General features: G+C 72.4%; 103 protein-coding genes and 3 tRNA genes (1 of these 106 only partly in view). 65 read left to right on the top strand and 41 right to left on the bottom strand.

The features are described from left to right. Nucleotides 1–53 precede the first annotated feature (53 nt). Nucleotides 54–911 (top strand): polyphosphate kinase 2 family protein, encoded by an 858-nt coding sequence (locus GE115_RS06990; protein WP_312854978.1) that lies wholly within the window; start codon nucleotides 54–56, stop codon nucleotides 909–911. A gap of 26 nt (nucleotides 912–937) precedes the next feature. Here GE115_RS06990 and GE115_RS06985 read toward each other — a convergent pair whose 3' ends face one another. Beyond that, on the bottom strand, nucleotides 938–2,260 hold the full coding sequence (locus tag GE115_RS06985) for an isochorismate synthase (RefSeq protein WP_312854977.1): 1,323 nt from the start codon (nucleotides 2,258–2,260) through the stop codon (nucleotides 938–940). Between the two features lie 62 nt (nucleotides 2,261–2,322). Next, entirely contained in the window at nucleotides 2,323–2,607 is a 285-nt protein-coding gene (locus GE115_RS06980) for a DUF427 domain-containing protein (protein WP_153684079.1), read from the bottom strand. 142 nt (nucleotides 2,608–2,749) lie between these two features. Between GE115_RS06980 and GE115_RS06975 the strand changes: the two genes are divergently transcribed. The 5 genes from GE115_RS06975 to GE115_RS06955 all read left to right on the top strand — a co-directional run bounded on the left by GE115_RS06975 (nucleotide 2,750) and on the right by GE115_RS06955 (nucleotide 7,903). Continuing rightward, entirely contained in the window at nucleotides 2,750–3,469 is a 720-nt protein-coding gene (locus GE115_RS06975; protein WP_153684078.1) for a class I SAM-dependent methyltransferase, read from the top strand. A gap of 65 nt (nucleotides 3,470–3,534) precedes the next feature. Then, entirely contained in the window at nucleotides 3,535–4,659 is a 1,125-nt protein-coding gene (locus GE115_RS06970) for a polyprenyl synthetase family protein (protein WP_312854976.1), read from the top strand. Nucleotides 4,660–4,688: 29 nt separating this feature from the next. Further along, nucleotides 4,689–6,068 carry an FAD-dependent oxidoreductase gene (locus tag GE115_RS06965; RefSeq protein WP_312854975.1) on the top strand — a complete coding sequence of 460 codons (1,380 nt, stop codon included), beginning with the start codon at nucleotides 4,689–4,691 and terminating at the stop codon, nucleotides 6,066–6,068. A gap of 120 nt (nucleotides 6,069–6,188) precedes the next feature. Further along, nucleotides 6,189–6,836, top strand: coding sequence for a prepilin peptidase (locus GE115_RS06960; protein ID WP_153684076.1), 648 nt, complete (start codon nucleotides 6,189–6,191; stop codon nucleotides 6,834–6,836). Between the two features lie 44 nt (nucleotides 6,837–6,880). Beyond that, nucleotides 6,881–7,903, top strand: coding sequence for an alpha/beta hydrolase (locus GE115_RS06955; protein ID WP_312854974.1), 1,023 nt, complete (start codon nucleotides 6,881–6,883; stop codon nucleotides 7,901–7,903). 11 nt (nucleotides 7,904–7,914) lie between these two features. Here the strand turns inward: GE115_RS06955 and GE115_RS06950 are convergent, their stop codons facing one another. Together GE115_RS06950 and GE115_RS06945 are read right to left on the bottom strand one after the other, a co-directional pair. Further along, nucleotides 7,915–8,550, bottom strand: a complete 636-nt coding sequence (locus GE115_RS06950) for a response regulator (RefSeq protein ID WP_153684075.1) — start codon at nucleotides 8,548–8,550, stop codon at nucleotides 7,915–7,917. Continuing rightward, on the bottom strand, nucleotides 8,547–9,776 hold the full coding sequence (locus tag GE115_RS06945) for a sensor histidine kinase (RefSeq protein WP_153684074.1): 1,230 nt from the start codon (nucleotides 9,774–9,776) through the stop codon (nucleotides 8,547–8,549). Before GE115_RS06945 ends, GE115_RS06950 begins: the two co-directional genes overlap by 4 nt. Nucleotides 9,777–9,883: 107 nt before the next feature. Between GE115_RS06945 and GE115_RS06940 the strand changes: the two genes are divergently transcribed. Beyond that, nucleotides 9,884–10,636, top strand: coding sequence for a GAP family protein (locus GE115_RS06940; RefSeq protein WP_153684073.1), 753 nt, complete (start codon nucleotides 9,884–9,886; stop codon nucleotides 10,634–10,636). Here the strand turns inward: GE115_RS06940 and GE115_RS06935 are convergent. From GE115_RS06935 to GE115_RS06925, 3 genes are read right to left on the bottom strand one after another with little or no spacing between them, the layout of a single operon-like run. Then, on the bottom strand, nucleotides 10,629–11,285 hold the full coding sequence (locus GE115_RS06935) for an NUDIX domain-containing protein (protein ID WP_153684072.1): 657 nt from the start codon (nucleotides 11,283–11,285) through the stop codon (nucleotides 10,629–10,631). The genes GE115_RS06940 and GE115_RS06935 overlap by 8 nt on opposite strands. Nucleotides 11,286–11,304: 19 nt before the next feature. After that, nucleotides 11,305–11,793, bottom strand: a complete 489-nt coding sequence (locus tag GE115_RS06930) for a YajQ family cyclic di-GMP-binding protein (protein ID WP_153684071.1) — start codon at nucleotides 11,791–11,793, stop codon at nucleotides 11,305–11,307. Between the two features lie 32 nt (nucleotides 11,794–11,825). After that, nucleotides 11,826–12,845 (bottom strand): LacI family DNA-binding transcriptional regulator, encoded by a 1,020-nt coding sequence (locus GE115_RS06925; protein ID WP_153684070.1) that lies wholly within the window; start codon nucleotides 12,843–12,845, stop codon nucleotides 11,826–11,828. A 233-nt stretch (nucleotides 12,846–13,078) separates the two neighbouring features. Between GE115_RS06925 and GE115_RS18530 the strand changes: the two genes are divergently transcribed. Together GE115_RS18530 and GE115_RS18795 are read left to right on the top strand one after the other, a co-directional pair. Next, nucleotides 13,079–13,243, top strand: coding sequence for a hypothetical protein (locus GE115_RS18530; RefSeq protein WP_312854973.1), 165 nt, complete (start codon nucleotides 13,079–13,081; stop codon nucleotides 13,241–13,243). A gap of 73 nt (nucleotides 13,244–13,316) precedes the next feature. Then, nucleotides 13,317–14,045, top strand: coding sequence for a PH domain-containing protein (locus tag GE115_RS18795; protein WP_216648781.1), 729 nt, complete (start codon nucleotides 13,317–13,319; stop codon nucleotides 14,043–14,045). Nucleotides 14,046–14,105: 60 nt separating this feature from the next. Here GE115_RS18795 and GE115_RS06915 read toward each other — a convergent pair whose 3' ends face one another. The 3 genes from GE115_RS06915 to GE115_RS06905 all read right to left on the bottom strand — a co-directional run bounded on the left by GE115_RS06915 (nucleotide 14,106) and on the right by GE115_RS06905 (nucleotide 20,177). Further along, entirely contained in the window at nucleotides 14,106–16,829 is a 2,724-nt protein-coding gene (locus tag GE115_RS06915) for a glycosyl hydrolase family 28-related protein (RefSeq protein WP_153684068.1), read from the bottom strand. Between the two features lie 149 nt (nucleotides 16,830–16,978). Beyond that, nucleotides 16,979–18,337 carry an ABC transporter substrate-binding protein gene (locus tag GE115_RS06910; RefSeq protein ID WP_153684067.1) on the bottom strand — a complete coding sequence of 453 codons (1,359 nt, stop codon included), beginning with the start codon at nucleotides 18,335–18,337 and terminating at the stop codon, nucleotides 16,979–16,981. 88 nt (nucleotides 18,338–18,425) lie between these two features. Beyond that, nucleotides 18,426–20,177, bottom strand: a complete 1,752-nt coding sequence (locus tag GE115_RS06905; protein ID WP_153684348.1) for a glycoside hydrolase family 13 protein — start codon at nucleotides 20,175–20,177, stop codon at nucleotides 18,426–18,428. A 126-nt stretch (nucleotides 20,178–20,303) separates the two neighbouring features. Between GE115_RS06905 and GE115_RS06900 the strand changes: the two genes are divergently transcribed. From GE115_RS06900 to GE115_RS06890, 3 genes are all read left to right on the top strand, one after another. Then, nucleotides 20,304–21,356 carry a LacI family DNA-binding transcriptional regulator gene (locus tag GE115_RS06900; protein ID WP_153684066.1) on the top strand — a complete coding sequence of 351 codons (1,053 nt, stop codon included), beginning with the start codon at nucleotides 20,304–20,306 and terminating at the stop codon, nucleotides 21,354–21,356. Between the two features lie 72 nt (nucleotides 21,357–21,428). Then, a tRNA-Tyr gene (locus tag GE115_RS06895) sits at nucleotides 21,429–21,510 on the top strand. 120 nt (nucleotides 21,511–21,630) lie between these two features. Further along, nucleotides 21,631–23,559, top strand: a complete 1,929-nt coding sequence (locus GE115_RS06890; protein ID WP_312854972.1) for a sensor domain-containing diguanylate cyclase — start codon at nucleotides 21,631–21,633, stop codon at nucleotides 23,557–23,559. Nucleotides 23,560–23,618: 59 nt separating this feature from the next. Here GE115_RS06890 and GE115_RS06885 read toward each other — a convergent pair whose 3' ends face one another. Then, nucleotides 23,619–23,912 carry a DUF7882 family protein gene (locus GE115_RS06885; protein ID WP_153684065.1) on the bottom strand — a complete coding sequence of 98 codons (294 nt, stop codon included), beginning with the start codon at nucleotides 23,910–23,912 and terminating at the stop codon, nucleotides 23,619–23,621. 34 nt (nucleotides 23,913–23,946) lie between these two features. Between GE115_RS06885 and GE115_RS06880 the strand changes: the two genes are divergently transcribed. Further along, nucleotides 23,947–24,213, top strand: coding sequence for a hypothetical protein (locus GE115_RS06880; protein WP_312854971.1), 267 nt, complete (start codon nucleotides 23,947–23,949; stop codon nucleotides 24,211–24,213). Between the two features lie 10 nt (nucleotides 24,214–24,223). Here the strand turns inward: GE115_RS06880 and GE115_RS06875 are convergent, their stop codons facing one another. Further along, nucleotides 24,224–25,003, bottom strand: coding sequence for an EAL domain-containing protein (locus GE115_RS06875; RefSeq protein ID WP_153684064.1), 780 nt, complete (start codon nucleotides 25,001–25,003; stop codon nucleotides 24,224–24,226). A gap of 176 nt (nucleotides 25,004–25,179) precedes the next feature. On the opposite strand from GE115_RS06875, the gene GE115_RS06870 reads away from it, so the two are divergent. Continuing rightward, entirely contained in the window at nucleotides 25,180–25,491 is a 312-nt protein-coding gene (locus tag GE115_RS06870; protein WP_153684063.1) for a DUF7882 family protein, read from the top strand. A gap of 17 nt (nucleotides 25,492–25,508) precedes the next feature. On the opposite strand, the gene GE115_RS06865 is transcribed toward GE115_RS06870, so the two are convergent. Further along, on the bottom strand, nucleotides 25,509–25,826 hold the full coding sequence (locus GE115_RS06865; RefSeq protein WP_153684062.1) for a DUF7882 family protein: 318 nt from the start codon (nucleotides 25,824–25,826) through the stop codon (nucleotides 25,509–25,511). 70 nt (nucleotides 25,827–25,896) lie between these two features. On the opposite strand from GE115_RS06865, the gene GE115_RS06860 reads away from it, so the two are divergent. The 4 genes from GE115_RS06860 to GE115_RS06845 all read left to right on the top strand — a co-directional run bounded on the left by GE115_RS06860 (nucleotide 25,897) and on the right by GE115_RS06845 (nucleotide 30,273). Continuing rightward, the gene (locus GE115_RS06860) at nucleotides 25,897–26,388 is read left to right on the top strand and encodes an SRPBCC family protein (protein ID WP_312854970.1); all 492 of its coding nucleotides are present in this window, start codon (nucleotides 25,897–25,899) and stop codon (nucleotides 26,386–26,388) included. Continuing rightward, nucleotides 26,385–27,218 carry an inositol monophosphatase family protein gene (locus GE115_RS06855; RefSeq protein ID WP_153684061.1) on the top strand — a complete coding sequence of 278 codons (834 nt, stop codon included), beginning with the start codon at nucleotides 26,385–26,387 and terminating at the stop codon, nucleotides 27,216–27,218. Before GE115_RS06860 ends, GE115_RS06855 begins: the two co-directional genes overlap by 4 nt. Before the next feature lie 175 nt (nucleotides 27,219–27,393). Next, entirely contained in the window at nucleotides 27,394–29,133 is a 1,740-nt protein-coding gene (locus GE115_RS19215) for a peptidoglycan DD-metalloendopeptidase family protein (RefSeq protein WP_153684060.1), read from the top strand. 192 nt (nucleotides 29,134–29,325) lie between these two features. Next, on the top strand, nucleotides 29,326–30,273 hold the full coding sequence (locus tag GE115_RS06845; RefSeq protein WP_172979752.1) for an endonuclease domain-containing protein: 948 nt from the start codon (nucleotides 29,326–29,328) through the stop codon (nucleotides 30,271–30,273). Nucleotides 30,274–30,432: 159 nt separating this feature from the next. Here the strand turns inward: GE115_RS06845 and GE115_RS06840 are convergent, their stop codons facing one another. Beyond that, on the bottom strand, nucleotides 30,433–32,166 hold the full coding sequence (locus tag GE115_RS06840) for a glycoside hydrolase family 13 protein (RefSeq protein WP_216648780.1): 1,734 nt from the start codon (nucleotides 32,164–32,166) through the stop codon (nucleotides 30,433–30,435). Nucleotides 32,167–32,414: 248 nt separating this feature from the next. On the opposite strand from GE115_RS06840, the gene GE115_RS06835 reads away from it, so the two are divergent. The 3 genes from GE115_RS06835 (at nucleotide 32,415) to GE115_RS06825 (ending at nucleotide 36,395) form a co-directional block, all read left to right on the top strand. Further along, nucleotides 32,415–33,647, top strand: coding sequence for a sugar ABC transporter substrate-binding protein (locus GE115_RS06835; protein ID WP_153684057.1), 1,233 nt, complete (start codon nucleotides 32,415–32,417; stop codon nucleotides 33,645–33,647). Between the two features lie 133 nt (nucleotides 33,648–33,780). Further along, nucleotides 33,781–35,406, top strand: coding sequence for an ABC transporter permease subunit (locus tag GE115_RS06830; RefSeq protein WP_153684056.1), 1,626 nt, complete (start codon nucleotides 33,781–33,783; stop codon nucleotides 35,404–35,406). Continuing rightward, nucleotides 35,406–36,395: a sugar ABC transporter permease gene (locus GE115_RS06825; protein ID WP_153684055.1), complete on the top strand. Its 990-nt coding sequence runs from the start codon at nucleotides 35,406–35,408 to the stop codon at nucleotides 36,393–36,395. Before GE115_RS06830 ends, GE115_RS06825 begins: the two co-directional genes overlap by 1 nt. 66 nt (nucleotides 36,396–36,461) lie before the next feature. On the opposite strand, the gene GE115_RS06820 is transcribed toward GE115_RS06825, so the two are convergent. Further along, complete coding sequence (locus GE115_RS06820) at nucleotides 36,462–37,349, bottom strand: hypothetical protein (protein ID WP_153684054.1); 888 nt, start codon at nucleotides 37,347–37,349, stop codon at nucleotides 36,462–36,464. A gap of 107 nt (nucleotides 37,350–37,456) precedes the next feature. On the opposite strand from GE115_RS06820, the gene GE115_RS06815 reads away from it, so the two are divergent. Beyond that, nucleotides 37,457–39,358 (top strand): glycoside hydrolase family 13 protein, encoded by a 1,902-nt coding sequence (locus GE115_RS06815; RefSeq protein WP_153684053.1) that lies wholly within the window; start codon nucleotides 37,457–37,459, stop codon nucleotides 39,356–39,358. 43 nt (nucleotides 39,359–39,401) lie between these two features. Here the strand turns inward: GE115_RS06815 and GE115_RS06810 are convergent, their stop codons facing one another. Beyond that, nucleotides 39,402–39,716, bottom strand: coding sequence for a PAAR domain-containing contractile injection system baseplate protein (locus GE115_RS06810; RefSeq protein ID WP_153684052.1), 315 nt, complete (start codon nucleotides 39,714–39,716; stop codon nucleotides 39,402–39,404). A 2-nt stretch (nucleotides 39,717–39,718) separates the two neighbouring features. Beyond that, complete coding sequence (locus tag GE115_RS06805; protein ID WP_153684051.1) at nucleotides 39,719–40,996, bottom strand: COG1470 family protein; 1,278 nt, start codon at nucleotides 40,994–40,996, stop codon at nucleotides 39,719–39,721. Between the two features lie 176 nt (nucleotides 40,997–41,172). Here GE115_RS06805 and GE115_RS06800 point away from each other — a divergent pair, with 176 nt between their 5' ends. From GE115_RS06800 to GE115_RS18525, 18 genes are all read left to right on the top strand, one after another. After that, entirely contained in the window at nucleotides 41,173–41,793 is a 621-nt protein-coding gene (locus GE115_RS06800) for a response regulator transcription factor (protein WP_153684050.1), read from the top strand. Nucleotides 41,794–41,908: 115 nt separating this feature from the next. Next, nucleotides 41,909–44,986 carry a hypothetical protein gene (locus GE115_RS06795; RefSeq protein WP_153684049.1) on the top strand — a complete coding sequence of 1,026 codons (3,078 nt, stop codon included), beginning with the start codon at nucleotides 41,909–41,911 and terminating at the stop codon, nucleotides 44,984–44,986. Then, entirely contained in the window at nucleotides 44,983–45,606 is a 624-nt protein-coding gene (locus GE115_RS06790; RefSeq protein WP_153684048.1) for a Pvc16 family protein, read from the top strand. The genes GE115_RS06795 and GE115_RS06790 overlap by 4 nt, the downstream gene beginning before the upstream one ends. After that, nucleotides 45,606–47,657: an ATP-binding protein gene (locus GE115_RS06785; protein ID WP_153684047.1), complete on the top strand. Its 2,052-nt coding sequence runs from the start codon at nucleotides 45,606–45,608 to the stop codon at nucleotides 47,655–47,657. Before GE115_RS06790 ends, GE115_RS06785 begins: the two co-directional genes overlap by 1 nt. Before the next feature lie 96 nt (nucleotides 47,658–47,753). After that, complete coding sequence (locus GE115_RS06780; protein WP_153684046.1) at nucleotides 47,754–48,488, top strand: eCIS core domain-containing protein; 735 nt, start codon at nucleotides 47,754–47,756, stop codon at nucleotides 48,486–48,488. Nucleotides 48,489–48,491: 3 nt separating this feature from the next. Continuing rightward, the gene (locus tag GE115_RS06775) at nucleotides 48,492–51,971 is read left to right on the top strand and encodes a phage tail protein (protein WP_153684045.1); all 3,480 of its coding nucleotides are present in this window, start codon (nucleotides 48,492–48,494) and stop codon (nucleotides 51,969–51,971) included. 294 nt (nucleotides 51,972–52,265) lie between these two features. Then, the gene (locus GE115_RS06770; RefSeq protein ID WP_153684044.1) at nucleotides 52,266–53,834 is read left to right on the top strand and encodes a phage tail sheath family protein; all 1,569 of its coding nucleotides are present in this window, start codon (nucleotides 52,266–52,268) and stop codon (nucleotides 53,832–53,834) included. A 78-nt stretch (nucleotides 53,835–53,912) separates the two neighbouring features. Next, entirely contained in the window at nucleotides 53,913–54,362 is a 450-nt protein-coding gene (locus GE115_RS06765) for a phage tail protein (protein WP_153684043.1), read from the top strand. Then, a complete protein-coding gene (locus GE115_RS06760) occupies nucleotides 54,362–54,796 on the top strand; it encodes a hypothetical protein (protein ID WP_153684042.1) in 435 nt (144 codons plus the stop codon). The genes GE115_RS06765 and GE115_RS06760 overlap by 1 nt, the downstream gene beginning before the upstream one ends. Further along, complete coding sequence (locus GE115_RS06755) at nucleotides 54,793–54,951, top strand: DUF6760 family protein (RefSeq protein ID WP_153684041.1); 159 nt, start codon at nucleotides 54,793–54,795, stop codon at nucleotides 54,949–54,951. Before GE115_RS06760 ends, GE115_RS06755 begins: the two co-directional genes overlap by 4 nt. 4 nt (nucleotides 54,952–54,955) lie before the next feature. Continuing rightward, nucleotides 54,956–57,556, top strand: coding sequence for a hypothetical protein (locus tag GE115_RS06750; protein WP_153684040.1), 2,601 nt, complete (start codon nucleotides 54,956–54,958; stop codon nucleotides 57,554–57,556). Nucleotides 57,557–57,574: 18 nt separating this feature from the next. Then, complete coding sequence (locus GE115_RS06745) at nucleotides 57,575–58,018, top strand: phage tail protein (protein ID WP_312854969.1); 444 nt, start codon at nucleotides 57,575–57,577, stop codon at nucleotides 58,016–58,018. A 9-nt stretch (nucleotides 58,019–58,027) separates the two neighbouring features. Next, complete coding sequence (locus GE115_RS06740) at nucleotides 58,028–58,780, top strand: CIS tube protein (RefSeq protein WP_153684039.1); 753 nt, start codon at nucleotides 58,028–58,030, stop codon at nucleotides 58,778–58,780. After that, a complete protein-coding gene (locus tag GE115_RS06735) occupies nucleotides 58,767–60,650 on the top strand; it encodes a VgrG-related protein (protein ID WP_172979750.1) in 1,884 nt (627 codons plus the stop codon). The genes GE115_RS06740 and GE115_RS06735 overlap by 14 nt, the downstream gene beginning before the upstream one ends. Nucleotides 60,651–60,664: 14 nt before the next feature. Then, a complete protein-coding gene (locus GE115_RS06730; RefSeq protein ID WP_153684037.1) occupies nucleotides 60,665–61,078 on the top strand; it encodes a gp25 family contractile injection system sheath assembly initiator in 414 nt (137 codons plus the stop codon). Beyond that, nucleotides 61,075–63,018, top strand: a complete 1,944-nt coding sequence (locus GE115_RS06725; protein WP_153684036.1) for a putative baseplate assembly protein — start codon at nucleotides 61,075–61,077, stop codon at nucleotides 63,016–63,018. The genes GE115_RS06730 and GE115_RS06725 overlap by 4 nt, the downstream gene beginning before the upstream one ends. 1 nt (nucleotide 63,019) lies before the next feature. Then, a complete protein-coding gene (locus GE115_RS06720) occupies nucleotides 63,020–63,589 on the top strand; it encodes a phage tail protein (RefSeq protein WP_153684035.1) in 570 nt (189 codons plus the stop codon). Next, nucleotides 63,586–64,884 carry a zinc ribbon domain-containing protein gene (locus GE115_RS18525; protein WP_216648779.1) on the top strand — a complete coding sequence of 433 codons (1,299 nt, stop codon included), beginning with the start codon at nucleotides 63,586–63,588 and terminating at the stop codon, nucleotides 64,882–64,884. The genes GE115_RS06720 and GE115_RS18525 overlap by 4 nt, the downstream gene beginning before the upstream one ends. A gap of 7 nt (nucleotides 64,885–64,891) precedes the next feature. Here GE115_RS18525 and GE115_RS06710 read toward each other — a convergent pair whose 3' ends face one another. Continuing rightward, complete coding sequence (locus GE115_RS06710; RefSeq protein ID WP_153684034.1) at nucleotides 64,892–67,540, bottom strand: AfsR/SARP family transcriptional regulator; 2,649 nt, start codon at nucleotides 67,538–67,540, stop codon at nucleotides 64,892–64,894. Between the two features lie 289 nt (nucleotides 67,541–67,829). On the opposite strand from GE115_RS06710, the gene GE115_RS06705 reads away from it, so the two are divergent. The 4 genes from GE115_RS06705 to GE115_RS06690 all read left to right on the top strand — a co-directional run bounded on the left by GE115_RS06705 (nucleotide 67,830) and on the right by GE115_RS06690 (nucleotide 69,515). Further along, nucleotides 67,830–67,901, top strand: a tRNA-Thr gene (locus tag GE115_RS06705). A gap of 46 nt (nucleotides 67,902–67,947) precedes the next feature. Next, a tRNA-Met gene (locus tag GE115_RS06700) sits at nucleotides 67,948–68,024 on the top strand. A 68-nt stretch (nucleotides 68,025–68,092) separates the two neighbouring features. Further along, nucleotides 68,093–68,407, top strand: a complete 315-nt coding sequence (locus GE115_RS06695) for a hypothetical protein (protein ID WP_153684033.1) — start codon at nucleotides 68,093–68,095, stop codon at nucleotides 68,405–68,407. A gap of 175 nt (nucleotides 68,408–68,582) precedes the next feature. Next, nucleotides 68,583–69,515 carry a hypothetical protein gene (locus GE115_RS06690; RefSeq protein ID WP_153684032.1) on the top strand — a complete coding sequence of 311 codons (933 nt, stop codon included), beginning with the start codon at nucleotides 68,583–68,585 and terminating at the stop codon, nucleotides 69,513–69,515. A 133-nt stretch (nucleotides 69,516–69,648) separates the two neighbouring features. Here GE115_RS06690 and GE115_RS06685 read toward each other — a convergent pair whose 3' ends face one another. Both GE115_RS06685 and GE115_RS06680 read right to left on the bottom strand, forming a co-directional pair. Then, nucleotides 69,649–70,056: an arsenate reductase ArsC gene (locus GE115_RS06685; RefSeq protein ID WP_153684031.1), complete on the bottom strand. Its 408-nt coding sequence runs from the start codon at nucleotides 70,054–70,056 to the stop codon at nucleotides 69,649–69,651. A gap of 72 nt (nucleotides 70,057–70,128) precedes the next feature. After that, the gene (locus GE115_RS06680; RefSeq protein ID WP_153684030.1) at nucleotides 70,129–71,469 is read right to left on the bottom strand and encodes an FAD-dependent oxidoreductase; all 1,341 of its coding nucleotides are present in this window, start codon (nucleotides 71,467–71,469) and stop codon (nucleotides 70,129–70,131) included. Between the two features lie 89 nt (nucleotides 71,470–71,558). On the opposite strand from GE115_RS06680, the gene GE115_RS06675 reads away from it, so the two are divergent. Further along, nucleotides 71,559–71,921, top strand: a complete 363-nt coding sequence (locus GE115_RS06675) for an ArsR/SmtB family transcription factor (RefSeq protein WP_153684029.1) — start codon at nucleotides 71,559–71,561, stop codon at nucleotides 71,919–71,921. Nucleotides 71,922–72,059: 138 nt separating this feature from the next. Next, nucleotides 72,060–72,542, top strand: coding sequence for a pyridoxamine 5'-phosphate oxidase family protein (locus tag GE115_RS06670; protein ID WP_153684028.1), 483 nt, complete (start codon nucleotides 72,060–72,062; stop codon nucleotides 72,540–72,542). 36 nt (nucleotides 72,543–72,578) lie between these two features. On the opposite strand, the gene GE115_RS06665 is transcribed toward GE115_RS06670, so the two are convergent. The 4 genes from GE115_RS06665 to GE115_RS06650 all read right to left on the bottom strand — a co-directional run bounded on the left by GE115_RS06665 (nucleotide 72,579) and on the right by GE115_RS06650 (nucleotide 76,197). Then, entirely contained in the window at nucleotides 72,579–73,397 is an 819-nt protein-coding gene (locus GE115_RS06665; protein WP_153684027.1) for a DivIVA domain-containing protein, read from the bottom strand. Continuing rightward, the gene (locus GE115_RS06660) at nucleotides 73,394–74,599 is read right to left on the bottom strand and encodes a globin domain-containing protein (protein WP_153684026.1); all 1,206 of its coding nucleotides are present in this window, start codon (nucleotides 74,597–74,599) and stop codon (nucleotides 73,394–73,396) included. The genes GE115_RS06665 and GE115_RS06660 overlap by 4 nt, the downstream gene beginning before the upstream one ends. Before the next feature lie 4 nt (nucleotides 74,600–74,603). Beyond that, on the bottom strand, nucleotides 74,604–75,005 hold the full coding sequence (locus tag GE115_RS06655; protein WP_153684025.1) for a group I truncated hemoglobin: 402 nt from the start codon (nucleotides 75,003–75,005) through the stop codon (nucleotides 74,604–74,606). Nucleotides 75,006–75,126: 121 nt separating this feature from the next. Next, a complete protein-coding gene (locus GE115_RS06650) occupies nucleotides 75,127–76,197 on the bottom strand; it encodes a DNA polymerase IV (RefSeq protein WP_446678399.1) in 1,071 nt (356 codons plus the stop codon). A 100-nt stretch (nucleotides 76,198–76,297) separates the two neighbouring features. Here GE115_RS06650 and GE115_RS06645 point away from each other — a divergent pair, with 100 nt between their 5' ends. Next, the gene (locus GE115_RS06645; protein WP_312854968.1) at nucleotides 76,298–78,100 is read left to right on the top strand and encodes a DEAD/DEAH box helicase; all 1,803 of its coding nucleotides are present in this window, start codon (nucleotides 76,298–76,300) and stop codon (nucleotides 78,098–78,100) included. 97 nt (nucleotides 78,101–78,197) lie between these two features. Here the strand turns inward: GE115_RS06645 and GE115_RS06640 are convergent, their stop codons facing one another. From GE115_RS06640 to GE115_RS06630, 3 genes are all read right to left on the bottom strand, one after another. Continuing rightward, nucleotides 78,198–78,488 carry a Fe-S cluster assembly protein HesB gene (locus GE115_RS06640; protein WP_153684023.1) on the bottom strand — a complete coding sequence of 97 codons (291 nt, stop codon included), beginning with the start codon at nucleotides 78,486–78,488 and terminating at the stop codon, nucleotides 78,198–78,200. A gap of 131 nt (nucleotides 78,489–78,619) precedes the next feature. Beyond that, nucleotides 78,620–79,831 (bottom strand): non-homologous end-joining DNA ligase, encoded by a 1,212-nt coding sequence (ligD, locus tag GE115_RS06635; protein ID WP_312854967.1) that lies wholly within the window; start codon nucleotides 79,829–79,831, stop codon nucleotides 78,620–78,622. A gap of 74 nt (nucleotides 79,832–79,905) precedes the next feature. Next, complete coding sequence (locus GE115_RS06630; protein WP_153684022.1) at nucleotides 79,906–80,469, bottom strand: GIY-YIG nuclease family protein; 564 nt, start codon at nucleotides 80,467–80,469, stop codon at nucleotides 79,906–79,908. 84 nt (nucleotides 80,470–80,553) lie between these two features. Between GE115_RS06630 and GE115_RS06625 the strand changes: the two genes are divergently transcribed. The 4 genes from GE115_RS06625 to GE115_RS06610 all read left to right on the top strand — a co-directional run bounded on the left by GE115_RS06625 (nucleotide 80,554) and on the right by GE115_RS06610 (nucleotide 84,142). Beyond that, nucleotides 80,554–81,096: a hypothetical protein gene (locus tag GE115_RS06625; RefSeq protein ID WP_153684021.1), complete on the top strand. Its 543-nt coding sequence runs from the start codon at nucleotides 80,554–80,556 to the stop codon at nucleotides 81,094–81,096. Between the two features lie 138 nt (nucleotides 81,097–81,234). Beyond that, complete coding sequence (locus GE115_RS06620) at nucleotides 81,235–82,554, top strand: aminotransferase class V-fold PLP-dependent enzyme (RefSeq protein WP_216648778.1); 1,320 nt, start codon at nucleotides 81,235–81,237, stop codon at nucleotides 82,552–82,554. Between the two features lie 101 nt (nucleotides 82,555–82,655). Beyond that, on the top strand, nucleotides 82,656–83,555 hold the full coding sequence (locus GE115_RS06615; RefSeq protein WP_153684020.1) for a bile acid:sodium symporter family protein: 900 nt from the start codon (nucleotides 82,656–82,658) through the stop codon (nucleotides 83,553–83,555). 89 nt (nucleotides 83,556–83,644) lie between these two features. Next, the gene (locus tag GE115_RS06610; protein WP_153684019.1) at nucleotides 83,645–84,142 is read left to right on the top strand and encodes an FBP domain-containing protein; all 498 of its coding nucleotides are present in this window, start codon (nucleotides 83,645–83,647) and stop codon (nucleotides 84,140–84,142) included. A 33-nt stretch (nucleotides 84,143–84,175) separates the two neighbouring features. Here the strand turns inward: GE115_RS06610 and GE115_RS06605 are convergent, their stop codons facing one another. The 3 genes from GE115_RS06605 to GE115_RS06595 all read right to left on the bottom strand — a co-directional run bounded on the left by GE115_RS06605 (nucleotide 84,176) and on the right by GE115_RS06595 (nucleotide 86,860). Further along, a complete protein-coding gene (locus GE115_RS06605; protein WP_153684018.1) occupies nucleotides 84,176–84,934 on the bottom strand; it encodes an SGNH/GDSL hydrolase family protein in 759 nt (252 codons plus the stop codon). A 79-nt stretch (nucleotides 84,935–85,013) separates the two neighbouring features. Next, nucleotides 85,014–85,202, bottom strand: coding sequence for a DUF1918 domain-containing protein (locus tag GE115_RS06600; protein ID WP_153684017.1), 189 nt, complete (start codon nucleotides 85,200–85,202; stop codon nucleotides 85,014–85,016). A 98-nt stretch (nucleotides 85,203–85,300) separates the two neighbouring features. Beyond that, complete coding sequence (locus GE115_RS06595; RefSeq protein WP_153684016.1) at nucleotides 85,301–86,860, bottom strand: PucR family transcriptional regulator; 1,560 nt, start codon at nucleotides 86,858–86,860, stop codon at nucleotides 85,301–85,303. A gap of 130 nt (nucleotides 86,861–86,990) precedes the next feature. On the opposite strand from GE115_RS06595, the gene gabT reads away from it, so the two are divergent. From gabT to GE115_RS06560, 7 genes are all read left to right on the top strand, one after another. Next, nucleotides 86,991–88,373: a 4-aminobutyrate--2-oxoglutarate transaminase gene (gene gabT, locus GE115_RS06590; protein ID WP_153684015.1), complete on the top strand. Its 1,383-nt coding sequence runs from the start codon at nucleotides 86,991–86,993 to the stop codon at nucleotides 88,371–88,373. Continuing rightward, on the top strand, nucleotides 88,370–89,695 hold the full coding sequence (locus GE115_RS06585) for a Glu/Leu/Phe/Val family dehydrogenase (RefSeq protein ID WP_153684014.1): 1,326 nt from the start codon (nucleotides 88,370–88,372) through the stop codon (nucleotides 89,693–89,695). Before gabT ends, GE115_RS06585 begins: the two co-directional genes overlap by 4 nt. 94 nt (nucleotides 89,696–89,789) lie before the next feature. Next, nucleotides 89,790–91,259, top strand: coding sequence for an NAD-dependent succinate-semialdehyde dehydrogenase (locus GE115_RS06580; RefSeq protein ID WP_153684013.1), 1,470 nt, complete (start codon nucleotides 89,790–89,792; stop codon nucleotides 91,257–91,259). A 14-nt stretch (nucleotides 91,260–91,273) separates the two neighbouring features. Beyond that, entirely contained in the window at nucleotides 91,274–92,656 is a 1,383-nt protein-coding gene (locus tag GE115_RS06575; protein ID WP_153684012.1) for a flavin monoamine oxidase family protein, read from the top strand. Then, nucleotides 92,653–93,537: a universal stress protein gene (locus GE115_RS06570; protein WP_312854966.1), complete on the top strand. Its 885-nt coding sequence runs from the start codon at nucleotides 92,653–92,655 to the stop codon at nucleotides 93,535–93,537. Before GE115_RS06575 ends, GE115_RS06570 begins: the two co-directional genes overlap by 4 nt. Continuing rightward, entirely contained in the window at nucleotides 93,534–95,108 is a 1,575-nt protein-coding gene (locus GE115_RS06565) for an APC family permease (protein WP_153684011.1), read from the top strand. Before GE115_RS06570 ends, GE115_RS06565 begins: the two co-directional genes overlap by 4 nt. Nucleotides 95,109–95,518: 410 nt before the next feature. Next, the gene (locus GE115_RS06560; protein WP_153684010.1) at nucleotides 95,519–97,138 is read left to right on the top strand and encodes a DUF8189 domain-containing protein; all 1,620 of its coding nucleotides are present in this window, start codon (nucleotides 95,519–95,521) and stop codon (nucleotides 97,136–97,138) included. 22 nt (nucleotides 97,139–97,160) lie between these two features. Here the strand turns inward: GE115_RS06560 and GE115_RS06555 are convergent, their stop codons facing one another. Then, nucleotides 97,161–97,553 carry a hypothetical protein gene (locus GE115_RS06555; RefSeq protein WP_153684009.1) on the bottom strand — a complete coding sequence of 131 codons (393 nt, stop codon included), beginning with the start codon at nucleotides 97,551–97,553 and terminating at the stop codon, nucleotides 97,161–97,163. Between the two features lies 1 nt (nucleotide 97,554). After that, nucleotides 97,555–99,174 carry a PspC domain-containing protein gene (locus GE115_RS06550; RefSeq protein WP_153684008.1) on the bottom strand — a complete coding sequence of 540 codons (1,620 nt, stop codon included), beginning with the start codon at nucleotides 99,172–99,174 and terminating at the stop codon, nucleotides 97,555–97,557. 104 nt (nucleotides 99,175–99,278) lie between these two features. Here GE115_RS06550 and GE115_RS06545 point away from each other — a divergent pair, with 104 nt between their 5' ends. Both GE115_RS06545 and GE115_RS06540 read left to right on the top strand, forming a co-directional pair. Continuing rightward, complete coding sequence (locus GE115_RS06545) at nucleotides 99,279–100,502, top strand: ATP-binding protein (RefSeq protein WP_153684007.1); 1,224 nt, start codon at nucleotides 99,279–99,281, stop codon at nucleotides 100,500–100,502. Continuing rightward, nucleotides 100,495–101,169 (top strand): LuxR C-terminal-related transcriptional regulator, encoded by a 675-nt coding sequence (locus GE115_RS06540; RefSeq protein WP_312854965.1) that lies wholly within the window; start codon nucleotides 100,495–100,497, stop codon nucleotides 101,167–101,169. The genes GE115_RS06545 and GE115_RS06540 overlap by 8 nt, the downstream gene beginning before the upstream one ends. On the opposite strand, the gene GE115_RS06535 is transcribed toward GE115_RS06540, so the two are convergent. Further along, nucleotides 101,135–101,920: a MerR family transcriptional regulator gene (locus tag GE115_RS06535; protein ID WP_312854964.1), complete on the bottom strand. Its 786-nt coding sequence runs from the start codon at nucleotides 101,918–101,920 to the stop codon at nucleotides 101,135–101,137. The two genes, GE115_RS06540 and GE115_RS06535, sit on opposite strands and share 35 nt — an antisense overlap. Before the next feature lie 61 nt (nucleotides 101,921–101,981). Between GE115_RS06535 and GE115_RS06530 the strand changes: the two genes are divergently transcribed. Then, nucleotides 101,982–102,449: a DUF6194 family protein gene (locus GE115_RS06530; protein ID WP_153684006.1), complete on the top strand. Its 468-nt coding sequence runs from the start codon at nucleotides 101,982–101,984 to the stop codon at nucleotides 102,447–102,449. A gap of 29 nt (nucleotides 102,450–102,478) precedes the next feature. Beyond that, nucleotides 102,479–102,994: a putative immunity protein gene (locus GE115_RS06525; protein WP_376765698.1), complete on the top strand. Its 516-nt coding sequence runs from the start codon at nucleotides 102,479–102,481 to the stop codon at nucleotides 102,992–102,994. 176 nt (nucleotides 102,995–103,170) lie between these two features. Here GE115_RS06525 and GE115_RS06520 read toward each other — a convergent pair whose 3' ends face one another. Next, nucleotides 103,171–103,845 (bottom strand): TetR/AcrR family transcriptional regulator, encoded by a 675-nt coding sequence (locus GE115_RS06520; protein ID WP_312854963.1) that lies wholly within the window; start codon nucleotides 103,843–103,845, stop codon nucleotides 103,171–103,173. After that, nucleotides 103,838–104,698, bottom strand: a complete 861-nt coding sequence (locus GE115_RS06515; RefSeq protein WP_153684004.1) for an alpha/beta fold hydrolase — start codon at nucleotides 104,696–104,698, stop codon at nucleotides 103,838–103,840. The genes GE115_RS06520 and GE115_RS06515 overlap by 8 nt, the downstream gene beginning before the upstream one ends. 71 nt (nucleotides 104,699–104,769) lie before the next feature. On the opposite strand from GE115_RS06515, the gene GE115_RS06510 reads away from it, so the two are divergent. The 3 genes from GE115_RS06510 to GE115_RS06500 are packed head-to-tail and all read left to right on the top strand — an operon-like array spanning nucleotide 104,770 to nucleotide 106,858. Next, the gene (locus tag GE115_RS06510; protein WP_312854962.1) at nucleotides 104,770–105,216 is read left to right on the top strand and encodes an FAS1-like dehydratase domain-containing protein; all 447 of its coding nucleotides are present in this window, start codon (nucleotides 104,770–104,772) and stop codon (nucleotides 105,214–105,216) included. Beyond that, nucleotides 105,216–105,665: a MaoC family dehydratase gene (locus GE115_RS06505; protein WP_153684003.1), complete on the top strand. Its 450-nt coding sequence runs from the start codon at nucleotides 105,216–105,218 to the stop codon at nucleotides 105,663–105,665. The genes GE115_RS06510 and GE115_RS06505 overlap by 1 nt, the downstream gene beginning before the upstream one ends. Continuing rightward, nucleotides 105,665–106,858, top strand: coding sequence for a UDP-N-acetylmuramate dehydrogenase (locus GE115_RS06500; RefSeq protein WP_153684002.1), 1,194 nt, complete (start codon nucleotides 105,665–105,667; stop codon nucleotides 106,856–106,858). Before GE115_RS06505 ends, GE115_RS06500 begins: the two co-directional genes overlap by 1 nt. Before the next feature lie 29 nt (nucleotides 106,859–106,887). Here the strand turns inward: GE115_RS06500 and GE115_RS06495 are convergent, their stop codons facing one another. The 6 genes from GE115_RS06495 to GE115_RS06470 form a co-directional block, all read right to left on the bottom strand. Continuing rightward, complete coding sequence (locus GE115_RS06495) at nucleotides 106,888–108,501, bottom strand: bifunctional phosphatase PAP2/diacylglycerol kinase family protein (protein WP_312854961.1); 1,614 nt, start codon at nucleotides 108,499–108,501, stop codon at nucleotides 106,888–106,890. Between the two features lie 27 nt (nucleotides 108,502–108,528). Then, nucleotides 108,529–109,164, bottom strand: a complete 636-nt coding sequence (locus GE115_RS06490) for a response regulator (RefSeq protein WP_153684001.1) — start codon at nucleotides 109,162–109,164, stop codon at nucleotides 108,529–108,531. Next, nucleotides 109,161–110,381 (bottom strand): sensor histidine kinase, encoded by a 1,221-nt coding sequence (locus tag GE115_RS06485; protein ID WP_153684000.1) that lies wholly within the window; start codon nucleotides 110,379–110,381, stop codon nucleotides 109,161–109,163. Before GE115_RS06485 ends, GE115_RS06490 begins: the two co-directional genes overlap by 4 nt. 79 nt (nucleotides 110,382–110,460) lie before the next feature. Next, nucleotides 110,461–111,276 (bottom strand): ABC transporter permease, encoded by an 816-nt coding sequence (locus GE115_RS06480; RefSeq protein ID WP_153683999.1) that lies wholly within the window; start codon nucleotides 111,274–111,276, stop codon nucleotides 110,461–110,463. Beyond that, the gene (locus GE115_RS06475; RefSeq protein WP_153683998.1) at nucleotides 111,273–112,247 is read right to left on the bottom strand and encodes an ABC transporter ATP-binding protein; all 975 of its coding nucleotides are present in this window, start codon (nucleotides 112,245–112,247) and stop codon (nucleotides 111,273–111,275) included. The genes GE115_RS06480 and GE115_RS06475 overlap by 4 nt, the downstream gene beginning before the upstream one ends. A gap of 204 nt (nucleotides 112,248–112,451) precedes the next feature. Next, a protein-coding gene (locus tag GE115_RS06470; protein ID WP_312854960.1) for an RNA polymerase sigma factor crosses the window boundary here: on the bottom strand, nucleotides 112,452–112,830 show its final stretch. The gene runs 941 nt beyond the window's last position; 379 of the gene's 1,320 nt are visible here — the last part of the coding sequence; the start codon falls outside the window, past its right edge — the gene reads right to left on this strand; the stop codon is at nucleotides 112,452–112,454.

Here is a 112,830-nt window from a genome sequence, read left to right as displayed (position 1 = left end):
TCGGCAGGATGGAGCATCCGGCGCGGTGTCGCGTCGCCACCAGGGAGGTCGCCGTGAGCCATGAGCCGTTCTGGACCGAGGACCCGGCGCCGCTGCTGCGCGTCGAGCCCGGATTCCGTCTCGCCGACACCCCGTCGAGCGGTCATCCCGGCTTCGTCGGGGGCAAGCGAGAGGGGCATCGCGCGCTCGCCCAGGGCGCCACGGCGCTCGCCGACCTGCAGGAGCGGCTCTTCGCGTGCAGCAGGCTCGGCGACGAGCGGCGCATCCTGCTCGTGCTGCAGGCCATGGACACCGCGGGCAAGGGCGGCATCGTCAAGCACGTGATGGGGTCGGTCGACCCGCAGGGCGTGCAACTCGTCGCGTTCAAGAAGCCGACCGACGAGGAACTCGCCCACGACTTCCTCTGGCGCATCCGCAGGGAGGCCCCCGAGGCGGGCATGATCGGCGTCTTCGACCGCTCGCACTACGAGGACGTGCTCATCGGGCGCGTGCGCGAACTCGCGCCGGCCGAGGAGATCGAGCGGCGGTACGGCGCGATCAACGCGTTCGAGGCCGAACTCGCCGACGCCGGTACCACCATCGTCAAGGTGATGCTGCACATCTCGCGCGACGAACAGCGCGAGCGGCTGCTCGAGCGGCTCGACCGCCCCGACAAGCACTGGAAGTTCAATCCCGGCGACATCGACGAGCGCGAGCGCTGGAACGACTACGCCGAGGCCTACCAGGTCGCCTTCGATCGGACCTCTGCGCCGCACGCGCCCTGGTACGTCGTGCCCGCCGACCACAAGTGGTACGCGCGGCTCGCGGTGCAGCACCTGCTGATCGACGCACTCGACCGCATGCAGCTCGAGTGGCCCGCGGCCGACTACGACGTCGCCGAGCAGCGCGAACGCCTGCTCGCGACGGGCTGAGCGCAGCTCGCGACCGGCTGAACGCCTCAGCCGCCGAAGGCCTCGACGATCGGGCGGAACTTCATGTCGGTCTCGGCGAGCTCGTCGGCCGGCACCGAATCGTGCACGATGCCACAACCGGCATATGCCGTGACCGTGCCGTCGGCGTCGACCTGCGCGCAGCGCAGCGCGATGGCCCACTCGCCGTCGCCGTCGCCGTCGACCCAGCCGACCGGACCCGCGTAGCGGCCGCGATCGAAGCCCTCGAGCTCGGCGAGCGTCTCGAGCGCGATACGGCGGGGCGTGCCCGCCACGGCGGCGGTCGGATGCACGGCGCGCACGAGGTCGAGCGAGGTCGACCCGTCGCCGAGCGTGCCCTTCAGGTCGGTCGCGAGGTGCCAGAGGTTCGGCAGCTGCAGCGTGAACGGTTCGGGGCTCGCGTCGAGTCGCGCGGTGTGCGGCGCGAGGCGGTTCACCGCGCTCGCGACCGCGAGCGCGTGCTCGGCGAGGTCCTTCGTGGAGTGCTGCAGGGCGACGGCACGATCGCGGTCGGATGCCTCGCCGGCACCGCGCGAGGTCGTGCCGGCGAGCACGCGCGCCGAGACCTGGCCGTGGTCGACGCGCACGAGCGTCTCGGGGCTCGCACCGATCAGGCCGTCGACCGCGAACACCCAGGTGTCGGGGTAATCCTCGGCGAGTCGCGAGATCGTCGCGCGCAGCCCGTCGTCCTCGTGCAGCTCGCCGACGAGCTGTCGCGCGAGCACCACCTTGCGGAGCTCGCCGGCATCGATCCGGCGCACCGCCTCGGCCACCGCCGCCTCGTATGCCGCCGGCGGCACACTCCCGGGCGTGAACGTGACGCGAGGCACCTTCCGCTTGGGCGCCGGCTCGGGGATGACGATGCCGGATGCCTCGGCGTCGGCTCCGGGCGCTGGCGCCGAGGCATCCGGATCGATCGCATCGGGGTCGCCCGTGGCCAGGGCGATGCGGGTGACCCACGCGCGCCCGTCGCGGCGGCCGAGTACGAGCTCGGGCACGATGAGCACGCTCGTGGCCGCCGAGTGGGAGGCGAAGGCGAAGGCGCCGAACGCGATGAGCCCGGTGCCCGGCAGGCCCACTCGGTCGTCGATGTCGGCGTCGGCCGCGAGGGCCGTCCACGCCGCCGCGGCGTCCTCGATTCGGTGAGCGCCGCTCGATTCGATGCGCGCGACCTCGCCGAGCCCGACCACGCCCTCGCCCCGGCGCAGCCAGACGAGCGGGTTGCGCGGGTCGGTTCGGGGGATCAGCGGATCCGTCTCGTCGACCGGGAAGGTGCGCACGACGAGCCGCGGCTCGGCGGCGGCGGGCGCCGGGGCATCCGTGTGGCTCACCGGTTCAGCCTACGTCCGCTGCCGCCGGCGCCGCGTGCGCGCGTCGCCCGTGCGCCGCGGATTCAGGCCGCGACGACCTCGACGCCGTGCCAGAACGCGACGTGGTCGGCGATCTCTGCGGCAGCGGGCTTCGGGGTGGGGTAGTACCAGGCCGCGTTGGGGTTGCGGGAGCCGTCGACCTCGACGTGGAAGTACGACGCGGTGCCCTTCCACGGGCACACGGTGCGGTTCTCGCTCTCGTGGAAGTAGCGGTCGTCGATCGACTCGCGCGGGAAGTAGTGGTTGCCCTCGACGACCACGGTTTCGGGCGATTCGGCGATCACGGCGCCGTTCCAGATGGCCTTCATGCGTTCCTCTCGGAGGTCGGCACCCGGCCGGGCGGCAGGGCGCCTCATGGTGCAACGGGCAGGCCGGGGGCGGCATTCCCGCCGGCGTATCCGTCGCCCGCTCGACCGCCGGGAAGGCACCGCATCGCCGTAGACTCGGAGGATGACCCGCGCAGATCTCGGCAAGGACCCCTCGCAGGTGTCCGCGATGTTCGACCGCGTCGCCGCGGGCTACGACCGCACGAACACGGTGCTCTCGGTCGGCAACGCACCGCTCTGGCGGATCTCGACGACGCGCGCGGTCGACCCGAAGGCGGGCGAGCGCATCCTCGACGTCGCCGCGGGCACCGGCACCTCCAGCGCGAGCCTCGCGAAGTCGGGCGCCTCCGTCGTCGCGGCCGACTTCTCGCCCGGCATGATCGAGGTCGGCCGGCGCCGCCAGGCGCACGTGCCGAACCTCGTCTTCGTCGAGGCCGACGCGACCGCGCTGCCGTTCGGCGACGACGAGTTCGACGCCGTGACCATCTCGTTCGGGCTGCGCAACGTCAACGAGCCCAAGGTCGCGCTCGCCGAGTTCCTGCGCGTGACCAAGCCGGGCGGGCGGCTCGTGATCTGCGAGTTCTCGCACCCCCCGGCCGCACTCGTGCGCGCGGGCTACGGCTTCTACCAGAGGTACGTGATGCCGCCGCTGGTCAAGCTCTCGAGCTCGAACGACACGGCGTACGAGTACCTCAACGAGTCGATCCGGGCCTGGCCCGACCAGCGCGCGCTCGCCGGCTGGCTGCGCGAGGCGGGCTGGTCGCAGGTCGAATGGCGCGACCTCACCCTGGGCGTCGTCGCGCTGCACCGCGCGGTGAAGCCGGCCGCTGCGCAGGCCGAGTAGCGAGCGCGGCGAGACCCGCACTCGACCGACGGGCGGGCGCCGACCGCCCCGGTAGGCTGGGACGCGTGAAACCGAGCCTCCCGGTCGCGCGTCGCGGCTCCTCACTCGCCGCCAACCTCGGGTTGAGCGAGCGGGTCTTCGCCTCCGCCGCCGACCGCGCGATGGCCAAGGCGATCGACGCCGGGCTCGAACGCGTCGAGCAGGGCCTCGTGCGCGAGGTCGGCTACGCCGATCCCATCGCCGCCCAGCCCGCCCGCTACCTCCTCGAAGCCGGCGGCAAGCGCGTGCGCCCCATGCTCACGCTCCTGACCGCGCAGCTCGGCGACGGCGTGACCGACGACGTGGTCACGGCGGCCGAGGCGATCGAGATCACGCACCTCGCGAGCCTCTACCACGACGACGTCATGGACGAGTCCGAGCGCCGGCGCGGCGTGCCGAGCGCGCAGACCGTGTGGGGCAACTCGGTCGCGATCCTCACGGGCGACCTGCTGTTCGCGCGAGCGAGCCAGCTCATGGCGCGCCTCGGCGAGCGGGCGATCCGCATGCAGGCCGACACGTTCGAGCGGCTCGTGCTGGGCCAGCTCCACGAGACGGTCGGCCCCCAGCCGGGCGAGGACCCGATCGCCCACTACATCCAGGTGCTCGCCGACAAGACCGGTTCGCTGATCGCGGCGGCCGCGCAGTCGGGCATCATCTTCTCGAACGCCGACCCCGCCTTCCAGGAGCCGATCATCGCCTTCGGCGAGCGAATCGGCGTCGCGTTCCAGCTCATCGACGACGTGATCGACCTGTCGCCGAGCGCCGCCGAGACGGGCAAGGTGCCCGGCACCGACCTGCGTGCGGGCGTCGTCACGCTGCCGCTGCTGCGGCTGCGCGAGATCGCGAAGACGGATGCCCCGGCCGCGGCCCTGCTCGCGCGCATCGAGCGCGACGTCATGCCCGCCGAACCCGGCTCCGTGGCATCCGACCCGGTGGACACGAACACGCAGGCCGCCCGCATCGTGCCGTCGGCGGCGACCGTCGACGCGATCGTCGCCGACCTGCGCGAGCACGAGGCGACGCGGGCGACGCTCGCCGAGGCGCACCGCTGGGCCCGCGACGCGGTCGACGCGCTCGCGCCGCTGCCCGACGGACCCGTGAAGAAGGCGCTCACGCGCTTCGCCGACACCATCGTCGAACGGTCCAACTGACCGAAGAGCCCCGAGGAGACATCGAACCCGTGACGAGGAACAAGCTGCGCCTGGCGATCATCGGGGCCGGTCCCGCCGGCATCTACGCCGCCGACATCCTGCTCAAGTCGGAGCGGCACTTCGACGTCTCGATCGACCTCTTCGACCACCTGCCCGCGCCGTACGGGCTCGTACGGTACGGCGTCGCCCCCGACCACCCGCGCATCAAGGGCATCATCACCGCGCTGCGGGAGGTGCTCGACCGCGGCGACATCCGCATCTTCGGCAACGTGCGCTTCGGCGAAGACCTCACGCTCGACGACCTGAAGCGCCACTACAACGCCGTGATCTTCGCGACCGGCGCCGTGAAGGACGCCGACCTGCATCTTCCCGGCATCGACCTCGCGGGCTCCTACGGCGCCGCCGACTTCGTCAGCTGGTTCGACGGGCACCCCGACGTGCCGCGCACCTGGCCGCTCGACGCGAAGGAGGTCGCGGTCATCGGCAACGGCAACGTCGCCCTCGACGTCTCGCGCATCCTCGCCAAGCACGCCGAAGACCTGATGGTCACCGAGGTGCCGCCGAACGTCGCCGAGATCCTCGCGGCTTCGCCCGTCACCGACGTGCACGTGTTCGGCCGCCGCGGGCCGACGTCGGTGAAGTTCACGCCGCTCGAGCTGCGCGAGCTCGGCGAGCTGCGCGACGTCGACATGATCGTGTACGACGAGGACTTCGACTACGACGACGCGGCGCGCGCTGCCGTCGCCGGCAACAAGCAGGTCTTCGTCATCGACAAGGTGCTGCAGCAGTGGCGGCAGCGCGAGGTCGGCCAGGCCTCGCGGAGGCTGCACCTGCACTTCTACGCCAAGCCGATCGAGCTCGTCGACGACGGCACCGGGCGGGTCGGCGCGATCCGGTGGGAGCGCACCGAGCCCGACGGCGAGGGCGGCGTGCGCGGCACGGGCGAGATCCGCGAGCAGTCGGTGCAGGCCGTCTACCGCGCGGTCGGGTACTTCGGCTCGCCGCTGCCGGGCATCCCGTTCGACAAGAAGTTCGGCGTGATCCCGAACCACGAGGGCCAGGTGCTCACGCGCGACAAGCAGACCGGCGAGGCGCGCCAGATGTACGGCGTGTACGCGACCGGCTGGATCAAGCGCGGACCCGTCGGGCTCATCGGGCACACCAAGTCCGACGCGATGGAGACGATCAAGCACGTCATCAACGACCTCGGCAACTGGTGGAATCCCGAGTCGCCCTCCGAGGAGTCGATCGTCGAGCTGCTCGAGTCGCGGGGCATCCGGTGGACCGACCTCGACGGCTGGCACCGGCTCGACCAGCACGAGCAGGCGCTCGGCGCTGCCGAGGGCCGCGTGCGCGTCAAGGTCGTGCCGCGCGACGACATGGTGCAGATCTCGCGCGGCGAGGTGTAGCGGAGCGTAGGCGGAACCGGGCGCTCGGGCCTGTGCAGCTTCGCCGACCGGTGCATCCCGAGTGCGGTGCGTGTGCATGACCGCCGCGGCCGGCGTGCCCGGCGGCGCTAGGGTGCCTGCATGCCCCTCGCGACGTCGATCACCGTGGCGATCGCGGCCGCGCTCGGCGGCCTGCTCGGCTGGTGGCCGCTGACCGGCTGGGTGGTGCGCAACCTGCGCGAGCTCCGAGTGCCCCGGCGGGGCATCCAGGTGGTCGCCGCGGTGACGACCGCCATCGTCTGGGGCGTCGTCGCGTGGCGGGTCGGCGTGGCGCCGGTCCTTCCGGCGGTGCTCGCGTTCACGGCCGCCGCGACGGTGCTCGCGATCGTCGACCTCGCCGAGCACCGCCTGCCGAATCGCGTGATCGCACCGACCGCCGTGGTCGTCGCCGGATGCCTCGTGCTCGCGTCTGCGGTGTCGGGCGCGTGGATCGGACTGTGGTGGGCCATACTCGGCGGCGCGGCGATGTTCGCGGCGTACCTGCTGCTCGCCCTCATCTCGCCCGGCGCGATGGGCATGGGCGACGTGAAGCTCGCGGCGGTCGTCGGGATGCTGCTCGGCTGGTTCGGCATCACCGCGTGGCTGATCGGCCTGCTCGGCGCGTTCGTGATCGGCGGGGTGCTCGCCATCGCGGCCCTCGCGACCCGGCGCGTCGGTTTGCGCGGCTCGATCCCGTTCGGTCCGTCGATGCTCGCGGGCGCGCTCGCCGGAGTGCTGTTCGTCGCGTAGCGGCAGGCCCTCGCTAGGCTGGCGGCACGACGAGGGGAGGCGCCGTGCCGGAGCCGGGCGAGTCGACCGCATCGACCCCGTCGTACGACTGGCGCCCCGACGTGCTCGGTCCCGGTTTCGAGCAGCGCACGCTCCCGCTCGGCGAGGACTTCGAGGGCGAGGTCGTCGCGACCCTCGTGCGGTACCTGCGGCCGCTCGGCGACCGCCTGCGCCGAGGCGTGGCATCCGGCTCCGACGTGCTGTACGTGCACGGCTGGAGCGACTACTTCTTCAACGCCGATCTCGCCCGCCGCTGGTCGGGACTCGGCGCCCGGTTCTTCGCGCTCGACCTGCGCAAGTACGGCCGCAGCCTGCGGCCCGGTCAGACGCCCGGCTACATCACCGACCTCGCCGACTACGACGCCGACATCGCCGCCGCGCTCGCCGCGATGGGCCGCGGTGACCGCGCGGGCTCGCGGCGGCCGCTCATCGTGATGGCCCATTCGACCGGCGGACTCACGCTCAGCCTGTGGGCGGCGAGGCATCCGGGCCTCGTGTCGGCGCTCGTGCTGAACAGCCCGTGGCTCGAGTTCCAGCTCAGCCGACTCGGGCGCCAGGCACTCGCGCCGGTCATCGGATGGGGTGCGACGCTGAACCCGCAGGCCACGCTGCCGAACGTCGACTTCGGCTTCTACACGCGGGCCGTCGCACGCGAGCAGGGCGGCGAGTGGGCGTACGACCACCGGTGGCGGCCCGACCGCGGGTTCCCGGTGCATCCGGCCTGGCTCACGGCGATCCTCGCGGGCCACGGCACGGTCGAGTCCAAGATCGACGTCGGATGCCCCGTGCTCACGCTGCTCTCGACGCGTGCCACGATCCAGGCGCAGTGGAGCGAGGCCATGCGCTCGAGCGACAGTGTGCTCGTCGTCGACGAGATCGCCGAGCGCACGCTGCGGCTCGGGCCCGAGGTGTCGGTCGCCCGCATCGACGGCGCGCTGCACGACGTCGTGCTCTCGGCGCCGCCCGTGCGCGAGGCGGCGTATGCCGCCATCGCCCGGTGGCTCGAGGGGTACGCGCCGGGGCGTTGACCGCTCGCCGGCTACGCCAGCCCCGCCTCGCGCGCGATCACGGCGAGCTGCATGCGGCTCGAGGCATCCAGCTTGGCGAGGATTCGCGAGACGTGCGTCTTCGCGGTCGCTTCGCTGATCGACAGCTCGGCGGCGAGCTCGGCGTTGGAGAGCCCGCGGCCGAGGCCCCGCAGCACCTCGCGTTCGCGCGCGGTGAGCTCGTCGAGTCCGGCCGCGGCAGCGGGCTCGGGCGCACCGGCGAGTTGCGCGAGCACTCGCCGCGTGACCTCGGGAGCCAGCGCCCCCTGGCCGCGGGCGACCGCTTGGACCGCGCCGCGCAGCTGCTCGCCGCCCGACGACTTCAGCAGGTACCCGGCGGCGCCCGCGCGCACGGCGCCGAACACGTCCTCGTCGAGATCGAACGTGGTGAGCACGAGCACGTGCGCGAGCCGTTCGCCGACGATCGCGCGGGTCGCCTCGATGCCGTCGACGCCGGGCATCCGGATGTCCATGAGCACCACATCGGGACGCAGCGCGCGGGTGTTGCGAATCGCGGATGCCCCGTCGGCGGCTTCGCCCACGACCTCGATGCCGTCGCCGTCGAGCATGGCGCGCAGGCCTGCGCGGATCGCGGCGTGGTCGTCGGCGATGAGCAGGCGGATCGTCATGCGGTCCTCCCGGGCAGGTGCGCGGTCACGATCCAGTCGCCGCGGGGGTCGCCGGAGCCGCCCGAGTCGCCGGCGCCGCCCGGGCCGCCGCCACCCGCCGGCCCGGCCGTCAGCGAGCCGCCGATGCCCTCGGCGCGCTCGCGCATCATCGAGAGCCCGTGCCCGGTGCCGGCGGCGGCCACCGCCCGCCCGCCCGACGACCGTACCCGCACCACGTGGCCGTCGTCGTCGGCGGCGAAGGTGATCGCGACCCGGGCGCCCGGCCGGTGCTTGGCGGCGTTCGTGAGGCTCTCGGCGATGATGCGCGCGGCCGCCTGGTCGGCCGCGGTCGGCAGGGTCGGGGGAGCCCCCTCGATCTCGACGTCGAGTCCGGAATCGGCGACCAGGTCGTCGAGGTCGGCGAGCCGCAACGGTGCGACGCGTGCGTCGTCGCCCGTGCGGAGCAGCCCGATCATCGAGCGCATCTGCTCGAGCCCTTCGACGCTCGCAGCCCGAACCGCCTCGAGCGCGGCACGATCGCGGCGGCCGTCGGGCTCGCGCGAGAGCGACGCCTCGGAGTGGATCGCCACGGCCGAGAGGTTGCCGGCGATGACATCGTGCAGGTCCTGCGCCATGCGCGATCGCTCTGCGCGCACGGCGCGCTCGCGGTCGAGGACGGCGAGCCGCTGGGCGTCGTCGGCGCGGGCGGCCTCGCTCGCCGCGAGCTCACGACCGCGTCGCACCGCCGAGGCCCACCAGTACGGCGTCGCGAGGATCGCGAAGGTCTGCAGGGCGAACAGCACGATGGTCTGCAGCGGCCTCCCGAGCACGATCGGCAGGATCGCGCTCACGGCGACGGCCACGGCGATGAGCACGCGCAGCACCGCCCGCGCGTGCACCGAGCCCCAGAACGCCGCCGCGTAGATCAGGTCGAACAGCACGAGCAGCATGCCGAGCGTGCCGCCGAGCATCGTGTCGACGACGAACAGCGCGGCGCCCGCGGTGAGCGCGAGCATGGGATGCCGCCGCCGCACGAGCAGCGCGGCGAACGCCCCCGCGAGGATCGCGTAGTGCCAGCCGACCCAGACGGTTTCGGCGTCGACCAGGGCGAGGGGTTCCCAGACCGGCACGACCCCGAGTAGGAGCAGCAGCACGCCGACGCCGACCGTCGCGACCGCGGAGTACGCCTCGGGATGCTGGTCGTACACCGCCTTCGCGCGACTGCCGAGCGGGCGGGCGGTTTCCATACCCACATCCCAGCACAGCAGATGCCGCGACGGGTCATCCGAAGGATGCACGCCCGTGACGTCGTTCGCCGGATGCGCGCCGGCGCCCGCGAGCGCACGATCGGAGCATGACCCCCGAACTCGCCCTGACGCTCGGTGCGCTGGCCCTGGTCGACAGCCTGAGCATCGGCACCCTGCTCATCCCGCTGTTCCTGCTCATCGCTCCCGGCCGGGTGCGCGCCGGGCGGATGCTCCTCTACCTCGGCACGATCGCGGGCTTCTACTTCGTGCTCGGCCTCGCGCTGACCGCCGGTGCCGGCTTCCTGGTGGAGGGCGCCGCCGGAGTGCTCGAGACGCCGGTGGCCCGCTGGGCGCAACTCGTGCTCGGCGCCGGCCTCCTGGTCTGGAGCTTCTTCATCGGCAAGGACCGGTCGAGCCGCGACGGCGACGACGGCGCCGAGTCCCCGCGCCGCGGGCGGCTGGCCCGCTGGCGCGACCGCCTGCTCGGCGAGGGCCCGGCGTCGACGGTCGTCGTCGTCGCACTCGGTGCCGGGCTGATCGAGGCCGCGACGATGCTGCCCTACCTCGGCGCGGTCGGCCTCATCACGAACGCGGGCCTCGACGCCGCGACCTGGGTCCCGGTGCTCGCCGGCTACTGCCTGGTGATGATCGCGCCCGCGCTCGTGCTGCTCGGGGTGCGTGCCGCGGCGCGCTCGGTCGTCGAGCCCGCGCTCGCCCGGTTCGCGGCGTGGCTGCAGCGTGGCTCGGGCGAGACGACGGCGTGGATCGTCGGCATCGTCGGGTTCCTGCTCGCGCGCGATGCCGCGGTCACGCTCGGGCTGCTCGAGGGGCTCGACGGCCTCGGCGTCCGCTTCAGCTGAACGGCCCCCGCAGCACCGCCCACTGCAGCAGCATGATGGTCTTGGCATCGATGATGTCGTCGCCGATGCGCGCGAGCGCGTCGTCAACGCCGAGCTCGACGACCTCGATGTCCTCGCCCTCGTGGGCGAGGCCGGCACGCGACCCGTTGGCGACGTCGCCGCGCGCGTACGGCGCGGCGAAGAAGTGCAGGCGCTCGGTCACCGACCCGGGGCTCATGTAGGCGTCGAAGACGTGCTCGACCTCGCCGACGGCGACGCCGGTCTCCTCTTCGGCCTCGCGACGGATCGCGGTCTCGGGGTCGTCGGCGTCGAGCAGGCCCGCCGGCGCCTCGAGGAGCATGCCGTCGGGATGCTCGTTGACGTAGGCCGGGTACCGGAACTGGCGGGTCAGCAGCACGGTGCGTGCCGATGGCTCGTAGAGCAGGATCGTGGCGCCGTCGCCGCGGTCGTAGGTCTCGCGCTCCTCGGTCGACCAGTGGCCGTCGGCGTGCCGGTAGTCGAACGTCGTGGCCCGGGTCACGTACCAGTTCGAGGTCAGCACGCGCACGTCTCGCACGACGACATCGGGGTTGCGGTCGAGGTCGCGCCCCACCCGGTCGAGCCCGGTGCGGCCGCGGCGGTCGGGCACGTCGACGCCCGGCTGCGGCATCCGCTCGCTCACCCCGGGGTCAGCGGAAATTGATGAACTGGAGGTCGACCTCGAGGTCGGCGGCCTTGAGGATGCGGATCGTCTCCTGGAGGTCGTCGCGGCTCTTCGAGGAGACCCGCAGCTCGTCGCCCTGGATCTGGCTCTTGACCGTCTTGGGTGCCTCCTCGCGGATGATCTTGCCGATCTCCTTGGCGGCCTTCTGGTCGATGCCCTGCTTGAGCGCGACCTCGATGCGGAACTCCTTGCCCGAGGCGTACGGCTCGCCCGCGTCGAGCATCTTCAGCGTGATGCCGCGCTTGATGAACTTCGACTGCACCACGTCGAGCACCGCCTTGACCCGCTCCTCGGAGTTGGCCTTGAGGAGGATCTTCTCGCCGCTCCACTCGGCCGACGCGCCCACGCCCTTGAAGTCGTAGCGCTGCTCGAGTTCCTTGCGGGCCTGGTTGACCGCGTTGTCGGCCTCCATCTTGTCGACCTTGCTCACGATGTCGAACGTCGAATCTGCCATGCGCGCCAGTCTACCGAGGCCGCGCTGCGCGGCTACTCCGACGGCGGGGTCGCGGTCGACGACCGCACGCGCAGTTCGTAGGGTAGGGGCGTCGCCTCGGGCTCGGGGGGTCGCAGGCCCGGCTCGAGCTCGTCCATCAGCACCTCGACGGCCTGCTCTCCCTGCACGCGCGGGAACTGCGCGACGGTCGTGAGCCCGAAGAAGTCGGCGAGGTCGTGGTCGTCGATGCCGACGACCGAGACGTCGCGCGGCACGCTCAGCCCGAGGTCGCGCACGGCGAGGATCGTGCCGATCGCCATCTCGTCGGAGGCCGCGAAGATCGCGGTGGGCCGGGCGTGCGGCACCCCGAGCAGTTGCTTGGCCGCGTGGTAGCCGCCTCGGATCGTGAAGTCGGCCGAGGCGAAGAACCGCGGCTCGACCTCGACGCCGGCCTCGCGCATCGCCGCCTCGTACCCGAGTCGGCGGTTCGTCGGCAGGTGGAAGTCGAGGTCGAACTCGAGGTCGCCGCCGATGTGGGCGATGCGGCGGTGGCCGAGGCCCAGCAGGTGCTCGGTGGCGAGGCGCGCCACCGCGACGTCGTCGATCGTGAGCGTGCGGACGCCGGGGATCGGGCCGCCGACGCCCACGAGCGGCTTGCCGAGGTCGTGCAGCCGGCGCACCTCGTGCTCGGTGAGCTCGAGCGACACCGCGATCACCGCATCGACGCGCTGGCGCAGCAGGAAGTGCTCGAACACGCTCGCGCGCTCGCGGCCGTCTCCGGACAGGTTGTAGAGGGTGAGGTCGTATCCGCGGCGGAGCAGTGCCTGCTGCGCGCCCTCGAGCACCGACGAGAAGAACCAGCGGTTGAGGAACGGGATGACGACGCCGACGTTGCGGGTGCGACCCGAGGCGAGGCTCGACGCATTCGACGACACGACGTAGCCGAGCAGGGCGGCGGCCTCCTCGACCTTCGCCTTCGAGGCCGGTGAGACGTGGCCGCGGCCGCTGAGCGCACGCGAGACGGTCGCGGTCGACACGCCCGCGAGCTTCGCCACCTCTTCGATGCCGGCCATCGTCCCTCATTCCCGGCTACGCGTCGTCTGCCGGGTCCGCAGTCGATCGCCGCCGCCGGCAGCGCCGGATCATCCGGAATCCTACCGCCCGGCTCGCGCCCGGATCCGCGGGAACACGCCGCACCCGCGTGGCATGTCGCCGGAAGGGGGCACGGTGCGGTATGAATGGCCCTTCAGGGCGTGCCTACCGGGGGCGCGGTTCGCCCACGAACGCCGTCGGAAGGAGTACCCGCGTGAAGTGGGTCAAGCGGATCGTCGTGGCACTGGTCGTGGTGTTCGCCCTGTTCTACCTCGTCACGAGGCCCGAGGATGCCGCGACCGCGGTGCAGGCCGCCGTCGACGCCGTCTGGGGTGCGGTCTCCTCGATCGGCGTGTTCTTCAGTTCGCTCGCGAGCTGAGCGCGACCGCGAGCGAGGGCACGACCACGAGCACGACCGAGTCCACGAGCACGACCGCGAGCCGGAGGCATCCGTGAGCTTCTTCGACCCGAAGGTGCATCGGCACCTGATCTCCGACCAGGGCGAGGTCGTCGTCGACGAGGTGCGCAAGCACTGGACCGCGATGGTCAAGCCCGTGCTCGAGATGCTCCTCGCGATCCCGGTGCTGCTGCTCCTGCTCCTGCTGCCGAAGGAGCTGTACTTCCTGCCGCTGCTGATCGCTCCCGCCATCCTGATCCACGCGACGTGGCGCCTGCTCGACGTGCGCATGGACCGGTTCGTGATCACGAACATGCGGGTGTTCCGCGTGCACGGCATCCTGTCGCAGCACATCGCGACGATGCCCATCGCCCGAATCCTCGACATCTCGGTCAAGAAGCCCCTGATCGGGCGGGTGCTCGGCTACGGCCACTTCATCTTCGAGTCGGCCGCGCAGGACCAGGGCCTGCGCGAGATCCGCTTCGTCGGCGACCCCGACGAACGCGGGCTCACGATCCAGCGGGTGATCCAGCGGGCCGGGCTGCGCGGCTCGGCCGGAGGCCGGGGCGGCGACGGGATGCCGGTCGGCCCCGTGTCGCGCGAGGAGTACGTGCGATCGAACACGGTCGTCGAGGTCGATCGTCGAGCCGTCGCCGAGGACGACGACGGCACCGGCTCGTCGGAGACCCGCGGGTTCGACCGCATCATCGGCGACCCGATGGGCATCGACGTCGTCGAGCGCGACTCGTGGACCCAGCCGATCCCGACGCAGGACGGCCGGTAGCAACCCGCGCAGCAAGACGGCCGGCCGCGCCGCGCGCGACCGGCCGTCGTGCTCACCGCGTCAGCCGACCGCGCACGCGACGCCGTCGATTTCCTCGCTCCCGTCGACCTCGACGCTGCAGGCCGCCGGGGCCGGCCCGACGAGCCCGAGGTTGCCGCCCTCGTCGATGAACGTGCCCCAGAACTGGGTCGGCCCGTCAGCGGGAGCGGCGATGCGCGTCGCCCGCACGTTCGCGAAGCGGTGCTCGCCGCCGACCCGGGCGGCGACGGCGTACGAGCCGGTGCCGTCGATGCGGACGTCGGCGACGCGCAGGTCGTCGACCCAGTGGCCGCCGCTGACGAGCAGGCCCTCGTACGTGGAGTCGAGCACGTCGAGGTCGCGCAGCACGACGGGGGTCGTCAGGTGGCTCGTGTCGGCGAAGACCCAGATCGCACCGAACGACGTGTTCCAGTTCGGCTCCCACCCGCCGGTGCGGATGAGCGTCGAGTCCTCGACGACCGTGGTGCCCGAGAACGGCACGGGGTTGAACCGGGTGCTCACCGCGACACCCGCGGCAGCCGTGAGCGTGTCGCGCACGAGCAGGCCCGAGACACGATTGGCCTCCCCGCCGTACACGGCCGCGCCGTTGCCGAGCAGCGGCGTCTGCACGGTCGCGTGCACGAACGAGCTGCGCGCGACGGCGCCGCCCGACGACCACATGGCCATCGCGTCGTCGCCGGTGTTGCGCACGCTCGCGTGCTCGACCCGGGTGTCGGCGACCGCGCCGTGCAGGTGCACGCCGTCGGCGAAGGTGTTCCGCACGCGCAGGTCGACGGCGGCGAGGCCGTCGGTCCCGGCGTCGACCCAGAGCCCGACCTTCGTGTGCTCGGCCCAGACGCCCTGCACGAGCGACCCTTGGCCGAAGGCGCCCTCGACCGCCGCGTCGAAGCGAGCGTCGTCGCGGTACCGCACGTCCCCGTCGACCTTGAGGTCGGCGATCGTCGTGCCCGAGCCCATCGCGTAGAGGCCGCCCCGGCCGTCGACGCCCTCGAGCACCGAGTACCACGCGCCCGCGCCGCGAAGCGTGACCCCGTGCAGCCGAAGTCGCTTGGCGAGCGTGAACCGGCCCTCGGGCACCCAGACGATGCCGCCGGTCTCCTGGGCGGCCGCGATCGCCTCGCCGAACGCCGCGGCGTCGTCGATGCCGTCGTCGGCCACCGCGCCGAAGTCGCGCACGTCCAGCGATCCGGCCGGCCGCGCGTACGGCTCGGGCGCGTCCTCGGTCTCGGCGAGATCGACGGTGATCGGGAGCGCACCCGACGAGGCATCCTTCTCGAGGCGAAGCACCGTGCCCTCGCGCAGCCGCGGCAGGCGCACGCTGCCGTCGTCGAAGAAACGCTGCGCGCCGCCCGCCTCTGGGTCGTTGCCGTACGGGTAGCCGCCGTAGACCCACGCGTACACGCTCGACACGGGCACGTCGCCGACCTTGCGGCCGTCCGCGAGCACGGCGAGCGTGGTCGACTGCCCGGCGCCGTCGGCCGTGTCGGGAATGGACGCGCGCACGACGAGGGCGTTGGCGGCTGCGTCCAGTCGCCACTCGACGTACTGCCCCGGCTCCGAGAGGGTCACGGCCTGGCGACCGGATGCCTCGGCCGCGAGCTCTCGGAACGTGCGGCTCGGCGCGAGCACCTCGCCGTTGGTGGTGCCGCGCTCGGCCTCGTGCGTCGTGAATGGCACGGTCGCGCCGCGGGCGGCGACGGGGGAGCCGTCGCGCAGCCGCACGGCGTCGACGGCGAGGCGGCCGCCCGCTGCGTCGCCCGTGCGTCGCAGTTCGATCGTGCCGATCCCCTCGCGGAGAGTGAGGGGCATCGCGACGTCGCGCCACTCCTCGCCGCCGCGGGTCGGCAGCGCCAGCCTCCCGACCGGGTGACCGTCGACCGCGACGACGACGGATGCCTCCGCCGCCGCGCGGTACCGCACGACGACGTCCTGCTTGCCGGCACGGTCGGCGTTCACCGCGACGACCAGGCGTGCGCGCTCGGCGGTCAGGTCGACCGCGCCGCCGTCGGCGGTCGCGACGGCGCCGTTCGCCCGGTGCGCGGTCTCGGCTTCGAACGCGGTGCCGCCGCGCTTGGGCTTCGTGGTGCGCACCGACTCGACGATGCCGTCCCACCGGGTGTCGGGTCCGGCGCCCGGCTGCTCGCCGGGGTCGGTCCGGCCGCCGCCCGGCGTCGAGAGGTCGCCGACCGTCGTCAGCGCGATCGCGTCGAGGTTCACGTTGCCCGTGTCGTCGGCGTCGAATCGGTAGGTGACCTGCTGCGGGCCCGCGGCGAGGTGCACGACCTCCTGGTGCACGAACCAGAAGCTCCACGAGGCGCCCGCCGCCGAGGGCAGCACGACCTGCCGATCCTCGCCGCCCGCGACCTGCGACAGGGTCATGTCGGAGCCGAGGCCGTTGGTGTAGCGGAGGTTCAGGCCGTAGTCGCCCTCGACCGGGACGTCGACCGTGAAGGTCACGGCCGCGGTGCCGGTGTGGTCGATCACGAACCCGTCCACGAAGCCCGAGCCGGAGTATCCGAGGTGGTTGTCGTTGACGCCGGCGCCGCCGGCGAGCACGGCGTCCTCGGCCTCGAGCTCGATGGGCAGGCCGGCGGCGGTCGTGCCCGGCGGGTCCTCGGCGGCTGCCGAAGCGAGCGGCGCTGCCGCGGCGGGGAGGGGCGCGGCGATGAGCGCGGCCGCGATGAGCCCTGCGGCGACGGCCGCCGCGGGCAGCGCCGCGAGGCGGCGCGATGGTGCGAGGTGCATGTCGATCTCCTTCGATCGTCGGTTCGCGCGCGCTGGCGCGCCTGGGGGGCGCGACGCGCCCGGAGACCGGCGCGCCGGAGCGCCCGGAATGCGAACGGGGCGGTGCCGGCCTGAACTCCGGCACCGCCCTTCTCCCACCGCGCCGAGGATCACCCGGCGAGGATCTGCTGCGCCTCCGCTTCCGCGGCCGCGAGGAGGGCGGCGATGTCGGCGTTCTGGTCGGTGAGCACGGCCTGGACCACCGGGTCGAGGAGGGCGTAGACCTCCTGCGTGGAGTGGCTCGGCTCGGCGATGAGCGGCTGCTCGAAGATGTGGTCGGTGAACCCGGTCATCTGGTCGAGCGGCACGTTGACCAGGTCGGCGACCCAGGACTGCGCCTCCTCGTAGGTGGCCTGGTCGAAGATCGGCATCTGCGGCGCGCCCACCGGCGCACCCGACTCTGCGAGGGCCTCGGCGTCGGCGACGGCGGCATCCTCGTCGGTCAGCTTCTCCATGTAGTAGAAGTCGATCCACTCGACGCCGGCGGCCCTGTGCGCGTCATCCGCCTTCCCGCTGACGGCGGCGAGCGTGCCGCCGCCGAGCACGCCGGCATCGGGCGAGTCGGCCAGCGGCAGCACCGCGAGCCCGTAGTCGTCGGGGTTCATCTGGTTCTGCGTGAAGAGGTTGCCGTAGTTGCCGCCGCCCGAGACGTACATGCCGATCTGGCCCGACGCGAACGCCTGGTTGATGCCGCCCCAGTCGTAGAGGAAGTTCGCGCCCATCGAGTCGTCGGTCCAGCGCATCTCGTGCACCATCTCGAGCACCTCGGCCATCTCCGGCGTGTCGATCGTCGAGGCGACGTCGCCCGATCCCTCCTCGAGCCGGCCGCCGAGCGCGTAGTCGAGGGTCGTGAGGATCCAGCCGCCGGTGTTCGACGTCGTCATCTGCGCGTAGCCGGCCTGGCCCGTGGCATCCGCGATCTGCTTGGCGTACTCGCGCACCTCGTCCCACGTCGTCGGCGGCTGGTCGGGGTCGAGCCCGGCCTGCTCGAACAGCGCGCGGTTGTAGTGCAGGCCCTGGCCGTAGGCCGCGATCGGCACGGCCCACTGGCTGCCGTCCTCGGCCTGGCCGGCCACGGCGACGTTCGGGTTGAAGTCGCCCGCGTAGGGCAGCTCGGCGACGAGGTCCGAGATGTCGGCGATCTGCTCGTTCGCGATGAGGCCGCGGCCATCGGTGAAGGGCAGGGTGAACACGTCGGGCAGGGTGCCGCCGGCCAGTGCCGCGGCGAAGGTCGTGCCGTCCCACGTGTACTCGACGGGCTCGATCGTGATGTCGGGGTTCGCCTCCTCGAACTGGGCGGCGCGCGCCTCGAACGCCTTGGTGGCGCCCTCGTCGAGGCCCGCGTCGATCGAGACGCGGAGGGTGATGGTGCCGTCCGACGGCTCGTCGGAGGCTGAGCAGCCGGCGAGCGAGACGGCGAGGGCCAGGCCGGCGACCGCGCCGGCGAATCTGAGGATGGGTGACGTCATCGTCTTTCCTTCGTGAATGGGTGCTGTGCGAGTGTCGCAGCCGACGGCTGCGTGGACGGTGAATGCGGATGCTCCGCGCGGACGCGCGTCAGGTGCGGAGCCAGGCCGACGTGTCGGCGGGCAGCTCCTTCCCGGTGGTCGGGCCGCTCGCGAGGAGCAGGCGGCGGTGGGCGGGCAGCGCCACGGGTGCGCTGCCGAGATTGGTCAGGTGCAGGACGTCACCGCGGCGCAGCGCGATCACGTCGGCGTCGGGATGCTCCGTCCAGGCGAGCTCGGAACGGTCGGCGGCGCCGGCGGCGCCGGCCGCCTCCGCGGCGTCGGCCGCACCGGTCGCCTCCGCGGCGCCGGCCACGCGGTCGCGGAAGAGCTCGCGGCGCAGCCGGAGCATCCGCCGATAGAGCGACAGGGTGGATGCCCCGTCGGCGGCCTGCGCCTCGACCGAGAGGCCGGCCCAGTCGGCCGGCTGCGGCAGCCAGGCGGCGCCTGTGGGGGAGAAGCCGAGGCTCGCTCCGGCGCGCGTCCACGGCAGCGGCACGCGGCAGCCGTCGCGGCCGGGGTCGACGCCGCCCGAGCGGTGGTGCATCGGGTCCTGGCGGAGCGCGTCGGGCAGGTCCTCGACTTCGGGCAGGCCGAGCTCGTCGCCCTGGTACACGTACAGCGAGCCCGGCAGGAAGGCGGCGAGCATCGCGGCCGCACGGGCCCTCGCGAGGCCCTTCGCACGGTCGCTGGGCGTGCCGAACCGCTTCGCGTCGAACGCGAACGACGAGTCCTCGCGCCCGTACCGGGTGGCCGGACGCGTCAGGTCGTGGTTCGAGAGCGCCCAGGTGGGCGTCGCGGCGACGCCGTCGTGCCAGGCGAGCGTCTCGGCGATGGTCGCGCGGAGCGCGGCGGCATCCCACGGCTTGGTCATGAACTCGAAGTTGAACGCGCCGTGCAGTTCGTCGGGCCGCAGGTAGCGCGCGAAGCGCTCGGCGTCGCCGAGCCAGACCTCGCCGACCAGCAGGCGCGGCTCGTCGTACGCGTCGGCCACGGCGCGCCAGGCCCGGTAGACCTCGTGCACGCCGTCGCGGTCGAGGAACGGGTGACCGTCGTCGCCGGGGGCCGGTGCGGCCGCCGGGAGCGTCGGGTCCTTCACGAGCATGGCCGCCGAGTCGACCCGGATGCCCGCAGCGCCGCGGTCGAACCAGAAGCGCAGGACGTCCTCGTGCTCGGCGCGCACGTCGGGGTGGTCCCAGTTGAGGTCGGGCTGCTCGGGGCTGAACAGGTGCAGGTACCACTCGCCGGGCTCGCCGTCGGGGCCGGTCGTGCGGGTCCAGGTGCCGCCGCCGAAGCTCGAGACCCAGTCGGTGGGCGGCTCGGCACCGCCCGGGCCGCGACCGCTGCGGAACCAGAACCGCTCGCGCTCGGCGCTGCCCGGTTCGGCCGCGAGCGCGGCCCGGAACCACGGATGCCGGTCGCTCACGTGGTTCGGCACGACGTCGACGATCGTACGGATGCCCCGGGCCGCGGCCTCGGCGATGAGGCGCTCGGCCGCCGCGAGGTCGCCGAAGGCGGGGTCGATGGCGCGGTAGTCGGCGACGTCGTAGCCGCCGTCGGCCATGGGGGAGGCGTACCAGGGCGTGAACCAGACGGCGTCGACGCCGAGTTCGACGAGGTGGTCGAGCCGGCTGCGCACGCCCTCGAGGTCGCCCGTGCCGTCGCCGTCGGCGTCCGCGAAGCTGCGCACGTACACCTGGTACACGACGGCGTCGGCCCACCACGGGGCATCCGTCGCGGTGGCGACGACGGGGGCGTCGATCGCTTCGGCGGGGGCGTCGATCTCGTCGACGGGGCTCGGCATCGAGCTCACGGAGTCCTCTCCGGCATGCGCTAGGTTTAGCGCTATACCAATCTGGTTGGGGAGCGTACGGCCACGATCGTCGCGATGTCAAGCGCCGCCCTTACACTGATCCGACGGGAGGCATCGATGGCGGTCACGCTGAAGGACATCGCCGAGGAGGCGGGCGTCAGCCTGATGACCGTGTCGAACGTCGTGAACGGCAAGACCGCGCGCGTGTCGCCGGCCACGATCGAACGCGTGCGCGGCATCGTCGACCGCCGCGGCTACGTCGCCAACGCGTCGGCGCGCAGCCTCGCGGCGAGCCGATCGCGCACCGTCGGCGTGCTCGTTCCCGTCGCCGAGGGCGACATGCTCACCATGAGCCCGCACCACGTCGCCGTCATCGGCGGTATGGAGCGCCAGCTCCGCCAGGCCGGCTACCACGTGCTGCTGCGGGGTATCACCGAGCCCGCCGAGGTCGGCGAGGCCGTGCGCGAATGGGGTCTCGACGGCGCGGTGCTCCTCGGATTCCTCGACGCCGAGATCGATGCCCTGCCCGCCGAGGGCGGGCCCCTGCTCGCCATCGACAGCTACTCGCTCAATCCCCGCGCCACGGGCGTGCGCAGCGACGACTTCGGCGGCGGCGGCCTCGCCGCACGCCACCTCCTCGAGCACGGCCATCGCCGACTCCTCTTCGCCGGGCCCGCGTTCGGCGACAGCGGCGTCGTCCGGCGCCGCCACGACGGTTTCCGCGCCGCCGTCGACGCGGTGACGGATGCCACGGCCGAGGTCGTCGCCGTCAATACGACCTACGAGGACGGCCTCGCCCTCGGGCGGGCCCTGCGCGCGGAGCATCCCGCCGTCACCGCCGTCTTCGCGACCGCCGACGTGCTCGCCGTCGGCATCATGGCCGGCCTTCTCGACGCCGGCGCGTCGGTACCCGGCGAGGTGTCCGTCGTCGGCTTCGACGACCTCGACCTCGGCCAGTTCGTGCGACCGCGGCTCACGACCGTCGCCCAGGATCTCGCGGAGAAGGTCGCCGTCGCCACGCGCATGCTGCTCGGCGAGATCGACGGCGAGGCGGCGCCCGACGAGGTCGAACTCGGCGTCCGGCTCGTGACCCGCGAATCGGTCGCGGTGCCCCGCGCGGCGGACTCGGAAGCGGGCCCGGATTCCGCCCCCACCGGGGCATCCCGCTGATTTCGCGGTTCGAGGGTCGGCGGGTATTCTTGTTCAGCCCCCGGTTGTGTGCAGAACGTGGTCGGGTGCGATGGCGAGTTACCCAAGCGGCCAAAGGGATCTGACTGTAAATCAGACTGCATTGCATTCGGGGGTTCGAATCCCTCACTCGCCACCCGAAGCCCCGGTTCTTCCGGGGCTTCCGCCGTCCGCGGGAGAGGTTCGCCACGGCATACGATGCCGTGAAGGACGCGCTCCGCCCCGGCGACCCGACCCGCTGACAGACGGAGTGCCCGTGGATCCCGCCGAACTCGCCCTCGATCCCGACGAGCTCCGCCGCCTCGCCGAGTGCGCGAAGGAGCCCATCCGCACCCCCGGGTCCATCCAGGGCCACGGCACCCTCCTCGGCATCGACCAGACGGGCGTCATCGCCGTCGCCAGCGAGAACGCCGCCCGCTGGCTCGGCCAACCCGTGCTCGACATCGGCAACGCCGAACTCGAGTACGCCGTTCGCACGGGCCGGGCCGTCGACCCCGTCCGCATCACCTGGGAGGGCGTCGCATCCGACGCCATCGTGCACCGGGCCGACGGCCTCACCCTCGTCGAGATCGAGCCCGTGCCCGAGGGCAACGAGTACGCCCGCACCGCGGTGGTCGGGGCCATCATGCGCGTCGCGACCACGACCTCGATCGACGAGCTGCGCACCATGGCCGCGGCGGAGATCCGCGACATCACCGGATTCGACCGCGTCATGGTCTACCACTTCCACGACGACGGGCACGGCGAGATCGTCGCCGACGAGCACGCGCCGGATCTCGAGCCCTACCTCGGCCTGCACTTCCCGGCATCCGACATCCCGCCCCAGGCGCGTGCCCTCTACATCTCCAAGGTCGGGCGCATGATCGCCAGCACGACCGATCCGGGCATCCCGTTGGTCGCGCTCGAGGGCGACGCGCGCACCGTCGACCTCTCCGACGCCGAGCTGCGCAGCGTGTCGCCCTACCATCTGCAGTACATGCGGAACATGGGCCAGGCCTCGACATTCTCGCTCTCCCTCGTGGAGCACGGCCGGCTCATCGGCATGATCACCTGCGCGCACCGCACCGAGCGGCGCCTGCCGGTGCTGCTGCGCCGTGCGCTCGAGGTGCTCGCCGGCCAGATCGCCCTGCAGATCGGGTCGATGGGTGAGATCGCCAGGCTCCGTCACATGGTCGAAGTGCGCGAACGGCGTGCCGAGCTGCTGGCACCGCTGTACGGTTCCGACGACATCCACGCGGCCCTGCTGAGCGGCAGCCAGACCGTGCTCGACCTCGTGCCCGCCGACGGCGTGCTCGTGCGCATCGGCGACACGTCGCGTTCGGGCGGGGAGGTGCCTCCGCTCGGGGCCGTGCTCCGGGCGCTCGAGCGACTCGGCGGCGGGCCGTTCGTCTCAGAGGCGCTCTCGGTCGACCGGCCCGACGTCGCGCAACTGCTCCCCGGCGTCGCCGGGCTGCTCGTGGTCCCGCTGACCGACGCCGGCGAAGTCCTCGTGTTCTTCCGCGGCGAGGTCTCGCGGGAGATCTCGTGGCTCGGCGACCCCGGCGGGGCGTCCCGCGCCGGCGAACTCTCGCCGCGCACCTCGTTCTCGGCGTGGCAGCGCACCGTGCGAGGTCGCAGCGAGCCGTGGGGCACGGTCGTCGAGGAGGCCGCCGAACTCGGCCACGAACTCGAGATCGCCCTGCAGCGCCGGGCAGAGGCGCAGCTCGCGGAGCTCGCGATGCGCGACGCGCTCACGGGCCTCTACAACCGCCGCTACCTCGTCGAGCGGCTCGCGACCCGGGGCCCGGTCGGCGAGGCGGGCAAGGGCGTGCTGTTCGTCGACCTCGACGACTTCAAGAGCGTCAACGACCGGCACGGGCACGACGTCGGCGACGCCGTCATCCTCGAGGTCGCGAACCGACTCGTCACGCACTCCCGCGAGCAGGACGTCGTCGTGCGCCTCGGCGGCGACGAGTTCGTGGTGCTGCTCGACGGCGTGATCGACGAGGACGTCGAGGCGGTCGCCGATCGGATGGTCCGCGCGATCGCCGCGCCGATCGCCACCGGACAGGTGCTGCTGTCGGTCACCGCGTCGTGCGGCATCGTCGTGGCGGAGCCGGGTTCGCCGCGAGCGGGGCTGCTCGAGGCCGCCGATGCGGCGATGTACCGGGCGAAGCACGCCGGGCGCAACCGGGTCTCGCACTGAGGGAGGCCTTCGAACAACCGGACGGCTCGGCGGCGTGGCCGAGCCGAGTCGGGGTCGGGTCAGCCGGCCTTCGGCTCGGGCACGAGGCGCATGCCAGCCGCGCCATTCGCGGATTCGATGAGCTCCTCGAGCCAGAGCCGGTTGATGTCGCCCACGTCGGCGTCGAACTCGAACCGCAGCGTCGCGGCCGGGTTGATCCAGATCTGCTGGCGGCCGCCCGAGCCGCCGTCGATGGAGAGCGCGAAGCTCTCCTTGCGGCGCAGCTTCGCGAGCACGACGAACTCGATGTGCGCGAGCGTGCGATCGGGGAGTTCGAACGAGGCGGGCGGCGAGCCGTAGTGGAGGTGTCCCATCGAAACGATCCTACGCTCGCGATAGCCTGAAGCCGTGACCCTCGTACACCGACTGACCGTAGACGGACGCGATTACTTCCTGCCCGACCCCGTGACCGGGCTCAAGCAGCAGATCCTCGAGGCCATCCGCGCCGGAGGCGGGTACGTGAACATCCCGCCGCTGCGCGGCGGCCCCGGCATCGACATCCTCTTCTCGCCGGGCATGCCCGTGACCTGGTCGCAGATCGACGTCGGCGGCGACCTCGGCGATCGCGGCGACGACAAGTCGGCCGGCGGCGCCGACGAGGAGTTCGGGCTCTGACCCGGGCGCCTCAGGCCGAGGCGAGCAGCGGCTCCAGGTCTTCCGCGGCCACGGCCGGCGAGTAGTAGTACCCCTGCGCGCGATCGCACCGCCAGCGCTTCGCGCGCTCGAGGTCCGCCGAGGTCTCGACGCCCTCGGCCACGACGACGGCCGACCGCTCCCGCGCGAGCTCGACGCAACGCGCCACGAGCTCGTCGGCCGCAGGGCTCGCGTCGCGCATCAGCGAGCGGTCGATCTTCACCTCGGTGAAGGGGATCTTCCGCATGCCCTCGACCGAGGTGAAGCCGGCGCCGAAGTCGTCGATCGAGACGCCCACGCCTCCATCGATCAGCGACTGCATGGCCTGGTACTCCTCGCAGGACTCCTGCAGCGCCGGCGTCTCGGTGATCTCGGCCGTGACCGTCCAGCGGGGCAGGTCGAGGCGGCGCACGATCTTCAGCATGGCCTCGACGAAGGCGGGTCGAAGCTGCGACGGCGAGATGTTGACCGCGATGCCCATTCGCAGTCCGCGCCGGTGCCATTCGGCGGCTCGGCGCCCCGACTGGTCGAGAATGGCGCGCCCAAGGTCGCCCAGCAGGCCTGAGACCTCGGCGACGGGGATGAACCGGTCGGGCATGATCACGCCCCGATCGGGATGCAACCATCGGCACAGCGCCTCGAAGGCGACCGGTCTGCCGGATGCCAGGTCGTACTCGGGCTGGAAGTACGCGACGAGCTCGCCGCGGTCGACGGCACGCCGGAGTTCGGCGACCCATCCGTCGGTCGTCGGGTTCGATGCACCGGGTTCCATGCATCCAGAATCACGTTGTCAAGCCCTTCGTGCAATCCGCCTGCCGACACAGGTCCGGGGCGTATACTCCGCGCCGCGCGCTCGCCGTGCCCCCCGACGGCGATGCCGCAGCCACCGACGACGGCGCGCGCTCGCCGCACCGCTCGGTCGGTCGGGAGCCGATATCCTTTCCCGTGATGGGCACCCTCACCTACGACTCCAAGCTGGTCGTCTCGTTCGACGACCGCGTGCTCGCGCACCTGCAGGCGGTCATCTGGGCCAAGCTCCGTCGCGGCGAGCCGTTCGCATTCACCTGGACGGAATCCTCGTCGGCGAGCGGGTTCGGCCGGACCTCGGTCTGGTTGTCGCCGTCGATCCCGGTCGCGTTCGAGTACTTCGGCGGTCGAGCGCCGCGGCTGAACTCCGCGTGGGTGCAGGCGCTCAACCGATCGGCGAACTCGGCCGGAGGCCTCACGATCGTCCCCGAGCCACCGGGCTCGGAGGGCTGAGCCGGCGGTCGACGCCGTCAGTCGGACGCGGGCTTCGATTCCGGCTCGGGAACGAGCACGAGCCCGCCCGGGGAGTTCGCCGCCTTCGTGAGCTCCCGGATCCAGCGCGGGTTCAGCGGGATGTCCCGCCCGTCGAAGAACTCGAACGTCACCGGCACGTCGGGGCTGAACCAGATCGAGTGACGGCCGCTGCCCTGCTCGAGCGGCGTCTCCCACGAGTACGAGAACGCCTCGCCGCGCCGCAGCTTCGCGAAGACCACGCTCCGCAGATGGGCGAGCGGACGGTCCTCGATCTCGACCGTGCGAATGAAGTTCCAGGTGAGGATGCCCACCATCCCAGCATGCCAGCTTCCCGGCCGCGGCGGCTGCGGGGCGGACCACGAGGCCGGCGGATAGCCTGTGCCCGTGACCGCGTCCTTCGAGTGCCGCACGCGACTGCCCGTTCCCGTGCCGGACGCGTTCGACCTCGCCCGCAGCATCGACCTCCACCTCGACTCGATGGCGCGCACGCGTGAGCGCGCCGTCGGCGGCGTGACCTCGGGACTCATCGGCGAGGGACAGGAGGTCACCTGGCGCGCCTGGCACTTCGGCCTGCCGTTGCGGCTCACGAGCCGGATCACCGAGATGTCGCCGCCCCGCTCGTTCGTCGACGAGCAGGTACGCGGACCGTTCGCCGCGTTCCGGCACGAGCACGAGTGCGTCGCCGACGGCGACGGCACGAACATGACCGACCGGGTGTCGTTCACCGCACCGCTCGGACCACTCGGCCGCCTCGCCGAGCTCGTGCTGCGTCCGTACCTGCACCGGCTCATCGAACGCCGGAACGCGCACCTCCGGGCCGCGGCGCATCGCCTGCCCGGGGCCGGCGCCGACGACGCCGATAGCGTTGGGGCATGACCGACGCCGAAGCATCCGTACCGACGCCCGAATCGCTGCTCGCCCTCGCCCGCGACATCGCGGTGCGCGCCGGCGCCTTCGCGCTCGAGGAGCGGCGAAAGGGCGTGAGCGTCGAGGCGACGAAGTCGACGCCGATCGACATCGTCACGGCCGTCGACCGCTCGACGGAGGCGCTCATCCGCCGGCTGATCCTCGAGGCGCGACCCGACGACGGCATCCTCGGCGAGGAGGGAGGAGCGGCGCAGACCGGCACGAGCGGGCTGACCTGGGTCGTCGATCCGATCGACGGCACCGTGAACTTCCTCTACGGCATCCCGCAGTGGTCGATCAGCATCGCGGTCGTGCAGGGACCGCCGGCACCCGACGCGTGGACCGCGGTCGCCGGCGTCGTCGTGAACCCCGTCTCGGGCGAGGTGTTCGAGGCATCCCTCGGCGGCGGCGCCCGCCTCGGCGGCGAGCCGTTGCACGTGAACGCGAGCGTCGCACTCGATCGCGCGCTCGTCGGCACCGGATTCGCCTACTCGATCGAACGCCGCGAGGGGCAGGCGCGGATCGTGGCCGACCTCCTCGTGCGCATCCGCGACCTGCGCCGGCTCGGATCGTGCGCACTCGACCTGTGCGCCGTCGCCGCCGGGCGCCTCGACGCGTACTACGAGGTCGGGCTGGGCCCCTGGGACCACGCCGCGGGCGCCCTCATCGCCCGCGAGGCCGGCGCGATCGTGACGGGCCCGCGCGGCGGCGCGCCGACCGGCGAGTTCCTCCTCGCGGCACCGGCCGGGTTGCACGAGGAGCTCGGCGCGGCGCTCGCCGCGGCCGGCGCACCGGCCTGATCGACCGGGATCCACGCGATCCGTAGGCCCAGCGCCGCGGCACGGCGGGGATCGACGGTGTCACGTGGCGCGAACGGATGCCTCGGGGTACGCTTTACCGATCCGTTATCTCGGCGAGGGCGTCGGGATGCACACCTCCCCGTCCGGTCCATCCCCTACGCCGAAGGTCCCCTACGTGCCCGAGTCCCCCCTCGTGCCCGACGGTTCTGCGCCAGGCACTCAGCATGCTGAGCGTGCCGAGCGACCCCTGACACGACGCGAACTCCGGGAACGGGAGGCGGCCGCGGCCGCCGCCGGGTCGATGCCGGCCGAGTACGCGTGGCCGGCAGGGGGCGGTCAGGCGCCGCAGGCGCGCCAGGGGCAGGCGCCCCGACAGACGTGGCCGCAGCCGGCGCAACAGGCGCCGTCGGCGCCTGCGCAGTCGGTGCCGGCGCAGTCGGTGCCGGCGCAGCACCTCCCTCCGACGCCGTCGTGGCAGCAGGCGCAGCAGCCGCAGCCGCAGCAGCAGGCTCCGCGCCAGGCGCCGCCGCAGCCTCCGGTCCAGCAGCCTTCGCAGGAGCACCGGCAGCCGCGCCGCGAACAGCCGCAGGCGCAAGCACCCGTCCGACGGCAGGCCCCCGCGGAGCCCGAGTCGGGCTTCGACGCGCTCTTCGGAGATCTCACGGCCGACGCTGCCGACGGTCATCCGGCCGCACGTTTCCGCGGCCGTCGCGACGCCGCGGCCGCGGTACCGCCGGCACCCGCCCCGCGGAACCAGGCATCCGTCCCGCGAACCGACCTCCGACACCAGCTCGCCGCCGCGGCCCCCGGCGGCGAGGCACCGGTGCCCCTCGCCGATCCGTCGATCGCGGACGCGTCCGCGGAATTCGCGGTCCTCCTGGGTGCGGCCGCGCAGCGGCCCCGCCTCGCGTTCGACGACGTCGCCCCCGCCGAGGCATCCGCTCGCCGTGACGGAGGAGCAGCCGCCGAGGCGGCCCGAGGCGCAGAGGCATCCCGTCGCTCCGAGGCGGCCCGAGGCGCAGAGGCATCCCGTCGCTCCGAGGCGGCCCGAGGCGCAGAGGCATCCCGTCGCTCCGAAGCGTCACGCGGGCGCCGGAACGGCGGGCCCGCGCGGGCGACCGACGCAGGGCGGCCTGCCGACCGGGCCCGTCGCCGGCCGGTCGAGGCGCCCGTCAGCGTGCCGCCGCGGCCGAAGACGATCGTCACCCGCCGCCGGCGCGGGCTGCGCGCCGTCGTGGCCATGGGTTTCGCGGCGACGCTGGCGCTCGCGACCTCCGTGCCGGCGCTCTCCCTGCTGTCCGCCGAAGACGTGCAGGCGCTCGCGCTCGCCGCCGCCGACCGCGCCGACGGGCCCGGACAGCGGGTCACGATCGACGGCGATGCGATCGCCTCGCCGAACGTCGTCCGCGAGGGCTACCAGCACCAGACGATCGCTGAATACGCGGCCGCGGCGGGCATCCGCCCCGAGGCGACATTCACCAATAACCCGCTCGGCACGATCCAGTGGCCGTTCGCGGTCGGCGTGCACATCGGCGACCGGTTCGGCTACCGCGACTGCGCCGGATGCTCCGAGGATCACCACGGCCAGGACTTCAACCCCGGCTACGGCGCCGAGATCCAGGCCATCGCCGACGGCGTCGTCTCCAACTCGACCGACTCGGGCGGATCGCTCGGCGTCGTGACGATGATCGACCACGTCATCGACGGGCAGGTCGTCACGAGCGTGTACGCGCACATGCAGTACGACACCCGCCGCTTCGAGGTCGGCGACACGGTGCACGTCGGCGACGTGATCGGCAACACCGGCAACACCGGCATGTCGACCGGGCCCCACCTGCACTTCGAGATCCGCATCGGCGGCATCGACGGCGAGTGGGTCGACCCGCTCGAGTGGCTCTACGAGTACACGAACTAGGCGCGCGTCTCGCCCTGCTGGGGCCGCGCCGCCGTACGGCGACTGCCACGGCGAGTAAACAGGATGCGCCGGGCCATACCGACGCATACGGCGGTCTGATCCGTCTCGTCCTGTGAATTCATGCGGACCGGCAGGCGCGGCTTTCTCCACAGGCTGCCGGCACCGATGGGGCCGGCTGGGCACACTGCTGGGATGTCCCACAGCCCGAATGCCGTCGCCCGATGCATCCGTTCGCACGGCGGTGCCCTCGCGTACCGTCATCTCGACGCATACGGCATCCCCCGTCAGGCGGTGACGCGCGCCCGCAGCGCGGGAGCGATCGTCCAGGTCCGACAGCGCTGGTTCGCGGTGCCGGATGCTCCGCCCGACGTCGTGCGCGCGGTCAGGGTCGGTGGCAGCCTGACCGGGGCATCCGTGGCTCGCCTGGAGGGCGTGTGGACGCGGCGGGAAGCGACGCTGCACGTCCGGGTGCCGCGCACCGCGAGCCGGTTGCGGGCGCCCGACGGCTCCGGGAGGCGGCTGGACGTCGCTCGCGATCGGGTCTGCGTGCACTACCGCACGGTGGACGGTGTGATCGGAGCCCGGGATCCGCTCGCGCTCGCCCTCGCCGAGCTGGCCGCCTGCGCTCCGCGGCTCGACGCGCACATCGCGGTCGACTCGGCACTGGCGGAACGGCAGCTCGACACGGCCGGACTCGCCGAGCTTCGAACCCTGCTCGTCCCCACGAGACGATCGATCGTCGACCTCGCGGACGCCGGATGCCAGTCGGGGACGGAGACGATCGTGCGGATGCTGCTGCTCGGACACCGCATCCGCCACCGGACGCAGGTGACCATCGACGGAGTGGGTCGGATCGACGTACTCGTCGGCGAGCGGCTGGTGATCGAGATCGATGGCGCTGGATTCCACACCGGCCCGGAGTTCGAACGGGATCGGCGCCGCGACTTCGAGCTGGTCATGGGCGGCTACCTGGTGCTCAGGCTGAGCTACGAGATGGTCGTGTCCGAGTGGGATTCGGTGCAGGAGGGCATCCTCGAGCTGGTTCGGCGCGGCGAGCACCGGTGGGGCGTGCGCGCGACCGCGCGACCGCGCGCCGCCGGTGTGTCCGTGGCTCGCGGCCACATCGATCCCGGGTTCTGACTCCCCGGGTTCTGAGCGAGCGATGGGGCGTCTCTCGAGTTCGCAGGATGAGACGCGTCATACGGTCGCATTCGACGGTGTGACGAGCCTCATCCTGCGAACTCGAAGCAGCCAGGGGATGGCCGGTCGCCGGGCCGCGCGCGGAGAGAGCGCCCCGCGCTACGCGCGGAGCCAGACCGTGGTGTCGGCCGGGAGGCGGTCGCCGTCGAGCGGGCCCGAGGCGAGCAGCACGTCGCCGGCGGGCAGCGCGACCGGCTCGGTGCCGGTATTCGCGACCACGGTGATCTCGCCGTTGCGCAGGGCGAGCGTGCCGTCGACGTGGAGCCATTCGAGCGAGCCGGCCCCGAGCGAGAGCGACCGCCGCAGGCGCAGTGCGGCCTGGTACATCGAGAGGGTCGAGCCCTCGACGCCCTCCTGGCGGTCGCGCGCGAGCTCGGCCCACGAGTCGGGCTGCGGGAGCCACGAGGCGTCCGTCGGGCCGAAGCCGTACGACGGCGCGGAGGATTCCCAGGGGATCGGCACGCGGCATCCGTCGCGGCCGTAGCGCTCGCCGTCGGTGCGGAACCAGGTCGGGTCCTGGCGGGCGTCGTCGGGCAGGTCGATGACCTCGGGCAGGCCGAGCTCCTCGCCCTGGTAGAGGTAGGCGGAGCCGGGCAACGCCAGCATGAGCGCCGTGGCAGCCCGGGCGCGGCGCAGGCCGACCTCGTAGGTCGGGATGCCCTTCGACCGGGGCCCGAGGCCGTGGCCCTGCGGGTTCGCAGCCGTCACCGAGAGGCGCGTGGCGTGGCGGACGACATCGTGGTTCGAGAGCACCCAGGTCGAGGGCGCTCCGACGGATCCGAACGCCGCGAGCGACTCGTCGATGACCGTGCGCAGGGCGTCGGCGTCCCACGGCGTCTCGAGGTACGCGAAGTTGAACGACTGGTGCATCTCGTCGGGGCGCACCCACTTGGCGACCTTCGAGAGCGGGTCGACCCAGGCCTCGGCCGCGAGGATGCGCTCGCCCGGGTACTCGTCGAGCAGGCGCCGCCAGTCGCGGTAGACCTCGTGCACGCCCTCCTGCGCCCAGTACGGCGCTCCGTCGCCCTCCTCCTCGCTGATCGCGGGTTCGAGCGCGACGCCCGAGGCCTCTGCACCGAGCGTGTCGGGGTGGCCGCCGACCCCGCCGGCGCCGCCCATGCTGCCCGCGCCCTCGGCGGGGGTCCAGTCGGGCAGGCCGTCGGCCTTGATCAGGCCGTGCGCCACGTCGACGCGGAAGCCGTCGACGCCGCGGTCGAGCCAGAAGCGCAGGATGCGCCGGAACTCCTCGCGGACCTCTTCGTTGGTCCAGTCGAAGTCGGGCTGCGAGCTGTCGAACAGGTGCAGGTACCACTGGCCGGGCCGGCCCTCGGCGTCGAGGCTGCGGGTCCATGCGGGGCCGCCGAAGACGGACTCCCAGTTGTTCGGCGGCAGCTCGCCGGCGTCGCCGCGGCCGTCGCGGAACAGGTAGCGCGCGCGGGCGGCGCTGCCGGGCGCGGCGGCGAGCGCCTCCTGGAACCACAAGTGCTGGTCGGAGGAGTGGTTCGGTACGAGGTCGACGATGACCCGGATGCCTCGGGCATGCGCCTCGGCGACCATCGCGTCGAAGTCGGCGAGGGTGCCGAAGCGCGGGTCGACGTCGCAGTAGTCCGCGACGTCGTAGCCGGCGTCCTTCTGGGGGGAGGTGTAGAAGGGCGAGAGCCAGATCGCGTCGACGCCGAGCGCCTCGAGCGAGCCGAGGCGCGAGGTGATGCCGGCGAGGTCGCCCATGCCGTCGCCGTTCGCGTCGGCGAAGGAGCGCGGGTAGATCTGGTAGATCGCGGCGGTGCGCCACCATTCCGAAGTCATGCCGAAAACCCTACGACATTTCGTCATCTACTGGAAACGCTTGCAGTCGCAGTCGGTAACCCGTTGATCACGAACCGGTATCAATCAAAGCCTCCCGGTTTTGTGAACTTCTTGTATCGGGGTATACCTGTAATCGCTTGCATGCTGCGAGCGACTCCAACACGGAAGAACGGCCTTTCGGGCTCGGTGCGCGGCTCCGCCTCACGGCGGGGCGGGAGACATGCGCTCCAGCACCAGGCGAAGGCGCCGATTCACGCGAACTGAAGGGCACACCAATGAGGGTGAACAGGAAGAGCCTCCTCGCTGCGGGCGCCGTAGCCGTCGTGACGACGCTGGGATTGGCCGGATGCGCCGGCGACAGCGGCTCGACCGACGACTCGTCGGCCGCCAGCACGCTGACGGTCTGGGTCGACGCCGAGCGCGTGGACGCGCTCCAGGCCGCCGCCGACGCCTACAGCGAGGAGACCGGCGTCGAGGTCAAGCTCGTCGGCAAGGACAACGCCGACATCAAGGACGACTACATCCAGCAGGTGCCGACGGGCAAGGGCCCCGACATCACCATGGGTGCGCACGACTGGCTGGGCGAGCTCTCGACCAACGGCGTCGTCGCCCCGATCGAGCTCGGCGACTCCGCCGCCGACTACCTGCCCGTCGCCGTCGACGCGTCGACGTACGAGGGCACGACCTACATGCTTCCGTACGCGGTCGAGAACATCGCCGTGCTGCGCAACGCCGACCTCGTGCCCGAGGCCGCGACGAGCTTCGACGACATGCTCGCCAAGGGTCAGGCCGCAGGCCTCACCCAGCCGTTCGTCGTCGAGCAGGGCGCCGAGGGCAACCCGTACCACCTCTACCCGTTCCAGACGGCGTTCGGCGCCCCGGTGTTCGGCTCGAACGACGAGGGCTACGACCCGACCGACCTGCAGCTCGGCAACGCCGGCGGCGAGGCGTTCGCGACCTGGCTCGGCACGCAGGGCAAGAACGGCACCGGCGCGTTCAACACCGACATCGACGGCGACATCGCGAAGGACGCGTTCCTCACCGGCAAGGCGGCCTTCTGGCTGACCGGCCCGTGGAACGTCGGCGCCGCAGTCGACGGCGGCATCAACGTCGCGATCGACACGGTGCCGAGCCCCACCGGCGACCCGGCCCAGCCGTTCGCCGGCGTCAAGGGCTTCTTCATCTCCTCGGAGTCGAAGAACAAGGTCGCCGCGAACGACTTCCTGGTGAACTACCTCGGCAGCGAGGAGACGCAGCTCGAACTGTTCGAGGCCGGCAACATCCTCCCCGCGAACACGGCTGCCGCCGAGGCCGCTTCGAGCGACCCGATCATCGAGGGCTTCGCCGCCGTCGGCGCCGAGGCCGTGCCGATGCCCGCCATCCCCGCGATGGGTGCCGTGTGGCAGTACTGGGGCATCGCCGAGGCCGAGATCATCAACGGGGCCGACCCGGTCGCGACGTGGCAGAAGCTCGTGTCCGACGTGCAGGCGGCGATCGACGCCCGCTGATCCCCTCCGGTGGTCGAGTAGCGACGAAGGAGCGTATCGAGACCTGGTGACGGGTCTCGATACGCGTCCTCCTTCGTCGGGCGCTACTCGACCACCGGGCCGTCACCCACCGACGACACGGAAGACCATGCAGATGAGCACCACGATCGGCGACGACACCCGGCAGGATGCCCCGCCCGAGCGTCAGACGAAACGCCAACGGCAGGCGTCGGTCATCGCCGACGCGGCATCCGGGGGGATGAAGGTCTTCCTCGTCAAGCTCGTCGGGCTCGGCATCGTCGACGCGCTCGCGGTCTACGCGATCTTCGTGCTCATCGCGCACGACCAGTGGATCCCCACGGTGATCGTGGCCGCCGTCACCGCGCTCGTGAACTGGATCTACTTCTCGCGTCGCAAGCTCCCGGCGAAGTACCTGACGCCGGGGGTCATCTTCCTCGTCGTGTTCCAGGTGTTCGTGCTCCTCTACACGGGGTACATCGCCTTCACCAACTACGGCACGGGCCACAACGGCACCAAGGAGCAGGCGGTCTCGTCGCTCATGGCCTCGTCGCTGGAGCGGGTCGAGGACTCGCCGACCTTCCCGGTCTCGGTCGTCGAGCAGGCCGGGCAGCTCGGCCTCCTCGTCACCGATCCCGAGTCGGGCGACGCGTTCGTCGGCACGAACGACCAGCCCCTCGCCGAGGTCGACGCCGAGTTCGACGGCGACGCCGCGGTCGCGGCCGACGGATGGACCACCCTGCAGTTCGCCGACGTGCTCGCACGCACCGACGACGTCACGGCGCTCGCCGTCCCGTATTCCGACGACCCGAACGACGGCGCCATCCGCACGCCCGACGGCACCAGCGGGTACCTGTACGTCTCGAACCTCGAGTACGACGAGGCCGCGGGCACCATGACCGACCTCGAGACCGGCACGGTCTACGCCGACACCGGCGAGGGCGCCTTCACCGCCGAGAACGGCGAGCAGCTGCTGCCCGGCTGGCAGATCACGGTCGGCTTCGACAACTTCGTCCGCGCGGTGACCGATCCGCGCCTCGCGCAGCCGCTGCTCTACGTGACGCTGTGGACCTTCGCGTTCGCGCTCATCTCGGTCGCCTCGACGTTCTTCCTGGGCCTCTTCCTCGCCATCGTCTTCAACGACATGCGGATGCGCGGGCGCAAGGCGTACCGGGTCCTCATGATCCTGCCCTACGCGATCCCGTCGTTCCTGTCGGCGCTGGTGTGGGCGGGCATGATGAACCAGAGCTTCGGCTTCATCAACCAGGTGCTGCTGGGCGGGGCATCCGTGCCATGGCTGACCGACCCGTTCCTCGCGAAGATATCCATCCTGATCGTGAACCTGTGGCTGGGCTTCCCGTACATGTTCCTCGTGTGCATGGGCGCGCTGCAGTCGATCCCCGACGACATCCAGGAGGCCGCGAAGGTCGACGGTGCGAAGCCGTGGGCGATCTTCCGCCTGATCAAGCTGCCGCTGCTGCTCGTGAGCGTGGCGCCGCTGCTGATCGCGTCGTTCGCGTTCAACTTCAACAACTTCAACACGATCTACATGCTCACCGACGGCGGCCCGCGCGACTCGAACGCGCCGATCCCCGTCGGGTTCACCGACATCCTGATCACGATGGTCTACAAGGTCGCGTTCACCGGCCAGACGCGTGACTACGGTCTCGCGAGCGCGTACTCGATCATCATCTTCATCGTCGTCGCGGTGATCTCGATCATCGCCTTCCGCCGAACCAAGAGCCTCGAGGAGCTGAACTGATGGCCGCGCAGCACCCCGTTCCCGGCAGCCAGGCCGGCCTCATCGCCGGCGAGATCGGCGAGTTCCCGGATGCCTCGACCCGCGCCGTCACGTCGCAGGGCGACGGCACGCGGCACATCCCGACGAAGCGCCCGTTCTCGTTCGGCCGCTGGTTCGGCGCGACCGGATGGCGGCACCTCGTCGGCGTCGTGATGGTCGTCTTCTCGCTGTTCCCGATCGTGTTCGTCGTGTCGTCGTCGCTGAACCCGAACGGCACGCTGACCGGCTCGAACGCGCTGTTCTCGAAGATCGGCCTCGACAGCTACGTGCGCATCCTCTCGGATCCGCAGGTGCCGTTCGCCACGTGGTTCGCGAACACGCTGATCATCGCGGGCGTGACCGCGCTCGGTACGGTGTTCCTCGGCGCGCTCGCCGCGTACTCGTTCTCGCGCATGCGGTTCACGGGCCGGCGCTTCGGGCTCGTCTCCATCGTGGTCGTGCAGATGTTCCCGCAGTTGCTCGCCGTGGTCGCGATCTTCCTGCTGATGTCGACGATCGGCGACCTGTTCCCGGCGATCGGGCTGAACACGCACGTCGGCCTGATCATGGTCTACCTCGGCGGCGCGCTGGGCGTGAACACGTACCTGATGTACGGCTTCTTCAACACCGTGCCGGCGTCGATCGACGAGGCCGCGAAGATCGATGGGGCCGGCCACGCGCGCATCTTCTTCACGATCATCCTGCGACTGGTGGCGCCGATCCTCGCCGTCGTGGCGCTGCTGAGCTTCATCGCGTCCGTGAACGAGTTCGTCGTGGCATCGGTGCTGCTGATCGACACCGAGAACCAGACGCTCGCCGTCGGGCTCACGAAGCTCGTCTCGAATCCGCGCTACGCCGACTGGTCGGCGTTCTCGGCGGGCGCCGTGATGGCGGCGCTGCCGGTGGTCGCGCTGTTCCTGTTCCTGCAGAAGTACATCGTGGGCGGGCTGACCGCGGGTGCGGTCAAGTAGGTCGGATGCCTCGGGTGGGCGCCCGCGCGCAAGACGGGGGCGCCTCCGGTGCCGGGGAGACGCGCGTCAGATCCAGCCGAGCTGATGGGCGATCCACATGCCGACCGTCGACGCGAGCGCGATGACGACGCCGCCGGCGCCGAACGCGAGGCCGATGACGGTGGCGCGGTCGAGCTTGCGGCGCAGGCGTCGCCCGGCGGGGGCGACGGTGTTCGCCGAGCCGGCCGCACCGGCAACGCCACCCGCGCTCGCACCCGTCGCCCGCTCGTCGGCGTACCGGTCGGTGCGGTCGTGGAACTTCGCGCCGACCACCGCCCGGATGCGCTCGAACCGGTCCCACGTCGACGCCTCGGTCCAGGCGAATCCACCGGGCTTCATTACGATGAGCAAGTTGTCGCGCACCTCGACGTCGAGATCGCCGGTCTCGTCGATCAGCAGCGCCATGAGGTCGGGCGTGAAGACGTACAGCGCGTCGCGCTCGTAGCCCTTCGGCACGTACAGCCGGAAGTGCCGGTCGAAGTCGCCCTCGAGCGAGAGCCGCTGGTTCGACCGCGGCGGGCGCGCGAGGCTCGAGCGCAGCAGCCGGTCGTTGCGGCCGGCGTCGAGGATCATGTTGGGCAGGTACCGGGGCAGCTCGATCGCGAGATAGCCGACATCGATGCTCCCCGTGGACGAACCCAGGCTGACGCGCGTCGTCACGCGGATGCCCGACTTCGTGGTCCGCACCGATTCGGCCGTGCGGGTGCCGCCGCGCAGGTGCCCGGCCTGCCAGCCGTCGGCGATGACGAGGTCGTGTGCGGTGCCGTTCGCCACCTGTTCCCAGAGCCCGTCGCCGAGCGCGGGCGGGTCGCCGACGGCGCGGTACTCCCAGCCGTTCGCCGCCGCGAACGCCGCGAGGCGCGCACCCGTGGTCGGGGCGGCGTGGCCGGTGAGCAGCTCGAATCCGGTGGTCACCGGCACCTCCTTCGCGTCGCCGAGGCCGGCGACGCTTCATTCTGCACCACTGCTGCGGAACCGCCTGCCGGTGCCGTCGTGACGGTGCCCCACGAGAGGATGTCCCCATGCTGACGCCGCACCACGACGGATCCCCGCTGCACGTGTCGAACCCGGCGCCGGCCCTCGGCGAGGTGGTGCGCGTGCGGCTGCGCGTGCCGCCGGGGTTCGGCCCGCTCGAGTGGGTCGGCACGCGATCGAACCCGAACCGCGAACCCCGCTTCGACGAGGCGCGGCGGCTCGGCGAGGCGTCCGGGTGGGACTGGTACGAGGCATCCGTCGAGGTGGAGAACCCGGTGCACGGCTACCGGTGGCTGCTCGTCGGCGTCGACGGACGCCAGCACTGGCTGAACCAGGTGGGGCTCTCGTCGATCGAGACGCGCGACCACGACGACTTCCGGCTCGTGTCGCACGAGCCGGCGCCGGGCTGGGCGGCCGAGAGCGTCATGTACCAGGTCTTCCCCGACCGGTTCGCGAAGTCGGCGGATGCCCCGTTCGACGAGCTCCGCGCGCGCGGCGAGCTGCCCGCCTGGGCGATGCCCGCCGAGTGGGGCGACCCCGTCGACCCCGAGCCGCCCGGCCGCTCGCAGCAGGTGTACGGCGGCGACCTCGACGGCGTGCGCGAGCGCCTCGACCACCTCGTCGGGCTCGGCGTGAACCTGCTCTACCTGACGCCGGTGTTCCCGGCCCGGTCGAACCACCGGTACGACGCCTCCACGTTCGACCGCGTCGACGAGCTGCTCGGCGGAGACGACGCGCTGGTTCGGCTCGTCGAGGCGGCGCATGCCCGGGGCATCCGCGTCATCGGCGACCTCACCTCGAACCACTCGGGCGATGCGCACGAGTGGTTCCGCACCGCGCAGGCCGACCCGGCGTCGGCCGAGCGCTCGTTCTACTTCTTCGGGCCCGACGGCTCGTACGAGTCGTGGCTCGGCGTGCCGAGCCTGCCGAAGTTCGACTGGTCGTCGTCCGAGCTGCGCCGCCGGTTCGTCGAGGGCCCCGACTCGGTCGTCGCGAAGTACCTGAAGCCGCCGTTCGGGCTCGACGGATGGCGCATCGACGTCGCGAACATGACCGGGCGCCTCGGCGCCGTCGACCTGAACGCCGAGGTGCGCCGCACGATCCGCCGCACGATGCTCGACGTGAACCCCGACACGATCCTGCTCGGCGAGTCGACGAACGATGCGGCATCCGACTTCCAGGGCGACGCGTGGCACGGCGCGATGACCTACACGCCGTTCACACGCCCGCTGTGGAGCTGGCTGCAGCGGCCGGGCAGTCCCGCGGGCGGCGGCATCGGCTTCGCGCGGAACGCGGTGCCGGCGTTCACCGCGCGCGACTTCCTCGAGGCGCACCTGCGATTCGCGGCCGGGTTCCCGTGGCGCACGCGGATCGCGACGATGAACGCGCTGGACACGCATGACACGCCGCGCTTCCTCACGCACGCGCGGCCCGCAACCGTGCCGGTCGCGTTCGGCCTCGCCGCGACGATGCCGGGCATCCCCGTCGTCTGGGCGGGCGACGAGTTCGCGCTCACCGGCGCCGACGGCGAGGCGAGCCGCACGCCGATGCCGTGGGGGAGCGAGGCCGACCCGGCCGTCGAGCCGACGCTCGCGGCATACCGCGCGCTCATCGCGCTCCGGCGCGCGCACCCGGTGCTCGCGACGGGCGGCATCCGCTGGCTCGCGGCATCCGACGACGCGATCGCGTTCGTTCGCGAGGCGACGGATGCCTCGGTGCTCGTGTTCGCGGCCCGCGGCGCGGCCCGGCTCGGACTCGAGTCGGCGGCGCTGCCGCAGGCCGGGGCGGATGGGGCTGCCGATGTGACGGCGCCGGGCGCGGTGCCTGCGGCGCTCGTGTCGTTCGGCGAACCGCGGTTCGAGGCATCCGGTGCCGGGCACGCGATCGAGACGGATGCCGCCGCCTTCGGCACCTGGCTCCTGCCCGGAGTGGCCGCCCCCGAGACCTGACGCCGAGGGCCTGCGGCCGGCGGCCGCTCGCCGCGCGGATGGGTCAGCCGCCGATGATCACGGTGGGGGCGCCGGGGCCTGGGACGATCGGCGAGCCGTGCATCGACAGGTCGGCCAGCCGGGCCGCCGGGAACCCGCCGATGAGCACCGTGGCGCTGCCCTGCGCGATGCCGTTCGGTGGGCCGACGCAGACGATGCCGCCGGGGATGTTGTTCGCGACGGCCGCAGGCATGCCGACGATGAGCACCGTCGGGACGGCAGCGGCCGGGGTGATCGGGCCGCCGACGTGGGGCTTCGGGCCGTCGGCCAGCGGGCACACCGCCATGTCGCCGGCGCGGAGGGCTGGGCCGGTGGGCATCGTCACTCCTGGGTCGTCAGCAGCATGCCGGTGACGAGCACATTCGCACCGCAGGGGGTTGCCGCCGGGCCGGCCACGGCCGGGACGCACACGACCTTGATGAAGAGCTCGTCCTCGCTCTGGATCTCGATCGGCGTCACGAAGTGGAAGTCGAGGTCGCGGAAGTTCTCGAGCCCGGTCGACAGGATGGGCGCCGCGAGGTCGGCGTTCTCGATCGTCAGCGTGCCGAACGAGCCGGTCGGGTTCTGCAGCAGCAGGTCGGTGATGCGCAGCTGCGCGTTCGCGGGGATCGTGAACCGCTCGCTCTCGGCCGTCGCGCCGGCCGCACCCGACGCCGAGAAGCGCAGGTCGAGCTCGCTGCTCGTCACCGTCGGGCCCGGGGCGACCGGGTCGACGGGATCCGTGGGCTGGCCGACCGCCGCCTTGGCCTCGTTCGCGGCCTGCGCCGCCTCGTCGGCCTGCTGGGCGGCGGCATCCGCTCGATCGGTCGCATTCGCGACCGGGCCCTCGATGGCCTCTTTCGCGGTCGCCTCGATCGCGGGCTTCAACACCAGGAACCAGAGCGCGATCAGCGCGAGCAGCAGGAGCAGCAGCGCGAGCAGTGCCTTCCACAGCCAGCGCGGGAACACCCGCTGCTGCGTGTAGCTGCCCTCGAGGGTGCGCGGTTCGGGGGCGTCGAGGCCCTGCGGCACGATCGTGAGCTGAAACGGATGGTTCACGTCCTGGCCGCGCCACACGCGCTTGCGCGGGTGCAGGTCGACGTCGACGAACAGCGCATGGCCCGGATGGACGTGGATGTCGGGGGTCGGCGTCGTGATCGAGAGGGCGTCGGTGCTCGTGCCGGCGATCTCGGCGATGAGCGGCACGCTGCCGCGGTTGTCGACGGCGAGGCGGACGCGCTTGCGCCCTCGACCGCGCGAGATGCGCGGAACGAGTTCGGCGTCGACCTCGGCGAACGGCAGGATCTCGAGCTCGGCCTCGGCCGACGCCGCGAACTCGGGCTGCTCGGCGGGCTGCACGCGCACGCCCACGGCCACCATGCCCGGCAGCGCCTCCGATGTGCGCGGCGGCGAGACGGTGACCACGGTCGTCTCGGACGTGCCGGGGTAGATCGTCAGCCGGTCGGGTTCGATCGTCGTCCAGCCCGCGACGGGTCCGACGGGCGCGAGCGAATAGGACTCGACGAGCAGCGAGTCGTTCGCGACGGTCAGCGTGAACGTCGTGGACTCGCCCGGGAGGACGGACGCCGAGCGCGGCTCGAGCGTCGCAGTGGTCGCCATGTCGTCACGGTACGGGCGCCGGCGCTCGGCACGGCAGCCCGAGCGGACACCGGCTCGTGCAGATCGGTTGCCCGTTGAGTCCTTGTTTACTGCGCGAAGAGCACCGGGGAGCAGGATGCAGGCACCGCATCAACCCGATGACCAGGTGCGGCCGACCTGATCTCAGGGGGAAGATCATGACCCGAACCACCGTGCGCGTCTTCGCGCGCGATCCGATTTCCGAAGCCGGCGTCGCGAGCCAGCTGCGCCCGCGGCCGGAGGTGCGCGTCGTCGCACCCGAGGAGGAGCCGCCCGACGTCGTGCTCGTCATCGTCGAGCGCGTCGACGACGAGGCCGTCAACTCCATCCGGTTCCTGCGCCGCAACGGTGACGCGCACGTCGTGCTCGTCGTATCGGACCTCGACGACCAGGGGCTCGTGCGCGCGGTCGAGAGCGGGGTCGTCGGGCTCGTGCGCCGGGCCGAGGCGACTCCCGACCGGCTGACCGCGGCCGTCGTGGGTGCCGGGCGAGGTGAGGGCAGTGTGCCGCCCGACCTGCTCGGGCGCCTGCTCGACCAGGTCGGACGGCTCCAGCGCACCGTGCTCGACCCGCGCGGCCTGACCTTCACCGGGCTCGCCGCGCGCGAGGTCGAGGTGCTGCGCCTCGTCGCCGACGGCTGCGACACCGCGCAGATCGCGAGGCAGCTCTCGTACTCGGAGCGCACGGTGAAGAACGTGCTGCATGACGTGACCACGCGGTTGCAACTGCGCAACCGCTCGCACGCCGTCGCGTACGCGGTGCGCGAGGGGCTCATCTGACGGATGCCTCGGCGCTGCCCGTGCGGGCAGTGCCGGGTGCCCCGATCGATGCCCGGCGCCGTGCGGGGGCGGCAGCCCGGCAGTCGCAAGGTTGGAACGTGGCGAGAGGACCATCATGCGCATCGCGCGCCCGCTGACCGCGGTCGTCGCCGCCATCGTGCTGGTGGCGGGCGGCGCGGTCACGCCTGCGTGGGCGCAGACGCCGGCCGGCGCAGCGGATGCCTCGGTGAACGGGACTCGGCCTGGCGTCGTGCCGACCGACGAGGGCGGCGGCGGCACGAGCGACGGCGGTGACCCGGCGGACCCGGGCGACGACTCAGGTGCCGGTGGCGGTTCCGGTACAAGCGATGGCCCCCCTGGTGGCGGCACTGGCGACGGTGGCACACAAGACGGACCGGACGACGGCCGAGGGTTCGATCTGTCCGTCTCGCTGAACCCGCAAGCCGGGCCGGCGGGCGGCTCGTTCACCGCGACGATCACGGTTCGCAACATGACCGCCACGGCGCCCGCGAACGCCTCGCTCTTGGGTGTCGAAGTGAAGTCGACGTATGCCTCGGCCAAGCGCGAGCCGGCATCGTCGTGCCCGGAGTGGGTCGGTCCGCCGCCGACGTACCCGGTCCGTTCCACGCCGACCACACCCTCGTCCGGGGACCATTGCCTCCTGTCGGGGCTCCGCGACCCCGGCGGTTTGGCCTCGTTCACCGTGACCTACTCGACGGCGGGCATCCGGCCACCGCTGGTCTCGAAGATCATCGCAACGGTCGCGATCTGGCGGATCGGCGGAGGTGACGCGTGGGTGTACTCCGGCCTGCATCCCCTCAACCGCGCGACCGACAGTGCGGATCGAGCGACCGGGCCGCTGTACACGCTGTCCGTGTTCGGGCCCGACCTGACGATCGGGGCACCAGATGGCGAGGAACTCGCGGCGATCTACCAAGCGACGACGACGGAAGCCGCGATGACCGGACTCAATACACCCAGCGACGTGGTGGGGTTCGTCCTCAGGCTCTCCTGGCCCGACGGCTTGATCCGCACCGGCGAGGCGCCGCCGGGTTGCGAGGCTGACGGATCATCCAGCCTGCTGTGCACCGTCGATCCGGCGAATCGTGTGCCCACAACCGAGCAGACGTGGGACGACGAGTTTCCGCGGCTGGTGATGACGCACCGGCTGACGTTCGTCCATCCGACGTCGCAGACCGAACGCGAACGACTGGGCGCGTTCACGCTCGGCATGCACGAGGGTTGGTACTTCGACTACGTGCCGCCTCGGATCGCGGTTGCGCCGACTCCATCACCGCCGCAATACCGGCTGGCATCCGCGCAGGCACGAACGCGCGTGATACCCGCCGCGCACCGCGCAGCGGCTCCGGCGGCCCGCCCGCCTGGCCTTCCGGACCTCCCACCAGAGTGGGTCGGTTCCGCGAGCAGCCCATACGCAATCCTCGATCGGGTCTTCCCGACGACGACGGCTGTCGACGAGCCGTACGCGCCACCCGGGGGCGAGGCTACAGCGGTCTTCACCGTTACGCACGCCCCCGACGTGACGACGACGCTGCCCGGTGTCCGCGTCGCCATCCGACTCGACTGGCCCTCATTCCTCGAGCCGATCGCGGATCCCGCCGGCTGCGCGGAGTACTTCGACGGGGTCTGCACGATGGTGGGACTCGATCAGGCGGGAGCCTCGGTCGAGATCAGTATGTCGTTCCGGATCGCGGACGACGCCGAGGGCACCGGTTGGCTCTCCGCGTCTTCCGAATCCGTCGTGGTGATGTTCCCCTCGGAGGACGGCGTGATCCCGATCAGCTATCCCGACCGTTGGATCGAGTACTCCGAGGCTCCGATCACGGTCATCGCCGACGTCTTCGTCACGCAGGTCACCCTCGATCGCGACCGCACGTGGCCGGGCGGTGAGGAGGTGCTCGCCACCGTCCGCGTGCAATGGGCGAAGGCGCTGCCGGACGCCAGGCAGAGCCGCGTCTTCGTGAGCCTCGAACTCGGGTGGGACGAGGGCGTGGCCGAGCTCGTCGAGCCGCCGGGCATCGACGGTTGCGCTCCGCTCGAGGAGCGGGTCTGCACGCTCCAGGACTGGACCGGACCGGGCGAGGTCAAGGAGGTGACGTTCCGGCTCGACCCGTCGGCCGTCGGCCGGCTCGACGTCACCGCGACGCCCGTGTTCATCGGTCTCGGCGTGCCGAGGGATGCCAGCGAGCTGCCGCTCGAGTGGTTCGCGGGCGACGAGGTATCCGCCACCGTGCTCGACGCGCGATTCGACGTCGACCTGGTGCTGGATCGCAACCCGATCTACCACGGCGGCCTGCCGTTGCGGGCGCACGCGACGCTTACGCGAACGCCGGCGACCGACGGCGGGCCGGGCTACGTGCCCACGCTGCCGAATGCCGACGCGGAGCTGGTCTTCGAGTGGCCCGACTCGACGCCGGCCGGTCAGCCGACGACGCACCTCACGCTCGGCTCGGTCGAGAACTGCCCGGGTTTCGCCGTCGACACGTGCGTCAAGACCGGAGTCGACGCGGTCGGGGCGACCGCCGACACCACCCTCGCGTTCGCACCGCCCGCCGCGGGTGCGCCGCACGACCCGCTGCCGGCTGCCGTGTCGGTGACGGTCGAGCGGGCCTCGTTCGACGTCACGACGTACACGCTGCCGCCGCTGCCTCCGCCGCCGGAGGACCCCGACTGCGATTCCGACGACGATGCGTGCTGCGACCCCGAGTCCGAGGACTGCTGCGAACCCGGCACGCCCGGCTGCCCGGTCGATCCGATGGATGAGCCCATCGTGGGCATCGAACGCGTCGACGTGCCCGGGGCCTGGCTCGGCGAGGACGCCGAGCCGTACACCCTGCTCCAGCCCGTGGCGTGGTTCTCGCCGGCGGTGGCGAATCCGGGCGACGTGGTGACGGTGTTCGGCCGGTACTTCCCGCCGGGGGAGACGACGAACGTGCAGTGGGAGCTGCAGCACGCACCGGCCACGCCGAGCAACTTCCCGACGTCGTTCGTCGCCGGCCCGCTCGGAACCGACACGCGTCGCGACATCGTCGTGTTCCGACGGTCGCTGCAGGGCTCCCGCTGGGCCGTCATCTCGAGCCCCCTCGGCACGTTCGGAACGGTGGACTCGAGCCCCGTGCTCATCACGCCGCGGTCCTCGGTGGGCCCCGACCTGGTCGGGAGGGGCGGATGATCGGCGAGATCGACGACGCCATGAAGGCGATGGTCCGCGAGGCGCCGGGCATCGGCAAGGACATCGAGGTGGTGCTCGACGCGCCCACGAAGGACTGGGCGGCGCGCCGCAACGCGCCGACGGTCGACCTGTTCCTCTACGACATCCGCGAGGACGTGAAGCGGCGCGAGACCGGGTTCCTCGAGGAGCGCGACGAACGCGGCATCGTCGTCTCGCGGAGCCCGGCGCCCCGTTACTTCAAGCTGTCGTACCTCGTGACCGCGTGGACCCAGCGTCCCGACGACGAGCACCGGCTGCTCGACGCGCTGATGCGGTGCTTCCTCAAGTTCGACGCGATCCCCGAGGCGTTCGTGGTCGACACGCTCGCCGAGACCGGCCTTCCGGCGTGGATCTCGATCGCGCTCCCGCCGCCCGAGGACCGGGCGTTCGCCGACGTGTGGTCGTCGCTCGGCGGCGAGTTGAAGCCGTCGCTGGATGTGGTCGTCACGGCGCCGATCACGACCGGCGTGCTCTACCGCGTCGGCCCGCCCGTGAGCGCCGGCGTGCGCGGCGACTTCAGCTGGATCGGCGTCGGCGCCGCCGAGGACCGGATGCAACGCTCGCCGCAGCAGGAGCCCTGATGATCGAGGATCCGAACCTCACGCACCTGCTCGGCCGGCTCGGCGTGATCGAGGATCGGATCCGCAGGCTCGTGGCGTCGCGGCACGCGGTCGACCCGCAGCCCGACGACCCGTTCCGGGGCCTGTACCTGAGCGATGAGCTCATCGACCGGCTGCTGGGGGAGGCGCGCGGCGTTCCCGACTGGTCGGATGCCTCGGCGCGACTGGCCGCGTGCGAGCAGGGCGCCGACCTCGCGGAGGCGGCGGGCCACCGGCTGCGGCTGCGCGAGGTCGCCGAGACGTTCGGGCTCAACGACCTCGACGTCGACCTGCTCGTCGTCGGCCTCGCGGCCGACCTCGACCCGCGGTTCGAGCGCTTCTTCGGGTACTTGAACGACGACGTGAGCCGCCGGCGCCCCTCGGCCGCGCTCGCGATGGAGCTGTGCGGCGTCGCGCTGACCTCGGCCGGCGACCGGGCGCGCCTGGTCAGCGGGCCCCTGATCACCGGATCGCTGCTCGCGCTCGACGACGTCGACCGGCCCCTGCCGACCCGCGCCCTGCGCGTGCCCGACCGGATCGTCGGGCACCTCCTCGGCGACGACGTCGGCGACCGCGCGCTCGACGGCGTGCTCCACGAGCCCGCCCCGATCGACTGGGGCGACGGCGGCGAGGTGGCGCGTGCGCTCGCCGCGGGCATCCGATCGGTGTACGTGCGCGAGCACGCGACGAGCTCGGGCCGGGCGATCGCGTCCGACGCGCTGCGCTCGGTCGGGCTCGACCCGATCGAGCTCGACCTCGCGCGCATCGGCACCGACGACGACGGCGTGCAGCTCGCCCGCCTCGCCGTGCGCGAGGCGCGGCTGCGCCGTGCGGGACTCATCGCCGCCACGGTCACGCCCGAGCTGCCGGCGTCGGTGCTCGATGCGCTCGACGCCTCCCCGCAGCCGACGGTGCTCGTCGGCGAGGCCGTGTGGGACCCGTCGCGGGCCACGACGCATCCGGCCGTCGTCGATGCGAGGGCGAGCACCACGGCCGAGCGGGTCGAGCTGTGGCGCCGCGAACTCGGACCGGCCGGCAAGCGCCTCGACGTGGCATCCACGACCGCGCAGTTCCGGCTGCGACCGGAGCAGGTGCGCCGAGCCGCGCGCACCGCCCGCACGCAGGCGACCCTCTCGCACGACGGCGCGGTAACGGTCGCGGATCTCGCGGCCGGCGCCCGCGCCGAGAACGGTTCGGCGCTCGACCGGCTCGCGCGGCGGGTCGAGCCCGCCGTCGGCTGGGACGACCTCGTGCTGCCCCGGTCGACGCTCGAGGCGCTGCGCGAGATCGAGCTGCGCGCGCGGTACCGGGAGCAGGTGCTCGGCGATTGGGGGATGCGCCCGGGCGGCGGGCGCGGCCACGGCGTCGTCGCGCTGTTCGCCGGCGACTCGGGGACCGGCAAGACCATGTCGGCCGAGGTCGTGGCGCGCGAGCTCGGCCTCGACCTCTACGTGGTCGACCTCTCGACCGTCGTCGACAAGTACATCGGCGAGACCGAGAAGAACCTCGACCGCATCTTCACGGCCGCCGCCGGCACGAACGCGGTGCTCCTCTTCGACGAGGCCGACGCGGTGTTCGGCAAGCGCAGCGAGGTGAAGGACGCCCACGACCGCTACGCGAACGTGGAGAGCGCGTACCTGCTGCAGCGCATGGAGACCTTCGACGGGCTCGCCGTGCTCGCGACGAACCTGCGCGCGAACATCGACGAGGCGTTCACCCGGCGGCTCGACGTGATCGTCGACTTCCCGATGCCGGATGCCACGCAGCGCGCGGCCCTCTGGGACCGGTGCCTCGGCGGGCAGGTCGCCCGCGGCGCCGACCTCGACTTCGCGTTCCTCGGCGACTCGTTCGAGCTCGCGGGCGGCGCGATCCGCTCGGCGGCCGTCACAGCCGCGTACCTCGCGGCCGCCGACAGCGGTTCCGTGAGCATGCGGCACCTCGTGCTCGCGGTCGAACGCGAGTACCGCAAGCTCGGCCGGCTCGTCGTCGAGCGCGAGTTCGGCCGCTACTGGCCGGAGGTGTCGGTCTCATGATTGCCCGATCGTGCAGAGCACGCGGCCGGACGGGCAGAGCCTGCGACGCATCGGCGTCGCAGGGCGTGCAATGGAATGACGCGAGGGAGGTGTGCCATGCGCATCCACGATGAGGAGCACGGCGTCGACGTCGCCGCCCACGACCGATCGGGCCGTCAGTCCGAGCCGTCGCTCGCGGGGCTCGCCGGGCATCGGATGGACGTGCTCGGCCGGGACTCACTGCTGCGGCTGCAGCGCGAGGCCGGGAACGGGGCGGTGAGCGGCCTGGTCGCCGAGCAGGAGGCCGAGCCGCAGCGCTCGCCCGTGCTCGACGTGGTGCAGTCGGGCGGCGGTTCGCCGCTCGAAGGCGGCGTGCGCGAGGACATGGAGTCGCGCCTCGGCGCCGACTTCTCCGACGTGCGCGTGCACACGGGCGCCGATGCGCACACGTCGGCCCAGTCGGTCGGCGCGCACGCGTACACGGTCGGCAGCAACGTCGTGTTCCAGCGAGACGCCTACGACCCGTCGAGCACCGCCGGGCGCACCACGCTCGCCCATGAGCTCACGCACGTCATGCAGCAGCGTTCGGGTCCCGTCGACGGTTCGCCCGCGGGCGGCGGCGTGAGTGTCAGCGACCCGGGAGACCGGTTCGAGACGGCCGCCGCCGAGAACGCGACACGCGTCATGAGCGAGCCGGCGCCGGTGCAACGCGAGACGGATGCCTCGGCCGCGAGCTCTGCGGCCAGCGTCCAGCGCGAGGGCGAGGAGGAGGAGGAGCCCGTGCAGGGTCTCTTCGTGCAGCGCGAGGAAGCGGCCGAGGAGGCCGAGGAGGAACAGGCGGAGGGCGCCTGACCCATGCCGCACCTGCAGGCCGCGCACGCGCACGGTCGGGCGAGCGCCGCGACCGCGGGCCGTGCCGCCCCCGGGGACGACCGGTCGCCGCGGGCCCAGGTCATGCGATTGCAGGCCGGCGCCGGCAACGCCGCCGTGGCCGCGATGCTCGGCGGCGCCCCGACGAGGCATCCGGTGCAGCGACTCGTGCAGGCGACTGCAGCCGCCCCGCCCGTGCCGCCCCCACCGCCGGCGCCCTCGCGGCACCCGGGGCTCGCGGCGGCGAAGCGCTCGGTGCGCTCCGCGACGGCCACGATGGCGAGGCATCCGTCGACCGCCTCGAAGGTGGCCGCAGCCGCGAAGGCCGCGCAGCCGCCCGCCGGCGACCGCGACGCGCAGGCGAAGGCCGCGAAGGCCGCCGAGATGGGCGCCGCGCCTCCGGGGGCATTCGACAAGGCGGCGTTCGTCGCGGCGGTGAAGGCCGCGATCGACAAGCAGGCGCCGAAGACGCTCGAGGACGCCGACGAGTTCGGCACGTCCGGGAAGTCGGATGCGATCGCGGCCGAGGTGCGCGGCAAGGTCGCGCAGGGCAAGGAGGGTGCCGCGAAGCCGATGGGCGAGGCATCCGCCAAGCCGCCCGACGCCTCGAAGGCCGTCGTCAAGGACGTCGAGCCGGTGCCTCCCGAGGCGCCGGTCGCGGCGCCGCGCATCGACGCCGGCCAGGCGGCGCCGTCGCGCGCTCCACCCGAGCAGCTCGACCTCTCGCACGGTCCCGCCGAGACCAAGGGCCGGATGGCGGAGGCCGACGTCACCGACGAGCAGCTCCGCAACTCGAACGAGCCGGAGTTCACCGGCGCGCTCGCCGCCAAGCAGGACGCGGAGCAGCACGCCGCCACCGCGCCCGCCGCCGTGCGCACGCACGAGGGCCAAGTGCTCGCGGGGGCGCGACAGGATGCCGGCGCCCAGGGCGCCGAGGCCGCGGTCGGCATGGCGGGCGCGCGCACGACCGGCCAGGCCGGCGTCGCCGCGAAGCAGCAGCAGGCCCGCTCCAACGACGAGCGGGAGCGCGCCGAGGTCACCGCGAACGTGACCCGGCTCTTCGACGAGACGAAGACCGCGGTCGACGCGATCCTCGCGGGCATCGACCCGCAGGTCGAGAAGGCGTTCACCGACGCCGAGGGCAAGGCGAAGCAGGCCTTCACCGAGCAGCACACGCGCGAGATGCGCGCGTTCCGCGATCGCCGGTATTCGGGGATCGGCGGCGGCGCGCTCTGGGCGGCGGACCTGCTCCTCGGGCCGGAGCCCGAGGTGAACGAGATCTTCCAGCGAGCCCGCGCGACCTACGAACGCGAGATGACGAAGGCGATCAACGCCATCGCCGACCTCGTGGGCCGCGAGCTCACGCGCGCCAAGGACCGCGTCGCCGAGGGCCGCACGAAGATCGACGCGTACGTGAGGGGCCTGAAGCCGTCGCTGCAGAAGGTCGGGTCGGATGCCGCGAAGGAGGTCGGCGGCCGCTTCGACGAGCTCGAGCAGTCGGTCGACGAGAAGGGGCAGGCGCTCGCCGAGGACCTCGCCGCGAAGTACGTCGAGGCGCGCACCGCGGTCGACGACGAGATCACCAAGATGCAGGAGGAGCACAAGGGGCTCGTCGACCAGGCCAAGGACGCCGTCGGCGGGGCGGTGCAGACGATCCTGAAGCTCAAGGACATGCTGCTCGGCGTGCTCGCCCGCGCCGCGGGCGCGGTCGAGAAGATCATCAAGGACCCGATGCAGTTCCTCTCGAATTTCGTCAATGCCGTGAAGGCGGGCGTGCAGGGATTCCTCTCGAACATCGGCGAGCACCTCAAGAAGGGTCTGCAGGGGTGGCTCTTCGGCGCGCTCGGCGAGGCCGGCATCGAACTGCCCGAGAAGTTCGACCTCAAGGGGATCATCAAGCTCGTGCTCTCGCTCCTCGGCCTCACGTGGGCGAACCTCCGGGCGCGAATCGTACGCCAGGTGCCCGAGCCCGTGATGGAGAAGCTCGAGCAGACCGCCGAGGTGCTGCAGATCCTCCTGAGTGAGGGCGTCGGAGGCCTCTGGAAGTTCATCGCCGCGAAGCTCACCGATCTCAAGGAGACGGTCATGGGCAAGGTGCGGGAGTTCGTGCAGTCGAAGATCATCACCGCAGGCATCACCTGGCTGATCTCGCTGCTCAACCCGGCGGCCGCCTTCGTGAAGGCCTGCAAGATGATCTACGACGCCGTCATGTGGTTCGTCGACAACGCCGAGCGCATGAAGGACTTCGTCGACTCGGTGCTCGACTCGGTCGAGTCGATCGTCGCCGGCGGTGTCGGCCGGGTCGCCGGCCTCATCGAAGCGACCATGGCACGCACGGTGCCGATGATCATCAGCGGACTGGCGTCGCTTCTCGGCCTCGGCGGCATCGGAGCCAAGGTGAAGGGCATCATCGAGAGCATTCAGAAGCCGGTGAACAAGGTCGTCGACTCGATCATCGGCGGCGTGATCAAGGCCGCCGGGCCGTTGATCCGGGCCTTCAAGCGCGGAGCCGGATGGGCGAAGGGCAAGGTCGAGGCCGGCAAGAAGTGGGTGAAGGGGAAGGCAGCTGCTCTCGGTGAGGCGCTCGGCATCATCAGGAAGCCGTTCACTGCCGCGGGGGAGCAGCACACCCTGAGCTTCGATGCACGCGCGAGCAAATTCGTCCTGGCGTCGACTCCGACACCACTCGAGGTCGCGCTGAAGCGCATCGTCGGCGGCAGCGACAACGCTGCTCTGAACGCGAGGGTCACGGAGATCATCGCCGCGGCGACGCGTGTCGCGAGCATCGTGGGGAGGTCCGAACCCGACAAAGCGAAGGCTGCCGCACTGGTCGCAGAGCTCGTGCCGAAGATCGCTGCATTGATCGCAGATTCGAAGAAGGCCGGGCCGGCGGGGAAGGGCACGTCGACGGAGCAACAGTCCGCGAAGCTCGTTGGGAATATCGCCCCGCATTCCAGCCAACCCTCGCCGCGTCCGCACCTCTGGTCGGAGCACGTCATACCAGACGGCTACGTGAGCGCCGTGCTGCTTGCTCACGGGGTTCCGGAGACTTCTGAAAATGAGTACGACCGCATGCCAACGGTGCTCCTCTGGATCGGTGCGCGGCAGCAGAAAGACTTCAAGCGTCTTCAGCCGGGGGAGATCTCAGGCGATCTCACGCTCTCGAAGTCGGTGAAGGGGCGAGCCAAGTCCGGCCAGGGCGCCGGGCGGTCCGCTGCAAGCATGGCTCGCGCCTATTCGCTTCTCGCCACTGGGGCGATCAAGCGCACGATCGCTGCGGTCGAGCGCGACCACGCGATGAACGGTGAGTCACGCAAGGCCAGGGGAGTCATTGCTCAGATGAAGCCGGATGCGAACACCATCCGCCAGGCGGCGGCAGCGCAGCTCGCCGTCGCGGAGCAGATCTTCGCCAAGCTCGGCAAAGATGCTCTTTCCAAGGGCTCCGCAGAATGGTGGCGCAAGTAGTCCGCGGCACCCGCCTCACCCTTCGGCACCCTCGGTGCCGAAGTGCTTAGGTGCCGAGGTGCCGAGGTGCCGTGGTGCCGAAGTACCGAAGTGACAAAGTTCCGGAGATTGGCCGGAGTACCTCTGCCGCGATTGACGCGGACCGGGGGCGCCAAGCGGGCGGCGCAGCCGCCGAGGCATCCACCTGCCCCTTCGCGCAGCGCGCGCTTCCCGCGTGAGCGCACGGGCAGACTCACGGGCGACGGGGCATCCGTTCGATCCTGCCTGCATAGGCCGATCGAGAAGGAGTCTCCGATGCCCACGTACCTCTCACCCGGCGTCTACGTCCAGGAGATCGACGCCGCGACGCGCCCGATCGAAGGCGTCGGCACCGCCGTCGCCGCGTTCATCGGGCTCGCCCCGAAGGGACCGGAGAACCAGCCGACCCTGGTGTCGAACTGGACCCAGTTCGTCGACGAGTTCGGCGGCCTGTACCCCGGCTCGTACCTCGCGTACGCCGTCTACGGCTACTTCCTGAACGGCGGCGGCAACTGCTACGTCGTCCGCATCGGCACGTCGTCGGCCGCCAGCGGCAAGGCCCGCGGGCGCGACGCCAAGGAGGCGCCGAAGGAACCGCAGGAGGTCACGATCGGCGGCTACCGCGTGATCGCGAAGGGCGCGGCGAACGCGAAGCCCGTCAAGGTCGAGATCGGCCCGGCCGACGGCGAGAACCCGCCCGACGACGAGTTCAAGCTCGTCATCATGGTCGACGGCCGCCAGCCCGAGACCTACGGCAACGTCTCCACGAAGTCCGACCGCGAGAACTACGTCGTCACAAAGGTGTCGGCCGAGTCGAAAATGGTCACGCTCGAGGAGGTCGAGGCGCCACCTTCCTCCGCGCCCGCGAAGCCTGCGGTCGGCACGTTCGACCTCGCGATCCCCGAGCCCGCGCCCGAGCCGATCGCGCTCGACAAGATCTCGGCCGCGAACTACGTCGGCGACGCCGCCGACCGCACCGGCTTCAGCGGCCTCGAGGAGGTCGAGGAGGTCACCATGGTGAGCGTCCCCGACCTGATGGCCGCGTTCGAGCAGGGCGCGATCGACCTCGACACCGTCAAGGCGGTGCAGCTGGCGATCATCGCGCACTGCGAGCTGATGGGGGACCGCATGGCGATCCTCGACGCGCCGCCGTCGCTCAGCGCGCAGGAGATCGTCGACTGGCGGCGCAACCAGGCGGGTTACGACTCGAAGTTCGCGACGCTCTACTACCCGTGGGTGCAGGTCATGGACCCGCTCACCGGCACCAACCGGTTCGTGCCGCCGTCGGGCCACATGGCCGGCGTCTGGGCACGCAACGACAGCGAGCGCGGTGTGCACAAGGCGCCCGCGAACGAGGTGATCCGGGGCGCGGTCGCCGTGCAGACGCAACTGACCCGCACCGAGCAGGAGCTGCTGAACCCCATCGGCATCAACGCGATCCGCAACTTCCCGGGCCGTGGCATCCGCGTCTGGGGTGCGCGCACCCTCTCGAGCGACGCAGCCTGGCGCTACGTGAACGTGCGGCGCCTGTTCAACTACCTCGAGAAGTCGATCCTCAACGCCACCCAGTTCGCCGTGTTCGAACCGAACGACCCGGCCCTTTGGGGCAAGCTGCGCCGGTCGATCTCGGCGTTCCTCATCGGCGAGTGGCGCAAGGGCGCCCTGTTCGGCAACACGCCCGAGCAGGCGTTCTTCGTCAAGTGCGACGACGAGACCAACCCGGCCGACGTCATCGACTCGGGCCAGGTCGTCTGCCAGATCGGCGTCGCGCCGGTCAAGCCGGCCGAGTTCGTCATCTTCCAGCTCTCGCAGTTCTCGGGCGGCACGAGCCTGGTCGCCGAGTAGACCGCGCGAGCGGCGCGAACCGCGCCGACCGTGCGAACCGTGCCCTGAGACATCCCACTTCGAACACAGGAGGAAACCATGGCTGACCTGCCCGACCCGATGGACTCATCGCCGGCCAACGCCTTCAAGGTCATCATCGACGGCATCGTGATCCCGAAGGTGATCGAGGTCTCTGGACTGAAGTCCGAGGTCGACAAGATCGAACTCAAGCAGAACACCAACGACGGCAAGTACGTCGTGCGCCAGCTGGTCGGCAGGCCGAAGGCCGGAGAGTTCAGCGTCACACGCGGCCTCACTGGCTCGAAGACCGTCACCGACTGGTTGAAGGTGGTCATGGACGGCGACGTCGCCGGCGCCCGCAAGACCGCCTCGGTCGAGCTGCTCGACTACAAGGGCGAGACGATCAAGACCTACGAGTTCATGAACTGCTGGGTGCGCGTCGTCGAGCTGAATGCGCTGAAGGCCGGTGCGGCCGAGCAGGCGACCGAGAAGTTCACCGTCTGCTACGACGAGTCGAGCGTGAAGTGATGCAACGTGTCATCTCCACACGCGCGAGCACCGACGACGAGAGTCGGGCCGGCGTCGACGAGCCGATGCGCACGGAGTTCGCGTTCGAACTCCCGCGCGGCTTCGTCGACGCCGAGGGCCGGGTGCACCGCCGGGGGGTGATGCGTCTCGCCACCGCACGCGACGAGCTGTTGCCGCTGTACGACGCGCGGGTGCAGGAGAACCCGGCGTACACGACGGTCGTGCTGCTGGGTCGCGTGATCGCGTCGCTCGGCGACCTGCCGAACGTCGACAGCACCGTCGTCGAGAACATGTTCGCCTCGGACGTCGCGTTCCTGCAGGACTTCTACCGGCGTATCAACGCCGAGGGTCACACGCGCATCGCGGTGACCTGCCCGCAGTGCTCCCACCGGTTCACGGCCGACCTCGCGGGCGGGCGCCTGGGGGAATCATGACGTACGCGACCGACCGGCTCCATGCGGAGGTCGCGTACGTCGCCTATCACTTCCACTGGTCGCTCGACGAGATCCTGGATCTGGAGCATCCGCAACGTCAGCGGTACGTGCGGGAGATCGCCGCGATCAACACCCGGATGAGCGAGGAGCGCTGAGGCCATGCGCTGGCCGTGGCAGCGGGATCGCGAGCCGGCGCCGGCTCGCGTAGACGGCCGCGCCCCGGATGCGACGGGCCGGGCGGATGCCCCGAGCCCCGCGGGCTGGGCGCACCTGCCGCCGTTGCAGCGGACGACGGCGACGGCCGCGTCGACCTCGCTGTCGAGCGGGTTCGTCGCGAGCCTGCCGACGCGCGTCGATCCGTCGCTCATGGGTTCCATGGGTCACCTCCTCGATGCGGATGCCCCGGCCGGAACCGTCGCGGCCGACACCGGGTCGCTCGGCGCGCCGGTCGCGGGCGCCGGCGGCGCGCAGGAGTTGGCGCTGCGACCTCCGAACCCGGGACCGACCGGCAGTGCCGCGGTGCAGCGGGCGACGGCGGCGACGAGTGCCGCGCCTTCCGCCGCGCAGGTGCCGGCCGATACCTCGGTACCGGATGCCTCGAGCCTTGCTGCCTCGAGCCTTGCTGCCTCGGACCTTGCTGCCTCGGACCTTGCTGCCTCGGAACCGGATGCCTCGGAACCGGATGTCTCGGCGGCGGCGCTGCCGCTGCCTGCGGTCTCGGCGCCCGAAGCGGCTTCGGTCGACGCGAATTCGGATGCCTCGAACACGAGTGCCCCGAACTCGGATGTCTCGAGCCCGGATGCCGCGGCGCCCACGGCACCGACGGCGCCCGCGGCGCCCGCGGCGCCTGCGGCGTCGCCCATGAACGGAACTGCCGTCCAGCGCAGCACGCTCGGCGGCGAAGCGGCCGTGAGTTCGCTGCCCGACCGATCGGGGTCGAGACCGACCTCCCCGCCGCGCCCCGCTCTCCACCATGACGGCCCCGGTCTGCCGCTCGGCAGGCCGACCGCGTCCGAGCCGGCCGGCGGACGAGCCGGCGCCGATCCTGCTGAGCCGCTCCCACCGGCCGTGCAGCGCACCCCGGAGGGCACCGGTGCCGCGCCGCCTCGAGCAGCCGTGCCCGTGCCACCGCCGCACCGACTGGGCCTCGGTGCGCCCTTGCCGTCGGTGCCGCGCGACGCCGAGTCCCGGCATGCTGCGGACAGCCTGCCGACCGCCCCGACCGCGCCGGACGCGCCGACCGCGCCGGATGCCGTGGACGAGCCCGATTCGTCGGTGCAGCGGCTCGCAGCCGCAGCGTCGAGTGCCGAAGCTTCCGAGCCCGGTGCGGAGACCGCGGGCGAACGCCCGCTCCTCGGCGAGCGCGATCCGGCATCCTCGCTCAGTGCGCCGACGGCGCCCGACGGCGACCGAGCTGGCCCGCGCGAGGCGTCGGCGCCCGGCGGGGCGCTGCCGTTGCAGCGCACCACCGGCCCTTGGGTGCCGAGCGGGAGCGCGAGCCCGAACGCGCATGAGCACACCGATGCGGGCGCCGCGGGCACGGCTGATGCCGAATCCGCGGCCGGCTCGACGGCGGATGCGCCTCCCGACCCATTCGGCGCGGTACCCGACCGGTGGCCGGACCCGGCGGCGGGCACCGTGCGCGCGACGATCGCGACCGAGCAGCTCGGCACCGCCGGCCTCGATGCCGGGCCTGCCGCGCCCGGGACCGCGCCGACAGCGGGGAACCCGCCGACCGCTGGCACCGCTCCTGCCACTGCCCGGCCCGCACCGGAGCACCGCCTGCCGCTGGTCGCCGCACGGATGCTGGAACCCGCGATCGGCCCGGCGATCGGCGCGGCGCCACGGGTGGGGCGAAGCCGATCTGGGCAGGTCGCGCCGTCGGTGACGGTCGCGAGGGTCGTGGCGCCGATGTCCGCGCCGACGACCGCACCTTCGGCTGCGCCATCCGCTGCACCGTCGGTCGGCGGCCGGGCATCCGTGCCGGAAGCACCCCGCGACGAGGTATCCGAGCGCCCGTCGTTCGCCCGCGGGTTGCTCGCCGCGGTGCAGCGCTGGAACCCCTTCGGGGCGGTGCCCGCGATGCCCGCGCTGCCGGCCGTGCCGCAGATGCCCGGCCTCCCGGCCGTCCCCTCGATGCCATCCGTGCCCGGCGCCGACGACCTGGCGATCCCCGACTCGATGCCGCCGCTGCCCGCACTGCCCTCACTGCCATCGCTGCCGTCGACGCCCGGCCAGATGCCGAGCCTGCCCGGGGGGATGCCGTCGCTTCCGGATCATCCCGATCTGCCCGACCTGCCGGCGATGCCGGCGATGCCGGCGTTGCCGGCCCTGCCGACGCTCCCGTCGATGCCGCAGGGCATGCCGTCGCTGCCGCAGGGCATCCCCTCGCTGCCCGGCGCCGGCGCCCTCCCGCTGCCACGCCTCCCGCAGAGCATGCCCGACGCCTCGGCACTCGCCGGGCTCGCCGGCTCACCGGCCGATGCCATGACCACCGCACTCGGGAGCGCGGGCGCCGCGGCATCCACCGCAGACGACGTGCGCGGGGCGAGCGGCACAGGCGACGCGACCGACGCGGCGACCGGAGCGCCCGGCGCGGCGGCGGGCGGCGCCGCCGCCGCGTCGCCCGCGGCGGTCCCGACGTCCGCGGCCGACGTCGAGAAGCTCGCCGCCAGGCTCTACGCGCCGCTCGTGCGACGCCTCAAGTCGGAGCTGCTGCTCGATCGCGAGCGACGCGGCATCCGAATCGACGGACTGTGACGGAAACGAGGTGATCCCGTGATCGACGACCTGCAGACCGCGGTCAGCGTGCGGTACGTGGTGCAACTCGACGAGAAGAACCTCGGCGAGTTCACCGGCTGCGAGGGGCTCGGCGTCGAGGTGGTGCTCGAGACCCGCGAGGAGGGCGGCAACAACACCTTCGTCTGGCAGTTCCCGACCCGGCTGAAGTACCCCAACATCAAGCTCAGCCGGCCCGTCTACGCGGGCTCATCCGACAAGGTCCTGAACTGGATCATCGCCACGACGAGCGGCATGAAGCGCAGCACGGGCACCATCATCGCGAAGACGTCCAACAACACGACCGTCGCGACCTGGTCGATCAACGACGTGATCCCGGTGCGCTGGACGGGGCCGGGGTTCAGCCCCGACCAGCCGAAGGTGCTCACCGAGACGCTCGAGATCGCGCATCACGGATTCCTCGCCACGGGCGCGAAGCACTAGGAGGCCGACATGCCGCTCACCGGGACCGCCGACACGCGCAACCTCACGCCCGCGAAGATCGAGCTGCTCGAGCCGGGGCAGGAGCCGGGCCGCCCCGGTCCGCTCATCAAGGAGCTCAAGTTCCAGCTCAATCCCCGCGAGCTCACCATGGCCAAGACCGCCAAGTGGGAGAAGAAGAACCAGAAGAAGGCGTCGTCGGCGCCGCCGGCCAGCTACCAGGGGCCCGACCCGCAGAAGCTCACGGTCGAGATGTACTTCGACGCGTCGCTCGCGCGCGACAACAGCGTCGTGACCCAGGTCGAGGAGCTGTTCAAGGCGACCGCGCCGACCGAGAAGTCCAAGGGCACGAAGACCCCGTCGCCGCCGTGGGTGCGGTTCATGTGGGGCGGCCTCAGCGGCTTCGTCGGGTACATCACGAGCGTGTCGGCAAAGTACACGCTCTTCGCGCCGTCGGGCCAGCCGCTGCGCGCCGTGTGCACGGTCGCGATGGAGGAGCTCGCGAGCGAGATGGGCAAGCAGAACCCCACCTCTGGCGGCCTCCAGCCGCGGCGGCTGCACGTCGTGCGCGAGGGCGACACGCTCGCCGCGATCGCGTTCCGCGAGTACGGCCGGGCGTCGCTGTGGCGGGCGGTCGCCGACGTGAACGGCATCGACGATCCCATGCGCCTGCGGCCGGGGCGCAGCATCCTGCTGCCGGCCGCCGAGGAGTTCGATGCGCCGCTCGAACCCGTCCGGAGGGAGCTCGCCCGTGCCCTCGGCTGACGTCTACACCAGCGAACTCGTCGTCTCCGTCGCGGGCACGCCGCTCGACGCGGCCGCGTCGTCGCTGCTGGTGCACGGCCGGGTGACGGATGCCGCGAGCCTGCCGGATTCGTTCGACCTCGAGTTCGCCGACGCGAGGGGCGACCTGCTCCAGAAGGCGAAGATCGAGATCGGCACGAAGGTCAGCGTCTCGGTCTCGGAGAACGGGCCCGAACCGACGACGGTGCTCGTCGAGGGCGAGGTGACGGCGCTCGAGCGCGAGGACCTGGGGGGCAGTCTCATCACCCGCGTGCGGGGCCTCGACCCGTCGCACAGGCTGTTCCGGGGGCGCCGCGTGCGCGCGTTCATCGACGTGAAGGTCTCCGACGTCGTGCAGCAGGTCGCGGGCGGGGCGGGCCTGCAGGCGCTCGTGTCGACGACCTCGGGCGTGCACGCCAAGATCAGCCAGGACAACGTGACCGACTGGGTGTTCTTGAAGCGCCTCGCCGATCGCGTCGGGTTCACCTTCTTCGTCGAGCGCGGCCGGCTGCACTTCGAGGCGCCGACGTCGGCGTCCGAGGCGCCCGCCGGCGCGGTCGGCGCGCGCACCGACCCGGTCGTCATCGAGCACGGGCTGAACACGCTGTACCTGCGCTCGACCGTCACGAGCAGCGAGCAGGTGCCCGAGGTCGAGGTGCGCGGCTGGGACCGGAAGGCGAAGCGGGCGGTGGTCGCGAAGGCGCCGGCGAAGACCCGCAGCGCGCAGCTGCCGGTGGATCCGGCGAAGCTGGCCGAGGTGTTCGACAGCCCGCCGTTCGTGCTCTCCGTCGGCGATGGCGACCAGCCGTCGCAGGACGCCCTCGCGAAGGCGATGGCTGAACGCATCGCAGGCGGGTTCGCCGAGCTCGAGGCGGTCGTGCTCGGCTCGGCCAAGCTGCGATCGGGCACCGCCGTGAGCGTACGCGGCTTCGGCTCCCCGTTCGACGGCCGCTACACCGTCACCGAGACCGTGCACGAGTTCTCGGCCGACCTCGGCTACACGACGAAGGTGCACGTGACGAACGCCTCCGACCGGTCGCTGTACGGCATCGCGGCGGGAGCAGCCGGCGGCGCGTCGGGCGCGTCGTCGGGCGCGTCGGCCGGCTCGGCCGGGTTCCGCTACCCCGGGGTGCTGCCCGCGATCGTGACCAAGCACGGCGACTCGAAGGGCTCCGTGGACGCGCGGGGGATGGTCGCGGTGAAGATCCCAGCCCTCTCCGACGACTACGAGAGCAGCTGGGCCCGGCTCGTGCAGCCCGGCGCAGCGGGCAAGCGCGGCGCGGTGGTGGTGCCCGAGGTGGGCGACGAGGTGCTCGTCGCGTTCGAGGGCGGCGAACTCGACCGTCCCTACGTGCTGGGCGGCCTGTTCAACGGCAGCGACCAACCCCTCGACCCGTGGGACGACACGGCGAAGAACGGCAAGGTCGTGCGCCGCACGTTCACGTCGCGCACGGGCATGGTCGTCGAGTTCCTCGAGGACGGCTCGAAGGAGTACGTGCAGATCTCGACCAACACGCGCGCGCAGCGCGTCACGCTGACCCAGAACGGCGAGAAGGGCATCGAGATCATCTCCGAAGGCCCGGTGAAGGTCGTCGCCAAGACGGATGCCACGGTCGAGGCGTCGTCGGGAACCATCAAGCTCACCGGCAAGACGGTCGACATCGAGGCGACGACCGACCTCAAGCTCAAGGGCGGCACGAGCGCCGAACTGGGTGCCGCGAAGGTGACGGTCAAGGCCGACACGGCCGCCGAGCTCTCGGGATCGACGGTCGCGGTCAAGGGCCAGGCCACGGCCGAGATCTCGTCGAGCGGCGCGACGACCGTGCGCGGCTCCCTGGTGAAGATCAACTGACGGGAGCCGGGCAGATGGCACAGGAGTTCGTCGGGCGGGGGTGGGCGTTCCCCGTGCGCGCCGACGACGCGGGGCGCATCGCACTCTCGTCGAACGAGCGCGAGATCGAGGAGGCGATCCGGCTCATCCTGGCGACCGCGCCGGGGGAGCGGCCGATGCGGCCCGAGTTCGGCTGCGCCGTGCACGACTACGTGTTCGCCCCGGCCGACGCCGCGACCGCGGGCGCGATCGGCGCGGCCGTGCGATCGGCCCTGCGGTTCTGGGAGCCGCGCATCGAGGTCACGGGGGTCTCGGTGTCGTTCGAGCGCGCCGACGACGGATGCCTCCTGATCGACATCGGCTACGTGATCCTCGGCACGAACGACCCCCGCAACCTCGTCTTCCCGTTCTACGTCATTCCCCGTGAGGAGTCCGAGGTGCCGTCATGACCCTGCCAACGCCCAACCTGGACGACCGGAGGTTCCAGGACCTCGTCGACGACGCGAAGCGGCTCATCGCGCTGCGCTGCCCCGAGTGGAGCGACCACAACGTCTCCGACCCGGGCGTCACCCTCATCGAGGCCTTCGCCTTCATGACCGACGAGCTGCTGTACCGCCTCAACCGCGTGCCCGACAAGTTGTACCTCAGCTTCCTCGAGCTGCTCGGGGTCGAGCTGTTCCCGCCGAGCGCCGCGACCGCCGACGTCGTGATGTGGCTCTCCGCGCCGATGCCCGAGCCGGTCGTGGTGCCCGCCCGGACCGAGGTCGGCACGCCGCGGACCGAGGATCGCGCCTCGATCGTGTTCTCGACCGTCGAGGAGCTCGTGATCCCGCCCCGATCGGCCGACCTCGTCGGCACGGCGCCGGCCGACGGCGAGGCGTGGGCGGGCCGTGCGTCGCTCAAGGACGGCCCGATCGACGCGTTCGCGCAGACGCCGGCGATCGGCGACGCGCTCATCGTCGGGCTCTCCGAGCCGTCGGGCGGGCTGGCCGTGTCGCTGGCCATCGACTGCACCGTCCGCGGCGTCGGCGTCGACCCGCTCGACCCGCCCATCGCCTGGGAGGCGTGGACCGGGTCCGCGTGGGCGCCGTGCGATGTCGTCGCCGACGGCACCGGAGGGTTGAATCGCCCGGGCGAGGTCGTACTGATCGTGCCGCGCGGGCACGTGGCATCCGTCGTCGCCGGGGAACGCTCGGCGTGGCTGCGCTGCCGTGTGATCGAGGTGCCCGAGGGCACGCCGACGTACTCGGCGTCGCCGCTGGTGCGCTCGGCGTCGGCCGAGACGGTCGGCGGTGTCGTGGCCGCGGTGCACGCGGCGACGGTGCTCGACGAGGTGCTCGGGCTCTCCGAGGGGGTGCCCGGGCAGGAGTTCCCGCTCGAGGGGCGGCCCGTGCTCGACGACGGCGAGCCGTTCGTCGTCGAGGTGGGCGGCGGCGGCGACTGGGAGTCGTGGACCGAGGTCGACTCCTTCGCGGGCTGCGATCCCGCCGACCGGGTCGTGCGGGTCGACCGGACCCGCGGTACGGTCTCGTTCCCGCCCGCCGTGCGCGAACCCGACGGATCGCTCCGCCGGTTCGGCGCCGTGCCGCCCAAGGGCGCGCCGATGCGCATTCCGCGGTACCGGCTCGGCGGCGGGACGGCGGGAAACATCTCGGCGGGGGCGCTGAGCGTGCTCCGCTCGACGGTGCCGTTCGTCAGCGGCACGGTCAATCGGCGGGCAGCGCACGACGGCAGCGACGGCGAGACCATCGACGAGGCCCGCGTGCGCGGCCCGCTCGCGGTGCGCACGCGCGATCGCGCCGTGACCGCCGAGGACTACGAGCACCTCGCCCGGAGCGCCGCGCCCGGCATCGCACGCGCCCATTGCGTGCCCGCGGCCGACGCCGTGAACGGCGCCCGGCTGCTCGTCGTGCCGTCGGTGTCGGGCGACGCCGAGGGGCGGCTCGCGTTCGCCGACCTGCTGCCCTCGGAGGAACTGCTGCAGGCGATCTCCGACGACCTCGACGCCCGGCGCCCGGTGGGGGCGCGACTCGTGATCGAGCCGCCGGCGTACCAGGGCATCACGGTCGTCGCGAAGCTGGTCGCACGGCCGCGGGCCTCGGTCGAGGGGTTGCGCGAGCAGGCGCTCGCGGCGCTCTACCGGCACTTCGACCCGATCGTCGGCGGAGCCGACGGCACCGGCTGGCCGTTCGGGCGACCGGTGCTGGCGGGCGAGGTGTACTCGGTGCTGCAGTCGCTGCGCGGCACGGAGCTCGTCGACGAGGTGCTGCTGTTCGGCGCCGACCCCGTCACCGGCAAGCGCGGCGAGCCCGCGCAGCGCATCGTGCTCGATCCCGACGCCCTCGTGTTCAGCTTCGAGCACAAGGTCCGAGTGGTCTCGGGGGTGTGAGATGCGCGGTGCGATCCCAGGCCTCGCCTCGCCGTCGCCGTACCTGACGCGCCTGCCGGCGATCCTGCAGGAGGACGACTTCCTGCAGCGGATGCTGCCGGCCTTCGACGATGCGCTCGCCCCGGTGCTCGGCGTGCTCGACAACCTGGCCGCGTACCTCGACCCGCACCTCGCGCCGGCCGATCACCTCGAATGGCTCGCGAGCTGGGTCGACATCCGGGTCGACGACGCATGGTCGGTGCAGCAGCGCCGCGACATCGTCGCCGGCGCGGTCGCCCTGCACCGGCGTACGGGCACGGCCGCCGGCATCGCCGACGCCGTGCGCCTCGCCGCAGGGCCCGAGTCCTCGGTCGAGGTCGAGGAGTCGGGCGCGACCGCCTGGTCGGCGATGCCCGGGGCGCCGATCCCGGGTTCCGACGAACCGGGGGTGACGGTGACGGTCACGGTGCCGGATGCCTCCGCCGAGGGCTTCGAGGCGAGACTCGCGCGTGTGGTCCGCTCGCTGGTGCCAGCGCACGTGCCGTGCCGGGTGCAGGTGCGGACCCACCGGACGAAGGGCGGCACGGCATGAGCGACGAACGCACCCTCGCGTGCCCGGCGTGCGGAACCCTGAACGCCGCCGACGACGACTTCTGCGGCGCCTGCGGCGAGTACCTCGGCTGGGAGGCGAAGGGGGAGGGGGAGGCCGAGCCGGAGCCCGAGCCCGAGCGCGAGCCGGAACCGGTGCTCGCGACCGAGCCGGAACGCGAGCCCGAGCCGGAGCCTGAGCCCGAGCCGGAGCCGGAGCCGGAGCCTGAGCCGGAGCCGGAACCCGAACCCCGGCCGGAGCTCGAGGTCGAGCCCGAGCCGGAACCCGAGCCGGAGCCCGAGCCGGAAGCCGAGCCGGAAGCCGAGCCCGAGCCGGAACCCGAGCCCGGCCCCGAGCCCGAGCCCGCGCGAGACCCCGAGCCCGCGGGCATCCCCGTCGCCGTGGCATCCGTCGCCGTCGCGCAATCGGCGGCGCAGCAGCCCGCCGCCCAACCCGTCGCTCAGCGTCCGACGGCACAGCAGCCAACAGCACAGCGCCCGACGGCGCAGCCGGCCGCGCGCAAACCCGCCGACGCACCGCGCCGCCAGCCGCCGAAGCGTCGCGCCGCCCGGGCGGAGGATGCCCCGCGCCCGGGAGAGATCGTCTGCCCGGCCTGCGGCGCCGGCAACACGCCCGACCGCCATTTCTGCCGGCGCTGCGCGACGCAACTGGATGCCTCGGCCATGCCCGTGCTCGCACCGTCGGCGCAGCCCGAGGCCGGCGCCCGCCCGCTCGTGCGCACGCGCCGGTTCCGCCCGGCCTGGGTGGTGGTTCCCGCCGTCGTGCTCGCGCTCGCCGCGGTCGCCTGGTTCGCGCGCGGCTGGATCGGCGAGACCGCGGCCGCGTTCATCGACCGCGTGGCGGCGGCGACGCCCGTGAGTCCGGTGAGCATCGTCGCCTCGAGCTCGGCGGAGGGGCGGCCGCCCGAATCCGCCTACGACGGCTTCTCCAACACGTCGTGGGCCCCGGCGCCGACCGGTGCCGCACCGGGCGAACATCTCGAGGTCGCGTTCGACGAGCCGTTCCGCCTCGTGTCCATGCAGATGGTGGCCGGGGCATCCGACGATCCGGCCGAGTTCCTCGCCGACGGGCGCCCCGACACGCTGCTCGTCACGATCACGCGTGCCGACGGCTCGGTCGTCGAGCGCACGATCACGGTCGCCGACCAGCCCGGCTCGCAATCGTGGGACCTCGGGGTCGACGACGTCACCGGCATCCGCCTGACCGTGGGAACCGCGCACGGCGCGACCGACCAGACGCGCGTCGCGGTCGCCGAACTCGGCTTCAGAGGCCGCTGACGCGCGGTCAGTCGACGCCGAGCGCGACCCGCATCCGCCGGTACCCCTGCTCGGCGCGCCGGGTGGCGACCACGTCGCCGGATTCGCGGTGCACGGCGAGCAGCGCCCGCCAGGATGCGTCGTGCCACGGGTCGATCTCGATACCGCGCGTCGCGGCATCCAGTGCGCCGTGCCGGTCGCCCGAGCGCAGCTCGAGGTGCGCGAGCGCGGCGGCGGCCTCCGACGCGCGGGTCTTGTACCGGTCGCGCGCGCCGACCGCCCACTCGGCCGGGCCGTCCTCGGGAAGCACCTCGCCGACGTAGCGGTGCAGGGCGCGGCGGAGGCCATCGGCGGTGCCCGTGGCATCCCCGCTCCGGCGTGCCGCCGCGGCGCCCTCGAGGTTCGCGTCGAAGTCGGCGAGGTCGCAGTCGCGGCGGTTGGCGAGGCGGAGTTGGTAGGCCTCGCCGTCGCGCGCCACCACCCGGTCGGCGGTGTCGAGGCCGAGCGCGCGCCGCAGGCTCGACACGCTGACGTGCAGCGCGTGCACGGCCGACGTCGGTTCGAGGTCGCGCCAGATCACCTCGGCGATCAGCTCCCGATGCACGGGCGATCCCGCATTCAGCGCGAGCATCCGCAGCACGTTGCGCGCCTGCGGACGCACCCCGCGCAGGTCGAGGTCGCGGCCGTCGACGCGGAGCCGGAACCCGCCGAAGCAGCCGACCGTGATCCTCGGGATGCGTTCGACGACCTCGAGTCGCACCGGCTCGGCCGGCGCTCGCGAGGTGCGTCGGCCGAGCTCGGCGGCGGTCGGCAGCGGCACGGGCAGGCGCGGCATGCCGGCGTCGCGCGCGGCACGACGTGCCGCCGCGAGACGCTCGGGGTCGCCGGAGCGCACGAGGTACGCGGCGTCGATCCACGCGCGCGCGGCCGGCGTCGGCGTGACCAGCGCGGATGCCTCGGCCGCGGCCAGCACGGAGACCGCGTGCGGCTCGTGGTGCTGCGCCGCGAGGTAGGCGGCCGTCGCCGAGGCGACCGCCGCGCCGTCGGCCGCGCCGAGCCTCGAGAGCCGGTCGGCCAGTGCCGCGGCGCGGCGCGACTCCGCGCGCCCGTCGTGCAGTCGCCCGAGCAGCCACGCGGCCTCGACGAAGGCGGCGCCCTCGTCGTCGCCGCGGAGCTCGCACTCCTCGACGACCTCGTGCACGGCGTGCGGTGACGACTCGGGAGCGAGCGCCGCGAGCATGCCGCGGGCCAGACGCGCGATGCCGGGCAGCCCGAGCGCCATGGCTTCCGCCTCGAGATGGCACAGGCTCGCCGCGGTCTCCGCGGCGGAGGCGATCGCGGCCCGCGCGACGACGAGCGCCAGCCGGCATCCGAGTCGAACGTGCGGCGCGGCGGCCGGATCGCGGAGTCGCCGCAGCAGCGCGCGAGTCGCACCGAGTGCGTCGCCCACGAGCAGGCGGTGCGCGGTGGCGCGCGTCGTCGTCGTCGGATCGCCGGCCGATCGGCCGGTCGAGGCGGCGGCCGCTCGAGTCGACGCCGTCGGTCCCACGGATGCCTCCCAGGGCCCGGCCAGCCCGTCGAGTTCGTCGCGCAGCACCGCCGGTATGGTCGCGAACTCGGGCGGCAGGCGATCGAGGCGCAGGGCGTCGAGGCGGCGGCGAGCCGTCACCGGCTCGCGGTCGTCGATCAGGGCGCGAACGGCGAGGAGGTCGGTGACGACGTCCGCCCGTGGCGGCGCCCACGCAGCCGCGCCCGGCGCGGCGATGGCCACCGGGTGCGCACGCAGCACGTCGATCGCGTCGTCCCAGTTCGCGGCGTCGGCGAGCGCGCGTGCGGCATCCGCCGGCGTCAGGAGCTTCGCCGCGTCGGCCGCGAGTGCCGCACGCTCCGAGGCCGGAAGCCGGCCGAACAGGTGGCGCCGGAGCATCCGCGGCAGCTCTCGTGCGCCGTCGGCGCGCAGCCGATGCGGAACCATCCCGTCGTCGAGCGCGCGCAGCAGGGCGCAGCCCGCGGCGCCGCCCAGGAGGTCGATCGCCGATTCAGCGCGCATCGACGGCAGCACGCTCGCGCGCGTGAGCGCCTCGTGCACGATCGGGTCGAGGTCGTCGAGCAGGCCGTCCAGGACCGGGGCGGCCGCGCCGCCCTCGATCGCGGCGACGAGGGCCACGTCCACGGCATCCCGGTCGACGTCGGCGACCGCTCCCGCGAGCGCCACGATCAGGGCGGGGGAGCCGGCGGTCTCGGTCAGCAGCCGCGATGCCGCGGCCGACGACGGTGCCTTGGCCCCGGCCCAGCGGAAGACCGCCGCGACCTCGTCGAGCCGCAGGGCCAGGTCGCGCACGCCGAGCACCGCGGTGCCGCCGTACTCGGCGCGAGCGGTTGCGAACGGGAAGGCCTCCCGAGACGCGAGAATCACGCGTTGCGGGGCATCCACGACGAACCGCTCGAGCACGTCGGCCGCCTCGCACCCCGCGCACCACTGGGCGTCGTCGATGAGCACCGTGCTGGCCTCGGAGCGCGCGGCGATCTCGAGTTCGGCGGCCAACGCGCTCGGGGTGGCGTACCTCGGTCCGAGACGCAACAGGTACGCGCGCGGGTCGGCCGCTTCGGCCCGGGCGATCAGGCTCGACTTGCCCGCGCCGGCGCCGGCGATCAGGAACACCCGGCGGGCGGCCATCCGAGTCTCGAGGCGCGGCCGATCGATGCCGTTCCGAACGGCCTCGATCAAGAATTCCCCTGCGCGTTCCATCGTCCATCCTGCACGTCGAGACACTGCGCTGGGGCCGAAGATAGTCGTGCGGCAGGACCTCCGCATCAGGGTCCTCCCCGAACTGGGGGTATGCGACGGAGCCCCATTTCCGTGGCATCCGACCCCTTCGACGGCGCACGATTCAGCGGTCCGGACCCGATTCGGAGGACGCGAGATCTGGTGATATCCTCGTACGGTTGCCGCGAGCGGTGACGCCGCCCCGATAGCTCAGTGGTAGAGCACTTCCATGGTAAGGAAGGGGTCGTCAGTTCAATCCTGACTCGGGGCTCTGTTCGTCGGTGCCGGGGCTCCACCCCCGCACTGACGGACTTCCCGGCGGGGTAGCTCAGGTGGTTAGAGCACACGGCTCATAATCGTGGTGTCGCGGGTTCGAGTCCCGCCCTCGCTACCAGAGGCCCGGGTTTCTACGGAAGCTCCGGGCCTTTCGTGTACCCGGTAAGGAGCGAGTACGTTGTGCACGTGAATCGGGTGATGCTCGTCGATCGGATGGCACAGTTCGGAGCCATTCGAGCTCGAGTGCTGCTCGTCGAATCGGATCGTGGTCGAACGATCGTGCACCTCCGCGCGGAGCAAGAAGGTGACGCGCGCGAACTGCAACGGTATTCACGATTCGCCACCGATGGAAGCGGAACGGCGCTCACCCACCTTGTGAGCCTGTCCGGTGGTACCGGCATCGAAACCCATGTCCTCCACGTCTATGACAACGCCACACCGGAACGTCTCGTGCTGGTGACGCCAGCCGGGGAGCCCGTCATGGCGATCGACTTCGTGTGATCGCCGGGCGCCTGATCGCGAACTCGATGCGGCGCGTATGTTGAGGGGATGCGTGGCTCTGTCGGTGATCGGGCACGCGTGAGGATTCGCCTTCGGTTCGAGGTTTCGTCAGGTCGGCGTTGCTCTCGCGGGCTACGTTCGAGTCGTGGGCCGAGGGGCTCGGGGAAGGGCGGCGATGCCGACCACGCTCGGAGTGAAACGGGAACCAGCGCCTGAGGGTGGGGGGATCGATTGTGACCGCGCGACGACCGCGAGGCGTGTGTGGCTGTCCATCCTGGGATTTTCGATCGTGGTCCTCGGGATCGGCTCCGTCGTGACCTTCGGTTGGATGATCGACGAAACCCGCTTCGATCGTCCATCTCCCGAGCTCGACGAGTTCGAACGACATGTCGAGAAGCTCCCCGGCGTGCGCCGGGTCGACACGGAGCGATGGGTCGAGGCGCCGACGTTCTCGAATCCGACGTCGTGGATGACCGTCGCGGTCGATCAGGCCGGACTGCCTGGACTTCTCGATGCGGCCTGCTCGACCGACTATCCCGACGCCATCACCTGGTCGATCCACGTGCGCACGCCCGCCGCCACCGAGGTGACGCTGCGCGCGGCACCTACGCTCCGGAACGCTGCAGATCGTGACGCGCGGTGCCCTGACTTCGGGTTCGATGCGGTTCGGCTCGTCGGCGAACTCGACCGGGTCGTCCCGGGGCTCGCGATCCAGCCGGCCATCTGGGAGGAGGGGAGATTCGCCCTCGCCGCGCTCGAAGAAGCACCGTCGGCCGGGTACACGCATCTCCTGCCGCTGATCGAGCACGCCGACGACCTGATCGCGGCGGCCGGTATCGCCGAGAACGACGCCGTCGAGATCGACGCCATGAACCTCGGCTTGATTCTCGAGCCGGGCGAAAGCGCGGAATACCTGGCGATGCTCAGCCGACTCGCCGAAGACCACGCCGTCAGCAGTTATTGGGCCGATGGCGGCGGCACGCCGATCGACGGAGTCGAGAAGGTGCAGATCATCGCCCCAGACCGCCAGCACCGGGCGATCGAGGACACCGTCCGGTCCTCACGGCTGCACATCGCCGAACTCCCGGTGCGGTTCCTCGAGCAGTGACGTGCGGCGGGATGCTCGCTTCGCTCCAGCGCGGCGTAGTCGCTTCCGTTGCCGGTACCCCCGAGACCCTCATCGGCGCCGGAGCCGCTGACCTGAGGACGGTGCAGCCCCGACGGTCGAGTCATCCGCCCGCCTACGCCGGCAGCAGCTCGCCGATCAATTCCTCGACGCGACGCCGGATCTCGTCGCGGATCGGGCGCACGGCCTCGATGTCCTGGCCGGCGGGGTCGTCGAGCTCCCAGTCCTCGTAGCGCTTGCCCGGGAAGATCGGGCAGGCGTCGCCGCAGCCCATCGTGATCACGACGTCGGACTCCTTGACGGCGTCGACCGTGAGCACCTTCGGGGTGTTGCCGGCGATGTCGATACCCTCCTCGGCCATCGCCTCGACGGCCACCGGGTTGATCCGGTCCTTCGGCTCGGAGCCGGCCGAGCGCACCTCGATGCGCTCACCCGCGAGCTCGCGGAGGTACCCCGCGGCCATCTGCGAGCGGCCCGCGTTGTGCACGCAGACGAACAGGACGGTGGGCCGCTCAGAGGTCATGGTCGAATGATAGACGGGTGTCGATCGATGCGGGCCGACGTGCATCGTCTCGCCGAGACGGCCGATCGGTCGTCACGAGCAGCAGCTCGACGCGTCATTCGTTCCGCACGAGGATGCCTCGGCCGCGAGGCTCGTGGAGCAGACCCCGGTCTCGGGCAGCACGAGCTCGACGTTGGTCGCCGCGGCGAGATCGCCGGCGAGCCAGGCGGTGATGGAGCGCACCTGCTCGTACCCGGTTGCGAGGAGGAACGTCGGTGCGCGGCCGTAGCTCTTCATGCCGGCGAGGAAGAACCCGGGCTCGGGGTGGGTGAGTTCGGCGAAGCCGTGGGGCTCGACGGTGCCGCAGGTGTGCACGTTCGGGTCGATCAACGGCGCGAGGCGCTTGGGGGCCTCGACGATGTCGTCGAGCTCGAGGCGGATCTCGCGGAGCATGTCGAGGTCGGGGCGGAATCCGGTTGCGCTGACGACGAGGTCGGTGTCGTGCTCGACGAGCTCGCCGTCGCGGGCGCCGACCAGGCGCACGCCGTCGTCGGTGCGGCCGAGGCGGACGATCTCGAACCGGTCGATGACGGTGATGCGGCCGGCTGCGACGAGGGCGTCGACGCGTCGCCCGATGGAGGCGCGGGCCGCGAGCCCGTCGTCGTCGGAGGTCGTGACGCGGACGGCGCTCACGTTTCGGATCAGCCAGGTGATCCGGGTGCCGGGTTCCTGCTCGGCGAGCTCGGCGAGCGCCAGCAGGGTGTTGGCGGCCGAATGTCCGGCGCCGACGACGGTGGTGTGCCGGCCGGCGAAGCGGGCTCGTTCGCGGCCGAGGACGTCGGGCAGGGCGTGGCTGACCCGGTCGGCGACGTCCGCCAGGCCCAGCGGGTCCAGGCCGGAGGAGCCGAGGCTGTTCGGGTGGGCGTAGGTGCCCGACGTGTCGATCACGGCGCGCGCGGTGTACTCCTCGACGCCGTCGGCCGTGCGGGCGCGGAGCAGGAACGGGGTGGCCGCGCGTCGGGCGGTGCGGGTGCGGTCCATGCCCTGCCGCGTGACGGCCTCGACCTTGACGCCGGTGCGGATGCGGCCGGCGATCTCGTCGAGCGCGGCCAGCGGCTCGAGGTACTGCTCGACGAGCTCGGTGCCGGTGGGGAGCGCCTCGGGCGCGAGCGCCTGCCAGCCGGCGGCCTCGAGCAACCGGCTCGACGCGGGGTCGATGACGTGCTGCCATGGCGAGAACAGCCGCGTGTGACCCCACTGCCGGATGCTGGACGCGATCTCATCGCCCGCTTCGTAGATCACGAAGTCGATGCCGCGTTCGACCAGGTTCGCGGCCGCGGCGAGCCCAACCGGGCCGGCGCCGATGATCGCGACCGGCAGGGTGTCGAGCCCGCGTCGCTGCAGGGTCGGCACGGTGAGATCGATCAACGTCATGGTGGGCGCCTCCTCGGGCATCGATGAACTTCGATATTGAGTGTGGGCACTCCATCGAAGTTTGTCAATATTCGAGATAGGGTGGGGGCATGTCCACGACCCTGCTGCCGGTGATCCAGCCCGACGCGGCCGCGTGCTGCACCCCGCTCACGAGCGAGGCGATGGACGCCGAGCGGGCCGAGGCCCTCGCCCGGAAGCTGAAGGCGCTGGCCGATCCCACCCGGCTGCGCCTGGTGTCGATCGTGGCCGCCTCCGAGGGTACCGAGGCGTGCGTGTGCGACCTCACGGAGCCCGTCGGCCTCAGCCAGCCGACGGTGTCGCACCACCTGAAGATCCTGATGGATGCGGGCTTCCTCACCCGCTCCAAGCGCGGCACCTGGGCGTACTACAAGCTCGTGCCCGGCGCGCTCGGCCAGCTCTCGCAGCTGCTCGACGTCACCGCCTCGCGCTGAAGCGCAGGCGGGCGAAGGGGTCGCAGCACACACGCCCCCGCACGGTCGCCTCGCGCCCGTTCGTCAATCCCCTCCTGCTCGCACCCGGGTGCGCCTAGCGTCGGAAGGACACGACCGTCACGACGGAAGGAGCGCCGCATGGCTGACCACGAGCGCCAGGCCCACATCATCGAACTCGCCCGGGGCATCCCGTTCGGCTGGCTCACGACGATCGACGGGAACGGGCGACTCGTCGCGCGACCGATGTCGCCGCGCGAGATCACCGACGACGGCGTGATCTGGTACTTCGCCGAGCGGGATTCGCGCGACGCGCACGAGATCGAGGCCAACCCGAGCGTCGGCGTCACGCTCCACTCGGGCTCGACGTTCGTCTCGTTCGCCGGCACCGCCGACGTCGTCGACGACCCCGTGCGCAAGGACGAACTCTGGGATGCCTCGGTCGAGGCGTGGCTGCCCGACGGACCGCAGAGCCCGAACGCCGTGCTGATCAGGGTCACCGTCGAGACCGGCGAGTACTGGGACACGCCGGGCGGCCGTGTCGCGACCCTGATCAGCTTCGTGAAGGCGAAGCTCACCGGCGAGCGCTACGACGGCGGCGAGAACGAGACCGTGACGCTCTGACGTCCGGCACGACGCTGCCGCCGAAGCCCGCTCAGGTCACGCCGGGCGGATGTAGGTCTGCCGCTGCACGGCCGGCTCGGGTGGCACCTCGGGCAGCCAATGCGGTTCCTCGTCGGGCAGGTCGTCGTCGACGGCCGACGACGGCACCGCCGCGCCTGCCGCGCCCGCCGGCTCGCCGTCGGGCTGTGGCAGCGAGCCGAGCCGATCGACCTGCTCGGTGAGCGCCTCGAGCACCGACCGCAGCTGGATCTGCGCGACCTTCGCATAGGTGCGCACGTACTCGATCTCGGGCATCGCCGGAGCGTGGGATGCCGCGGCCTGCGTCCCGGCCAGGCCGGGCACGCCGGGCAGGTCGGGCGCGTCGGGCTGCTCGGCGGCGCGCTCGACCGCCTCGCGGTACTGGGTGCGGGCCGCGATCACGAGATCGCGCGCATACGCCTCGGCGTCGGCGACCGCCTTGTCGGCGATGACCTGCGCCTGCGAGAGCAGGCCCACGGCGCCGAGCGTGACCTCCTGCTCGAGCTCCGCGTTGGCGGGCGTGTTGAGCCGCGCATTCTCCGCGGCGAGCCGCGCGTTCTCCGCTCGCAGCCCCGCGAGTTCGCGTCGGTCCTGATCGAGCGCCGATCGCACCTCGGCGATGGTCTGCGTCAATCCCTTCACGAACGCGTCCACCTCGGAACGGTCGTAGCCGCCGCCGATGTGCCGGGTCGAGAAGCCGACCGAGTTCGGGAGGGGCAGGCTCGCAACCGCGCTGACGAGGTCTCCTGCGGGGGTGGATGCTTCGGCGGCCGGGGTGTCAGCCGCCGGCGGTTCGGGAACGGCTGACTGGTCGGGGTCTTCCCAAATGGGCGTCATCGGGCACTTCCCATTCGCTCTGCAGGCAGCGCGGGAGGCTGCGGGTTCGGGGTGTGATGGTGGAGGGCATGGCTGTCCTCGTCGAGCGTGGCGAACTGCTCGAACCGCAGGTCGGCCGAATCGATGCCGGCGGCGCGGAGCCGAGAGAGGGTGTGCTTCACCATCGGCGGCGACCCGCACACGAGCGCGATCGCGCCGGGTCGGAAACCCTCGGCCGCGGCGTCGCCGACCAGGCCCGTGCGGCCCGGGTAGCTCGGGTCGTCGGACACGACGGGCCTGTAGGTGAACCACGGCCGGTTCGTGAGGCTCTGCAGCAGGCGGTTCTCGTACAGGTTCCACGGCACGCGTGCGCCGTGGAACAGGTGCACGCGCGGGGCGTCGCCCGTCGCCTGCCAGTGCAGGTCGATGCGCTCGAGGTGCGCGCGGACCGGGGCGAAGCCCGTGCCGCCGGCGACCATGAGCAGGTCGCGCGTGCGCTCTTCCTCGGTGAGGGTCAGCTCCTGGCCGACCGGCGCGCCGAGCCGCAACACGTCGCCGGCCTTCAGCGAGCGCACGATGGCGCTCGACACCTGCCCGCCCGCCACGAGCTGCACGTGGAACTCGAGCGTGCCGTCGGCTCGTGGCGCGTTGGCCGGGCTGTAGTAGCGCCAGAGTCGCGGCGCCTGCGGCGCCTCGACCGCGACCGACTGCCCGGGCTCGAAGGCGAACTCGGGCTCGGGGCGCACGTGGACGATCGCGACATCCATGCTGCGGCGATCGACGGCTGTGACGTGGCCCTCCCACGACGCCGGGCTGGTGCGCTCGGACTCCTCGGCCGCCTGCACCATCGCGGTGGCGATGACGCCGTAGGCGGCGGCCCAGTCGGCGGCGAGCTCGGGCGTCCACAGGTCGCCGAGGAAGTGCTTCAGCGTCGTCAGCAGCGAGAGGCCGACGGCGTCGTAGTGCTCGGCGATCACCTCGAAACGCCGGTGGTCGCGCCCGAGTTGCTGGATGAACGCGGTCACCTCGTCGAGCTGGTCGACGTTCGACACGATGCGCCCCAGGGCGCCGACGAGCCGGTCGCGCTGGGTCGCCATGGAGACCGGGAACATGGCCCGGATCTCGGGGTGCGTGTAGAACAGGTGCGAATAGAAGAAGAGCGGCACCTCGTCGCCCAGCGTCTCCGCCAGCGACCAGGTGCGCTTCAGCGCAGCGGTGTCCAACGCCTCAGGCTTGCGTCGAGGGGACCTCGACGATGTCGGGCTGGGTCGCGGCCACGGCGCCCACCGTTCGGTCGATGATGTCGGCGGGCACGCCGGCTTCGGTCAGCGCGGCGATGAGGTGCCCGGCGACGGCGGCGAAGTCGTCGGCCGAGATGCCCATGTTCGCGTGCGCGGCGCGCAGGTCGCGGCCCGAGTACTCGACCGGGCCGCCCATGACCTGGGAGACGAGGGCGACCTGGTGGCGCTTGAGGCGCACCATCTCGATGCCGTCGAAGTACCCGGCGAGGCGCTCGTCGCCGACGACGAGCTCGTAGAACCGGTTCACCACCGCGGTGACGGCGGGGGCGCCGCCCACGGCGGCGTAGTCGCTCAGCGGCTCGGATTCGGTCTGCAGGGGGGAACTCATCACTGGGTCCAATCGCTGGGCAAACAGGGGGGAATCCCTTACTAGCAGACCGGCTCATGCCGAATCAAAGCGTTTGGAAGAAAAAACCATCGACCGGGCCGGATTGCGCTCGCGGCGTACCTCACCATCCTCCGCGCGTCGGAGTATGCCCCTCGCGAGCGTCGTCGGGCATCGCCATCTCGGCGCGCACGCCGAGCAGGCGGACGGCCCGCGCCCGGTCGATCCGCGCGGCCGCGAGCTCCAGCACGCGCGCGAGCACGACGTCGCGATCGGATGTCTCGGGCACGCGCTTGGTGAACGCCTTCGTCTCGAAGGGGGCGTAGCGCACCTTCACCGTCAGCCCGATCACGGGCCGGCCCTCGGCCGCCACGTCGTCGAGCACGGCCTCGGCGAGCACGCGCACCGCGGCGTCGACGTCTGCCGGCTCGGTGAGGTCCTGCTGGTAGGTCGTCTCGCGGCTGTGCCCGCGGGCCACCCAGGGCGTGTCGTCCACGACGGCCGCTCCCTCGCCGCGGCCGAGCTCGCGGTACCACGGACCCATGCGGGGCCCGAACTCCCCGGCGAGCGCGGCCGGATCGGCGGCCGCGAGATCGGCGACCGTGTCGATGCCCAGCGCGGCGAGCCGGCGCGACACCTTCGAGCCGACGCCCCACAGGTCCTTCGTCGGCCGCGGCCCCATCACCTCGAGCCAGTTGGCAGCGGTCAGCCGGAACACGCCCTGCGGCTTGCCGAACCCCGTCGCGACCTTGGCGCGCACGAGCGTGTCGCCGATGCCGACGCTGCAGTGCAACTTGGTGCGGTCGAGCACGGCACGCTGCAGGTCGCGGGCCACCTGCTCGGGATGGTCGGCGTCGATGCCGACGAACGCCTCGTCCCAGCCGAGCACCTGCACGGTCGCACCCGGGTGCCCGCGCAGCGTCGCCATGACGGCCTCGGATGCCTCGGCGTACGCCTCGTGGTCCACGGGGAGGATCACCGCATCGGGCACCTTGCGTGCGGCGATCCGCAGCGGCATCCCGGATCCGACGCCGAAGGCGCGGGCCTCGTAGGAGGCCGTCGAGACCACGGCGCGCTCGGTCGGGTCGCCCCGGCCGCCGACGATGACGGGCAGCCCCGCGAGCTCGGGGCGCCGCAGCACCTCGACGGCAGCGATGAACTGGTCGAGGTCCACGTGCAGCACCCAGGCGCCCACGGGCCCAGTCTGCCGTGCGGCGGCGGCCGTCGCATCCGCCCTCGTGTTCTGCGGCATCCGCACTCTGACGGTTCACAGGCGCGAGGCTCTATCCTGAAGGGTGACTTCTGGCGACACTCCGGTCGAGGTGAGCGCTCCCGAGGAGCCGACCACGACGTTCTCCGACCTCGGCCTCGACGGTCCGGTGCTCAAGGCACTCGACGACGTCGGCTACGAAACCCCCTCCGCGATCCAGGCGGCGACCATCCCCACCCTGCTCGGCGGACGCGACGTCGTCGGCCTCGCGCAGACCGGCACGGGCAAGACCGCGGCGTTCGCGCTGCCCATCCTCGCGCGCCTCGACATCTCGCAGAAGACGCCGCAGGCGCTCGTGCTCGCGCCCACCCGCGAGCTCGCGCTCCAGGTGTGCGAGGCGTTCGAGAAGTACGCGGCGCGCATGCGCGACGTGCACATCCTCCCCGTCTACGGCGGGCAGGGCTACGGCGTGCAGCTGTCGGCGCTGCGCCGGGGCGTGCACATCGTCGTCGGCACGCCCGGTCGCATCATGGACCACCTCGACAAGGGCACGCTCGACCTCTCCGAGCTCAAGTACCTGGTGCTCGACGAGGCCGACGAGATGCTGAAGATGGGCTTCGCCGAAGACGTCGAGACGATCCTCGCCGACACGCCCGACGACAAGCAGGTCGCCCTCTTCTCGGCGACGATGCCGGCCGCGATCCGGCGCATCTCCAAGCAGTACCTGAACGACCCCGAAGAGATCACGGTCAAGACGAAGACCCAGACCTCGGCGAACATCACGCAGCGCTACCTCATCGTCAGCTACCAGCAGAAGGTCGACGCGCTCACCCGCATCCTCGAGGTCGAGAACTTCGAGGGCATGATCATCTTCGTCCGCACGAAGAACGTCACCGAAGAGCTCGCCGAGAAACTGCGCGCCCGCGGATACTCGGCGGCCGCCATCAACGGCGACATCCCGCAGGCGCAGCGCGAGCGCACCGTCAACCAGCTGAAGTCGGGCAAGCTCGACATCCTGGTCGCGACGGATGTCGCGGCCCGCGGCCTCGACGTCGAGCGCATCAGCCACGTGGTCAACTTCGACATCCCGACCGACAGCGAGCCCTACGTGCACCGCATCGGCCGCACCGGCCGCGCCGGTCGAACGGGCGACGCGATCAGCTTCGTCACGCCGCGCGAGCGCTCGCTGCTGGCCCGCATCGAGAAGGCCACGCGCCAGCCCATGGTGCAGATGCAGCTGCCCAGCGTCGACGAGGTGAACGTCACCCGGCTCGCGCGCTTCGACGACCGCATCACGGCCGCCCTCGGCGAGGCCGACCGGGTCGAGGGGTTCCGCGACATCATCGCGCACTACGTGCGCCACCACGACGTTCCCGAGGTCGACGTGGCCGCCGCGCTCGCCGTCGTCGCCCAGGGCGACCGGCCGCTGCTGCTCGAGCCCGAGCCCGAGCGGCCCGCGCGTGAGCGCTCCGACCGCGGCGACCGCGACGGCCGCGATCGGGGCGACCGCGGCGGCGACCGCGACCGGGGCCCGCGTCGCGACCGCGACGACCGGGGACGCGACCGCGATGACGACCGCAGCCACCGTCGCTCCGACAGCCGGCTGGCGACCTACCGCATCGCGGTCGGCCGCCGCCACCGGGTCGAGCCGCGGCAGATCGTCGGCGCCCTGGCGAACGAGGGTGGCCTGCGCCGCGACGACTTCGGCGCCATCCAGATCCGCCAGGACTTCTCGCTCGTCGAGCTCCCGGCCGACCTGCCGCGCGAGACGCTCGAGCGCCTCGACGCCACCCGCATCTCCGGCCGGCTGATCGAGCTCCGGCCCGACCGCGGCGGGCCCTCGCGCGACGCCTCCGACGGACGGAAGCCGCGCAAGCCGCGTCACTGATCACGGATGGCGAAGCCCCCGGAGACCGAGGCCTCCGGGGGCTTCGCCGACGCGGTGCGCGCCCGTCGGCGCGGCATGCGAGGTCGCCTGGACCCCGCTACGAGATCGTCTGGGGCAGCACGTCGAACGCGACGCGGCCCTCCTCGTCGACGCGCGCGTCGAGCGTCTTGTCGGTGAGGGCCTCGTCGGCGGAGTGGCCGAGGTAGACGTGGGCGCCGTCCTGGGTCACGACCTGGTCGTGATCGAACGGGCCCGGCACGATCGTGACCTGGAAGTCGGTCGACTGCGGGGAGTCGGCGTCGATGCGCAGCCCGCCCGTCTCAGGGGCGCCGCTGCGGGAGACGATCTCCTTGACGACGGTGCTGGCGGTGTCGGTGAGCGTGAGCATGGGTTGCTCCCTTCCGTGTGGGGCGCTGCGCCGGGGAGCGCAGGCATGCGCCGGCGGCACATGAACCGTCCACGATGCCCGGATGCCACGGGTCGCTCAACCCCTTGCGGATGCCGGGGGAGTACGAGACCCTAGGCCTCCTCGCCGGGCCGGCGGCCCTTCCACGGGTCGTAGTCGACCTCGAGCGGCTCCTGCTCGGGCCGGTCGGCCTCGGGCACGTGCTGCAGGTTGACCCGGATGCGGTACCAGAGCGAACTCGACCCGCGCATTCCGTCGACGAGCACGTCGGCCGGGCGCAGATGGCCGAGGATGCCGCCGTGCCGCGCCTTCCACCGCTCGAGGCCGTCGAGGGCCTCCTCTTTCGTCTCGGCGCGCGCGATCTCGATGACGGGCAGCGGCTCGGCGTCGGCGTCGCGCTCGACCGGCCCGAGTTCGGCCGCGAGGGCGAGCAGCCCGTCGAGCACGCCCGCCGACTCGTCGATGCCCGCCATCGGGTCGCCGCGCTCCGCGAACCGCTCGAGCACGGTCGCGACCGTGAACTCCTCGGGGCGGCGCACCCGCAGCTCGTCCCAGTCCAGCGGGGTCGACACCCTCGCGTCGGCGCGCGGGCGCACCGAGTACGCGGATGCCACGGTGCGGTCCTTCGCGTTCTGGTTGAAGTCGACGAACACGCGCTCGCCGCGCTCCTCCTTCCACCAGCGCGCCGTCGCCAGCTCGGGCACCCGCAGCGCGACCTCGCGCGCGAGCGTCTCGGCGGCGAGCCGCACATCACGGAACTCCCAGCGCGGTTCGAGGCGCACGAGCAGGTGGATGCCCCGCGAGCCGGAGGTCTTCGGCCACGCCGTGAGCCCCCGCTCGGCGAGCACGTCGCGGGCGACGAACGCCACGTCGACGAGATGCTCCCACTCGACGCCGGGCATCGGATCGAGGTCGACCCGCAGCTCGTCGGGCCGGTCGAGGTCCTCGGCCCGCACCGGGTGCGGGTTCAGGTCGATGCATCCGAGGTTCACGACCCACGCGAGCGCCGCCGCGTCGCGCACCACGACCTCTTCGGCCGACGTGCCGCGCGCGTAGTGCAGCGTCGCGGTGTCGATCCACTCGGGCCGCTTGTCGGGCGCCCGCTTCTGGAAGAACGCCTCGCGGTCGATGCCCTTCACGAACCGCTTCAGCACCATCGGCCGCCCGCCCGCGCCACGCAGGGCGCCATCGGCGACGGCCAGGTAGTACCGCACCAGGTCGAGCTTGGTCAGGCCGGGTTCGGGGAAGACGACCTTGTCGGGGTGGCTGATGCGCACCTCGCGGCCGTCGACCTCCAGCACCTCGGCGGAATCCGTCGCGCTCACGCGGCCACCCTATTGCCCGGCCGCGACGACGGCCAGACCCGCGGGATCAGGCGCGCGGGATCAGACCCGCGGGATCAGGCGCGCGCCGCGAGCCGGTGCGAGGTCCACCGGTCGACGAGCACCCACGGGTCGCCCACCCCGATCGTGAGATCGGCCACGTGCGCACGGATGTCGGCGTGCAGCGCGAACCACTCGGTGCCGGCGAAGCGGTGCGCAGCGAACTGCTCGTGCCGCCGCCGCTCGAGCAGCCGGTCGCCCGGCTCGAACGCCAGCACCTCCTCGACGGGCAGTACCGCGAGGCGGCGCCTGGGCGACGCGCTCGTACCGATCTTCACCCGATCGCGCCAGCGGACGTAGTACACGACGTCGACCGAGGCATCCGTCACGCCGTCGTCGGGGACGTCGCCCACCCGCCAGTCGCACCGCTCGCAGACGAGGCCAGCCGGGTACCGGCGGCCGACGGGATGCCCGCACGCCGCGCACGGCGCGGGCAGCAGGTCGACCGCGCCCGTCGTGCGCTCGACCCAGTCGTGCGCGAGCAGCAGGTGCGTCGTGCACAGCGGGAGCGGGGCGCCCGGCTCGATCGGTTCGGCGCACGTCGCGCCGTCACGTGAGCGGATGCCGCAGGCCGTGGTCATGCCCGCAGGCTACGCCGCACCCCCGACGTTGCCTATCCTCGTTCGTGGGCCGTCCGGCCGCCGCGTCGACGACCGGGAGGGTGCATGACCGAGGAGCCGTTGCGCCGCCCCCGCGTCCGTGCCGCCGATTCCCAGCCGACGGGCTGGTTCGCCGTCGCACGGGCGGCCGCCTCGTCGCTCGCGATCCGCGCCCTCCGCGGCGTCCTCGGCTCTCGCCTGCTCGAGCGGACGGCCGCGGGGGTGCGGCAGCATCGGCTCGCCGCCTTCGTCGGCGTCGCCGCGCTCACCATGGTGCTCGCGATCGGCGGCGCAGTCATGGTGCTGCAGTCGCTGTCGGTGCGGTCGGTCGCCGAGCCCGATCCGGTCGCCGTCCCCCGGCCGCTGGCGACCACCACTCCCGCGCCCGCCTCCTACGCGCCGATCCTGCCGTCGCCGGTGCCGGGCGGCGACCTGCCGACGGTGCCGCCCGGAGACGAGACCGACCCTGGCGGCGACCCCGAGTCAGGCGCCGTGCCCGAGGCAGAGGCCGAAGCCGAGCCCGAGCCGACGACCCAGCCCGAACCCGACGCCCAACCCGGCAAGGTCCCTCCCGGACACGCGAAGCGCACCGAGAAGCCCGGCCACTGACGCCCGGCGTCGATGTTGCGCCGTGTTGCGCACCGTGACGGCCCGCGTCGACCGATCGTTGAGGAGAGCTCGGCGCCTCCGTAGCCTCGACGCATCCGCGCGCCGCCGGACGTGCGCAGGCCTCATCGAGGGGGAGCCGTGACCACCGCCGTCGCCGAATCGCGCACCGAACGGGCCGCGGTGCGCCCGCTCGCCCTGCTCGCCGACGCGGGCCTCGAGGTGCCGGTTCTCGGCGGCACTCGGGTCGTCCACGCGAACCTCGACCTCGCGGCATCCGCCCCCGCGCTCGCGACGGTGGCCCGCACCGTCGCCGACCTCCTGCCCTGGTACTCGAGCGTGCACCGCGGCACCGGGTTCCCGAGCGAGGTCGTCACCGAACTCGTCGAGGAGTCCCGGGCGGTCGTCGCCCGTCACGTCGGTGCCCGCGACGGCGACGTCGTGGTGTTCACGCGCAACACCACCGACGCGCTCAACCTGCTCGCGAGCGCCGTGCCCGGCGACGTCGTGGTGCTCGACATCGAGCACCACGCCAACCTGCTGCCCTGGCGGTCGCGGCGCCTCGTCGTCGCGAAGCCGACGGTCGAGGAGACCCTCGCGGCGCTCGACGCCGAACTGGCCGCGAAGCCCGCTGCGCTCCTCGCCGTCACGGGCGCGTCGAACGTCACCGGAGAGCTGCTGCCGATCGCGCGGTTCGCCGATCTCGCGCACGCGCACGGCGCCCGCCTCGTCGTCGACGCCGCGCAACTGCTGCCGCACCGCGTCGTCGACCTCGCCGGCAGCGGCGCCGACTACCTCGCGTGTTCGGGTCACAAGGCCTACGCGCCCTACGGCGCCGGAGCCCTCGTCGGCCCCGCCGACTGGCTCGACCAGGCGCCGCCGTTCCTCGCGGGCGGCGGCGCGGTCTGGCGCGTGCACGCCGACTCGGTGCGGTGGCATCCGTCGCCCGAGCGGCACGAGGCGGGCACCCCCAACGTGCTCGGCGTCGTCGCGTTCGCCGCCGCGCTCGGCGAGCTCGAGGCGATCGGCGGCGATGCGCGCGTCGAACACGAGGCCGCCCTCACCGAGCGGCTCGAGGGCGCGGTCGCGGCGATCGACGGCGTCCGCATCGTGCACGGGTTCACGGATGCCCCGGGCCGTGTCGGCATCGTCACGGTCGAGCTCGAACGCGGATCGGTCGGCCTCGTGGCCGCGGCGCTGTCGGCCGAGCACGGCATCTCGGTGCGCGCCGGCCGCTTCTGCGCGCACCCGTTCTTCGACCGGATCGCGACGCGCGCGAACGGCCTGCGCGCGAGCCTCGGGCTCGGCAGCTCGTCCGACGACGTCGACCGATTCGCCGCGGCGCTCGCGTCCCTCGTGGCCGATGGGCCCGACGCGGTCTACCACCGCACCGACGATGGCTGGAAGCCCGTGGCCGACGACCGGCCGCGGCCGAGGCTCCTGCGCTCGACCCGGCGCTGAGCCGGGCGGCCCTGGCGACCGGTCCGGCCGGTCGGCGGGCGCGTCGGTTGACCCGCCAACGGGGAATTCCCTCCGGAGGCTGATTCGGCCACACTGAGCGCATGGGATCAGCGTTGACCACCATCGGGCTTCCGGTCGCCCTCGGCATCATCATGTTCGGCCTCGGGCTCTCGCTCACGCCGGGCGACTTCGGGCGTGTCGCGAGGCATCCGAAAGCCGTGATCATCGCGCTGCTCTGCCAACTGCTCGTGCTGCCGGCCATCTGCTTCGCGCTCGTCGTGCTGTTCGACCTGCCGCCCGTGCTCGCGGTCGGCATGCTGCTGCTCGCCGCGTCGCCCGGCGGTACCACCGCGAACCTCTACAGCCACCTGTTCCGCGGCGACGTCGCCCTGAACATCTCGCTCACCGCGCTGAACTCGGTGCTCGCGGTGTTCACGCTGCCGCTCATCACGAACCTCGCGATCGCGTACTTCCTGCCGGGTGACGACGAGCTCGGCCTGCAGCTCGCGAAGACGGTCGAGGTGTTCGCGATCGTGCTGCTGCCCGTGGCGCTGGGCATGCTCGTGCGGTGGTGGAAGCCGGGCTTCGCCGACCGCATGGACCGGCCGGTGCGCATCGCGTCGATCGTGATCCTGGTGGTCGTCATCGCCGGCGCGATCGTCTCGAACCTCGACCTCCTGATCGAGAACTTCGGTCGCCTCGCGCTGATCACCATCGTGTTCTGCCTGATCAGCCTGACGATCGGATACCTCGCGCCGCGGGCGCTGCGGGTCGACCGGCGGCAATCGATCGCGAGCTCGTTCGAGATCGGCATCCACAACGCGACGCTCGCGATCGTGATCGCGCAGACCGTGATCGGCAGCGTCGAGATGAGCCTGCCCGCGGCCGTCTACGGCGTGCTCATGTTCTTCGTCGCCCTCGGGTTCGGGTTCCTCATCCGCGGGCGCCGCACCGACGACGCCGAACCGGCTACCTCGGCCGCAGCCGCGGCGCCGAGGTAGCGGCACGCGAGCTCGCTGTCGCCGGCGTTCGGCCGTGCGCCGGGGCATCCGATCGCCGTGCCTACACTGGACGGGTCGGAGGGGGAGGCATGCAGGCGCTGGTCGAGAGCGATGTCCGTACCGCGCTCGGCAACGCCAGCGCGGTCGAACGCGAGCAGGTCTCGCTGCCCGTGCGCTTCTTCGTCACCGAGTGGGCCCACCTCGACGCGTTCGGCTGGCGCGACCCGCGCATCCCCGAGCGCGGTTACCTCGTGACGGAGCTCGACGGCGAGGCCGTCGGCGTCGTGCTTCGCGCCGCCGAGCGCACCGGCTCGCGCCACCGGGCCGCGATCTGCAGCCTGTGCCACACCCAGCAGCCGGGCGACCAGGTCGTGCTGTTCTCGGCACGGCGCGCCGGGGCGGCCGGCGAGCGCGGCGACAGCGTGGGCACCTACATCTGCGCCGACCTCGCGTGCCAGGAGACGATCCGGCTCGGGCGCCCTGCGGCGCCCTCCGAGGTCCTGCCCAGCGTGCGCGAACTCGAACGCATCGAGGGGCTGGCGCGGCGCACGCGCGCGTTCGTCAGCGACGTGCTCGGCGCGTCGTGAGCGGATGCCCCGTCGAGGCATCCGCCCGCGGCGTCACGGTTCGACCGGCAGCAGCGTCGCGCGCTTCGGCTCCCGCCCGTCGCCCGACGAGCGGCCGGTGAGCCGGCGGCCGATCCACGGCAGCACGAACTCGCGGTAGTAGGCCGCGGTGTTGCGGCTGCGCGGCCCGGGAGGTGCGGCCGCGACCTCCTCGACGCCCCACTCGGCCGGAACCGGCAGGCCGAGGGCGGTCAGCACGTTGCTCGCCACGCGCGCGTGCCCGAGCGAGTTCAGGTGCAGCTTGTCGGGCGACCAGTACCGGATGTCGCGCAGGCCCCGGTCGTTGAAGTTGTCGACGAAGGTCACGCCGTCGAGCGCGGCGAGGTCTTCGAGGGCGGCCGTCAGGCGCACTCCGCGGGCGTCGAAGACCTTCCCGAGCGGCAGGTGGTCGGTCGGGTTCGCGCCGCTCAGCATGAGCACGTGGATGCCCTCGTCGCGGATGCGGTGCACCGCCTGGCGGAATCGGGCCGCGACGCGCTCTTCGGGCATGCGCGGGCGCAGCATGTCGTTGCCGCCGCCGTTGAAGCTGATCACCTCGGGACGCAGCGCGATCGCGACCTCGAGTTGCTCGTCGACGATCGGGCCGAGCTTGCGGCCGCGGATCGCGAGGTTCGCATAGCCCACCGGCTCGCGGGCCGCGCGCGCGAGACCCAGCGCGACGAAGTCGGCCCAGCCTCGGACGCCGCCATCAGGCAGGTCGTCGCCGACGCCCTCCGTGAAGCTGTCGCCGATGGCCGCGTAGGAGTGGAACATGCGTTCCACGCTAGCGCCAGCGCACCGCTGTGGCCGCCGGGCCCGGCTCGGGGCATTCGTTCGCCGTTGCCGATCGGGATCAACTCGCGGCGTGCTCGACCTCGCAGTCGGCGCCCGGGAAGATGAGCGTCTCGTGCCCGTCGTCGAATCGCACGAGGTAGGGCGGCCCGCCGTCGGCCCCGCGGGCCTCGAGGACCTCGCCGTGCCGGTCGGTCTGCCCGACCTGCTTGCCGTGGATGACCAGACGATCGCCGGTGACTGCGTGCATCATCGCACCTCCCGCTCGATTTCCAGCGTACGCCGGGGCGCATGGGGGCGGAAGGGTGCGGCGGCTCACGCGACCGGCGCTGCGCGGAAGGGTGCGGGCTACTCGACCGCGAGGAGGGCGGCCCAGAGGTCGGCGCGCGCGTGGAACCCCGAGAGGTCGCGGCCGAGGAGCCGCTCGGCCAGTGCGATGCGGCTGCGCACCGTGTGCCGGTGCACGCCGAGTTGCTGCGCGGTCGCGTCGAACTGCCCGCCGTGCTCGAGCCAGGTGCGCACGGTCTCGACGAGGGCCGTGCCGTTCGCGGCGTCGTGGTCGGCGAGGGGCGCGAGCGTCGCGCGGGCGACGGCCCTCGCGTCGGTCCGCGCGAGGAACGCCAGTACACCCTGCCGGCTGATCTCCTCGAACGCGACGACGACCGAGCCCTGTTCGCGGGCCCGTTCGACGGCCCGCAGGGCCTGCTCGTGCGCCGACGCCACGTGCCCGCGGAGCGAGCCGATCGCGTCGGAGACGCCCACGGCGGCGTCGAACTCGTCGGCCAGCTCGTCGGGCAGCGAGGCATCCGCATCTTCGAGGAGCAGCACGACCGTGTCGCCGTCGCGGCCGAAGAACAGGTGCCCGTCGCGTTCGTCGACGCGGAGTTCGAGGAACTCGGCGAGCCGGTCGGCGTGCTCGGCCGGCGCGTCGACGACGGCGACCCGCAGCGGCGGACTCGGCAGCGCGCCCCACATCTCGCCGGCGACCCCGGCCGCGAGGTCGACCTCGCCGGCGAGGATCGAGCGCAGCAGTCCCGATCGCAGGTGCCCGCGGGCGCGATCGAGGTCGCGGTTCTGCTCGAGCGCGAGGCCCGCGAGGGCGATGACCGCGGTCACGACCTCGCGCCCCGCCGCGTCGAGCTGCGCCGAGTCGCCGATCGCGAGCACGCCGCGAAGGGCGCCTCCGGCGCCGAGGGTCTGCAACGTCACCCGATGCGGCCGGCCCACGGATGCCCCCGCGTCGATGACGCGACTCGCGCGCTGGCCGCGGCGGAGCAGCGACCGCGCCTCGCCGACGACCTCGCCGAGGGCGGGCTGGTCGAGCCCGCCGGCGGGCGCCTCGCGGTCGAGGGCGCCGGCGGCGTCGATCAGGCCGATCCACGCGTCGAGGCGGTTCGAGAGTTCCGCGATCGTCGCGCCGAGCCCGTCGGGGCGCAAGGCGGCGAGCGAGATCGCGCGCTGGGCCTGCAGCGCCCAGGCCTGGCGTGCGTTCGCGTCGGCCGCGTTCAGGTCGGCGACCGTGCGCGCCACGCGGATGAAGGGCACCCGGTAGGGCACCTCGAACAGGGGAATGCCGTGCCGCGCGCACGCCTCGACGAGCAGCGCGGGCGTGCCGTCGCGGATCACCTCGGTGCCGAAGCCGAGCGCGGCGACGCCGGCCTCGCGGAGGCGCGCGACGTAGGCGTCGAAGCCGGCCGGGTCGTCGGCTCCGGCGTCGGGTCCGAACTGCGTGCCCGTCGTGAGCAGCACGTGCCCGCGGTCGAGGAACGGCGTCGGGTCGTCGAGGTCGGAGGAGTGCGCCCAGCCGACCGCAACGTCGAGTGCGCCGTCGGGCAGCGCCGTGGCGTCGACGACGAGCTCGAGCGCGAGGTCGTCGAGCGCGAGCATGGAGCGCACGGTGGGCTGCATGGCCTTCCTCCGGTATACGAGGCGTCGAAGAAACCTCGGTCGAGTGTACACGCGGGTGGAGCGGCATCCGATTCGCGGTGCCTACCATGGCCGAGTCGCCCAGCCGTCTCGCATCGAAGCAGGAGCCACCATGACCATCGTCGACTCTGTGTCCACCGTCACCGGCACCGCCGGCGGGCCCGCGCTCGTGCAGGAGCGCCGCTTGGTGACCGCCATCCCCGGCCCCCGTTCGCAGGAGCTCATCGCCCGCAAGGCCGCGGCCGTGGCATCCGGCGTCGGGCACACGCTGCCCGTCTCGATCGTCGCGGGCGGCGGCGGGGTCGTCGTCGACGCCGACGGCAACTCGCTCATCGACCTCGGCTCGGGCATCGCCGTCACGGGCGTCGGCAACTCGAACCCGCGCGTCGTCGAGGCCGTCACGGCGCAGCTGAACGCGTTCACGCACACGTGCTTCACCATCGCGCCCTACGAGGGCTACGTCGCGGTCGCCGAGAAGCTCAACGAGCTCACCCCGGGCGACCACGTCAAGCGCTCGGCACTCTTCAACTCGGGCGCCGAGGCCGTCGAGAACGCGATCAAGATCGCGCGCCACCACACGAAGAAGCAGGCCGTCGTCGCGTTCGACCACGCCTACCACGGCCGCACGAACCTCACGATGGGGCTGACCGCCAAGAACATCCCGTACAAGAGCGGCTTCGGGCCGTTCGCGCCCGAGGTGTACCGCGCGCCGCTGTCGTACCCGTACCGCGACGGCGGGCTGGGCGGGGCGGATGCCGCGGCCCGCGCCATCTCGCAGATCGAGAAGCAGGTCGGGGTCGAGAACCTCGCGGCGATCATCATCGAGCCGATCCAGGGCGAGGGCGGGTTCATCGTCCCGGCCGCCGGCTTCCTGCCCGCGCTCGTGGAGTGGGCGAACGCCAACGGCGTCGTCTTCATCGCCGACGAGGTGCAGACCGGCTTCGGCCGCACGGGCGCCTGGTTCGCGAGCGACCACGAGGGCATCGTGCCCGACCTGGTCGTGACCGCGAAGGGCATCGCGGGCGGCCTGCCCCTCTCCGCGGTCACCGGCCGCGCCGAGATCATGGACTCCGCGATGGCGGGCGGCCTCGGCGGCACGTACGGCGGCAACCCGCTCGCGTGCGCCGCCGCGCTCGCCGCGATCGAGTCGTACGAGCAGGACGGCCTCATCGAACGCGCCCGCCAGATCGGCTCGGTGCTGCTCGGCCGCCTGAACGCGCTGCGCACCGCCGACGCCCGCATCGGCGACGTCCGCGGCCGCGGCGCGATGGTCGCGATCGAACTCGTCGACCCCGCGACCGGCGCACCCGACGCGGCGCTCACCGCCAAGGTCGCCGCGTACGCCCACGCCAACGGCGTCGTGCTGCTCACCTGCGGCACCTACGGCAACGTGATCCGCTTCCTACCGCCGCTCACCATCGACGACGACCTGCTCATCGAGGGCATCGGCGTCGTCGCCGAGGGGCTCCGCGCCGAGGGGCTCGCGACCGCATGACCACGCTGACCGACAACGACGTCGCCGCAGCCTCGCACGAGGCATCCGTTCGACGCGCTCGCGAAGGCGCCGCCGCGCCCATCGCGACCCCGCTCGACGACGCGCGCGCCCAGCTCGCCGAGGCCATCGCGCTGCTCGGCTTCAGCGACGGCACGCACCGCCTGCTCGCGACCCCGCGCCGCGAGCTGACCGTCGCCGTGCCGCTTCGCACGGACTCGGGCGAGACCACGCTCTTCACGGGCTACCGCGTGCAGCACAACTTCTCGCGCGGCCCCGCCAAGGGCGGTCTCCGCTACGCGCCGAACGTCGACCTCGACGAGGTGCGCGCGCTCGCGATGTGGATGACGTGGAAGTGCGCCCTGCTCGACGTGCCGTACGGCGGCGCGAAGGGCGGCATCGCGATCGACCCGCGTGCGCACTCGACCGCGGAGCTCGAACGCGTCACCCGCCGATACACGAGCGAGATCCTGCCGATCATCGGCCCCGAGCGCGACATCCCCGCGCCCGACATCGGCACCGACGAGCGGACGATGGCCTGGATGATGGACACCTACTCGGTGAACTCGGGCTACACCGTGCCCGGCATCGTCACCGGCAAGCCGATCGCGCTCGGCGGCTCGCTCGGCCGCGCGTCGGCCACGAGCCGCGGCGTCACGCACATCGCGCTCGCAGCTCTCCGCCACGCGGGTCTCGAGCCGGCGCGGTCGTCGGCGGCGGTGCAGGGCTTCGGCAAGGTCGGCGCCGACACGGCGCGCTTCCTCGCCGAGGCCGGCGTGCGGGTGCGGGCCGTGAGCGACCAGTACGGCGCCGTCGCGAACGACGGCGGGCTCGACGTCGAGGCGCTCATCGCGCACGTGCGCGAGACCGGTTCGGTCGTCGGCTTCGCGGAGGCCGACGAGCTCGACCGCGACGCGGTGCTCACCGCCGACGTCGACCTGCTCGTGCCCGCGGCCGTCGAGGGTGTCCTGCACGAGGCCAACGCCGCCGATGTGCGCGCGAAGGTCGTCGTCGAGGGCGCCAACGGCCCCACGACGCCGGCCGCCGACCGCATCCTGCGCGAGCAGGGCGTGCTCGTCGTGCCCGACATCCTCGCCAACGCGGGCGGCGTGATCGTCTCCTACTTCGAATGGGTGCAGGCCAACCAGGCGTACTGGTGGCGCGCTGACGAGGTCGAGAGCAGACTGGAGGAGCGGATGCTGAACGCGTGGGAGCACGTGCTCGGCTACGCCGGGGCGAGGGGGTTGTCGCTTCGCACCGCGGCGACCGCGCTCGCCGTCGAACGCGTCGCCGAGGCGCACCGCCTCCGCGGGCTGTACCCCTGACCGGGGCATCCGCGCGGCGCCGGCCGCGGCCCTCGAACGGATCCACACCGACCGGAAGTCCTTCCACCGGATCTCCACCCACGAACGGAGCAGCATGACCCTCGCAACGCACGAATCCGACCTCATCGACCGCGTCGCGTCCGGCCTCTACATCGGCGGCGAATGGGTCGACGCCGAATACGGCCGCACGATGACCGTCTCCGACCCGTCGACGGGCGAGGTCGTGAAGCACATCGCGGATGCCTCGCCGGCCGACGGCATGCGCGCGCTCGACGCCGCGGTCGCCGCCCAGGACGCCTGGGCCGCCACGGCCCCGCGCGAGCGCGCCGAGCTGCTGCGCCGGGCGTTCGACACGCTCATGGCGCGCAAGGAGGAGTTCGCGCTCCTGATGACCCTCGAGATGGGCAAGCCGCTCGCCGAGGCCCGCGGCGAGGTGAACTACGGCGGCGAGTTCCTGCGCTGGTTCAGCGAGGAGGCCGTTCGCGTCACCGGCCGCTACGGCCTCAACCCCGAGGGCACCGGCCGCATCGTGGTCTCGCAGCGCCCCGTCGGCCCGTCGTTCTTCATCACGCCGTGGAACTTCCCGCTCGCGATGGCGACGCGCAAGATCGCGCCCGCCCTGGCCGCCGGATGCACCGTCGTCGTCAAGCCCGCAGCGCTCACACCGCTGACGACCATCGCGTTCGTGCAGCTGCTCGAGGAGGTCGGGCTGCCGGCCGGCGTCGTCAACGTCGTCACGACCTCGAGCTCGTCGAAGCTGTCGGGCCCGATCATCGCCGACCCGCGGCTGCGCAAGCTCTCGTTCACCGGATCGACCGAGGTCGGCCGCAACCTCATGCGCCAGGCCGCACAGGGCATCCTCCGCACGTCGATGGAGCTCGGCGGCAACGCGCCGTTCGTCGTCTTCGAGGACGCCGACCTCGAGCAGGCGGTCGACGGGGCGATGGTCGCGAAGTTCCGCAACATCGGGCAGGCGTGCACCGCGGCGAACCGCTTCATCGTGCACGAGTCGGTCGCCGAGGAGTTCGCGCGCCGGGTCTCGGAGCGCGTGCAGGGCATGCAGGTCGGCCGCGGCACCGACGACGGCGTCGCGATCGGCCCGCTCATCGACGCCGACGCCGTCGCCTCGACGGACGAGCTGGTCCAGGACGCCGTGGACAAGGGCGCGAAGGTCCTGGTCGGGGGAGCGCCGATCGACGGCGCGGGCTCGTTCTACGCGCCGACGGTGCTCGGCGACGTCTCGGCCGATGCGCGCCTGCTGAAGGAGGAGATCTTCGGGCCCGTGCTCGGCATCACCACCTTCGCCACCGAGGACGACGCCGTGCGGCTCGCGAACGACACCGAGTACGGGCTCATCTCGTACGTGTTCACGCAGGACCTCGCGCGCGGCCACCGCATGATCGACCGCCTCGCCACCGGGATGATGGGCCTGAACACCGGCCTCGTCTCGAACGCGGCGGCCCCCTTCGGCGGCGTCAAGCAGTCGGGCATCGGCCGCGAGGGCGGCTTCGAGGGCATCCACGAGTACCTCGACACCAAGTACACGCTCATCCCCGTCGGGTGAAGGAAGCAGGAACCATGGAACGCATCGACTGCGACGTCGTCGTCGTCGGAGCCGGCGCAGCCGGGCTCACGGCCGCGAACCGACTGAAGGACGCCGGCCGCTCGGTCGTCGTGCTCGAGGCCCGCGACCGCGTCGGCGGCCGGCTCTGGACCGACGACATCGACGGCGCGATGCTCGAGATCGGCGGCCAGTGGGTCTCGCCCGACCAGGACGCGCTGATCGAGACGCTCGACGAGCTCGGCCTCGAGACCTACGAGCGCTACCGCGAGGGCCAGAACGTCTACATCGACAAGGACGGCGTGCGGCACCTCTTCGAGGGCGAGATCTTCCCGGTGCCCGAGCGCACCGAGGACGAGATCGTCGGCCTCATCGAGAAGCTCGACGCGCTCGTCGCCGAGATCGACCCGGATGCCCCGTGGGAGCACCCGCGCGCCAAGGAGCTCGACGAGATCTCCTTCTCGCACTGGCTCGAGACGCAGACCGACGACGAAGAGGCGCGGCTGAACATCGGCATGTTCATCGCCGGCGCCATGCTCACCAAGCCCGAGCACGCGTTCTCGGCCCTCCAGGCGCTGCTCATGGCGGCATCCGCGGGCTCGTTCTCGCACCTCGTCGATGCCGACTTCATCCTCGACAAGCGCGTCGTGGGCGGCCTCCAGCAGGTGCCGATCCGGCTCGCCGGGCGACTCGGCGACGCCGTGAAGCTCGGCCAGCCGGTGCGCACCATCCGCTGGTCGGGCGTCGACGACGAGACGGATGCCCCGGGCTCGGGCGTCACCGTCGTGACCGACTCGATCGAGGTGCACGCGCAGCGGGTCATCCTGGCGCTCGCCCCCGTGCTCTACAGCCGCATCTCGTACGAGCCGCCGCTGCCGCGCCGGCAACAGCAGCTGCACCAGCACCTCTCGATGGGCTTCGTCATCAAGGTGCACGCCGTCTACGAGACGCCGTTCTGGCGCGAGCAGGGCCTGTCGGGCACCGCGTTCAGCCCGTACGAGCTGAGCCACGAGGCGTACGACAACACGAACCACGGCGACACCCGCGGCACGCTCGTCGGCTTCGTCTCCGACGAGGAGGCCGACGGCGTGTTCTCGCTGCCGGCGGAGGAGCGCAAGGCGCGCATCCTCGAGTCTCTGTCGCACTACTACGGCGAGCAGGCGCTCAACCCGGTCGTCTACTACGAGAGCGACTGGGGCAGCGAGGAGTGGACCCGCGGCGCGTACGCGGCGAGCTTCGACATGGGCGGCCTCGCCCGATACGGCGCCGACCTGCGCATCCCGGTCGGCCCGATCTCGTTCGCCTGCTCCGACATGGCGGGCAAGGGCTACCAGCACGTCGACGGCGCGATCCGCATGGGCCGGCTCGTCGCCGACCGGGTCATCGAGGAGACGCGGTGAGCGAGCCCGGACGGCGCATCCTCGTCGGCTACACCGCCGACGACGCCGGCGCCGACGCGCTCGCCCTCGGCGCGCGCATCGCCGCGGCCTCCGAGGCGTTGCTCGAGGTCGTGATGGTGCTGCCCATCGAGGCGCGCGGCGGCGTGGTGCCGCCCGATCCCGGCTACGAGCGCCACGTCAAGGAGCGTTCGCGCGGCTGGCTCGCCGAGGCATCCGCGTCGCTCGGCGACACCGTGCCGCAGTCGTTGCACATCCGCTACGCGGCGTCGTTCGCCGCCGGGCTCCTCGATGCCGCGCACGAGTTCGACGCATCGCTGATCGTCGTCGGCACGGCGCGCGGCGGCCTGTTCGGGCGCACCCGCATCGGGTCGGTCGCCGATGAGCTGCTGCACTCCTCCGACGTGCCGGTCGCGCTCGCGCCATCGGGCGCTCGCGAGGTGCCGATCGCGCAGGGCGTCACCCGCATCACCGCGGCCGTCGGCACCACGCCGGGCGCCGTGCTCGACTCGTCGGTCGCGCTCGCCGCGGCCCTGCACGCCCCGCTGCGACTGCTGTCGCTGGTGCCGGTCGACCTGCCCGCTGGCGTCGACACCGGACTCGTCGAACTCACCAGCGCGGTCGGCGCGCAGCGCGTGCTCGACGAGGCCCGCGCGGCCCTGCCGGCCGGGGTCGACGCGACCGCGACGGTCGCGACGGGCGACACGATCGAGGAGTCCGTCAAGGCCCTCGACTGGCACGCCGGCGAGCTCGTGCTCGTCGGGTCGAGCCGGCTCGCCGCACCCACCCGGCTGTTCCTCGGTTCGACGGCGTCGAAGATGCTCCGCGAACTCCCCGTGCCGCTGATCGTGGTACCCCGAACCTCTCGAAAGACGGAGCGATGACGCATCCGACCCCCGCACCCGCCTCCTCGCCCGAGCCGCACGCGCCGCTGACCTCGGCCAGCGCCGCGGTCGACGGCTCGGAGCACGGGCTCTCGAAGAAGGGCCTGTCGGCCGGATCGGTCGGCCTCATCGGCGCGATCGTCATCGGCATCTCGTGCATCGCGCCCGCGTACACCCTGACCGGCGCGCTCGGCCCGACCGTGGCCGAGGTCGGCACGCAGCTGCCCGCGATCTTCCTGCTCGGATTCATCCCGATGCTGCTCGTCGCCTTCGGGTACCGCGAGCTCAACAGCGCCATGCCCGACTCGGGCACCTCGTTCACGTGGGCGACCCGGGCCTTCGGCCCGTGGATCGGCTGGATGGCCGGCTGGGGCCTCATCGCGGCGACGGTGGTGGTGCTCTCGAACCTCGCGGGCATCGCGGTCGAGTTCTTCTACCTCGCGCTCGCGCAGGCGTTCAACAACCCCGACCTCGCGAACCTCGTCGGCAACCCGTTCGTGAACGTCGCGACGTGCCTCGTCTTCATCCTCGGCGCGACGCTCATCTCGTACCGCGACATGCAGACGACGCAGAAGGTGCAGTACTGGCTCGTCGGGTTTCAACTGCTCGTCATGATCGGCTTCGGCGTCGCCGCGTTCTGGCACGTCGCGAACGGCACCGCGTTCGACCCGACGCAGGTCGAGCTGAGCTGGTTCAACCCGTTCGAGGTGGGTTCGTTCACCGCGGTCGTCGCGGGCCTGTCGGTGTCGCTGTTCGTGTTCTGGGGCTGGGACGTCACGCTCACCATGAACGAGGAGACGCGCGGCTCGAACACGACGCCGGGCCGCGCGGCGACGCTGACGGTGACCATCGTGGTGGCGATCTACCTGTTCGTCGCGATGGGCGCGCTCGCGTTCGCGGGCATCGGCGAGACGGGTGTCGGCCTCGGCAACCCCGAGATCCAGGAGAACGCCTTCTTCTACCTCGCGGGCCCCATCCTCGGGCCGGTCGCGATCCTCATGTCGCTCGCGGTGCTCTCGAGCTCGGCGGCGTCGCTGCAGTCGACGTTCGTGTCGCCCGCGCGCACGCTCCTGGCGATGGGCCACTACGGCGCGCTGCCGTCGAAGTTCGCGAGCGTCAGCCCGCGGTTCTTCACGCCCGGCTACGCGACGGTGGTCTCGGCGATCGTGGCCGCCGGCTTCTACACGGTCATGCGCTTCGTCAGCGAGGACGTGCTCTGGGACACCATCACGACCCTCGGCATGATGATCTGCTTCTACTACGGCCTCACGGCGTTCGCGGCGGTCTGGTACTTCCGCAAGACGTGGTTCGCGAGCTTCCGCAACGCGTTCTTCCGGCTGTTCGCGCCGCTGGTCGGCGGGCTCATCCTGACGGTCCTGTTCTTCACGACCCTGATCGACAGCATGGACCCCTCGTACGGCAGCGGCTCGAACATCGCGGGCGTCGGCCTCGTGTTCATCCTCGGCATCGTGATCCTCGCGACCGGCGTCGTCATCATGATCTGGCAGCGGTTCAAGCGCCCGGAGTTCTTCCGCGGCGAACGGCTGTCGAAGGACGTGGCGCAGGCGTAGCTCCCAGGCCACCCCGCCACGCGGAACCGCCCGCCGACGACACTCGGCGGGCGGTTCGTCATGCGGGGGCCGTGCCCGTGCGGGGGTCCCTCGCATCCGAGGCACGCTCCGGCCTTGGAACCGGGTCATGACCGGTTCCGGTGCTACCGATCGGCTCCAACGTGAAGGCGGCGAAGCTGCCCGCGCGGGCGATGCCTCGCCCGCCGCCGGATGTGCGGCGATGGCTTTCATGATCACGGCTCGCCATGTCCCCTCCTCTGAGAAAGCGGACTCTGGGCGAGGCTGGAGATGCTCGTCCGGTTCACCGTCACGCTCAGCGGGTGCGCTCGCGCTGGCCTGCGGCGCGATCGGAGCCGCAGCACCCCGGTTCGGATGGCTGAATCGAGGGCCGATCACGGGAGAGGTGCGGGATGCGGAGTTTCGACACGAACCCAGCCGACGGGAGGACGATCAGCCGGCGGGCGATGCTCGCGGGATTCGCGGGTCTTGCGGGGCTCGGCACGGTAGGAGGGAACCTGTTCGGAGCTGCGCCCGCGCACGCGAATGGTGGCACACTCTACAACCCATTCTCCGCATGGCAGGTCACGGGCACCTGGCTCGACCACCTCAGCTATTCGCTCGGAGGTACCGACTACCCGCTCGCCTATGCCACAGGGTTGCCCGCGCCCGCATCAGGAACATTACGCACACAAGGCGGCACCGGCGAGTGGGCCGCGGGATGGGTCGGAAGCGCTGGACGTCGTGCGATCCTGACTCTCGATACTCCGGTCCCGCGACAGATTCCCCGCCAGACGGGAGAGGGGGCCGGTGATCTGGTCGCCGTCGTCTTCCAGCATCTGTCGGCGTTCTCGAGCGAAGGGCACTACTACACGCGGCAGATCGTCGGCAGGTCGGGAGCGTCGGCGAATCAGGCCGACTATGGCGGAAGCATCCATCTTCACATTCACGGCCTCACAGCGGGCGGCAGTCGAGTCGACTTCACAAAGTTCATCACCGGGGAACCCATTGCACCGGTCGCGATGGTGCTCGCGAGCGGCATCATCGCGCTGTACCAGGTTCGACAGGGGGTACTCTACGGAACCAATCAGCCGGCGCCGGGCGGGTCATTCCACCCATGGGTGCCGATCGGGTACGGCGCTGGCGCGATCGCGGAGCCGCCTGCGATGATCCAGATTCCAAGTGGACAGCTCGGTGGCTACGCGTTGCAGGGTGGCACCGTGGTCGGCGCCGGCCAGTCGGTGCCCGGTGGCGCGTTCAGCGCCTGGGAGCCGATGGGGGTGGGAGGGGCCGGAATCGTCGGCCGGCCGTCGGTCGTGGTCTCAGCCAGCGGTCGGATGTCCCTCCTCGCCGCGGTGGACAATGGAAATGTCGGCATCACCCGTCAGGTCGCGCCGCTCTCCGCATTCGGCCCGTGGGCAGCAGTCGGGGTCGGTGCACCTCGGGCCAGCGGAAAGCCGGCCGTAATCACGTACCCGAATGGCCTCCAGCAGGTCTTCACACGAACCGTCGACAGCGTAGTGATGACGACAAAGCAGACCACTGTCGATGGGCCGTTCGGGGCCTGGTCCACCGTCGGGGTGGGAGGCGCGGGCCTCAGCGGAGATCCGGCCGTCGTGCTCTCGCCGGCAGGGGTCGCAACGGTCGTGTCTGCGACTGCTGACGGCACCATCGTGTACACCACGCAGGCGAGGGCTGGAGCGGCATTCGGCGGATGGGCACCGGTCGCCGAATTGCGTGGCGACCTCATCGGGTCGCCAGCTGTTCTGATGACGCCGAGCGGTCTTGTGGTGGTCTACAGCCGCACGCTGGGATCGATCATCGTCGGCACGAATCAGGCCGTCCCGGCTGGGAGCTTCGCACCGTGGCAGGAGATCGGGCGCCGCGGGGGCGGAGCGTTGTCGGATCCCGCCGCAGTCATGACCCCCCTGGGGCTTCTCGGCGTGTATGCGGCCACCGCAGGGAATGCTGTTTCCGGTGCGGGACAGGCAGCACCCGGTAGCAGCTTCAGCGCCTGGAGCGTCATGGGTTGATCCCGCTTCACCAAGTCCGCGCCTACCGCTCGGAGGCGCTGCGCGAGGCCCGGCGGGCGAGGCCCGCGACGCCGGCGACGAGCAGCAGGGCGCCGACCACGATGACGGCCGTGAGCGCGAACCCGGCGGGGGAGAGGCCGGTCCACCAGTCGGTCGCCGCATCCCGGCGGGCGGGGTCGGTCAGAACGGCGAGCAGGGTGGCCGCGATCGCGGCGAACACGAGCCCCCAGATGATGCCGGCCCAGCGGACGCGCGGCCGCAACGGCGGCGCCACGGATGCCTCGGGCTCGGGAGCGGGCGGCGGCACGGGCGCGCCGGCGACGGATGCCTCGGGCTCGCGCTCGAAGGTCCAGGTCGGGGCGTCGAGGGGCTTCGTCGGGTCGTCGCCGAGCGGCTTCGTCGTGTCGTCGGTCATGTCACGGCTCCTGTCGGTGGTCTGCGGCGTCGTCGACGAACTCGATGAGCTCGATGCGGCTCGCGCCGGCACGGATGGTCAGCGTCGCGTCGACGTCGCCGAACTGCAGGCCCCGCCCGATCACGCGATGCCAGCTGGAGGCGCTTCCCACGCCCGCCGTGAGTTGCGTCCCGTCGAACGACTCCCAGCCTTCGGAGGTTCCGCGGAGCAGCGACACCGAGCACGACCCGCACTGGATGTCGAGCTCGAGCCGCACGCCGTCGCGCACCTCGACGTTGATGGTGCCGGCGCCCTGCACCACCTCCATGCTCGGTTCGGCCGCGGCGGACTCGGCGTCGAGTGCGAGGCGCACGCTGCCGACCGGCTGGATCAGCGTGGTGTCGCGGATCGGCCCGGAGACGCCACCGATCACGAGATCGCCCGGCCGGGGCACGGCCGCGGCTCCGAGCGTCGCGACCAGCAGCACCACGGTCGCGAAGGCGAGGAAGCCGCTGCGCCGGCGCAGGATGCCGGCGAGCACCATCGACAGGGCGACGACGAGCGTCGTCGCGGCGAGTCCGATCGGCACGGCCCACGGCGCCTGCTCGGGCGACGCGAGCGCCGCGATGGATGCCGCGGCCCCGGCCAGGAGGCCCGCTCCGAGGGTCGCCACGACGTAGGGGAAGCTCGTGCGCGGGCGGGTGAGCCGGCGGATGCGCCGGGCCTCCTCGGCCTGCGCCTGGAAGGCGACGGCCTGCGCCCGGTTCTCGGCCGAGACGCGGGCGCGTGCGGCCCGGTTGGCCTCGGCCTGCGAGCGCTTCCATGCGTCGTGCTCGAGGCGCCACGCGTCGTACTGGGTGCGCCACGCGTCGTACTCCGCGGTCCCGGCCTGGCCGGCCTGGCCCACGGGTCGCGTGGGAGGGGCGGGGGCCGTCGGCGGCAGCGGGTCGGCGACCGGGGCATCCGTCGACGTGACGAACGCGGCGGACGACGCGGGCCGCGAGGCATCCGTCATCGAATCGGAATCGGAAGCGGAGGCGGACTCGGAGGCCGGCGCGGAAGCGGCACCCGGCGTCGCCGGTGCCGCGGGGCCCTGGTACGCGACATCCGCCTTCACGCGGCGCACGACCCAGACCACGAAGGCGGCGATCGCGGCGAGCCCGAAGATGGTCCAGGCGATCGGTGCGAGGTTCAGTCCGAGCGGGTTCAGCGGGTTGAAGCCGGGGCCGTCCCAGAAGGGATTCCACGTCGCCCACCATCCGCCCCACGGCAGCACGCCGACGAGCAGGAACAGCCCGATGCCGACGAGCGCGCGGTCCCACACGCCGTGGATGACCTGCTCGAGGTGGATGCGTCCGCGCTCGTCGGGCAGCAGCAGCCAGGCGACGCCGTAGGCGACGAACGCGGGCGCGCCGAACAGGGCGAACACGACGAGGACGCCGCGTACGATCACGGGGTCGATGTTCAGCTTCGCCGCGACGCCGGCCGCGACGCCGCCGATCCAGCCGGGTCGGCGCGGGACGTCGAGGGTGCGCACCCAGTCGAAGAATCCGGTTCCGCCGGGCGGCGAGGGCGGGGCTGCGGGCGGATGCTGCTCGCCGGCCTCGGGGGAGGGCGGCGGTGTCGTCGGGGTGGGTGCCATGCTTCGATGCTCGCGGAGCGCGCCGGCACGTGCTATGGGGTGGTTCCCTGATTCGACCCTGATTCCCCGGGTCGGCGCCTCCGGGTGCTGGTTGACTGGTCGACATGTCCACCGCCCTGCCCGTGCGCCGGCTCGTGCGCCGGCGCGACTGCCTCGTCGCGGGGGTCGCAGGCGGGTTGGCCGACCACCTCGGCTGGCCCGTGCTCGTGGTGCGCCTCGCGTTCGCGGCGACCGCGCTGCTCGGCGGCGCGGGCGTGCTGCTGTACGCGTGGCTCTGGGCGCTGACGCCGTGGGCGGAGCCGGGGGAGCCGGGCGCCTCGCGCATGGCGGGCGCGAGCGACGCCGGCGCGTCCGGCAGCGGTCGGGTCGTGCGGCGCGCGCCCGTCGCGATCGTGCTGACGTCCCTCTCGGTCGTCGCGGCGCTCGTGGCGATCGTGCTCGCGACGACGCGCCCGTCCGCCGACGCCACGGAGTGGATCCCGGCGACGGCCCTCGCCGTGCTCGCCGCCGTCGGTGCAGGAGCCTGGGTCGGCTTCATCGACCGCACCGACCCCGAACGCGGGCCGCGGGTCGAGCTCCCCGTGCGGATCGTGCTGACCGTCGTGCTCCTCGTGCTCGCGGGCGCCCTCATGCTCGGTGCCGCGCGGGTGCAGCCGGTCACGGCGCTCGTCGCCGCACTCGTCGTGCTCATCGGCATCGCCCTCGTGTACGCGCCCGCCTTCGTGCGACTCTGGCGCGACCTCACCGACGAACGGGTGCGCCGCATCCGCGATGAGCAGCGCAGCGAGATGGCCGCGCACCTGCACGACTCGGTGCTGCAGACGCTCGCGCTCATCCAGAACCGGGCGGGTGCGTCGAGCGACGCCGGGCGCCTCGCGCGGGCCCAGGAGCGCGAGCTGCGCAGCTGGCTGCACGACGGGGATGCCTCGGCCGACAGCGATCTCGCGACCGACCTGCGCGACTTCGCCGCTGCCCTCGAACTCGACTATGCGGTTCGCATCGAGGTCGTCGCGGTCGGCATGTCGGAGGAGCGCGCCAGCGGCGAACTCGCGGCCGCGGCGCGCGAGGCCATGCTGAACGCCGCGCGCCACGCGGGCGGTGACGTCACGGTCTACCTCGAGGGATCGCCTCGCGCCGTCGACGTGTACGTCCGCGACCGCGGAGCCGGCTTCGATCCGGCCGAGGTGCCGCAGGACCGGCTCGGCGTGCGCGAGTCGATCATCGGCCGCATGCGGCGCGCGGGCGGCAGCGCGACGGTCGCTCGCGGTGCCGGCGGCGAGGGTACCGAGGTGCACCTGCGATACGAGACGGAGGCCCCACGTGGCTGATGAGCGAGCGCGCCTGCGAGTCGTGGTCGTCGACGACCACTCGATCTTCCGGTCGGGCCTGCGCGCCGACCTCGACGCCTCGATCGACGTCGTGGGCGAGGCATCCGATGTCGGGTCGGCGATCGAGGTCGTCCTGCGCGAACGACCCGACGTGGTGCTGCTCGACGTCCACCTGCCCGGGGGTGCGGATGCCTCGCTCGCGGGCGGTGCCGAAGTGCTCCGGCGGGCGGCGTCCGAGGTGCCGTCGACCCGGTTCCTGGCGCTCAGCGTCTCCGACAAGGCCGAGGACGTCGTCGGCGTCATCCGTGCCGGCGCCCGCGGCTACATCACGAAGGGCGCATCGGGCGACGAGGTGAGCCGCGCGGTGCACGCCGTCGCGTCCGGCGACGCGGTGTTCTCGCCGCGGCTCGCGGGCTTCGTGCTCGACGCCTTCGGCGCCGCCGGCGGCGAGGTCGCCGCGGCCGACGACGAGCTCGACCGGCTCTCGGGGCGCGAGCAGGAGGTCATGCGCCTCATCGCGCGCGGCTACGCCTATAAAGAGGTCGCCGCGACCCTGTTCATCTCGACGAAGACGGTCGAGACGCACGTGTCGAGCGTGCTGCGCAAGCTCCAGCTCTCGTCGCGGCACGAGCTCACGGCGTGGGCGACGGCGCGGCGGCTGCTGTAGCGGCGGCGTGGGCGCGCTCGTCGGCCGGGTCGTTCGCGCGGTGGTCGCGGCGGTCCTCGAGCAGCCGGTGCAGCTGCGCGGATGCCTCGAGCAGGCGGATGCTTCGCCGCGTGAGGCCGTCGAGTCGCTCGTCGAGCAGGTCGCGCGCCGGCGCGGTCAGCCCGCCGACGTGGAGGTCGCCGAGCACGCGAGCGATCGCCGGGATGCCGTAGCCGCCGGCCCTGAGTGCGGCCACGATCCTCGCCTCGGCGATCGCGCGCGCGTCGTAGCGCCGGGCTCGCGACGGACGCGTGCGATCCGGGTGGACGAGTCCCTCCTGCTCCCAATGCCGCAGCGCCGACGCGCGCACACCGAGGGCCTGGGCGAGCTCGCCGACGGTCATGGCGTCGCGGTCGTCGAAGGGCGCCTCGGTCTCCGCGAGGACGACGTCGAGCCCGCTGCGCGCCGCACGGACGTTCGCACGCTCTCGGGCGATCGAGGCGTGCAGGTCGTCGACGAGTTCGGCGGCCTCATCGACCGGCGCCGGGAGCAGGGCGGGCATGAGCCGCCTCGCCTCGACCGGGCCGACTGCCGCCGCGAGCGCACGGTACGCCTGGATCGCCACGAGGTGCGGCTCGCCGAACCGTCGGTAGCCGTTCGCCGCACGTTCGGCGGCGGGGAGGACGCCGAGGCGTTCCAGGTCGCGGACCTGCTGCGTCGAATAGCCCACGAGCCGGCCGAGGTCGGCGGTGCTGAATGGAGGATTGGACACGGTTTCTCCCCGGAATCGCGGGTCGAACTCCACATAAGCACATGAAGGTCACGATGGAACCATGGAGATGCAGCAGATCATCGATGCGGTTCAGGGGTTCGACGGTGCGCTGGTCGTCGTCCCCGAGGAGGGCGGTCCGTTCCCGGAGCTGGCGTGGGGCGATGCCTTCTTCTTCTTCGCGCCCGACGGCGTGATGCCCGAGCGCACGCAGCCGTACGGCACGATCATCACGAAGGACTATCCCGGCGACGAGGCCTCGCGGCTCGATGCGCCCGACCGGTTCCGCGTGAACATCCACGTCGGCCGCGACGCGGCGCGGCGACTGGCCGCTTCCGGCGCGGATCCGGCTGAGCCCGACGTCGTCGTCCTGCACCCCGTGTACGGGGCGCAGGGATGGGTGTCGGTGGTCGGCCCGGGGGAGCGGACGGGCGACCTCGTGCTCGCGCTGCTGCGCGAGGCGCACGAGGCGGCGCGGGCCCGTGCGACTCGACGTGCGTCGAGTGCTGATCGGCCGGGGCGCCCGGCATGAGGTCCGCGGCTTCCCCGCAGGCGTTGACGGTGGCCGATCGTCGCCTGGTGGCCGGCTGGGCGGCGGACTGCGCCGAACGCGTGCTTCCGCTGTTCGAGGCCGAGGCTCCGAACGATGCGCGTGCGCGCGACGCCATCGCCCGCACCCGCGCGTTCGCCCGCGGCGAGCTGGGCGCGGCAGAGGAGATCCGCCGCCGCTTCGTCGCCGGGCGTGCGGCGCACGCGGTGACGGGCCCCGCGGCGGTCGCGGCCGCCCGTGCCGCCGCGCAGGCGGCCGCCGTCGCGCATATGGGCGCGCACGCGCTCGGCGCGGCAGCCTATGCGGCGAAGGCCGCCGGCTCGGCGGCGCCCGGTCGGCCGGACGCCGTCGCCGACGAGGTCGGCTGGCAACTCGATCACCTGTCGCCGGAGGCCGCCGCGGCCCTGCGGCGACTACCGCTCCTCGGGGCAGACGCCTCGGGTCCGCTCGGGCGCGGCCTGCTCGCTTCCGGCGTGCTCGGTACGGTCATCCGCGACCTGCAGGCGGCGCTGCTCGCACGGGGGTGATGCGGCGGAGGATGCCCATCGCCCGCAGGCCCTCGCGGTCGGTACAGGTGTGCGCTGGCCACCGGCACTTCACTACCGCGGTCCGCCGGTGCGTCGGTACTTCGGTACTTCGGAGCTTCGGGACTTCGGAACCGACTTCGGCGGAGGGAACGTCCGGCGCGGTGTCGCGATCGAGATCAGCGACTGATCGCCGATGCGCCGCGCAGTCGCTCGACGCCCGCGACCATCGCCTCGACGACGACGTCGAAGCTGCGGTCGAGGTCGTCGGGCAGGCCGAAGCCACCGCCCTGCTCGAGGGCGACGAAGCCGTGCACGGACGAGCGCAGCAGGCGCACGCCGTCGACCAGGCACGCCTCGGGCAGGCCCTGCGCGCGCAGCGCGTCGTCGAGGCGACCGAGCAGCGCCGCCGCGGCCGCGGCGAGCGCGTCGCCGGCGGCACTGCCGTCGCCGGCGGCGCCGTCGCGGAGTTGCGTCGGCGCGAACTGCACGGCGGCGTAGCGGCCGGGGTGCGCGAGCGCGAACGAGCGGATGCCCCGCGCCAGCGCTCGCAGCGCAGCGGCGCCCGATCCGTCGTCGGTGTCCGCGGAGCCCGTGCCCGACCGGCTGGTGGCCGCCAGGCCGGAGTTTGCCTCCGCGACGACCTCATCGAGAGCGCGCACCGATTCCGTCGCGATGCGGCGGCGCAGGTCGTCGAGCCCGCCGACGTGCTTGTACAGGCTCGGCACCGCGACGCCCGCGCGCTCGGCGACCGCGGCGAGGGTCAGCCGTTCGAAGCCGCCCGGGCCGCCTGCGTCGACCACGTCGAGGCCGATCGCGACGACTGCCTCGGGGGAGAGGCCGGCCCTAGGCACGGGGCATCCGCCACTCGGAACCCGAACGCAGGCGTACGAGGAATCGCGTGATGATCGGCACGACGCGGTCGGGGCGTTGCGCGTGCGGGTAGTGGCCGGCCTCGTCGATCTCGTGCACCTCGGCGCCGTGCGAGCGCAGCCACTCGGCCTCGGCGGCCGGGTCGCGGTAGTCGGGGTCGAGCGACCCGACGATGTGCAGCATCGGCGCCCGCACCTCGGCGACCGCGCGCTCGGCCGGGTCGTGGTCGAGCGCGACCGCGAGCCGGCGGAAGTCGCGCAGCCGGCCCGGTTCGCGCAGCATCGCCGTGATCGCCTCGACGTGCTCGTCGAGCCAGGGCGCGCGGCGGCCGGCATTGAGCGATCGGTAGAAGCCGCCCCAGAACCTGGCTCCCCACGGCCGGGCGAGGGCGCCGCGGTAGAGCAGGGGCATCAGCGCGCGCATGACCGCCGAGGTCGGTGGATTGCGAAGCAGCGGGCCGAGGCCGACGATGCCCGCGACGAGCCCGGGCTCGCGGGCCGCGACGATCACGGCGGCGGCAGCGCCCATCGAGTTGCCGACGAGCACGGCCGGTGCGTCGCCGAGTTCGCGGATGAGCGCGATCAGGTCGTCGGCCGTCGCCTCGTCGCCGAACGCCGTGAACCCCGTGTCGCCGTCGCCGTGGCTGCGGAGGTCGGTCACGACCACGCGGTGGCCGGCTTCGACGAGCGGCTCGACGACTTCGCGGTAGCTCGCCCGCAGATCGCCCATGCCGGGCACGGCGACGACCAGCGGCCCGGAGCCGTGCACCTCGTACGAGATGCGGCCTTCGGGGCGCTCGAGGAACCGGATCGCGGTGGCTTCGCTCGTGTTCATGTCCATGAAGCTAATACCATTAGCCGGATTCCGCAAGGGGCGGCCCGGATGCCGTTGGGTAGTCTGTCGGGGTGCCAGTGAACCCCGAACTCCAAGGGCGGACGTTCCCGCCGACCGAGCCCTACGTCGTCGGTCGCGAGAAGGTGCGCGAGTTCGCCCGCGCCGTCTTCGCGACGAACCCCGTGAACCTCGACCCGGTTGCGGCACAGGCCGCCGGATACGCCGACGTGGTCGCCCCGCCGACCTTCGCCGTCGTCATCCAGGAGCAGACTCTGGCGCAGCTGCTCGCCGAACCCGGCTCGGGCATCGACTTCGCGCGCGTCGTGCACGGCGACCAGAGGTTCACGGCGACCCGCCCCATCGTCGCGGGCGACGTGCTCACCGCGCAGCTGACGGTCGCGAGCGTCAAGACGCTCGGCGGCCACTCGATCGTCACCGCCGAGACCGCGATCACGGATGCCTCGGGCGAGCACGTCGTGACGGCCACCTCCGCCCTCGTCGTGCGAGGAGAAGACTGATGACGACCGAGACCGCCCGGCCCGCGGCATCCGCACCCGACTTCGACGCACTCACGGTCGGCGACCTCGTCGACGAGCGCGTCTTCGCGGTCAGCCGTGACTCCCTCGTGCGCTATGCGGGGGCATCCGGCGACTTCAACCCCATCCACTACCGCGACGACGTCGCGAAGGCCGTCGGCCTTCCCGGCGTGCTCGCGCACGGCATGCTCACCATGGGCTTCGCGGTGCAGCCGGTCGTCGACTGGGCGGTCGATCCGGGGCGCGTCGTCGACTACCAGACCCGGTTCACCCGCCCCGTGCTCGTCGACCCCGAGCTCGGCGCGGTCGTCACCGTCATCGCGAAGATCGGCCAGCTCGACGCCGAGGCGCGCATCGCGCGGGTCGATCTCACCGTCAAGGTCGGTGAAGAGACCGTGCTCGGCAAGGCCCAGGTGCGCGTGCAGCTCTGATGGGCGACCTGCGCTTCTCCGACCTCACGACGCTGCGCGTGGGCGGGCCGATCGGCCGCCTCGCGACCGCGACCACGCAGCGCGACCTCGTCGACCTCGCGACCGCGGCCTGGCGCGACGGCGAATCGTGGCTGGCGCTCGGCGGCGGCTCCAACCTGCTCGTCGGCGACGAGGGCTTCGAGGGCACCGTGGTCCGCATCGCGACGCGCGGCATCGAGGTGCTGCCGAGCGGCGGCGGTGCCGAGGGCACCGTGCGCCTGCGCGTGCAGGCCGGCGAGAACTGGGACGACCTCGTCGCCTGGACCGTCGAGCACGGCTACTCGGGGATCGAGGCGCTGTCGGGCATCCCGGGCTCGGTCGGCGCGGCGCCCGTGCAGAACATCGGCGCCTACGGCCAGGAGCTCGAGGCGACCCTCGTCGCCGTCGAGTTCCTCGACGAGTTCGCCGACGAACCGCGGCGCATGGCGGCGGAAGAGCTCGAACTCGGCTACCGCACGTCGGTGCTCAAGCGCGGACTGCCCGGCATCGTCGTCTCCGTGGAGCTCGAACTGCACGACACCGCGAGCGAACGCGCCGTCCTCGGCGAGGCGCTCGGCCAGCCGATCGCCTATCGGCAGCTCGCCGACGCGCTCGGCGTGCAGCTCGGCGACCGGGTCTCGATCGCGAGCGTCCGCGAGGCCGTGCTGGCGCTGCGACGCTCGAAGGGCATGGTGCTCGACCCCGCCGACGCCGACTCGGTCAGCGCGGGCTCGTTCTTCACCAACCCGATCGTCACCGAGCGCATCGCGCGCACGCTGCCCGCCGACGCCCCGCGCTGGTACGTCGAGCCCGACGCGCCCGACGAGGTGGTGCCGCTCAGCGACCTCACGAGCCAGAGCCCGCTCGATGCGTTCCTCGCCCACCAGGCGTCGGTCGAGGCATCCGCTCACCAGATGACGGATGCCCCGCCCGCCGAGCCGCTCGTGAAGCTCTCGGCCGCGTGGCTCATCGAGCACGCGGGCGTGCGGCGCGGGTTCGCGCTGCCCGGGTCGCGCGCCGCGATCTCGTCGAAGCACACGCTCGCCCTGACGAACCGCGGCGGCGCGAGTGCCGAGGAGATCGCGCAGCTCGCGCGGTTCGTGCAGGGGCGCGTGCAGGCCGAGTTCGGCATCGTGCTGCACCCCGAACCGGTGTTCGTCGGCGTCGAGCTGTAGCGTCGGCGCCACCCCGGCGGGGTGGGTCGCTATTCGACCGACGGCGACGCCGGGCGGTAGACGTCCAGCGCGGCGGGCACGATCCGGATGCGCGTGCGATACCCCGGCTCCGGTGACCGGGCATCGGCGACGGCGGGCGCCTCGACGGCGACCTCTCCGTCGTGCGCGAAGCCCGGCGGTTGTCCGTGCCGCGGGTGCACGACGACCTCGAGCTCCCGGGCCTGCATCGACTCGAGGCGGTCGGGCAGCACGCGCAGCCGCCGCAGCACCGCACTCGTGCGGCGGCCGAAGGCGAGCGAGCCGACCGCGCGGGTGCGCGACCCGGCGCGCAGCACGCGCACGTCGAGCACGCCGACGTCGAGTCGGCGGCGCTGCAGGGGAGCGGCCGTGCCCGGATCGTTCGGCCCGATGCCGACGAAGAGCGTCCAGACCGCGACGGGCCGCCCGTCGATCTCGACGCGCACCGGGTCGGAGCGGCGCAGCACCCGCGCGGCGGCGACGATCGCGGCCGGCCACTTGCCGAGACGCGGCTCCAGCTGCTCGCGCACGGTGACGAAGTCGGGGTAGACCCCGACCGACGCGGTGTTCAGCACGGTGATCGCCGGCTGGTCGCCGAAGCGCAGCTCGCCGACGTCGACGCGCACGCCCTCACCGCGCTGCAGGGCGTCGACGGCGAGGTCGGCGGATGCCGCGCCCGCCGTGCGGGCGAAGTGGTTGAACGTGCCGCCCGGCACGACGAGCAGGGGCACGCCGGCCTCGCGGGCGACGTGTGCGACGGCGGCCACGGTGCCGTCGCCGCCGCAGACGCCGAGGATGCGCGGCGGTTCGGGCCGCTCGAGCACGCGGCGCGCGACCCGCGACGGCTCCTCGTCATCGCCGAGCACGTGCACCTCGGCCAGAGGCAGGCGGCGGCGGACGGACCTCAGCGGGTCGGCCCGCACGACCGCGGTGCCCGACGTGGGGTTCGCGATCACGAAGACGCCGGCGCCATCGGCCGAAGCCGGCAGCGGACGGTCCTCACCGCTCGGCGCGGGTGCGCCGGCGCGCGCGTCGCGGTCCGCGCCGTGCCGCCCGCTCCGCCCGCGTCGGCCCACGAAGGCCCCGAGCCCGGCGACCGCCGCACCGAGGGCGAGTCCGCCCGCGACATCCGAGAGCCAGTGCGCGCCGACGTGCAGCCTCGAGTACCCGACGCCGAGCGAGAGCGGCGCGATCGCCGCGCCGAGCCGCGGGTCCTCGATGGCGACGCCGACCGCGAACGCCCCCGCGCTCGCAGAGTGGCCCGAGGGGAACGCCGGTGTCGTGGGGCGCTTCGGCAGTCGGCGGCGGATCGGGACCTCCTCGAGGATCGGCCGGTCGCCGCCGAACAGGCGCTTGGCGATGAGGTTCGCGATCGCGCTCGCCGCGAGGAGCGACGCGAGCCCGCGGGCGGCGGCGCGGCGGCGGCCGGTGACCGCGAGCACGCCCGCCAGCGTCCACCACAGGATGCCCCGGTCGGCGAAGCCGGTCACGGTCGACCAGAACCGGTCGGCGACCGGATGCGTCCTGCGCCGGTTCACCGCGCTCGCCGCACGGGCGTCGGCCCGCCGCACCCAGCCGGGCAGCAGCCGGGTGCGCTGGATCGCCGTGCGGATTCCGGACCCCACGCGCCCAGCGTACGACCGTGGCGTGGATCAGAGCAGCCGCAGCTCCATCGCCCGGGTCACCGCGCGGGTGCGATCGTTCACGCCGAGCTTCTCGAACACGTGGCCGAGGTGCGTCTTCACCGTCGCCTCGCCGAGGTGCAGCGCGCGGGCGATCTCGGGGTTCGAACGCCCGTCGGCGACGTGGCGCAGCACCTCGAGTTCACGCGGCGACAGCGAGGGCGGGGCGGATGCCTCGTTCCGCACCCGGCGCACCAGCTTCGCCGCGATCGACGGCGCGAGCACGGTCTCGCCCGCGGCGACCGCCCGTACGCCCGCGAGGATCTCGTCCTGCGGCGCCGCCTTCAGCAGGTATCCGCTCGCTCCGGCCTCGATCGCCGGCAGCAGGTCGTCATCGGTGTCGTAGGTCGTCAGCACGAGCACGCGCGTGCCGCCCGCGGCGACGATGCGCTCGGTCGCCGCGGCGCCGCCCAGCACCGGCATCCGCAGATCCATGAGCACGAGGTCCGGGCGAGCGGATGCCGCCAGCGCCACCGCCTGCTCGCCGTCGGCGGCCTCGCCGACGACCTCGATGTCGCCGGCCGTCTCGAGGAGGCCGACGATGCCGGCGCGCACGATGGGATGGTCGTCGGCGACCACGATGCGGATCGGGTTCGGCTGGGTCATTCTGTAGCTCCTTCCGCGTGTGGTTCGACCGGCACCTCGACCTCGAGCACGGCGCCGCCGCCCGGGGCTGCACCGAAGGCGACGCGCCCGCCCACCAGCGCGACCCGATCGCGGATGCCCGCGAGCCCGAACCCGCCCCGAGCGCCGGCGGCCTCGCGCGGCCCCGTACCGTCGTCGCGCACGACGAGGCGCACCAGGTCGCGGCTCGCGCCGCTCGCGCCGTTCCTGCCGGCGGCGTCGGCCTCGACCCGGATCCAGGCGTGCGCAGCGCCTGCGTGCTTGCGCACGTTCGCGAGCCCCTCCTGCGCGCTGCGCAGGAGCACGACCTCGAGTTCACGACCGAGGCCCGAGGCATCCGCCCGCACGTCGACCTGCACGCCGGTCTCGCGCTCGAACGTCGCGGCCAACCGACCGAGCGCGTCGGCCAGGTTCGTCTCCATCGCGACCGGCGTGAACGCCGCGACGAGTCCGCGTGCCTCGGTCAACGCGTCACGCGCCATCTCCTCGATGAGCTCCACGTCGACACGCGCGGCCACGAGGTCGGCGGCATCCGGTTCTCCTACGGCCGGCGCGAGCCGGTTGCCTGCGCGCTGGGCGACCATCACGAGCCCGGTGAGGCTCTGCGCGATGGTGTCGTGGATCTCGCGGGCCAAGCGGCCCCGCTCCTGGAGGGCGCCGGCGTCGCGGTGCATCGCGGCGAGTTCGCCCTGCGTGGCCCGCAATTCGGCGAGGAGACGGGCGTTCTCCTCGCCGATGCCGGCGATGTGGCTGATCCAGAGGCCCAGGGCGAGGCTGAACCCGAGCGAGATGGCGGAGATGCCGAGGGCGGCGCCGAGATCGCTCCAGCCGAAGAACACGATCGTGCCGACGAGGACGGCTCCCGCGATCGCGATGTTCCCCCAGATCGCCTGCCGTGTGCTCGCTGCCGTGATCCACACGTAGGGGTAGGCGAACGCCAGCATGTTCGCGAACTGCGCATCGAACCCGATCCCCACAGCGATGATGACGGCCAGCACGGCCGTGATCGCCACATGGTGACGCGGGTCCTCGAGGCCGAGGCGACCACGCAGGTACGCGACGTAGACGATCAGGAAGACGCCGGCCATCGCCCAGGACCCGGTCTCCGCGGCGGCGTACGGCGGCTGCAGCACGCTGAACAGCACCGTCACGGCGACGACCGCCAGGGCGACCACGTCCCACCAGCGACGGTTCACCATGTCGTCATGCTCTCACGCGACGGTGCGGCCGTCCGGCCGCCCGCGCGTCGCGAGCAGCCGGAGCGGCGCGAGGCATCCGTCACGCGTCGCGCCGGATCCAGCGGAACGTGAGCCGGCTGATCACGAGGCCGACGACGAGCCACACGACCAGCCAGATCGCGACCCAGCCGAGATCCCACGTGCCGTTCTGCTCGAGCGCCGCGAAGTCCTCGGGCAGCAGCGCCGCGCGCATGCCCTGCGCCATCCACTTGAGCGGGAACAGGCTCGCGACGTTCTGCATCCACTCGGGCAGTTGGCTGAACTGCAGGTAGACGCCCGAGATGAACTGCAGCACGAGCACGATCGGGATCACGACGGCCGTCGCCGACTTGCCGCTGCGCGGCAGCGCCGAGAGCGCGATGCCGAGCAGGGCCGAGGTCGTGATGCCGAGCACGAACACCCACGCGAACGTGAGCCAGGATCCGGGGTCGGTGGGCAACTCGATGCCGAACGCGACCGACGCGACGACGAGCAGCAGTGCGGCCTGCAGCGTGCCGGTCACGAAGACCTGCCCCATCTTCCCGAGGAAGTACGAGACCGGCGACAGTGGCGTGCCGCCCAGGCGCTTGAGCGTGCCGTCGCCCTTCTCGGTGGCGATGTCGACCGCGAGGTTCTGCACGCCGGACAGCAGGAGGCCGGCCGCGAGCATGCCGGGCAGGAAGTACCGGCCGAAGCTCACGCCTTCGGCGCCCGGCGCGGGAACGATGTCGCCCGTCCCGCTGAAGGCCGCGGTGAAGATGGCCAGCATGATCACCGGGAAGAGGAACGTGAAGAACACCGCGTCGAGTGAGCGGAAGTAGCCCTTGGTCTCGTAGCCGACGCGCGAGGTTCCGAGGGCGATGACGGATGTGCTCATGCGAGGGCCTCCTGGGCGTCGGTGGTGGGGTCGATGGTGGGGCCGGTCGCGCCGACCGAGTGCGTGCCGGCGTGCTCCGTGCCGGCGTGCTCCGTGCCGGCGTGCTCCGTGCCGGCGTGCGAGCGCACGAGGTCGAGGTAGATGTCCTCGAGGCTCGGCCGGATGACCTCGAGCTCGGCGGGCTCGCCACCGAGGTCGGCGACGAGGGAGGCGACGAGCCGCGCGGGTTCGTCGGTGCGCTGCTCGTGCACGAGACCGTCGGCTCCGCGCCAGCGGACGATCGGCACGCGCGCAGCGGCGCCGCCGAGTTCGTGCACGCGGCCGACGTCGACGAGCCGGCCGCCGACGATCACGCCGGCGCGGTCACCGAGCTGCGCGGCCTCGTCGAGGTAGTGGGTGGTGAGCAGGATGGTCGTGCCCTCGGCCTTCAGGGTGCGCACGAGCTGCCAGAAGTCGCGGCGAGCCTCAGGGTCGAAGCCCGTGGTCGGCTCGTCGAGGAAGAGGAGCTCCGGGCGCCCGACGATGCCGAGGGCGACGTCGACGCGTCGCCGCTGCCCGCCCGAGAGCTTGGCGATGCGGGTGGACGCCTTCGCCTCGAGTCCGACGGCGGCGATCACCTCCTCGACGTCGCGCGGGTTCGGGTAGAAGCCCGCGAAGTGCCGCAGCTGCTCGCGCACCGTGAACGCGCCGGACTCACCGGTCGACTGCAGCACGATACCGAGCCGCGACTTCCAGTCGAGGCCGCCGTGGGCCGGGTCGACGCCGAGCACGGATGCCTCGCCGCCGGTGCGCGACCGATAGCCCTCGAGGATCTCGACGGTGGTCGACTTGCCGGCGCCGTTCGGGCCGAGCAGGGCGAACGTCTCGCCGCGGGCGATGTCGAGGTCGACGCCGTCGACGGCGGCTTGCGAGCCGTAGGTCTTGCGGAGGCCGCGGATGCGGATGGCGGGTTCGGAGTCTGTCTGGTGCATGCGACGAGCCTCCCGCGCTCGCGCGTTCGCCGCCAGCCGTCGACCGGTTGGTTCGCGCATCCACCGACCGGGGGATGCCCCGGCCCCGGCTCGCGATTCAGGTGTGCGCGCGGCGTGTCGGCCCTTGCATGCGGCAGGCCTGCCCGCGACACGGCTCCGCACCTGAATTGCGAAGCGGGGGTGGGGGGATGCCTCGCGCCCGCGTCAGCGCCCGAGTTCGGCCAGCCGCCGTTCGAGGAAGCGCCGTTCGGGCGCCGTGCGCGCCAGGGCGAGCGCCTCGCGATACCGCTCGGCCGCGGCATCCGGCTGCCCGGCCCGGCGCAGGAACTCCGCCTGCGCCGCCGGCAGCAGGTGATATCCGGCGAGCCTGCCGGATGCCTCGAGCCCCGCCAACTCGACGAGTCCCTGGCGCGGGCCGTGCGCCATGCCGTCGGCGATCGCCCGGTTGAGCTCGACGAACGGCGAGTCGGCGAACTGCGCGAGCCGGGTGTAGCGGTCGGCGATGGCCCGCCAGTCCGTGTCGGCCTCGGTCGCGGCGCGCGCGTGCACGGCCTGGATCTCGGCCTGCAGCCCGTACGTGCCC

Origin of the sequence: Agromyces agglutinans (genome assembly GCF_009647605.1) — a bacterium.
Taxonomy (GTDB): Bacteria; Actinomycetota; Actinomycetes; order Actinomycetales; family Microbacteriaceae; genus Agromyces; species Agromyces agglutinans.
This window is presented reverse-complemented; position numbering and strand designations above follow the sequence as displayed.

Coding starts and splice junctions, on each gene's coding strand:
- GE115_RS06980 (WP_153684079.1), bottom strand. CDS start 2,607: ATGAAGGCCATCTGGAACGGCGCCGTGATCGCCGAATCGCCCGAAACC.
- GE115_RS06975 (WP_153684078.1), top strand. CDS start 2,750: ATGACCCGCGCAGATCTCGGCAAGGACCCCTCGCAGGTGTCCGCGATG.
- GE115_RS06960 (WP_153684076.1), top strand. CDS start 6,189: ATGCCCCTCGCGACGTCGATCACCGTGGCGATCGCGGCCGCGCTCGGC.
- GE115_RS06950 (WP_153684075.1), bottom strand. CDS start 8,550: ATGACGATCCGCCTGCTCATCGCCGACGACCACGCCGCGATCCGCGCA.
- GE115_RS06945 (WP_153684074.1), bottom strand. CDS start 9,776: ATGGAAACCGCCCGCCCGCTCGGCAGTCGCGCGAAGGCGGTGTACGAC.
- GE115_RS06940 (WP_153684073.1), top strand. CDS start 9,884: ATGACCCCCGAACTCGCCCTGACGCTCGGTGCGCTGGCCCTGGTCGAC.
- GE115_RS06935 (WP_153684072.1), bottom strand. CDS start 11,285: ATGCCGCAGCCGGGCGTCGACGTGCCCGACCGCCGCGGCCGCACCGGG.
- GE115_RS06930 (WP_153684071.1), bottom strand. CDS start 11,793: ATGGCAGATTCGACGTTCGACATCGTGAGCAAGGTCGACAAGATGGAG.
- GE115_RS06925 (WP_153684070.1), bottom strand. CDS start 12,845: ATGGCCGGCATCGAAGAGGTGGCGAAGCTCGCGGGCGTGTCGACCGCG.
- GE115_RS06915 (WP_153684068.1), bottom strand. CDS start 16,829: ATGCACCTCGCACCATCGCGCCGCCTCGCGGCGCTGCCCGCGGCGGCC.
- GE115_RS06910 (WP_153684067.1), bottom strand. CDS start 18,337: ATGACGTCACCCATCCTCAGATTCGCCGGCGCGGTCGCCGGCCTGGCC.
- GE115_RS06905 (WP_153684348.1), bottom strand. CDS start 20,177: ATGCCGAGCCCCGTCGACGAGATCGACGCCCCCGCCGAAGCGATCGAC.
- GE115_RS06900 (WP_153684066.1), top strand. CDS start 20,304: ATGGCGGTCACGCTGAAGGACATCGCCGAGGAGGCGGGCGTCAGCCTG.
- GE115_RS06885 (WP_153684065.1), bottom strand. CDS start 23,912: ATGGGACACCTCCACTACGGCTCGCCGCCCGCCTCGTTCGAACTCCCC.
- GE115_RS06875 (WP_153684064.1), bottom strand. CDS start 25,003: ATGGAACCCGGTGCATCGAACCCGACGACCGACGGATGGGTCGCCGAA.
- GE115_RS06870 (WP_153684063.1), top strand. CDS start 25,180: ATGGGCACCCTCACCTACGACTCCAAGCTGGTCGTCTCGTTCGACGAC.
- GE115_RS06865 (WP_153684062.1), bottom strand. CDS start 25,826: ATGGTGGGCATCCTCACCTGGAACTTCATTCGCACGGTCGAGATCGAG.
- GE115_RS06855 (WP_153684061.1), top strand. CDS start 26,385: ATGACCGACGCCGAAGCATCCGTACCGACGCCCGAATCGCTGCTCGCC.
- GE115_RS06845 (WP_172979752.1), top strand. CDS start 29,326: ATGTCCCACAGCCCGAATGCCGTCGCCCGATGCATCCGTTCGCACGGC.
- GE115_RS06840 (WP_216648780.1), bottom strand. CDS start 32,166: ATGACGAAATGTCGTAGGGTTTTCGGCATGACTTCGGAATGGTGGCGC.
- GE115_RS06835 (WP_153684057.1), top strand. CDS start 32,415: ATGAGGGTGAACAGGAAGAGCCTCCTCGCTGCGGGCGCCGTAGCCGTC.
- GE115_RS06830 (WP_153684056.1), top strand. CDS start 33,781: ATGAGCACCACGATCGGCGACGACACCCGGCAGGATGCCCCGCCCGAG.
- GE115_RS06825 (WP_153684055.1), top strand. CDS start 35,406: ATGGCCGCGCAGCACCCCGTTCCCGGCAGCCAGGCCGGCCTCATCGCC.
- GE115_RS06815 (WP_153684053.1), top strand. CDS start 37,457: ATGCTGACGCCGCACCACGACGGATCCCCGCTGCACGTGTCGAACCCG.
- GE115_RS06810 (WP_153684052.1), bottom strand. CDS start 39,716: ATGCCCACCGGCCCAGCCCTCCGCGCCGGCGACATGGCGGTGTGCCCG.
- GE115_RS06805 (WP_153684051.1), bottom strand. CDS start 40,996: ATGGCGACCACTGCGACGCTCGAGCCGCGCTCGGCGTCCGTCCTCCCG.
- GE115_RS06800 (WP_153684050.1), top strand. CDS start 41,173: ATGACCCGAACCACCGTGCGCGTCTTCGCGCGCGATCCGATTTCCGAA.
- GE115_RS06795 (WP_153684049.1), top strand. CDS start 41,909: ATGCGCATCGCGCGCCCGCTGACCGCGGTCGTCGCCGCCATCGTGCTG.
- GE115_RS06790 (WP_153684048.1), top strand. CDS start 44,983: ATGATCGGCGAGATCGACGACGCCATGAAGGCGATGGTCCGCGAGGCG.
- GE115_RS06785 (WP_153684047.1), top strand. CDS start 45,606: ATGATCGAGGATCCGAACCTCACGCACCTGCTCGGCCGGCTCGGCGTG.
- GE115_RS06780 (WP_153684046.1), top strand. CDS start 47,754: ATGCGCATCCACGATGAGGAGCACGGCGTCGACGTCGCCGCCCACGAC.
- GE115_RS06775 (WP_153684045.1), top strand. CDS start 48,492: ATGCCGCACCTGCAGGCCGCGCACGCGCACGGTCGGGCGAGCGCCGCG.
- GE115_RS06770 (WP_153684044.1), top strand. CDS start 52,266: ATGCCCACGTACCTCTCACCCGGCGTCTACGTCCAGGAGATCGACGCC.
- GE115_RS06765 (WP_153684043.1), top strand. CDS start 53,913: ATGGCTGACCTGCCCGACCCGATGGACTCATCGCCGGCCAACGCCTTC.
- GE115_RS06760 (WP_153684042.1), top strand. CDS start 54,362: ATGCAACGTGTCATCTCCACACGCGCGAGCACCGACGACGAGAGTCGG.
- GE115_RS06755 (WP_153684041.1), top strand. CDS start 54,793: ATGACGTACGCGACCGACCGGCTCCATGCGGAGGTCGCGTACGTCGCC.
- GE115_RS06750 (WP_153684040.1), top strand. CDS start 54,956: ATGCGCTGGCCGTGGCAGCGGGATCGCGAGCCGGCGCCGGCTCGCGTA.
- GE115_RS06740 (WP_153684039.1), top strand. CDS start 58,028: ATGCCGCTCACCGGGACCGCCGACACGCGCAACCTCACGCCCGCGAAG.
- GE115_RS06730 (WP_153684037.1), top strand. CDS start 60,665: ATGGCACAGGAGTTCGTCGGGCGGGGGTGGGCGTTCCCCGTGCGCGCC.
- GE115_RS06725 (WP_153684036.1), top strand. CDS start 61,075: ATGACCCTGCCAACGCCCAACCTGGACGACCGGAGGTTCCAGGACCTC.
- GE115_RS06720 (WP_153684035.1), top strand. CDS start 63,020: ATGCGCGGTGCGATCCCAGGCCTCGCCTCGCCGTCGCCGTACCTGACG.
- GE115_RS18525 (WP_216648779.1), top strand. CDS start 63,586: ATGAGCGACGAACGCACCCTCGCGTGCCCGGCGTGCGGAACCCTGAAC.
- GE115_RS06710 (WP_153684034.1), bottom strand. CDS start 67,540: ATGGCCGCCCGCCGGGTGTTCCTGATCGCCGGCGCCGGCGCGGGCAAG.
- GE115_RS06690 (WP_153684032.1), top strand. CDS start 68,583: ATGCCGACCACGCTCGGAGTGAAACGGGAACCAGCGCCTGAGGGTGGG.
- GE115_RS06685 (WP_153684031.1), bottom strand. CDS start 70,056: ATGACCTCTGAGCGGCCCACCGTCCTGTTCGTCTGCGTGCACAACGCG.
- GE115_RS06680 (WP_153684030.1), bottom strand. CDS start 71,469: ATGACGTTGATCGATCTCACCGTGCCGACCCTGCAGCGACGCGGGCTC.
- GE115_RS06675 (WP_153684029.1), top strand. CDS start 71,559: ATGTCCACGACCCTGCTGCCGGTGATCCAGCCCGACGCGGCCGCGTGC.
- GE115_RS06670 (WP_153684028.1), top strand. CDS start 72,060: ATGGCTGACCACGAGCGCCAGGCCCACATCATCGAACTCGCCCGGGGC.
- GE115_RS06665 (WP_153684027.1), bottom strand. CDS start 73,397: ATGACGCCCATTTGGGAAGACCCCGACCAGTCAGCCGTTCCCGAACCG.
- GE115_RS06655 (WP_153684025.1), bottom strand. CDS start 75,005: ATGAGTTCCCCCCTGCAGACCGAATCCGAGCCGCTGAGCGACTACGCC.
- GE115_RS06640 (WP_153684023.1), bottom strand. CDS start 78,488: ATGCTCACGCTCACCGACACCGCCAGCACCGTCGTCAAGGAGATCGTC.
- GE115_RS06630 (WP_153684022.1), bottom strand. CDS start 80,469: ATGACCACGGCCTGCGGCATCCGCTCACGTGACGGCGCGACGTGCGCC.
- GE115_RS06625 (WP_153684021.1), top strand. CDS start 80,554: ATGACCGAGGAGCCGTTGCGCCGCCCCCGCGTCCGTGCCGCCGATTCC.
- GE115_RS06615 (WP_153684020.1), top strand. CDS start 82,656: ATGGGATCAGCGTTGACCACCATCGGGCTTCCGGTCGCCCTCGGCATC.
- GE115_RS06610 (WP_153684019.1), top strand. CDS start 83,645: ATGCAGGCGCTGGTCGAGAGCGATGTCCGTACCGCGCTCGGCAACGCC.
- GE115_RS06605 (WP_153684018.1), bottom strand. CDS start 84,934: ATGTTCCACTCCTACGCGGCCATCGGCGACAGCTTCACGGAGGGCGTC.
- GE115_RS06600 (WP_153684017.1), bottom strand. CDS start 85,202: ATGCACGCAGTCACCGGCGATCGTCTGGTCATCCACGGCAAGCAGGTC.
- GE115_RS06595 (WP_153684016.1), bottom strand. CDS start 86,860: ATGCAGCCCACCGTGCGCTCCATGCTCGCGCTCGACGACCTCGCGCTC.
- gabT (WP_153684015.1), top strand. CDS start 86,991: ATGACCATCGTCGACTCTGTGTCCACCGTCACCGGCACCGCCGGCGGG.
- GE115_RS06585 (WP_153684014.1), top strand. CDS start 88,370: ATGACCACGCTGACCGACAACGACGTCGCCGCAGCCTCGCACGAGGCA.
- GE115_RS06580 (WP_153684013.1), top strand. CDS start 89,790: ATGACCCTCGCAACGCACGAATCCGACCTCATCGACCGCGTCGCGTCC.
- GE115_RS06575 (WP_153684012.1), top strand. CDS start 91,274: ATGGAACGCATCGACTGCGACGTCGTCGTCGTCGGAGCCGGCGCAGCC.
- GE115_RS06565 (WP_153684011.1), top strand. CDS start 93,534: ATGACGCATCCGACCCCCGCACCCGCCTCCTCGCCCGAGCCGCACGCG.
- GE115_RS06560 (WP_153684010.1), top strand. CDS start 95,519: ATGCGGAGTTTCGACACGAACCCAGCCGACGGGAGGACGATCAGCCGG.
- GE115_RS06555 (WP_153684009.1), bottom strand. CDS start 97,553: ATGACCGACGACACGACGAAGCCGCTCGGCGACGACCCGACGAAGCCC.
- GE115_RS06550 (WP_153684008.1), bottom strand. CDS start 99,174: ATGGCACCCACCCCGACGACACCGCCGCCCTCCCCCGAGGCCGGCGAG.
- GE115_RS06545 (WP_153684007.1), top strand. CDS start 99,279: ATGTCCACCGCCCTGCCCGTGCGCCGGCTCGTGCGCCGGCGCGACTGC.
- GE115_RS06530 (WP_153684006.1), top strand. CDS start 101,982: ATGGAGATGCAGCAGATCATCGATGCGGTTCAGGGGTTCGACGGTGCG.
- GE115_RS06515 (WP_153684004.1), bottom strand. CDS start 104,698: ATGAACACGAGCGAAGCCACCGCGATCCGGTTCCTCGAGCGCCCCGAA.
- GE115_RS06505 (WP_153684003.1), top strand. CDS start 105,216: ATGACGACCGAGACCGCCCGGCCCGCGGCATCCGCACCCGACTTCGAC.
- GE115_RS06500 (WP_153684002.1), top strand. CDS start 105,665: ATGGGCGACCTGCGCTTCTCCGACCTCACGACGCTGCGCGTGGGCGGG.
- GE115_RS06490 (WP_153684001.1), bottom strand. CDS start 109,164: ATGACCCAGCCGAACCCGATCCGCATCGTGGTCGCCGACGACCATCCC.
- GE115_RS06485 (WP_153684000.1), bottom strand. CDS start 110,381: ATGGTGAACCGTCGCTGGTGGGACGTGGTCGCCCTGGCGGTCGTCGCC.
- GE115_RS06480 (WP_153683999.1), bottom strand. CDS start 111,276: ATGAGCACATCCGTCATCGCCCTCGGAACCTCGCGCGTCGGCTACGAG.
- GE115_RS06475 (WP_153683998.1), bottom strand. CDS start 112,247: ATGCACCAGACAGACTCCGAACCCGCCATCCGCATCCGCGGCCTCCGC.